At 59.1% G+C, this 112,344-nt stretch carries 105 protein-coding genes, 2 tRNA genes, 1 other RNA gene, 2 pseudogenes and 1 riboswitch (1 of these 111 only partly in view); of the genes and pseudogenes, 64 read left to right on the forward strand and 46 right to left on the reverse strand.

Features of this window, described 5'->3' with window-relative positions; translation table 11 throughout:
* Positions 1-228: 228 nt before the first annotated feature.
* The 3 genes from KGB21_RS16650 to KGB21_RS16660 are packed head-to-tail and all read left to right on the forward strand — an operon-like array spanning position 229 to position 3,794.
* Positions 229-888, forward strand: coding sequence for a paraquat-inducible protein A (locus KGB21_RS16650; RefSeq protein ID WP_034149633.1), 660 nt, complete (start codon positions 229-231; stop codon positions 886-888).
* Complete coding sequence (locus KGB21_RS16655) at positions 875-1,498, forward strand: paraquat-inducible protein A (RefSeq protein WP_034149632.1); 624 nt, start codon at positions 875-877, stop codon at positions 1,496-1,498. The genes KGB21_RS16650 and KGB21_RS16655 overlap by 14 nt, the downstream gene beginning before the upstream one ends.
* The gene (locus KGB21_RS16660; RefSeq protein ID WP_223505859.1) at positions 1,491-3,794 is read left to right on the forward strand and encodes an intermembrane transport protein PqiB; all 2,304 of its coding nucleotides are present in this window, start codon (positions 1,491-1,493) and stop codon (positions 3,792-3,794) included. Before KGB21_RS16655 ends, KGB21_RS16660 begins: the two co-directional genes overlap by 8 nt.
* Positions 3,795-4,005: 211 nt before the next feature.
* Here the strand turns inward: KGB21_RS16660 and mksF are convergent, their stop codons facing one another.
* From mksF to mksB, 3 genes are read right to left on the reverse strand one after another with little or no spacing between them, the layout of a single operon-like run.
* Complete coding sequence (gene mksF, locus KGB21_RS16665) at positions 4,006-6,846, reverse strand: Mks condensin complex protein MksF (RefSeq protein WP_034149630.1); 2,841 nt, start codon at positions 6,844-6,846, stop codon at positions 4,006-4,008.
* Positions 6,843-7,544: an Mks condensin complex protein MksE gene (gene mksE, locus KGB21_RS16670; protein WP_034149629.1), complete on the reverse strand. Its 702-nt coding sequence runs from the start codon at positions 7,542-7,544 to the stop codon at positions 6,843-6,845. The genes mksF and mksE overlap by 4 nt, the downstream gene beginning before the upstream one ends.
* The gene (gene mksB, locus KGB21_RS16675; RefSeq protein ID WP_223505861.1) at positions 7,534-8,811 is read right to left on the reverse strand and encodes an Mks condensin complex protein MksB; all 1,278 of its coding nucleotides are present in this window, start codon (positions 8,809-8,811) and stop codon (positions 7,534-7,536) included. The genes mksE and mksB overlap by 11 nt, the downstream gene beginning before the upstream one ends.
* 207 nt (positions 8,812-9,018) lie before the next feature.
* Here mksB and KGB21_RS16680 point away from each other — a divergent pair, with 207 nt between their 5' ends.
* Both KGB21_RS16680 and rimI read left to right on the forward strand, forming a co-directional pair.
* A complete protein-coding gene (locus KGB21_RS16680) occupies positions 9,019-9,765 on the forward strand; it encodes an energy transducer TonB (protein ID WP_223505947.1) in 747 nt (248 codons plus the stop codon).
* Complete coding sequence (gene rimI / locus KGB21_RS16685; protein WP_223505863.1) at positions 9,758-10,210, forward strand: ribosomal protein S18-alanine N-acetyltransferase; 453 nt, start codon at positions 9,758-9,760, stop codon at positions 10,208-10,210. The genes KGB21_RS16680 and rimI overlap by 8 nt, the downstream gene beginning before the upstream one ends.
* Before the next feature lie 112 nt (positions 10,211-10,322).
* Here rimI and KGB21_RS16690 read toward each other — a convergent pair whose 3' ends face one another.
* Entirely contained in the window at positions 10,323-10,727 is a 405-nt protein-coding gene (locus tag KGB21_RS16690) for a serine kinase/phosphatase (RefSeq protein ID WP_223505865.1), read from the reverse strand.
* Positions 10,728-10,896: 169 nt separating this feature from the next.
* Here KGB21_RS16690 and can point away from each other — a divergent pair, with 169 nt between their 5' ends.
* Positions 10,897-11,541 (forward strand): carbonate dehydratase, encoded by a 645-nt coding sequence (gene can, locus KGB21_RS16695; protein WP_034149624.1) that lies wholly within the window; start codon positions 10,897-10,899, stop codon positions 11,539-11,541.
* Between the two features lie 81 nt (positions 11,542-11,622).
* On the opposite strand, the gene KGB21_RS16700 is transcribed toward can, so the two are convergent.
* Complete coding sequence (locus tag KGB21_RS16700; RefSeq protein WP_223505867.1) at positions 11,623-12,801, reverse strand: hypothetical protein; 1,179 nt, start codon at positions 12,799-12,801, stop codon at positions 11,623-11,625.
* A 139-nt stretch (positions 12,802-12,940) separates the two neighbouring features.
* Here KGB21_RS16700 and KGB21_RS16705 point away from each other — a divergent pair, with 139 nt between their 5' ends.
* Together KGB21_RS16705 and KGB21_RS16710 are read left to right on the forward strand one after the other, a co-directional pair.
* On the forward strand, positions 12,941-13,231 hold the full coding sequence (locus tag KGB21_RS16705) for a nucleotidyltransferase family protein (RefSeq protein ID WP_080758023.1): 291 nt from the start codon (positions 12,941-12,943) through the stop codon (positions 13,229-13,231).
* The gene (locus KGB21_RS16710) at positions 13,228-13,572 is read left to right on the forward strand and encodes a DUF86 domain-containing protein (RefSeq protein ID WP_223505869.1); all 345 of its coding nucleotides are present in this window, start codon (positions 13,228-13,230) and stop codon (positions 13,570-13,572) included. The genes KGB21_RS16705 and KGB21_RS16710 overlap by 4 nt, the downstream gene beginning before the upstream one ends.
* 37 nt (positions 13,573-13,609) lie before the next feature.
* Here KGB21_RS16710 and KGB21_RS16715 read toward each other — a convergent pair whose 3' ends face one another.
* On the reverse strand, positions 13,610-15,028 hold the full coding sequence (locus tag KGB21_RS16715; protein WP_034149621.1) for a short-chain fatty acid transporter: 1,419 nt from the start codon (positions 15,026-15,028) through the stop codon (positions 13,610-13,612).
* A 200-nt stretch (positions 15,029-15,228) separates the two neighbouring features.
* Here KGB21_RS16715 and KGB21_RS16720 point away from each other — a divergent pair, with 200 nt between their 5' ends.
* The 6 genes and pseudogenes from KGB21_RS16720 (at position 15,229) to ddlA (ending at position 20,626) form a co-directional block, all read left to right on the forward strand.
* Entirely contained in the window at positions 15,229-16,548 is a 1,320-nt protein-coding gene (locus KGB21_RS16720; protein ID WP_223505871.1) for an MFS transporter, read from the forward strand.
* Positions 16,549-16,859: 311 nt separating this feature from the next.
* Positions 16,860-17,546 (forward strand): annotated as a pseudogene (locus tag KGB21_RS29625) (PAS domain-containing protein); the annotation flags it as partial.
* Positions 17,547-17,648: 102 nt separating this feature from the next.
* A pseudogene (locus KGB21_RS29630) lies at positions 17,649-18,086 on the forward strand (methyl-accepting chemotaxis protein); the annotation flags it as partial.
* Positions 18,087-18,226: 140 nt separating this feature from the next.
* Complete coding sequence (locus tag KGB21_RS16735) at positions 18,227-18,826, forward strand: flavin reductase family protein (RefSeq protein WP_223505872.1); 600 nt, start codon at positions 18,227-18,229, stop codon at positions 18,824-18,826.
* A 53-nt stretch (positions 18,827-18,879) separates the two neighbouring features.
* Positions 18,880-19,521: a LysE family transporter gene (locus KGB21_RS16740; RefSeq protein WP_223505875.1), complete on the forward strand. Its 642-nt coding sequence runs from the start codon at positions 18,880-18,882 to the stop codon at positions 19,519-19,521.
* A 10-nt stretch (positions 19,522-19,531) separates the two neighbouring features.
* Positions 19,532-20,626 (forward strand): D-alanine--D-alanine ligase, encoded by a 1,095-nt coding sequence (gene ddlA / locus KGB21_RS16745; protein ID WP_223505877.1) that lies wholly within the window; start codon positions 19,532-19,534, stop codon positions 20,624-20,626.
* A gap of 168 nt (positions 20,627-20,794) precedes the next feature.
* On the opposite strand, the gene ggt is transcribed toward ddlA, so the two are convergent.
* A complete protein-coding gene (gene ggt / locus KGB21_RS16750) occupies positions 20,795-22,639 on the reverse strand; it encodes a gamma-glutamyltransferase (RefSeq protein WP_223505879.1) in 1,845 nt (614 codons plus the stop codon).
* Positions 22,640-22,804: 165 nt separating this feature from the next.
* Between ggt and KGB21_RS16755 the strand changes: the two genes are divergently transcribed.
* The gene (locus tag KGB21_RS16755; protein WP_223505881.1) at positions 22,805-23,914 is read left to right on the forward strand and encodes a DUF2817 domain-containing protein; all 1,110 of its coding nucleotides are present in this window, start codon (positions 22,805-22,807) and stop codon (positions 23,912-23,914) included.
* A gap of 108 nt (positions 23,915-24,022) precedes the next feature.
* Here the strand turns inward: KGB21_RS16755 and KGB21_RS16760 are convergent.
* Both KGB21_RS16760 and KGB21_RS16765 read right to left on the reverse strand, forming a co-directional pair.
* Positions 24,023-24,099 (reverse strand) — tRNA-Met (locus KGB21_RS16760).
* Between the two features lie 116 nt (positions 24,100-24,215).
* A complete protein-coding gene (locus KGB21_RS16765) occupies positions 24,216-26,708 on the reverse strand; it encodes a methyl-accepting chemotaxis protein (RefSeq protein ID WP_411741400.1) in 2,493 nt (830 codons plus the stop codon).
* Here KGB21_RS16765 and KGB21_RS16770 point away from each other — a divergent pair.
* Complete coding sequence (locus tag KGB21_RS16770; protein ID WP_034149594.1) at positions 26,607-27,824, forward strand: MFS transporter; 1,218 nt, start codon at positions 26,607-26,609, stop codon at positions 27,822-27,824. The genes KGB21_RS16765 and KGB21_RS16770 overlap by 102 nt on opposite strands.
* Before the next feature lie 153 nt (positions 27,825-27,977).
* Here KGB21_RS16770 and ychF read toward each other — a convergent pair whose 3' ends face one another.
* From ychF to KGB21_RS16810, 8 genes are all read right to left on the reverse strand, one after another.
* A complete protein-coding gene (ychF, locus tag KGB21_RS16775) occupies positions 27,978-29,078 on the reverse strand; it encodes a redox-regulated ATPase YchF (RefSeq protein ID WP_015096822.1) in 1,101 nt (366 codons plus the stop codon).
* A 22-nt stretch (positions 29,079-29,100) separates the two neighbouring features.
* Positions 29,101-29,685, reverse strand: coding sequence for an aminoacyl-tRNA hydrolase (gene pth / locus KGB21_RS16780; protein WP_008037207.1), 585 nt, complete (start codon positions 29,683-29,685; stop codon positions 29,101-29,103).
* Between the two features lie 170 nt (positions 29,686-29,855).
* Positions 29,856-30,455 carry a 50S ribosomal protein L25/general stress protein Ctc gene (locus KGB21_RS16785; protein ID WP_034149593.1) on the reverse strand — a complete coding sequence of 200 codons (600 nt, stop codon included), beginning with the start codon at positions 30,453-30,455 and terminating at the stop codon, positions 29,856-29,858.
* A 142-nt stretch (positions 30,456-30,597) separates the two neighbouring features.
* The gene (locus KGB21_RS16790) at positions 30,598-31,539 is read right to left on the reverse strand and encodes a ribose-phosphate pyrophosphokinase (RefSeq protein WP_003171603.1); all 942 of its coding nucleotides are present in this window, start codon (positions 31,537-31,539) and stop codon (positions 30,598-30,600) included.
* 45 nt (positions 31,540-31,584) lie between these two features.
* Positions 31,585-31,659 (reverse strand) — tRNA-Gln (locus tag KGB21_RS16795).
* A gap of 36 nt (positions 31,660-31,695) precedes the next feature.
* Positions 31,696-32,547 (reverse strand): 4-(cytidine 5'-diphospho)-2-C-methyl-D-erythritol kinase, encoded by an 852-nt coding sequence (ispE, locus tag KGB21_RS16800; protein WP_034149592.1) that lies wholly within the window; start codon positions 32,545-32,547, stop codon positions 31,696-31,698.
* Position 32,548: 1 nt separating this feature from the next.
* Complete coding sequence (gene lolB, locus KGB21_RS16805; protein ID WP_223505883.1) at positions 32,549-33,166, reverse strand: lipoprotein insertase outer membrane protein LolB; 618 nt, start codon at positions 33,164-33,166, stop codon at positions 32,549-32,551.
* Positions 33,167-33,170: 4 nt separating this feature from the next.
* Positions 33,171-34,895, reverse strand: a complete 1,725-nt coding sequence (locus KGB21_RS16810; RefSeq protein WP_223505885.1) for a tetratricopeptide repeat protein — start codon at positions 34,893-34,895, stop codon at positions 33,171-33,173.
* Between the two features lie 345 nt (positions 34,896-35,240).
* Here KGB21_RS16810 and hemA point away from each other — a divergent pair, with 345 nt between their 5' ends.
* From hemA to KGB21_RS16840, 6 genes are all read left to right on the forward strand, one after another.
* Positions 35,241-36,530 carry a glutamyl-tRNA reductase gene (hemA, locus tag KGB21_RS16815; protein ID WP_034149588.1) on the forward strand — a complete coding sequence of 430 codons (1,290 nt, stop codon included), beginning with the start codon at positions 35,241-35,243 and terminating at the stop codon, positions 36,528-36,530.
* Entirely contained in the window at positions 36,527-37,609 is a 1,083-nt protein-coding gene (gene prfA, locus KGB21_RS16820; RefSeq protein ID WP_034149587.1) for a peptide chain release factor 1, read from the forward strand. The genes hemA and prfA overlap by 4 nt, the downstream gene beginning before the upstream one ends.
* Positions 37,610-38,440 (forward strand): peptide chain release factor N(5)-glutamine methyltransferase, encoded by an 831-nt coding sequence (prmC, locus tag KGB21_RS16825; RefSeq protein ID WP_223505887.1) that lies wholly within the window; start codon positions 37,610-37,612, stop codon positions 38,438-38,440.
* A complete protein-coding gene (locus KGB21_RS16830) occupies positions 38,434-39,189 on the forward strand; it encodes a molybdopterin-synthase adenylyltransferase MoeB (protein WP_223505889.1) in 756 nt (251 codons plus the stop codon). The genes prmC and KGB21_RS16830 overlap by 7 nt, the downstream gene beginning before the upstream one ends.
* The gene (murI, locus tag KGB21_RS16835; protein ID WP_223505891.1) at positions 39,182-39,973 is read left to right on the forward strand and encodes a glutamate racemase; all 792 of its coding nucleotides are present in this window, start codon (positions 39,182-39,184) and stop codon (positions 39,971-39,973) included. The genes KGB21_RS16830 and murI overlap by 8 nt, the downstream gene beginning before the upstream one ends.
* A 118-nt stretch (positions 39,974-40,091) precedes the next feature.
* Positions 40,092-40,610, forward strand: coding sequence for an acyloxyacyl hydrolase (locus KGB21_RS16840; protein ID WP_223505893.1), 519 nt, complete (start codon positions 40,092-40,094; stop codon positions 40,608-40,610).
* A gap of 137 nt (positions 40,611-40,747) precedes the next feature.
* Here KGB21_RS16840 and KGB21_RS16845 read toward each other — a convergent pair whose 3' ends face one another.
* The 7 genes from KGB21_RS16845 to KGB21_RS16875 form a co-directional block, all read right to left on the reverse strand.
* Positions 40,748-41,053, reverse strand: a complete 306-nt coding sequence (locus KGB21_RS16845) for a YkgJ family cysteine cluster protein (RefSeq protein WP_034149582.1) — start codon at positions 41,051-41,053, stop codon at positions 40,748-40,750.
* Positions 41,054-41,165: 112 nt separating this feature from the next.
* Positions 41,166-41,951 carry an SDR family NAD(P)-dependent oxidoreductase gene (locus KGB21_RS16850; protein WP_223505895.1) on the reverse strand — a complete coding sequence of 262 codons (786 nt, stop codon included), beginning with the start codon at positions 41,949-41,951 and terminating at the stop codon, positions 41,166-41,168.
* A 102-nt stretch (positions 41,952-42,053) separates the two neighbouring features.
* Positions 42,054-43,499: a deoxyribodipyrimidine photo-lyase gene (phrB, locus tag KGB21_RS16855; RefSeq protein ID WP_034149580.1), complete on the reverse strand. Its 1,446-nt coding sequence runs from the start codon at positions 43,497-43,499 to the stop codon at positions 42,054-42,056.
* A 13-nt stretch (positions 43,500-43,512) separates the two neighbouring features.
* Positions 43,513-44,454, reverse strand: coding sequence for a MerR family transcriptional regulator (locus KGB21_RS16860; RefSeq protein WP_034149579.1), 942 nt, complete (start codon positions 44,452-44,454; stop codon positions 43,513-43,515).
* Entirely contained in the window at positions 44,454-45,413 is a 960-nt protein-coding gene (locus tag KGB21_RS16865; RefSeq protein WP_034149578.1) for a YbgA family protein, read from the reverse strand. Before KGB21_RS16865 ends, KGB21_RS16860 begins: the two co-directional genes overlap by 1 nt.
* A 189-nt stretch (positions 45,414-45,602) precedes the next feature.
* Positions 45,603-45,818, reverse strand: coding sequence for a TIGR02450 family Trp-rich protein (locus KGB21_RS16870; protein WP_034149577.1), 216 nt, complete (start codon positions 45,816-45,818; stop codon positions 45,603-45,605).
* Complete coding sequence (locus tag KGB21_RS16875; protein WP_034149576.1) at positions 45,815-46,801, reverse strand: NAD(P)/FAD-dependent oxidoreductase; 987 nt, start codon at positions 46,799-46,801, stop codon at positions 45,815-45,817. Before KGB21_RS16875 ends, KGB21_RS16870 begins: the two co-directional genes overlap by 4 nt.
* Before the next feature lie 198 nt (positions 46,802-46,999).
* On the opposite strand from KGB21_RS16875, the gene KGB21_RS16880 reads away from it, so the two are divergent.
* Both KGB21_RS16880 and hemH read left to right on the forward strand, forming a co-directional pair.
* Positions 47,000-47,902 carry a TIGR01777 family oxidoreductase gene (locus KGB21_RS16880; protein ID WP_034149575.1) on the forward strand — a complete coding sequence of 301 codons (903 nt, stop codon included), beginning with the start codon at positions 47,000-47,002 and terminating at the stop codon, positions 47,900-47,902.
* 13 nt (positions 47,903-47,915) lie between these two features.
* Positions 47,916-48,941, forward strand: a complete 1,026-nt coding sequence (gene hemH, locus KGB21_RS16885) for a ferrochelatase (protein WP_223505897.1) — start codon at positions 47,916-47,918, stop codon at positions 48,939-48,941.
* A gap of 135 nt (positions 48,942-49,076) precedes the next feature.
* On the opposite strand, the gene KGB21_RS16890 is transcribed toward hemH, so the two are convergent.
* Positions 49,077-50,351, reverse strand: coding sequence for a uracil-xanthine permease family protein (locus KGB21_RS16890; protein ID WP_034149573.1), 1,275 nt, complete (start codon positions 50,349-50,351; stop codon positions 49,077-49,079).
* Positions 50,352-50,353: 2 nt separating this feature from the next.
* A complete protein-coding gene (gene upp, locus KGB21_RS16895) occupies positions 50,354-50,992 on the reverse strand; it encodes a uracil phosphoribosyltransferase (RefSeq protein WP_008060213.1) in 639 nt (212 codons plus the stop codon).
* A gap of 163 nt (positions 50,993-51,155) precedes the next feature.
* Between upp and KGB21_RS16900 the strand changes: the two genes are divergently transcribed.
* The 3 genes from KGB21_RS16900 (at position 51,156) to KGB21_RS16910 (ending at position 52,701) form a co-directional block, all read left to right on the forward strand.
* Entirely contained in the window at positions 51,156-51,713 is a 558-nt protein-coding gene (locus KGB21_RS16900) for a hypoxanthine-guanine phosphoribosyltransferase (protein WP_046818972.1), read from the forward strand.
* Positions 51,714-51,864: 151 nt separating this feature from the next.
* A complete protein-coding gene (locus KGB21_RS16905; protein WP_034149571.1) occupies positions 51,865-52,350 on the forward strand; it encodes a hypothetical protein in 486 nt (161 codons plus the stop codon).
* Positions 52,351-52,413: 63 nt separating this feature from the next.
* Positions 52,414-52,701 carry a PA4642 family protein gene (locus KGB21_RS16910; RefSeq protein WP_034149570.1) on the forward strand — a complete coding sequence of 96 codons (288 nt, stop codon included), beginning with the start codon at positions 52,414-52,416 and terminating at the stop codon, positions 52,699-52,701.
* Between the two features lie 175 nt (positions 52,702-52,876).
* On the opposite strand, the gene mqo is transcribed toward KGB21_RS16910, so the two are convergent.
* Together mqo and KGB21_RS16920 are read right to left on the reverse strand one after the other, a co-directional pair.
* Entirely contained in the window at positions 52,877-54,385 is a 1,509-nt protein-coding gene (gene mqo / locus KGB21_RS16915; protein WP_034149569.1) for a malate dehydrogenase (quinone), read from the reverse strand.
* A gap of 739 nt (positions 54,386-55,124) precedes the next feature.
* Positions 55,125-55,358, reverse strand: a complete 234-nt coding sequence (locus KGB21_RS16920) for a hypothetical protein (RefSeq protein WP_223505899.1) — start codon at positions 55,356-55,358, stop codon at positions 55,125-55,127.
* 200 nt (positions 55,359-55,558) lie between these two features.
* Here KGB21_RS16920 and KGB21_RS16925 point away from each other — a divergent pair, with 200 nt between their 5' ends.
* Entirely contained in the window at positions 55,559-56,143 is a 585-nt protein-coding gene (locus KGB21_RS16925) for a YajG family lipoprotein (RefSeq protein WP_034149567.1), read from the forward strand.
* A 188-nt stretch (positions 56,144-56,331) separates the two neighbouring features.
* Here the strand turns inward: KGB21_RS16925 and KGB21_RS16930 are convergent, their stop codons facing one another.
* Complete coding sequence (locus KGB21_RS16930; protein ID WP_034149566.1) at positions 56,332-56,538, reverse strand: hypothetical protein; 207 nt, start codon at positions 56,536-56,538, stop codon at positions 56,332-56,334.
* A 194-nt stretch (positions 56,539-56,732) separates the two neighbouring features.
* Here KGB21_RS16930 and KGB21_RS16935 point away from each other — a divergent pair, with 194 nt between their 5' ends.
* The gene (locus KGB21_RS16935; protein ID WP_034149565.1) at positions 56,733-57,017 is read left to right on the forward strand and encodes a hypothetical protein; all 285 of its coding nucleotides are present in this window, start codon (positions 56,733-56,735) and stop codon (positions 57,015-57,017) included.
* A gap of 174 nt (positions 57,018-57,191) precedes the next feature.
* Here the strand turns inward: KGB21_RS16935 and KGB21_RS16940 are convergent, their stop codons facing one another.
* Positions 57,192-58,355, reverse strand: coding sequence for a 1-acyl-sn-glycerol-3-phosphate acyltransferase (locus KGB21_RS16940; protein ID WP_223505901.1), 1,164 nt, complete (start codon positions 58,353-58,355; stop codon positions 57,192-57,194).
* A 143-nt stretch (positions 58,356-58,498) separates the two neighbouring features.
* Between KGB21_RS16940 and KGB21_RS16945 the strand changes: the two genes are divergently transcribed.
* The 4 genes from KGB21_RS16945 (at position 58,499) to KGB21_RS16960 (ending at position 60,605) form a co-directional block, all read left to right on the forward strand.
* Positions 58,499-58,681, forward strand: a complete 183-nt coding sequence (locus KGB21_RS16945; RefSeq protein ID WP_034149563.1) for a CPXCG motif-containing cysteine-rich protein — start codon at positions 58,499-58,501, stop codon at positions 58,679-58,681.
* Positions 58,682-58,690: 9 nt separating this feature from the next.
* Entirely contained in the window at positions 58,691-58,951 is a 261-nt protein-coding gene (locus tag KGB21_RS16950) for a putative signal transducing protein (protein ID WP_034149562.1), read from the forward strand.
* A 35-nt stretch (positions 58,952-58,986) separates the two neighbouring features.
* Positions 58,987-59,610 carry an SOS response-associated peptidase gene (locus KGB21_RS16955; protein ID WP_223505903.1) on the forward strand — a complete coding sequence of 208 codons (624 nt, stop codon included), beginning with the start codon at positions 58,987-58,989 and terminating at the stop codon, positions 59,608-59,610.
* 176 nt (positions 59,611-59,786) lie between these two features.
* On the forward strand, positions 59,787-60,605 hold the full coding sequence (locus KGB21_RS16960; protein ID WP_034149560.1) for a M48 family metallopeptidase: 819 nt from the start codon (positions 59,787-59,789) through the stop codon (positions 60,603-60,605).
* 190 nt (positions 60,606-60,795) lie between these two features.
* Here the strand turns inward: KGB21_RS16960 and KGB21_RS16965 are convergent, their stop codons facing one another.
* The 3 genes from KGB21_RS16965 to KGB21_RS16975 all read right to left on the reverse strand — a co-directional run bounded on the left by KGB21_RS16965 (position 60,796) and on the right by KGB21_RS16975 (position 63,631).
* Entirely contained in the window at positions 60,796-61,380 is a 585-nt protein-coding gene (locus tag KGB21_RS16965; protein WP_034149559.1) for a TMEM165/GDT1 family protein, read from the reverse strand.
* Positions 61,381-61,456: 76 nt separating this feature from the next.
* A riboswitch (yybP-ykoY riboswitch) is annotated at positions 61,457-61,593 on the reverse strand.
* 40 nt (positions 61,594-61,633) lie between these two features.
* Positions 61,634-62,632, reverse strand: coding sequence for a class I SAM-dependent methyltransferase (locus KGB21_RS16970; protein ID WP_223505904.1), 999 nt, complete (start codon positions 62,630-62,632; stop codon positions 61,634-61,636).
* 33 nt (positions 62,633-62,665) lie between these two features.
* Positions 62,666-63,631 (reverse strand): 2-hydroxyacid dehydrogenase, encoded by a 966-nt coding sequence (locus KGB21_RS16975; RefSeq protein ID WP_223505906.1) that lies wholly within the window; start codon positions 63,629-63,631, stop codon positions 62,666-62,668.
* Between the two features lie 91 nt (positions 63,632-63,722).
* Here KGB21_RS16975 and KGB21_RS16980 point away from each other — a divergent pair, with 91 nt between their 5' ends.
* On the forward strand, positions 63,723-64,352 hold the full coding sequence (locus KGB21_RS16980) for a LysE family translocator (protein ID WP_034149556.1): 630 nt from the start codon (positions 63,723-63,725) through the stop codon (positions 64,350-64,352).
* A 50-nt stretch (positions 64,353-64,402) separates the two neighbouring features.
* On the opposite strand, the gene KGB21_RS16985 is transcribed toward KGB21_RS16980, so the two are convergent.
* Positions 64,403-65,041: a CatB-related O-acetyltransferase gene (locus KGB21_RS16985; protein WP_034149555.1), complete on the reverse strand. Its 639-nt coding sequence runs from the start codon at positions 65,039-65,041 to the stop codon at positions 64,403-64,405.
* A gap of 47 nt (positions 65,042-65,088) precedes the next feature.
* Positions 65,089-65,982, reverse strand: a complete 894-nt coding sequence (locus tag KGB21_RS16990) for a glycosyltransferase family 2 protein (protein WP_034149554.1) — start codon at positions 65,980-65,982, stop codon at positions 65,089-65,091.
* A gap of 307 nt (positions 65,983-66,289) precedes the next feature.
* On the opposite strand from KGB21_RS16990, the gene KGB21_RS16995 reads away from it, so the two are divergent.
* The 6 genes from KGB21_RS16995 to KGB21_RS17020 all read left to right on the forward strand — a co-directional run bounded on the left by KGB21_RS16995 (position 66,290) and on the right by KGB21_RS17020 (position 76,224).
* Positions 66,290-67,972 (forward strand): fatty acid--CoA ligase, encoded by a 1,683-nt coding sequence (locus tag KGB21_RS16995; protein WP_034149553.1) that lies wholly within the window; start codon positions 66,290-66,292, stop codon positions 67,970-67,972.
* Between the two features lie 337 nt (positions 67,973-68,309).
* Complete coding sequence (locus KGB21_RS17000; protein WP_034149552.1) at positions 68,310-70,247, forward strand: DUF1302 domain-containing protein; 1,938 nt, start codon at positions 68,310-68,312, stop codon at positions 70,245-70,247.
* Positions 70,248-70,275: 28 nt separating this feature from the next.
* On the forward strand, positions 70,276-71,640 hold the full coding sequence (locus tag KGB21_RS17005; RefSeq protein ID WP_034149551.1) for a DUF1329 domain-containing protein: 1,365 nt from the start codon (positions 70,276-70,278) through the stop codon (positions 71,638-71,640).
* Between the two features lie 307 nt (positions 71,641-71,947).
* The gene (locus KGB21_RS17010) at positions 71,948-74,686 is read left to right on the forward strand and encodes a LuxR C-terminal-related transcriptional regulator (RefSeq protein WP_223505908.1); all 2,739 of its coding nucleotides are present in this window, start codon (positions 71,948-71,950) and stop codon (positions 74,684-74,686) included.
* Between the two features lie 88 nt (positions 74,687-74,774).
* The gene (locus KGB21_RS17015) at positions 74,775-75,416 is read left to right on the forward strand and encodes an MBL fold metallo-hydrolase (protein ID WP_223505910.1); all 642 of its coding nucleotides are present in this window, start codon (positions 74,775-74,777) and stop codon (positions 75,414-75,416) included.
* 103 nt (positions 75,417-75,519) lie between these two features.
* The gene (locus KGB21_RS17020; RefSeq protein ID WP_034149548.1) at positions 75,520-76,224 is read left to right on the forward strand and encodes an OmpA family protein; all 705 of its coding nucleotides are present in this window, start codon (positions 75,520-75,522) and stop codon (positions 76,222-76,224) included.
* A gap of 195 nt (positions 76,225-76,419) precedes the next feature.
* Here KGB21_RS17020 and KGB21_RS17025 read toward each other — a convergent pair whose 3' ends face one another.
* A complete protein-coding gene (locus KGB21_RS17025; protein ID WP_008060245.1) occupies positions 76,420-76,854 on the reverse strand; it encodes a YhcB family protein in 435 nt (144 codons plus the stop codon).
* Positions 76,855-76,998: 144 nt separating this feature from the next.
* Here KGB21_RS17025 and KGB21_RS17030 point away from each other — a divergent pair, with 144 nt between their 5' ends.
* The 3 genes from KGB21_RS17030 to zapE all read left to right on the forward strand — a co-directional run bounded on the left by KGB21_RS17030 (position 76,999) and on the right by zapE (position 80,193).
* Complete coding sequence (locus KGB21_RS17030) at positions 76,999-77,628, forward strand: alpha/beta hydrolase (RefSeq protein ID WP_223505951.1); 630 nt, start codon at positions 76,999-77,001, stop codon at positions 77,626-77,628.
* A 24-nt stretch (positions 77,629-77,652) separates the two neighbouring features.
* Positions 77,653-79,008 (forward strand): tryptophan--tRNA ligase, encoded by a 1,356-nt coding sequence (locus KGB21_RS17035; protein WP_223505912.1) that lies wholly within the window; start codon positions 77,653-77,655, stop codon positions 79,006-79,008.
* Between the two features lie 90 nt (positions 79,009-79,098).
* Complete coding sequence (gene zapE / locus KGB21_RS17040; RefSeq protein WP_223505913.1) at positions 79,099-80,193, forward strand: cell division protein ZapE; 1,095 nt, start codon at positions 79,099-79,101, stop codon at positions 80,191-80,193.
* A 154-nt stretch (positions 80,194-80,347) separates the two neighbouring features.
* Here zapE and KGB21_RS17045 read toward each other — a convergent pair whose 3' ends face one another.
* The 5 genes from KGB21_RS17045 to KGB21_RS17065 form a co-directional block, all read right to left on the reverse strand.
* The gene (locus KGB21_RS17045) at positions 80,348-81,331 is read right to left on the reverse strand and encodes an asparaginase (protein ID WP_223505915.1); all 984 of its coding nucleotides are present in this window, start codon (positions 81,329-81,331) and stop codon (positions 80,348-80,350) included.
* A 78-nt stretch (positions 81,332-81,409) separates the two neighbouring features.
* Positions 81,410-82,615, reverse strand: a complete 1,206-nt coding sequence (locus KGB21_RS17050) for a hypothetical protein (protein WP_223505917.1) — start codon at positions 82,613-82,615, stop codon at positions 81,410-81,412.
* A 17-nt stretch (positions 82,616-82,632) separates the two neighbouring features.
* Positions 82,633-83,520, reverse strand: a complete 888-nt coding sequence (locus KGB21_RS17055; RefSeq protein ID WP_034149542.1) for a nitrilase family protein — start codon at positions 83,518-83,520, stop codon at positions 82,633-82,635.
* A gap of 209 nt (positions 83,521-83,729) precedes the next feature.
* Positions 83,730-85,676 carry a flavin monoamine oxidase family protein gene (locus tag KGB21_RS17060; RefSeq protein WP_223505919.1) on the reverse strand — a complete coding sequence of 649 codons (1,947 nt, stop codon included), beginning with the start codon at positions 85,674-85,676 and terminating at the stop codon, positions 83,730-83,732.
* Positions 85,677-85,926: 250 nt separating this feature from the next.
* Positions 85,927-86,847, reverse strand: coding sequence for a GlxA family transcriptional regulator (locus tag KGB21_RS17065; protein ID WP_223505953.1), 921 nt, complete (start codon positions 86,845-86,847; stop codon positions 85,927-85,929).
* 220 nt (positions 86,848-87,067) lie between these two features.
* Here KGB21_RS17065 and KGB21_RS17070 point away from each other — a divergent pair, with 220 nt between their 5' ends.
* Positions 87,068-88,204 (forward strand): acyl-CoA dehydrogenase family protein, encoded by a 1,137-nt coding sequence (locus tag KGB21_RS17070; RefSeq protein ID WP_223505921.1) that lies wholly within the window; start codon positions 87,068-87,070, stop codon positions 88,202-88,204.
* Between the two features lie 90 nt (positions 88,205-88,294).
* Here KGB21_RS17070 and KGB21_RS17075 read toward each other — a convergent pair whose 3' ends face one another.
* Positions 88,295-89,335, reverse strand: coding sequence for an NADP(H)-dependent aldo-keto reductase (locus KGB21_RS17075; protein ID WP_034149538.1), 1,041 nt, complete (start codon positions 89,333-89,335; stop codon positions 88,295-88,297).
* 245 nt (positions 89,336-89,580) lie between these two features.
* Here KGB21_RS17075 and rplM point away from each other — a divergent pair, with 245 nt between their 5' ends.
* The 7 genes from rplM (at position 89,581) to KGB21_RS17110 (ending at position 94,473) form a co-directional block, all read left to right on the forward strand.
* Positions 89,581-90,009, forward strand: a complete 429-nt coding sequence (gene rplM, locus KGB21_RS17080; protein ID WP_007917032.1) for a 50S ribosomal protein L13 — start codon at positions 89,581-89,583, stop codon at positions 90,007-90,009.
* Positions 90,010-90,023: 14 nt separating this feature from the next.
* Positions 90,024-90,416, forward strand: coding sequence for a 30S ribosomal protein S9 (gene rpsI / locus KGB21_RS17085; RefSeq protein ID WP_003228056.1), 393 nt, complete (start codon positions 90,024-90,026; stop codon positions 90,414-90,416).
* A 269-nt stretch (positions 90,417-90,685) separates the two neighbouring features.
* Positions 90,686-91,279 carry a ubiquinol-cytochrome c reductase iron-sulfur subunit gene (gene petA / locus KGB21_RS17090; protein ID WP_034149537.1) on the forward strand — a complete coding sequence of 198 codons (594 nt, stop codon included), beginning with the start codon at positions 90,686-90,688 and terminating at the stop codon, positions 91,277-91,279.
* Positions 91,279-92,490: a cytochrome b gene (locus KGB21_RS17095; RefSeq protein WP_034149536.1), complete on the forward strand. Its 1,212-nt coding sequence runs from the start codon at positions 91,279-91,281 to the stop codon at positions 92,488-92,490. Before petA ends, KGB21_RS17095 begins: the two co-directional genes overlap by 1 nt.
* Positions 92,490-93,272 carry a cytochrome c1 gene (locus KGB21_RS17100; protein ID WP_034149535.1) on the forward strand — a complete coding sequence of 261 codons (783 nt, stop codon included), beginning with the start codon at positions 92,490-92,492 and terminating at the stop codon, positions 93,270-93,272. Before KGB21_RS17095 ends, KGB21_RS17100 begins: the two co-directional genes overlap by 1 nt.
* A 150-nt stretch (positions 93,273-93,422) precedes the next feature.
* Positions 93,423-94,040: a glutathione S-transferase N-terminal domain-containing protein gene (locus tag KGB21_RS17105; protein ID WP_007905304.1), complete on the forward strand. Its 618-nt coding sequence runs from the start codon at positions 93,423-93,425 to the stop codon at positions 94,038-94,040.
* Positions 94,041-94,056: 16 nt separating this feature from the next.
* Positions 94,057-94,473, forward strand: a complete 417-nt coding sequence (locus tag KGB21_RS17110; RefSeq protein ID WP_034149534.1) for a ClpXP protease specificity-enhancing factor — start codon at positions 94,057-94,059, stop codon at positions 94,471-94,473.
* A 153-nt stretch (positions 94,474-94,626) separates the two neighbouring features.
* Here the strand turns inward: KGB21_RS17110 and KGB21_RS17115 are convergent, their stop codons facing one another.
* From KGB21_RS17115 to KGB21_RS17130, 4 genes are all read right to left on the reverse strand, one after another.
* The gene (locus KGB21_RS17115) at positions 94,627-95,205 is read right to left on the reverse strand and encodes a BON domain-containing protein (protein ID WP_034149533.1); all 579 of its coding nucleotides are present in this window, start codon (positions 95,203-95,205) and stop codon (positions 94,627-94,629) included.
* Positions 95,202-95,795 carry a phosphoheptose isomerase gene (locus tag KGB21_RS17120; protein WP_007972584.1) on the reverse strand — a complete coding sequence of 198 codons (594 nt, stop codon included), beginning with the start codon at positions 95,793-95,795 and terminating at the stop codon, positions 95,202-95,204. The genes KGB21_RS17115 and KGB21_RS17120 overlap by 4 nt, the downstream gene beginning before the upstream one ends.
* Before the next feature lie 101 nt (positions 95,796-95,896).
* Positions 95,897-96,259 (reverse strand): YraN family protein, encoded by a 363-nt coding sequence (locus KGB21_RS17125; RefSeq protein WP_019582357.1) that lies wholly within the window; start codon positions 96,257-96,259, stop codon positions 95,897-95,899.
* Entirely contained in the window at positions 96,259-98,070 is a 1,812-nt protein-coding gene (locus tag KGB21_RS17130; RefSeq protein WP_034149532.1) for a penicillin-binding protein activator, read from the reverse strand. The genes KGB21_RS17125 and KGB21_RS17130 overlap by 1 nt, the downstream gene beginning before the upstream one ends.
* A 207-nt stretch (positions 98,071-98,277) precedes the next feature.
* Between KGB21_RS17130 and rsmI the strand changes: the two genes are divergently transcribed.
* The 13 genes from rsmI to murC form a co-directional block, all read left to right on the forward strand.
* Complete coding sequence (rsmI, locus tag KGB21_RS17135) at positions 98,278-99,150, forward strand: 16S rRNA (cytidine(1402)-2'-O)-methyltransferase (protein WP_034149531.1); 873 nt, start codon at positions 98,278-98,280, stop codon at positions 99,148-99,150.
* A 75-nt stretch (positions 99,151-99,225) separates the two neighbouring features.
* Positions 99,226-99,579: RNase P RNA component class A (gene rnpB / locus KGB21_RS17140), an RNA gene on the forward strand.
* 391 nt (positions 99,580-99,970) lie between these two features.
* The gene (mraZ, locus tag KGB21_RS17145) at positions 99,971-100,426 is read left to right on the forward strand and encodes a division/cell wall cluster transcriptional repressor MraZ (protein WP_034149530.1); all 456 of its coding nucleotides are present in this window, start codon (positions 99,971-99,973) and stop codon (positions 100,424-100,426) included.
* A complete protein-coding gene (gene rsmH, locus KGB21_RS17150; protein ID WP_034149529.1) occupies positions 100,423-101,370 on the forward strand; it encodes a 16S rRNA (cytosine(1402)-N(4))-methyltransferase RsmH in 948 nt (315 codons plus the stop codon). The genes mraZ and rsmH overlap by 4 nt, the downstream gene beginning before the upstream one ends.
* Complete coding sequence (gene ftsL, locus KGB21_RS17155) at positions 101,367-101,660, forward strand: cell division protein FtsL (RefSeq protein ID WP_003205353.1); 294 nt, start codon at positions 101,367-101,369, stop codon at positions 101,658-101,660. The genes rsmH and ftsL overlap by 4 nt, the downstream gene beginning before the upstream one ends.
* Positions 101,660-103,399 carry a peptidoglycan D,D-transpeptidase FtsI family protein gene (locus KGB21_RS17160; RefSeq protein ID WP_172668689.1) on the forward strand — a complete coding sequence of 580 codons (1,740 nt, stop codon included), beginning with the start codon at positions 101,660-101,662 and terminating at the stop codon, positions 103,397-103,399. Before ftsL ends, KGB21_RS17160 begins: the two co-directional genes overlap by 1 nt.
* Positions 103,399-104,862, forward strand: a complete 1,464-nt coding sequence (locus KGB21_RS17165; RefSeq protein ID WP_223505923.1) for a UDP-N-acetylmuramoyl-L-alanyl-D-glutamate--2,6-diaminopimelate ligase — start codon at positions 103,399-103,401, stop codon at positions 104,860-104,862. Before KGB21_RS17160 ends, KGB21_RS17165 begins: the two co-directional genes overlap by 1 nt.
* Complete coding sequence (locus tag KGB21_RS17170; protein WP_223505925.1) at positions 104,855-106,222, forward strand: UDP-N-acetylmuramoyl-tripeptide--D-alanyl-D-alanine ligase; 1,368 nt, start codon at positions 104,855-104,857, stop codon at positions 106,220-106,222. Before KGB21_RS17165 ends, KGB21_RS17170 begins: the two co-directional genes overlap by 8 nt.
* Positions 106,222-107,304, forward strand: a complete 1,083-nt coding sequence (mraY, locus tag KGB21_RS17175; RefSeq protein WP_016773275.1) for a phospho-N-acetylmuramoyl-pentapeptide-transferase — start codon at positions 106,222-106,224, stop codon at positions 107,302-107,304. Before KGB21_RS17170 ends, mraY begins: the two co-directional genes overlap by 1 nt.
* 6 nt (positions 107,305-107,310) lie before the next feature.
* Positions 107,311-108,657 carry a UDP-N-acetylmuramoyl-L-alanine--D-glutamate ligase gene (gene murD, locus KGB21_RS17180; protein ID WP_034149525.1) on the forward strand — a complete coding sequence of 449 codons (1,347 nt, stop codon included), beginning with the start codon at positions 107,311-107,313 and terminating at the stop codon, positions 108,655-108,657.
* Positions 108,654-109,871: a putative lipid II flippase FtsW gene (gene ftsW, locus KGB21_RS17185; RefSeq protein ID WP_411741401.1), complete on the forward strand. Its 1,218-nt coding sequence runs from the start codon at positions 108,654-108,656 to the stop codon at positions 109,869-109,871. Before murD ends, ftsW begins: the two co-directional genes overlap by 4 nt.
* Entirely contained in the window at positions 109,861-110,931 is a 1,071-nt protein-coding gene (gene murG, locus KGB21_RS17190) for an undecaprenyldiphospho-muramoylpentapeptide beta-N-acetylglucosaminyltransferase (protein WP_034149523.1), read from the forward strand. The genes ftsW and murG overlap by 11 nt, the downstream gene beginning before the upstream one ends.
* Positions 110,924-112,344, forward strand: the 5' portion of a protein-coding gene (gene murC, locus KGB21_RS17195) for a UDP-N-acetylmuramate--L-alanine ligase (protein WP_034149522.1). 40 nt of this gene lie beyond the right edge of the window; the window shows 1,421 of its 1,461 coding nt (coding positions 1-1,421); its start codon is at positions 110,924-110,926; the stop codon falls past the right edge of the window. Before murG ends, murC begins: the two co-directional genes overlap by 8 nt.

The raw sequence follows: 112,344 nt of genomic DNA on the forward strand, positions 1-112,344 counted from the left end.
TCCCATCCCGAACTCAGCAGTGAAACGATGCATCGCCGATGGTAGTGTGGGGTTTCCCCATGTGAGAGTAGGTCATCGTCAAGATTAAATTCCGAAACCCCAATTGCGAAAGCAGTTGGGGTTTTGTTTTGTCCGCAGGAAAACATTGCCTTTCCTTGCACAAATTGCACAGTTATTTTTGACTCAGGCCACTAGAATAAGCCCTACTTTTTTGGAGTCAGAGTCCTTATGCCAGATCCGGTTGACGCCTCCAGGCTGTCAGAATTACCGCTGGACGATTTGGTGGCATGTCATGAGTGCGACTTGCTGATGCGCAAGCCCGAGCTCGCCCATGGCGAAAAAGCCCTGTGTCCGCGCTGCGGTTACGAGCTCTACGCCCATCGACACAATGTCGTGCAGCGCAGCCTTGCCTTGGTTATCGCTGCATTGTTGTTGTACGTTCCTGCGAACTTTTTACCGATCATGCAGCTCAATCTACTCGGGCAATCTTCGCAAGACACCGTCTGGAGCGGCGTTGTGGGCCTGTTCAATACAGGCATGCAGAGCGTTTCGGTGATTGTGTTCCTGTGCAGCATGGGGATCCCGTTACTCAAACTGCTTTGCCAACTGGCTGTCTTGCTGAGTATTCGTCTTGATATCGGGCGCAGTTACGGTTTGCTGCTCTACCGCATTTATCACCATCTAAGAGATTGGGGAATGCTCGAGGTTTACCTCATGGGCGTGCTGGTAGCGATCGTCAAGCTGGCAGATATGGCAGCCATGACCATAGGTTTCGGGCTGGCATGTTTCATCGGTTTGTTATTGGTCCAGGTCTGGTTGGAGGTCGTGATGTCGCCTCACCAGATCTGGCAGGCTCTATCAGGAGAGGATGCCCATGCGGGCGATTGATGCAGGCATTCTGGTTTGTGCGGAGTGCCATGAATTGAACAAGCAGGAAGCTGATACCGATGAACAGGTCTGCACTCGATGCGGTGCCTTGGTTCATGCCCGGCGCCCGAACAGTCTGGTGCGCACCTGGGCATTGCTGATCACTGCCGCCATTCTTTATATACCAGCCAATGTGCTGCCGATCATGACCGTGAGCTCCCTGGGCAAGGGGGACCCCAGCACCATCATGTCGGGTGTCATCCAACTGGTTCAGCACGGCATGATTCCAATTGCCGCCGTGGTCTTTATCGCCAGTATTCTTGTGCCCACATTCAAACTCGTGGGCATCGCACTGCTGTTGTATTCCGTGCAGCGACGCCAGCCACTTTCGGCTCGGCAGCGCATATGGATGTATCGTTTTATCGAGTTCATTGGCCGCTGGTCGATGCTCGATATTTTTGTGATCGCCATCCTGGTGGCACTCGTGAATTTTGGACGGCTCGCCAGTATCGAAGCTGATCTTGGCGCCATCGCCTTTGCCAGCGTGGTGATTCTGACAATGCTTGCCGCAGTAACTTTCGATCCCCGACTGATTTGGGATAACACGGAGTCGGACGACGACCATGACTGATTTGCCTACAGCGAAAACCCGACCGGCCTCGAACTGGTCTGCCATTTGGGTGTTACCCCTGATTGCCTTGATCATCGGCGGCTGGCTCGGCTGGCGTGCCTATAACGAGACGGGCATCGAAGTTCAGGTCCGTTTCGAAAGTGGCGAAGGTATTCAAGCCAACAAGACCGAAGTTGTTTACAAAGGCATGCCGGTCGGCAAGGTGAAGGCGCTCAAGCTCGATGATGAAGGCACTTCCAAAGGTGTGATTGCCACTGTCGAGATGAACAAGGACGTTGAGCAATACCTGCGCACCAGTACGCGCTTCTGGCTGGTCAAACCGAGCGTGACGCTGGCTGGTATCACTGGGCTGGAGACGCTGGTTTCGGGTAACTACGTTGCGATCAGCCCGGGCGAAGGCGAGCCCACCCGCAAGTTCAAGGCGCTGGCCGAAGAACCACCGCTGTCCGATGCCCAGCCTGGACTGCACCTGACGATCAAGGCCGATCGCCTAGGCTCGCTCAATCGTGGTAGCCCGGTGTTCTACAAGCAAATCAAGGTCGGTCAGATCAAAAGCTACGTGCTCTCCGAAGACCAAAGCACCGTCGAACTTAAAGTATTCATCGAGCCGACCTACGCCAAACTGGTGCGCAAACACACGCGTTTCTGGAACGCCAGCGGCATCAGCATCGACGCCAACCTGTCGGGCGTGAAAGTGCGCAGCGAGTCCCTGGCCAGCATCGTTGCCGGCGGTATTGCGTTCGCTACGCCGGAGAACCGCAAGGACAGCCCGCCGACAGATCCGAGCCTGCCTTTCCGTCTCTATGAAGACTTCGATGCGGCTGCGGCCGGGATCAAGGTCAAGGTCAAGCTCAGTGACTTCGAAGGCCTGCAAGCCGGTCGCACACCGGTCATGTACAAGGGCATTCAGGTCGGCACGCTCAAGGCGCTCAAGATTGATGCCGACCTGACTGCCGCCAGTGCTGAATTGACGCTAGACCCTTTGGCCGAGGATTACCTGGTCGACGGCACTCAATTCTGGGTGGTGAAACCCTCTATTTCCCTCGCGGGGATCACCGGACTTGAAGCGTTGGTAAAGGGTAACTACATCGCCGTCCGCCCTGGGGATAAAGGTGCTGCGCCGCAACGTGAGTTCGTCGCTCGGCCCAAGGCGCCGCCGCTGGACTTGCGCTCGCCGGGTCTGCATCTGGTGTTGTTCACCGACAATCTCGGCTCGCTAGAGGTCGGCAGTCCGATTCTCTACAAACAGGTCAAGGTGGGCTCGGTTCAGAGCTATCAATTTTCACGCAAGCGAAACCAATTGGTGATCGGTGTCCACATCGAGAAGGAATATGAAAATCTGGTCAACGGTTCGACGCGGTTCTGGAACGCCAGCGGTATCACGCTGACGGGTGGGCTGACCGGTGGAATTCAAGTTAAAAGCGAATCGCTGCAAAGCCTGATGGCCGGCGGCATTGCCTTTGAAACACCAGTAGCCAAGGCGCCGTTGCAGAAGCGCATTCCACGTTTCCGCCTGTTCGCCAGCCATGAAGACGCCACGCAAAAAGGCGAGGTGATCACGATCAAGGTCGACCGCGCCGATGGTTTGCGCGCCGGTACGCCGATTCGTTTCAAGGGTCTGGATGTCGGCAAGATTGAGGGCGTCGACCTCAGTGGTGATTTGCAATCAGTGTTGTTGACGGCGCGCGTCACCGAAGTGCCTGAGCGTATTGCGCGGGTTGGCAGTGAGTTTTGGGTGGTCAAGCCTGAACTGGGTCTGATCAAGACCTCCAATCTGGAAACCCTGGTGACCGGGCAATACATCGAAGTGCAGCCCGCAGCGAAGAACCTGGGGCCGCAGAAAAACTTCGTGGCCTTGGCCAATCCACCAGAGTCGGCCAAACAAGAAGCCGGGCTGAGCCTGGTATTGAGCGCTGCTCGCCGTGGGTCTCTTAAACCGGGTGTGCCGGTGACCTATCGTGAAATCACCGTGGGCAAGGTGACGGGATATGAACTGGGCCAGACCGCGGACCGGGTGCTGATTCACATCCTGATCGAGCCGAAGTACGCGCCATTGGTGCGCAGTGGCACGCGTTTCTGGAACACCAGTGGTTTTGACTTTGATGTCGGCCTGTTCAGAGGAGCGACGGTGCGGACCGAATCGCTGGAAACCATGATTCAGGGTGGCGTTGCGTTTGCCACGCCGGACGGTGAGCGTATGGGCACTGTGGCGCGACCGGCGCAGACGTTCCCGCTGTTCGACAAGTTTGAAGAGGAATGGCTGACTTGGGCGCCGAAAATTTCACTCGGTAAGTAGTTTTCTGGCGTCTGTGATGGCGCCTTCGCGGGCAAGCCCGCTCCCACAGGAAGTTGCGGTGTACACAGAATCTGTGACCAACCGGTAACCCTGTGGGAGCGGGCTTGCCCGCGAAGAGGCCCAGAAGTTCACAGCAAAGCTAAATGACACACCTATGAAAAAGGCCGCGATCCATTGGATCGCGGCCTTTTTATTGCCTTCGCTTCAAGCGTCAGACCGCATCCAGCTCCGGCTCGTCTGCTTGTTCGATGACCGTTGCCTTCACCTGATCGTGACGACGGATGTACTTCCAGTCCGCCTCGTCGATGTAGATGCCGGCCGGGCCGCTGCCGCCTTCCAGGTCGATGGCGACACTGGCGCAGACTTGCGGCTTCACACTTGCGAGGATCGGCACGAAGCCCAGTTGCAGGCTGGTTTCCAGCAAGGCAGCCTGGTTCTTCTCGTCGATGTCCGCGGCCTCGTCGAGGTAGTACGGCAAGCGCACGCGCCCGGCCAGGTCGCGGTCCATCAAGTGCAGCAACAAGTACATGTTGGTCAGTGCCTTGATGGTCATGGTGGTGCCGTTGGAGGCGGCGCCGTCGATGTCGGTATGGATCACCGGTTGACCGTTGACCTTGGTGATCTCGAATGCCAGTTCAAACAAGTCCTTGAGACCGAGTTGGTTGTGGTTGGCAGCCACCAGCCGAGCCAGGTATTCCTTGGCTTCCTCGTTCTTGTTGTCCTGTTCCGCACTCTGGCTGAGGTCGAACACCGACAGGGTTTCGCCTTCTTCGTACTGACCGGCGCTGTGGATGATCTGATCGATATGCTTGAGCGCTTCCTTGTTCGGCGCGAGCACGATACGGAAGCTTTGCAGGTTGGAAACCTGACGCTTGTTGATCTCGCGGTTGAACAGGGCCAACTGGTGTTCGAGGCTGTCGTAGTCGCTGCGGATGTTGCGCAGGGTCCGGGCGATGTCGGTCACGGCGGCACGACGAGCCTTGCCCAGGGTCAGCGCTTCGTCGGTGCGGTGTGCGTAAGCGTTGATCAGCAGTGACAGGCGACGCTCCATGTCGTCTTCGCTGTCGAACTTGGCCACGCCTTTGAGGCGGACTTGTGCGTACAGCGCTTCGATCTGGCCGTCGGCGCGCAGCAGCCCTTGCCAGCTGTCCTGATAGTCGTTGAGCAGCGGCAACAGGTTGTCCATGGAATCGTCGATCGGGTCCATGAACGGCGTGCCGAATGGCAGGTCTGCCGGCAACAACTGGCGACGGCGCAGGGCGTCGTCGAGGGTGCGTTGCTTGGCTTCCATGTCGCCGATCTGGCGGCCGACCAGTTGCAGCTTGGCCGACAGCTGCTGGACGCGTTCGGTAAAGGCGTCGCTGGAACGCTTCAATTCGTCCTGCGCGGCTTCCATCTGCGCCAGCTGTTCCAGCTTGTCGCCTTCCTCGGCGCTCAGGGTTTGTGCGCGACGGAAATCCTCCAGGGCTTTCTGCGCATCCAGCACTTGCTGGTACAGCGCTTCGGTCTGGGTCTTGCTCGCGGCGCGGTCGGCGGCCACGGCTTGCTGGGTTTTCAGTTGCTTGAGTTCTTTTTCCAGGCGCTCTTTCTGGTCGCGCAACGCGGCGCGGTCAGCCAGTGCTTGCAGAGCCGGTGGCTCGATGTGCGAGATGTCGATGGACAGCCCTGGCACTTCGAAACGCTCGCCCTTGAAGCCGTCGAGGATTAGCTCCACGGATTTCACCCAATCGCCGTTCTCGTCCAGGGTGATGCCGTGCTCGCCCAGCGGCAGGCTAAACAGTGCGCTGTTGAACAGGCGCATCAATCGCTCGACGTCCTGTTGCGAGAACTCCTCGCGCAGGCGGGCATAGCTGTTGTTATCGGCGTGATCGAGTTGCTGCTTGACCGACTTCAGGCGTTTTTCCAGATCGCGCAGGCGTTCTTCCAGGTCTTCGGCGCTGAACTGACGGGACTGTGCCAGCGCACCGGCCAGTTCATCGTGAGCGTCCTTGGCCGCGAGCAATTGTTGCTCCAGCACCTTGACGTCATCGACCAGGGCGAAGCGATGCTTGAGCACCGACAACTCGCCGAGCCAGCGCTGGATGCCGGAGATTTCCCGCTCCAGGCGCATCAGTTCCTGAGTGCCGCCGCGTTGATCGTTTTGCAGGGCGTCCTGCTCGTTGCGGTAGTGCTCGGCCTGAATGGTCAGCTCTTCCTTGCGCGCACTGGCGTAATCCGACCAGGTACCGAGCAGCGAGTCGAGCAATGGCGAGATCCGGTGCAGTTTGCCGCGCAGGATGTCGCGTTGTTTCACCCCGTTGGCCAAGGCTTCGACCAATGGACCGGCGGCGACGAGGGAGTTGTAGTCCTGCTCCATGCGTCGTACATCGCGGAAGGCTTCTTCACACGCGGCGATGTAATCGACACTGCCGGATCGCAGGCTGTGTTCGAACGCATCGAGGAACAGTTGCTTGAGCTTGGCCGCGGTGATTTCGCGCATGTGCAGCAGGTTGATGAACAGCGCGCGGAAAGTCTTCAGGCTCTGTTCACTGGTGGAACGCAGCGGAATCAGCGTCAGGTCCAGCGGAATGGACGTATGGCCACCGACCAGCAGACGACGCAGTTCATCAGGCTTGAGTTCGTAGGCTTTCAGGCCTTCGCGCTCAAGGTTGGTGAACAGCTCTTTCTGACGCAGGCAGGTGTCGTTTTTCTGGTAGTGAGCCAGGTCCAGTTTGCCGGCATAGGCAAAGAACTGGTGACCAAAACCACCGCCCGGGCCGCGCCCGACCACACCGATCACGTGCGGGCCGTGGGGCAGCGAGACTTCGACCAGAATGTAGCTGGTGTCTGAGGCGAAATAGAAACGACGGGATTGTTCCAGGCTGTACTTGCCGAAACTCATGTCCGACATGCGCGCCAGGATCGGGAACTGCAAGGCGTTGATCGAAGCGGACTTGCCGAGGTTGTTCGCGCCGTAGACCGACAGCGGCTCTTCCAGCGGGAACAAACCGAGGCTGTAGCCGGCGGTGTTCAAAAGGGCAAAGCGGCGGATGCCGTAGCGTTCCTTGCTCATGCGTCGAGCTCCTGTTCTTCGGCGATGGCGCGGGCCAAGGCGTCTTCTTCGCTTTCGCCTTCGAACTCACTGAGGTCCAGCGGATCGTCGGTCTGCAGCAGTTTTTCGTCGCTGTCTTCGTCGATCAGCACCGGCACCGGCAATGGCAGGACGCTGTGCAGGCTGGCGGCCAGATCACGGTCTTGCTGCACCGACAGGCACACATCAAGGAAGCGGTGCATCGGCGGCAGGAAACGGTAGACGCCGTTTTCCTCGCTGGCGAAACCGAGCTGGGTCATGCGGCGCATGATCTTTTCTTCGAGCTCGTCCTGGGTCTGTACTTCGGCCTGGATGAACAGGTCGCGGTACTTCTCCAGCAGCGATGGCAATTCATCGCGACCGAGGCTGCCGCCGTCGAGCACGGCGATCGGGTCGCGGCCCTGATCGGCCAGGTGCTCGACCAGGATAAAGGTGAACAGCGCCAGACGCTGGGCAGTCTTGTTCACCGCCGCAGCAGCGAGGTCCGGTACGAAATAGTAGAAACCACGGGTGTCGCAGACCAGTTCAAAGCCCAGGGCCTTGAACAGCGTGCGGTACTGGTCCTGGAAGTTAGACAACTGCGCGTACAACTCCGGATCGCGGCGGCTGACGTGGTAACCCTTGAACAGCTCGCGAAAGATCGGTGCCAGATGGGACAGTTCGGATAGATCAAGATGCATTTGGGGTGCTCGCAGAATTCTCGGTGGCGTCATCACCGGCCGAGAGCAGGGCGAAGGAGCGCAGGCTGACCTGATGCTCGTGTGTGTAGTAGTCGCGACGTTCCAGGCGCTCGCGCGTGAAGCGTTTTTCCCGGGACAGGCGCGAGAACCAGTACAGCAATTCGTCGGTGGCGCCGTCCGGTTCCTGCTCCAGCAGCCAGGTCATCAGGTCCGGCATCGGCAGGGCGTCTTCGCAGCGCTCGAGCATCTCGCGAACCGTGCGAGGTGCGCGCGGGGCATCGCCGCCCTTGGTCTTGTGCGCCTTGGGGAATCGTGCCGGTTTCGGCTCGAAACGGGCGAGGGCGTAAACGTAGGCTTCAACCTGACTGGCGCTGCCGAGGAAGGTGCTTTGCGGGCGGGTGAACATCGGCATCGCCGCTTGCGGCACGGCGTCGATGCCCTTGCGCCGGATCATCGACAAGGCCAGCGCTGCGCCACGGGTCACGGCGTTGTGGCGGCGCGCTTCTTCACGCAGCGGCAGCAGCAGTTCGCGGGCGTGACGCAGGGTCAGCTGGGCGCTGGTCTGCATTTCGAGAATGCGCGCGTGGGTGCGCAGCAGCATGTCGTCGTCGACCAGGTGGCCGAGGCGTTGCTGTTCGCTGAGCATCTTCAGCAACACGGTTTCGACTTTGCGCACGCCTTGTTCGAAGGCGCCGTCGGCGTTGACCAGATCGATCATCGGTTCGACGTATTCGTCCCAGGTCGCCAACACTTCAGCGTAACGCTGACGCAACGGGATCTGTCGGTCGCTGGTCTTGGCGCGTTCGGCCACGGCCACCAGCGCCTGTTCGTCGTTGTCGAGCTTCTTCAATACGTCGCGAACGCGCATGTCGAGCAGGCGCAATTGACGAGCCAAATCGTTGCCGTCGCGGATGTCGAAGGCATCCTGGATGTAGCCGGCCAGTCGCTCGAGGTGGCGCAGATAGGCTTCGATTTCCAGGCACAGGCCCAGTCGGTGTTCACGGCGCAGGTAGGCGAGGAAGTCGTGGATCTGCGCGTTGAGCTCGAAACGGTTCGGGCTTTTGGCCACGGGAACCAGAATATCGAGGCGAATCCACACATCCAGCAGGCTGGTGATGTCCTGCGGCGTACTGTCGAGTTGCTGGGCGGCCAACTGTGAACGCAATTCGTTGAGGCTCAATGTGCCTTGGTCGAAGTGCTCGCACAGTGGCTCCAGAAGTGCCCAGTGTTCAGCGAGGGCGCGCAAGACGCGCTTGGGTTCGATCATCGGAATGGCCGGCTGGTTGGCGATTAAAAGCCGCGATTGTACTGCATCAGGGGCGATGCGATTCACTCTCGGGACGGAGTGTCGCTTTTCTTATCGATCAACAGCAGGCGATCTTGAGCGAAGGGCGGTAGAATCACCGCACTTTAGTTATCCACAAGTGGCCGACCTTTGCTTATCGAGTCCCGTCGCCGCGCCTATTTGACCGCCATGCAGGTGGTCAACTGGCTGCCGCGCACCGAATTGCCCTTTGCTGCGCCGTCGCGGCCCGAGTTGCTGGAGCCGCTCGAGCCGTTGATCGTTGCGCCGGTAGCGCCTGCACCTGAGGCGCAAGCGCCTGTAGAACCGGTGATCAAACCGGCCGAGCGGGTTAAAATCGAGGTGCCGCGGCCATCAATGGCGAGCACGCGCACCGGGGCCAAACCGGTGGAAGAGGTCGAAGAGGCACCGGCCGTCTCCAAGGTCGCGCCAGTTCCGCCACCGCGTTTTGCCCTGCAACTGTTGCGCGCCGGGCGATGCTTGCTGCTGGTGGAGTTACCCACAGGCGAAGCGTTCCAGACCCGCGACCCCGCGTACTTGCTTCTCAAAGACATGCTGCGCGCCGCCGGTCTGCCGGACAGCCCGCAGATCGTCGGCGAGCCGGTGCGCTGGCCGCTGCTGGTGCGGGGCACCATGGATCAAGGTCCGGAAGCGGCGCGCGACTTCGTGCAAGGTTTTCTCTCGGCCAGGCTGGAAGACGCACCGTGCGTCTGCTTGTGGCTGATCGGCCTGCCGGCGGTGCGTTTTGCCGGTGAGGCGGACGCCGAATCCTTCAACCGTGAACTCCAGGTCGAAGGCCTGGGCTCGGTCTGGGCCTTGCCGGGCCTGGAATTATTAATGGAAGAGCCACAGCGTAAGGCTGATGTCTGGCAAGCCATGCGTCGGCTGATGGCGCGCTGGAAAGAATCGAATGAGTGACGCTGTATCGTTCCGCCCGATGACCGAGGCGGACCTGGAAGCTGTACTGAAAATCGAATACGCCGCCTACAGCCACCCGTGGACCCGCGGGATTTTTCTCGACGGCCTGGGCAAGTATCAGATCTGGCTGATGTTCGAAGGGCACCAGCAGGTCGGTCATGGTGTAGTGCAGATCATTCTGGATGAGGCGCATCTGCTGAACATCACCGTTAAACCGGAGAATCAGGGCCGTGGCCTGGGTTTGAAGCTGCTGGAGCATTTGATGTCGATCGCCTACAAGGCTGAGGCGCGGGAGTGTTTTCTGGAAGTGCGCGACAGTAATACTCCGGCGTTCAAGTTGTACGAGCGGTACGGTTTCAACGAGATTGGCCGGCGTCGGGATTACTACCCGGCGGTGGGTGGGCGCGAAGATGCGGTGGTCATGGCCTGCACATTGGTGGATTAAGCAGCGTGTCATTTCCCTGTAGGAGCTGCCGAAGGCTGCGATCTTTTGATTTTGTTTTTTAAGGGCAAGATCAAAAGATCGCAGCCTTCGGCAGCTCCTACATGGGCAACTCTCAGCGCTTGCGGTCCAGCGGATCTTGCTGCGCCATCTCCGCTTCATCCAGCCCGTTACCACCGCCAATGTCATCTTCATCGACAACGCTCAAGTCCCAATCGGCCTGATCACCTTTGCCGGCTTCATGGGCATCACGGGCGCCATCTTCGCGAATCAGGGTTTCCGGGCTCAGGTCATCGTCGGTGGGTTCATGGTCGGTAGTTGAGGCGCCAGTCATCCCGGCTTCACGCACGCGCTGCCGCGGCATCAGTTGTTCGCGTTCATTCTCAGGCAGTTCGTCGCCGATCTTGGCGCTGGGTTCTTCCTCGTCGAAATCCAGCTCATGCATCGAGCCCATGCGGTCTTCGTTGTCATCGATGGGCTCCGGTTGCACCGCATCGTAAGGACGTCGTGAATCAGTCATGGCATTTCCTCATACTGTGGGCCTTACTAGGGTGGACCCACTGGGCATCAGAGAATTCCACTGGCATGGAGCGGCGAGTGAACGCATCAGACGGGTATCTGCATTAAGCGCGTGACCTCGACGGACGGTCGACTGTCAAAGCAGCGCATCATTACCGAGGCTTCATTGCATGAACGAATTACAAGATCTGATTGATAACAACGAGCGCTGGGCTGACGCGATCACCAAAGAAGATCCTGACTTCTTCGCCAAACTGGCTCGTCAGCAGACGCCAGAGTACCTGTGGATCGGCTGTTCCGACGCTCGTGTACCGGCGAACGAGATTGTTGGCATGTTGCCCGGCGACCTGTTCGTACACCGCAACGTGGCTAACGTGGTGCTGCACACCGACCTTAACTGCCTGTCGGTGATTCAGTACGCGGTGGACGTGCTCAAGGTCAAACACATCCTCGTCACCGGCCACTATGGTTGCGGCGGCGTGCGCGCCTCGATGCAGGATCGCCAGTTCGGCCTGATCGACGGTTGGCTGCGTTCGATTCGTGATCTGTACTACGAGAAACGCGAAGAGATCGCCAAACTGGCCACCGAAGAGGAACAGGTGGACCGCCTCTGCGAATTGAACGTGATTCAGCAAGTGGCCAACGTCGCCCATACCAGCATTGTGCAAAACGCCTGGCATCGTGGGCAGAGCCTGTCGATCCACGGTTGCATCTACGGCATCAAGGACGGTCGCTGGAAAAGCCTGAACACCACCATCAGCGGTTTCGAGCAATTGCCGCCGCAGTACCGCCTGCGTCCGGTCGAGAAGTTGTAAGCCTTCTCATTCAGAGGCTTTGCCGACGCCAGTGTTGCAACAACATCTGGCCGTCGGCGCCTTCCGTCAGCTGACGGCGATTTACAGCCATGGAGCGGGAAGCGTAGTCGCTGGCGCGGGTGCCTTGAGTTGTTTGAGCTGGGCCTGGATCGTTGCTGATGCGCATTTACCTGCGGCTTGTCCAGGTGTCAGGTTGCGGACCGAGGTGTAGAACAGCGCACAGGTTTTGTCTTTCTGGGCTACTTGCCAGGTTTGCGTGCAACTTCTCAGCTCGATGTCAGCATTGCTGTCAGTTTCGCGGCCCATTGCGGCTTGCCAGCACGCGGCACTCAGGTCCTGTGCCATCACTTTCAGCCCTGCAGCATCAGCCTTGGCCTTGGCTTCGGTGCTCGTGCCAGTGTAATTGGCAGGGTCGGCGGCGTACCAAATGTAGCTCGGGTGGTTGGCACCCAACACGGGCACTTTCAGTCCGTCGCTCGGGCTGATACTCACCAATCCCAATACGTTCACCGTCGGCCCGTACTGCTGCTTGATCCAGTCACGCACCGGTGTACCGAAGGCGACCATCGGCAATGTGTCGCCGTTGGCCTTTTGGCTGATGCTCTTGACCATGCTGGTCTGGTAGTCGGTGAAGTAGCCATAGACAGACAGTAGATCCTTGCCGGCGTTGGCGGGTGCGGCAATCGGAGCGATATCGATGATGGTCTGGTAATTCGGCGTCTGCTCGGTGGGTACGCCATTGACTGTCAGCAACGAAGCCCAGCGATCGGTCGTGGCAGACTTCAGGTAATCCTGGGCCTGGGTCAATGAATTATCGGGTGGGAAGTGCAGCAGCTCTACGCTTCTGCGGTTTTCCAGTGGCATGCCCAGGGGCAGGAAAAAATGCCAGCTATAGGCCCACTTGCCGTCGGCATTCAGTTTGCTGGCACCGTTGTAGGCCAGATCACCGGCCTCGAGCAGCGCTTCCAGCGGTTTCTCATAGCCATTGGGCACGCCGCTGAGTACGGCGAAGAGCTGATTGTTATCGGTTTTGACCATAACCTTCGCTGCGCCATAACCATCGCGCTGCAGGCTTTGGGTCAGGTAATGCTCCACGGTCTGCTCCAGCGTCCAGTTGCGAAAGCAGATCACGCTGCAGTTGTTGGGATAAGCAAACAGGCGGGTGACGCGTTCGGTGTTGCCCAGCTTCACGTAGATATCGGCGTGGGCGGCGGCACTCAGGGTGAGGGCCGCGAGGGTGAGTCCTGCGAGTTTCAGCATGCTCAGATCCTTTTCAGCGTGGGGCCTTGGACAGGGGAGGCCGTACATGGTGTGTAACAACCGTAGTCTGAGTATTGCAGTGTTTGCCACTCCCGAGCACTGCTAGACTGGCCAATATAGCTTTCATCAAAGGTGAACCATGAAGCCCTCTGCCGCGCTTGATTTGCAACGAGCAGCCGTTCGAGAGGTTGTAAGCCGTTTTCGGACATCCAACCCTCGAGTTTTCGGTTCGGTATTACTTGGGACGGATCATGAAGGGAGTGATCTTGACCTGCTGGTCGATGCCCTGCCTGGAGCGACGCTGTTCGATCTTGGCGGGCTGCAGGTCGAGCTTGAGGAATTGTTGGGCGTAGGGGTTGATCTGCTGACGCCCGGAGACCTTCCATTGAAGTTTCGTCAACAAGTACTCGAACAGGCACGGCCCGTATGAATGATCACCGGCTCGACGATTACCTTGAGCATATGCGCCAGGCTGCTGGCGATGCGCTGGTCTTTGTCGAAGGGCTGAGTAAAGAAGATTTCCTTGATGACAAGCGGACGCAGCAAGCGGTCATCATGAGCCTCATCATTATTGGTGAGGCAGCGACCAAACTCATGGATCGCTACGCAGAGTTCACCACTTCAAATCCCCAAGTGCCATGGCGCAGCATGCGAGGTATGCGCAACCGCATTGCCCATGGCTATTTCGATATTAACCTTGAGGTGGTGTGGGAGACGGTTCAAGCGGCATTGCCTGAACTGCTGAAAGTGCTGCCCACCGATCAATCCTGATTGCACCCGCCTTGCGGCAGGTGCATTCATTTTAGTGTTACGGCATCACCGGCGGTATATACGCCAGCGTCGTCCCCAGCGCCCACAGCAAGAACAGCACAATCGGCGTGTGCACCAGCAATTGCACGAACGAGAATCCGATCAAGTCCCGCGCCTTCAATCCCAGCACGCCCAGTAGCGGCAGCATGTAGAACGGGTTGATCAGGTTCGGCAGGGCTTCCGCGGCGTTGTAGATTTGCACGGCCCAGCCCAAGTGGTAATTCAGGTCATTGGCCACTTGCATCACGTACGGCGCTTCGATGATCCACTTGCCTCCGCCGGACGGGATGAAGAAACCGAGGATCGCCGAGTACACGCCCATCAGCAGCGCATAGGTGTCGTGGGACGCGATGCTGACGAAAAACGTCGAGATGTGATGGGCCAGGGTTTGCGCATCGGCGCCCTTGACCGTGGTCATCAACGCGGCGATCGAGCCGTACAGCGGGAACTGGATCAATACGCCGGTGGTGGTCGGCACCGCGCGGGCCACGGCGTCGAGGAAGCTGCGCGGACGCCAGTGCAGGAGGGCGCCGAGCATGATGAACAGGAAGTTGTAGGTGTTAAGCCCGGAAATCGCGCTGATCGCCGGTTTGGTCGAGAACTCATGGAACAGCCATCCGGCGGCCAGCAGCACCAGCAAAATGGTCAGCAGCGGGCTGTGTTCCAGCCATTCGCCGGGACGGGTGCGTGGCTGCAAGGGCGGCAGGTTGAAGGCTGGGTCAACGCCACAGGCTTTGGCGTCACGTGCCGAATTCGGGCCGGGGGCGGTGGCGTAGGCAATGATGATCGAGATCACGACCAGCGCCAGCAGCATCACGCCGGACTGCCAGAGAAAGATTGTCTGGGTGAAAGGAATCACCCCGGTGATCGACAGAATCGACGGTGGCAGGCTGGCCGGGTTGGCCTGCAACTGGGCCGCCGACGAGGACAAGCCCAAGGCCCACACCGCGCCGAGACCCAGATACGCGGCGGCACCGGCGGCGCGATAGTCCATCTTCAAATCGGTGCGGCGGGCGAGGGCGCGCACCAGCAAACCGCCGAATACCAGCGACAAACCCCAGTTCAGCAGCGACGCGACCATGGAAATCAGCGCCACCCAGGCCACAGCGGAGCGGCCGTTCTTCGGCAGCTTGGCCAAGCGGTCAATCAGCTTCACCGCTGGCGGCGAGCTGGCGACTACGTAACCACCGATCACCACGAAAGCCATCTGCATGGTGAACGGAATCAGGCTCCAGAAACCATCACCAAACGCCATCGCGGCATCGGTGGGTTTGGCGCCCATGGCCATGGTGGCCAAAGCGACAATAATCACGGCCAGCGCGGCAAACACCCAGGAGTCGGGGAACCAGCGTTCGGCAAAACTTGAGCAGCGCAGGGCAAAGCGGGCGGAGCGGCTATCTTCGATATCAGCGGCCACGGGAGTACCTCGGATTTTTATGTTTATTGTGGTCTTCGGGGCGTTGGCGGCCCGTCTGGACAGGCGCTTACAGTAAATCAAGAAGAGGTTTTTTGCGGGCCTGTTTTGCGGCTATGGGACTTTGGTCTAACGGGTTGTCCGCCGGCGCGTTTGCGTAGACCATGGGCGCCTTGGTTTTTGCCTGTGCCAGAGTTCTTTTCATGACTGCCAACACTGATTCGCGCCCGACGCCGTTCAACCGCTCGGACTACAAGACCCTCGGGCTAGCGGCCCTCGGCGGGGCGCTGGAAATCTACGACTTCATCATTTTCGTATTTTTTGCCCTGACCTTGAGCCAGCTGTTCTTCCCGCCGGAAATGCCCGAGTGGCTGCGATTACTGCAAAGCTTTGGCATCTTCGTCACTGGGTATCTGGCGCGACCGCTGGGCGGGATCCTGATGGCGCATTTCGCCGACCGGTTGGGTCGCAAGAAAGTTTTCAGCCTGAGCATCCTGATGATGGCGCTGCCGTGCCTGCTGATCGGGATCATGCCGACCTACGCGCAAATCGGCTATTTCGCACCGCTGCTGCTGTTGCTCCTGCGCGTGCTTCAAGGGGCGGCGGTAGGCGGTGAAGTGCCGAGCGCCTGGGTTTTCGTTGCCGAGCATGCGCCGGCCGGCCATCGCGGTTATGCCCTGGGTTTCTTGCAGGCGGGCCTGACCTTTGGTTATTTGCTCGGTGCCTTGACGGCAACGTTCCTGGCGCAAGCATTCACTCCGGCGGAAATCCTCGATTACGCCTGGCGTTACCCGTTCCTGCTGGGTGGCGTGTTCGGTGTGATCGGCGTCTGGTTGCGCCGCTGGCTCAGCGAAACCCCGGTGTTCATGGCCATGCAGGCCCGGCGCGATGCCGCCGTCGAGTTGCCGCTGCGCACGGTCTTGCGTGAACATCGCCTGGCCATATTGCCAGCGATGATTCTGACCTGTGTGCTGACATCGGCGGTGGTGGTGTTCGTGGTCATCACTCCGACCATGATGCAGAAAACCTTCGGCATGACCGCCAGCCACACCTTCGGGCTGAGCGCGCTGGGCATCGTTTTCCTGAACATTGGCTGCGTGCTCGCCGGGTTGCTGGTCGACCGTATCGGAGCCTGGCGCACGGTGATGCTGTACAGCCTGCTGCTGCCGCTGGGCATCGGCGTGCTCTACACCTGCCTGATCAACGGCGGCGACTGGATTGGGCTGGCCTACGCGGTTGCCGGCCTCTGTTGCGGGGTGGTGGGCGCAGTGCCGTCGGTGATGGTCAGCCTGTTCCCGGCACGGATTCGTGTCTCGGGTATTTCGTTCACCTACAACATTGCCTACGCCGCGTGGGCGAGTATCACACCGCTGCTGTTGATTGGTCTGATGCCCTGGAGCCCATGGATCTGCGTGATTTTCGCTGCGGTGATGGGCGCGGTGGGTGTGAGCAGCGCAGCGTACTTCGGTGCCCGGATGCCGAGAATCGACGGCTGTTCGGCCGCATGCACCGCAAAAGCATGAGGAATACGCGTTCCCCCCTGTAGGAGCTGCCGCAGGCTGCGATCTTTTGACGTTGATTTATAAAAGCAAGATCAAAAGATCGCAGCCTGCGGCAGCTCCTACAGGTGTTGCGTGCCGAAAGTATTTTTGTAGGACAAAGCTGAATCACTCTTCAGAAAAAATCCGCAAGGCCGATGGTTAGGCTGCATATCGCTTTCTCTCCCTGTCCATCGGTGCGTCCCATGTTCAATAAACGCTTGAAGCAGGAGCTGTCGGCTCTTCGCGAAGAACTCTCCAGCCTTCTGCAAGTGAAGGAAAGCCTGGAAAGCGAGATGCTCGTGCTGACCCTCGATAAAGATGGGCAGGTGCAATCGGCCAACCAGAACTTCCTTGGCGAGATGCTCTACAAGAGCAGTGACCTGATTGGCCGACACATCGACGATATCGTTCCGGAGCATGTGAAATCCGACGAATTCCAGCGGCGCTTCAGTAACGCGCTGACCCGTGGTGAGCACTTTGCTGGCGCTGTTCGTCTGCTGCGCGGCAATGGCCAGGAGGCGTGGTTGCGTTCAATCGTGCAACCGGTGCGGTGCGCAAACGGCCGGATCAAGCATTTCTCGATTTTCTCCAGTGACCTGACCCGCACCATCGAGGCCTCCCGCGAGCATGAAAATCTCATCGGTGCGCTGGTACGTTCGACGGCGGTGATCGAATTCGACCTCAATGGCAACGTGCTGACCGCCAACGAGCGCTTCCTCAGTGGCATGGGTTACAGCCTGGCGCAGATCAAAGGCAAACATCACCGTACCTTTTGCCTGCCGGAAGAGCAGAACAGTGCTGAGTACCAGAACTTCTGGCGTCGCCTGAACTCGGGAGAATACGTGGCTGGACGTTTCAAACGCATCGACAGCCATGGTCGTACGGTGTGGTTGGAGGCGTCCTACAATCCGGTGACCGATGCCAACGACAATCTCTACAAAGTGGTGAAGTTCGCCACGGTGATTACCGATCAGGTCAATCAGGAGCAAGCCGTCGCTGAAGCGGCCAACATTGCCTACAGCACCTCTCAGCAAACCGACCAGAGCGCCCAGCGCGGCAACGCCGTGGTGACGCAGGCGGTGGACGTGATGCGTGACCTGGCCAAACACATGCAAACCGCCGGCGACGGTATCGAAGCGCTCAATGAGCAGTCGCTGGTGATCGGCACCATCGTCAAGACCATCAGCGGCATTGCTGAACAAACCAACCTGCTGGCGCTCAACGCGGCCATCGAAGCGGCTCGCGCCGGTGAGCAGGGGCGGGGTTTTGCCGTGGTGGCGGACGAAGTCCGGCAACTGGCTTCGCGCACCAGCCAGGCCACCGATGAAATTGTCCTCGTTGTACGTCAGAACCAGGACATGGCCCGCAACGCCGTGGCCCTGATGACTGACGGCAAGCTCCAGGCAGAGCAGGGCCTGGCGTTGGCGGCGGAAGCCGGCACCGTAATCGTCGAGATCCAGGACGGCGCGCAGAAAGTGGTGAATGCGGTGGGGCAGTTTGCCAATCAGTTAGCGACTTGATGTCCTGACCGTCAAAAGATCGTAGCCTTCCGCAGCTCCTACAGGGGTCTACATTCCTTTGTAGGAGCTGCCGCAGGCTGCGATCTTTTCAGATCTGGATATCGCTACAATCGGCTCTTTTCCCCAAGGAGCAGACTTCCATGAGCGCCTCCCATCGCCGTCCGGTCCCTTTGCCCAAGGCTTATCGTCTGCTCAATCACGGGCCGACCGTGTTGGTCAGCGCGGCCCATGACGGCCAGCGCAATATCATGGCCGCCGCCTGGGCCATGCCACTGGATTTCGAACCGCCAAAAATCGCCGTCGTACTCGACAAGTCCACCTGGACTCGACAGTTGCTCGAAGCCTCAGGCACCTTCGTGCTGAACGTTCCTTGCGCGGCCCAGGCCGATATCGTGCAAACCGTGGGCTCGACGTCAGGCCTGGAACTGAACCGTGCCCAAGGGCTGGATAAATTCCAGATCTACGGCTTGCCGACCTTCGGTGCCGAGTTGATCGAAGCACCGATGCTCGACGGCTGTGTCGCCTGGCTGGAGTGCCGACTATTGCCAGAGCCTGATAACCATCAGCAATACGACCTGTTCCTGGCCGAAGTGATTGCCGCGCAAGCGGACGAGCGCGTGTTCAGTGACGGGCGCTGGCATTTCGAAGGACAGGACCCGTTGCGCACTTTGCACCATGTCGCGGGCGGGCACTTTTTGACCATCGGTGAGCCGGTGGACGGCAAGACGTTGCAGCCTTAAGGTAGCGCTTGCCGATGCCCCGCATTTTCTTCAGCCAAGAAGGCGCCTGAACCATGGAAACAGGATTTCTGAGCTACGCCGCACCGCTGTTGTCGCTGGCATTGTTGTGGACGGTCGCGGTGGTGACGCCCGGGCCGAATTTTTTCAATATCGCGCAATTGGCCGCCAGTCACTCCAAGCGTCACGGCGTTGTGGCCGCACTCGGTGTGGCGACGGGCACCGTGCTTTGGGGGCTGGCGGGTGGCCTGGGCATCAAGTCGTTGTTCAGCGCCGCACCGACGCTTTATCTGAGTTTCAAGATTGCCGGCGGCGGCTACTTGATTTACCTGGGCTTGAAGCAGTTCAGACGCACGCCAGCGACGGTGATGAACGAGGGGGGTGCGATTGATGGTGCCCGGCGCACCTTGCTGTCGGTGTATGGCCAGGGTTTCCTGGGCAACATGACCAACCCCAAATCCGCATTGTTCGTCGCGACAATCTTTGCCACCGCCATGCCGGCGACTGTGCCTCCCATGTTGCTGGCGCTGGCAGTGCTGACCATGGCGACGTTGTCTTTCAGCTGGTATTGCAGCGTCGCGCTACTGTTTTCGAGTCGTCGTGTGGCGGGTGCGTACGTCCGTTCCCGTAAATGGCTGGATCGCTTCGCAGGGAGTTGCTACCTGCTGTTCGGCGCGCATCTGGTGGCCAATCGTTAAGGTGATTTGAATGAGCAAACTGCGTGTAGGCATCATCTTTGGTGGCCGATCGGCGGAGCATGAAGTGTCGCTGCAATCGGCGAAAAACATTGTCGATGCACTGGATCGTTCGCGCTTCGAGCCGGTGTTGATCGGTATCGACAAGCAAGGTCACTGGCACCTCAACGACCCGTCGAATTTCCTGCTGAACCAGGAGAACCCGGCGCTGATCGCTCTCAATCAATCCAACCGTGAACTGGCTGTCGTGCCGGGCAAGGCCAGTCAGCAATTGGTCGAAACTTCCAGTCAGGAATTGCTGGGGCACGTCGATGTGATCTTTCCGATTGTCCACGGCACTCTGGGTGAGGATGGCTGTTTGCAAGGTCTGCTGCGCATGGCCGATCTGCCGTTTGTCGGCTCCGATGTGCTCGGCTCGGCAGTGTGCATGGACAAAGACATCAGCAAGCGTCTGTTGCGTGACGCCGGGCTGGCGGTCACTCCGTTCGTGACCCTGACCCGCGCCACGGCGGCGCGTCACGGATTCGCAAAGGTTAGCGACAAACTGGGTTTGCCGCTGTTCGTCAAACCGGCGAACCAGGGCTCTTCCGTGGGCGTGAGCAAGGTCACCGACGAAGCCGAATATGTGGCAGCGGTCGAACTGGCATTGGGCTTCGATGAGAAAGTGCTGGTCGAATCTGCGGTCAGCGGCCGCGAGATCGAATGCGCGGTGCTCGGTAATGAAGACGCCATCGCCAGCGGTTGCGGTGAAATCGTGGTGAAAAGCGGGTTCTATTCCTACGACAGCAAGTACATCGACGACAATGCGGCTGAAGTGGTGGTCCCGGCCAACATCAGTGTCGAGGCCAGCGAGCGCATTCGATTCATGGCTGTCGAGGCGTTCCAGGTCCTAGGGTGTTCCGGGCTGGCGCGAGTCGACGTGTTCCTGACCGACAGCGGCGAAGTGCTGATCAACGAAATCAATTCGCTGCCCGGTTTTACCCGCATCAGCATGTACCCGAAACTGTGGCAGGCTGCCGGAATGACCTACAGTGAATTGGTCACGCGGCTGATTGAGCTGGCCCTGGAAAAACATCGGGCCCGGCAGGCACTGAAGATCAGTCGTTGAGCGGGACGGGACATCGCGTCATGCCCGCTCCGGCAGAATGATTTTGTAGGTTGATTTGTCACCTTGTAGGAGCTGCCGCAGGCTGCGATCTTTTGACTTTGATTTGTAAAAGCAAGATCAAAAGATCGCAGCCTGCGGCAGCTCCTACAGGTTCACCGTGTTTGCGACTCAATCCCCCAGCGCTTCCCCTTCACGCCGAGGATCGGCCCCGCCGGCCAGTGACGCTTTCCCCTGCGCATCCTTGATCCGAACAATCGCCTGTGTGCCGCTGGTCATATCGATTTCGTTCACGCTGTGCCCTTTGTCCTTCAGCGTCTGAATCAGCGCCGGGCTGAACTGGCCGCGTTCCAGCTCGGTCGGGCCGTTGCGGCTGCCGAAGTTGGGCAGGTTGATGGCCGCTTGCGGATCCAGGTTCCAGTCGAGCAGGCCGATGGTGGATTTGGCGACGTACTCGATGATCTGCGAGCCGCCGGGTGAGCCGAGGGTGGCGAGGAATTCACCGCTTTGACGGTCGAAGATCAGCGTTGGGGCCATGGACGAACGCGGGCGTTTGCCCGGCTCTACACGGTTGGCGACCTTTTGGCCGTTCTCTTCGGGGATGAACGAGAAATCGGTCAATTCGTTGTTGAGCAGGAATCCCTGAACCATCACGTGGGAGCCGAACCCGGATTCGATGGTGGTGGTCATGGATACCGCGCCGCCTTCGTCATCGACCGCCACCACTTGTGAGGTGGAAATGCGCAGTGGCGAACGATCCGGTGCGTAGGCGACTTGAATGCCCGGTGGCGTGCCGGGTTTGGCGGTGCCCATGCTGCGCTCACCGATCAGCGAGGCGCGGCTGGCCAGGTAAGCCGGATCCACCAGGCCTTTGACCGGCACCGGCACGAAGTCCGTATCGGCCACGTATTGCGCGCGGTCGGCATAGGCCAGGCGCTCGGCTTCCGATATCAGGTGCACGGCCTCGGGCCGCGGTTCGATGCCCGCGGGGGCGGTGGTTTTGACCGGTGTCATCGGCGCCAGGGCGAAGCGGTTATCGCGTGTCTCCAGGGCTTGCAGCGTCCCGAGGATCTGCGCCATGGCAATCCCGCCCGACGACGGCGGTGGCATGCCGCAGACCTGCCAGCGCTTGTAGTCGGTACACAGCGGTGCGCGCTCCTTGGCTTTGTAGTCCTTGAGGTCATTCAGCGACAGACTGCCGGGGTTGGCGTGACCCTGAACCTTGGCCACGATTTCCTGGGCGATGGGGCCTTTGTACAAAGCATCCGGCCCTTCTTTGGCAATGCGCTGGAACACGGCAGCCAGTGCCGGGTTTTTCAACAAGGTGCCGGCGGCTTTCGGGCTGCCATCGGCATTCAGAAAGTAAGCCACCATGTCCGGGGATTTTCGTATCGACGAATCAGAGGCGATCAACAGGTGCAGGCGTGGCGAGATGGCGAAGCCTTGCTCGGCCAGTTTGATGGCCGGTTCGAACAGCTGGGCCCAAGGCAGGCGACCGTGTTTTTGGTGCGCCAGTTCAAGGGCTCGCAGCACGCCTGGCGTGCCCACCGAGCGTCCGCCAATCTGCGCTCGGGTGAACGGCATCGGTGTGCCATCGGCTTGCAGGAAAAGTTTCTCGGTGGCGCCGACCGGTGCAGTTTCGCGGCCGTCGTAAGTGCGCACCTTTTTACCGTCCCAAAACACGATCAACGCACCACCGCCGATGCCCGAGGATTGCGGCTCGACCAGTGTCAGCACAGCTTGCATCGCAATCGCGGCATCGATGGCCGAACCACCACGACGCAGCATCTCCCGTCCGGCTTCGGCCGCCAGTGGGTTAGCGGCGGCGGCCATGTGTTTCGAGGCGTGACGGGTTTGTAGGTCGGTGCGATAACCCGAAGCGTTTTCCGGCGCGACGGGCAGCGTCGATACCGAAGGTGAAGAGGGCGGGGCGTTGCAGGCCGCCAGGGTCAATGTGGCGGCGATCAGCGACAACGCTGACAGGCGATAGCGGCTCAAATAGAAGGCTGAGAACACGCGGGGCACTCCGTCCGTTGGAAAAGGGTTCGTGGACTTTATCGGCCACCACCGAGTGACGCAAACCGGGTCCCGGCTCCAAGAGGCTTTTGTCCTTCTTCAGCGCAGGAATTTTCTGTAGGGTCGTTGCTATCGGCAAAGCCAGAAATTCAACAAGAGGCAATCATGCAGACCGAGTTCCCGACCCAGCCCAGCTACCGATCCCAGCGTGAACAGTTCCTCGCGGCAGCGAGCGCGGCAGGGGCGACGCTGACCGAGTATCCACACTCGCTCCGCGGTCCTTTTGACGAGCCGCTGAGCACGGACGTCGCGGTACTCGGCGATCCTGCTGCCAAACGCCTGTTAATTGCGCTCAGCGGCACCCATGGTGTGGAAGGCTTCTATGGCTCGGGGTGCCAGATCAAATGGTTGCAGGAGCTGGGCAAGCGTTCGTTACCAGCAGATGTCGCAGTGGTGATGATCCATTCGATCAACCCCTGGGGCATGGCGTGGTTGCGTCGGGTCAACGAAGACAACATCGACCTGAACCGCAATCACCTGAACTTCGACAGGCCGCTGCCGGACAACCAGGCTTATAACGACCTTCATGAAATCTATGCCTGCGCTCAATTGAAAGGTCCCGAGCGTGAGCGCGCCGATGCCTTGCTTGATGCGCAAATCCGCGCCCATGGCTGGCCGGCGGTGATGTCGATTGTCGAAGGTGGCCAGCATGCGCATCCCGATGGATTGTTCTACGGCGGGCGGGCGCCGAGTTGGTCGAACCGTACGTTGCACCAGATTATTCAAAAGCACGTCGCCCATGCTGAAGTCGCCATGTGCTTTGACTTGCACACCGGTGCAGGGGATTACGGTCACCCGATGTTGCTGACGATTACCGAAGCAGCCTATCCGGCGCTGAGCGACGCCCAGGCGATTTATGGCCCGTGGCTCTTCGCTTTGCAAACCGGTGCAGACACCCTGAGCGAAACCGGCGTGGCGGCCACTGCCACGGGTTATACCTCGCAGGCTTTGATCAACGCATTGCCGCAGGTGCGGTTGATGCCATTCGTTATCGAATGCGGGACGTATCCGGGGCCGGACGTGCATCGTCATCTGCGCGATGACCACTGGCTACACCTGCACGGTAATCCGAACGATGCTGTGGGGCGTGAAATCAAACTGAATCTGCTCGAGCAGTTTTATCCTGCGGACAGCGACTGGCAGGCCATGGTCTGGCTGCGCACCTGGCAGATATGGGAGCGGGCGTTGTCGGCGCTGGCAGCGACGCGATCCTGAAGCGGTATTTGCTATGGCCCGGTGAGCCAAGACCGGGCTGTACTTCGGAGCCGCTTTTCTCGGGGCATAAAAAAACGGCCTACCTTTCGGTAAGCCGTTTTTAGTACTTGGTGGCTACACAGGGACTTGAACCCCGGACCCCAGCATTATGAATGCTATGCTCTAACCAACTGAGCTATGTAGCCAAGTGGCGCGCATTATTCACCGGTAATGCAGATGCGTCAAGCGTAAATCTAAAATATTTCTCTACACTTTCAACCGCTTATCCTCCGAACCCGAAAAAACGGGTCGGAGGAGGGCGTCAATTGAGCTGAAAGCGGCCGGTATTGGCACTCAAGGCCTTGCTTCCCTGGCTCAAGGTGTCTGCCGCCAGGTTCACTGCCCGCGCGCCTTCGAGCAAGCGGACAGCCGCCTGATCGACTTGCTGGATGTTGCCGCTGACTTCGTCGGCGGTGCTCGCTTGCTCGTCCACCGCCGTGGCGATCTGCGCCAGGGTGTCGGTGACGCCTTGTACCGCACTGGCAATCTCCCCTAATCGTTCGCCCAGGCCAGTGACGGCATGTGCGTCTGATTGTGCCTGGCCGCAAGCCGCTTCCATCAGGCTGACAGCTTCGTTCACGGTGCTGCGCAGGCTATCCACCGTGCCGGCGATTTGTGCGGTCGAGGACTGGGTGCGTTGCGACAGGCTGCGCACTTCATCGGCCACCACGGCAAATCCGCGACCCTGCTCCCCAGCGCGAGCGGCCTCGATGGCGGCATTGAGTGCCAACAGGTTGGTCTGCTCGGCGACTCCGCGAATGGTATCGACCACCAGTTGAATCTGTTGCCCTTGTTCACTGACCCGCCCGAGCGCCGCTGCCGTGTCATTCAAGCGCTGATTGAGCTGCTGAATGCTCGCCGTCGTGCGCTGACTGTCGCGGCTGCTGTCGGCGGCGATGCGCTGGGTGTGCTGAGCGCTGCCTGAAGCCTGTTCGCAGCTCTTGGCCACCCCTTGGGAGGTCGCGGCCAATTGCGTCGCTGCAGCAGCGATCTGGCTGATCTGCAGTTGCTGGGCTTCGACTTCGCCCAAGGCACCGCTGGAATGATGATTGAGGGTTTGCACCGCATCGCTCAGTTGTAGGGTCTCGTGATCGACCCCCAGCAAACTGGTGCGCAACTGCACCACGGCGACGTTGAGAGCAGTGCTGATGGCCGCCAGTTCGTCCCGGCCCTGAACCGGCACTTGCAGGCTCAGATTGCCGTCGCGCAACGCTTCGGCCAGCAGAGTGATGCCGCTGGCGCTGCGGCGGATGGAGGCCTGCAAACAGATGAACAGGTACAGCGCGGCCAGCAACAGGCCGCTAAAAATGGCCGCCACGACGATGAACTGGCGAATCGCCGAATCGTGGTAGTAATCCAGACGTAGATCCAGTGACACCAATGATTGCTGGCGCAGCGAGGCGAGGTCAGCGAGCAGGGCGTCCAGGCTGCGCTCGAAGTCCTCTGGCTTGAGATTGATGCTGCCGCCGAATACACCGTCATCCAGGACTTTCAGGCCGGCATCGAGGTGCGTGAGGCTGTCGTGGTATTGCCCGGCCCAGGTTTGCAAGGCGCTGGGCAATCGCGCTTCGAGCAGGCCTGCGGTTTTGACCAGCTGTTCACGGGCATCGCCGATACGGCTGCGTAAGTCGCGCAATTGCAGGCGACTTTGCAGGGTGAATTGCCCGGACACCACCGACGCCTGCCCGACGCTGGCCAGACGACCGACCCGCTCTATCAGGTCTGGTGCGTGCTGCGTGGAAATCTGCGTCAGCAAGTAGGTTTCCAGCCACGGTGCCAACGTCAGGCGATTGTCCATGGCGATCTGCTCGCGCAAGGCTTGCAGGGCGCTCAAGGCATTGGTGAAGCGATCGTAACCGTCCGGCCACCAACCGACGCTGCTCAGGCTTTTCGAGTCCAGGCCATTGAGAGCGCTTTGCAGCGTTTGATAACGAGCCAGGGTTTCGCCCCCGGCGCCTTCGGTTTTCAGCGCGTTGCCGAGGTCCGAGGTGGCTTGGGCGATCGCAGGCTGAACCGCATCAAACGCGGACATGGCGGTGAGTGTGGCTGGCGTCGGCTGGCGATTGGTTTCGGTTGCGCGCCAACGCGCTGCACGGTCACGCTGGGCAGCGAGCAGGTTGTCGAGCGCATCGAGGGCGAGCAGTTGACGTACCCCGGCACGCTCGCCGGAAATAAGGTTGAGTTTGTCGCGGTAGTCCTGACCGATCATCCACAGGCTGCCGGCCAGTGGCAGGATAAACAGCAGAAACAACAACTGGAACTTGCGTGCGAAACCAAAACGCCCCAGCAGCGCGATCCCCGGTGATAAAAAAGCCTGCATGCCCCATGACTCCTTTGGACACCACGCACCATTGGCGTGCATCAAGGCCATTGCGACCCCGACCTGTGCCCTTCTAAAAGGCCTCGAAAGTTCACCTTTGCCCGCTCTGTAGGCCGGCTCTGTGGTGAAACTTCCCATTCTCGGTCCCCTTTGTAAGGGGGCCGCGTTGAAGCGGATAAGCAAGGCAAGATTCAGACCATGGCTTTGCGCTATCACCGAGAAAGCGATGAATTTCGAAGTCGTTAGCAGGCTAAGGGGATGGCGCTGTTGCACCGAAAAATGGCACATTGACGCACCTGCCCGCGTGCACCTACCTGTTGTCTGGAAATTCTCATGGCTATCACCAACGCCCAGCCCGCCACCACGGCGGCGCCCGCAGCTTCGCAAAGCAGTCCACTGGTCATGCGCATTATCGGCGCGGTGGCGCTGGCGCATCTGATCAACGACCTGATTCAGTCGGTGCTGCCGTCGATCTACCCGATGCTCAAGGCCAACTACGGCCTGACCTTCACCCAGGTCGGCCTTATCACCTTGACCTTTCAGTTGACGGCTTCGCTGTTGCAGCCATGGGTTGGTTATCACACTGACCGTCATCCCAAGCCATGGCTACTACCGGCCGGAACGGTCTGCACCTTGATCGGGATTTTGATGATGTCGGTGGTCGGCACTTTTCCTCTGATCCTGCTGGCGGCGGGCTTGATCGGAATTGGCTCCTCGACCTTTCACCCGGAAGCTTCTCGTGTGGCGCGACTGGCTTCGGGTGGACGCTTCGGGCTGGCGCAATCGACCTTTCAGGTCGGTGGCAATGCGGGGTCGGCGTTCGGTCCGTTGCTGGCTGCAGCGATCATCATTCCTTTCGGTCAGGGTCATGTTGCGTGGTTCGGCTTGTTCGCGGTGTTTGCGCTGTTTGTGCTCTACCGGATCAGCCGCTGGTACGCCAATCACCTGAACCTGTTCAAGCTCAAGCAAGGTCAGGCGGCGACTCATGGGTTGTCGAAGGGGCGAGTGACCAGCGCACTGGTGGTGCTCGGTTTGCTGGTGTTTTCCAAGTATTTCTACATGTCCAGCCTCACCAGTTACTTCACCTTTTACCTGATCGAGAAATTCGACCTGTCGGTGGCCAGTTCGCAGCTGCACCTGTTCCTGTTTCTCGGTGCGGTAGCGGCGGGGACCTTCTTCGGTGGGCCGATTGGCGACAAGATCGGCCGTAAGGCGGTGATCTGGTTCTCGATCTTGGGCGTTGCGCCGTTCACATTGCTGATGCCCCATGTCGACCTGTTCTGGACGACTGTTCTCAGCATTGTCATCGGCTTCATCCTGGCCTCGGCATTCTCGGCCATCGTGGTCTACGCGCAGGAGTTGGTGCCGGGCAATGTGGGGATGATCGCCGGGGTGTTCTTCGGCTTGATGTTCGGGTTCGGCGGGATTGGCGCGGCGTTGCTGGGGCACCTGGCGGATATTCACGGGATTGAGTACGTGTATTTCCTGTGTTCGTTCCTGCCGTTGTTGGGTGTGTTGGCGATCTTCCTGCCACGGACCAAAAAGGCCTGACCCACCTTGTAGGAGCCGGCTTGCTGGCGATAAAGGCGCTGCGGTCTGTCTGATACACCGCGTTATCGTTTTTCGCCAGCAAGCCGGGTCCTACAGGAATTTCGCGCACAAAAAAGCCGCGTATCAAACGCGGCTTTTTGTTGGGCGTGTCGCTTACACGTTGAAGCGGAAGTGCATCACGTCGCCGTCTTTGACGATGTAGTCCTTGCCTTCCAGGCGCCATTTACCGGCTTCCTTGGTACCGGCTTCGCCCTTGTACTGGATGAAGTCGTTGTAGGCGATCACTTCGGCGCGGATGAAGCCTTTTTCGAAGTCGGTGTGGATAACGCCAGCGGCTTGTGGCGCGGTGGCGCCGACGCGGACGGTCCAGGCGCGGACTTCTTCGACACCGGCGGTGAAGTAGGTCTGCAGGTGCAGCATTTCGTAGCCAGCGCGGATCACGCGGTTCAGGCCTGGCTCTTCGAGGCCCAGGGCTTCGAGAAACATGTCTTTCTCTTCGCCGTCATCAAGCTCGGCAATTTCCGCTTCGATCTTGTTGCAGACCGGAACAACCATGGCGCCTTCTTCTTCGGCGATGGCCTTGACCACGTCCAGGTGCGGGTTGTTTTCGAAACCGTCTTCAGCAACGTTGGCGATGTACATGACCGGTTTGGTGGTCAGCAGGTGGAAGCCCTTGATCACCGCTTTTTCGTCGGTGCTCATGGTTTTCATCAGGCTGCGCGCAGGCTTGCCGAGGGTGAAGTGAGCGATCAATTGCTCCAGCAGGCCTTTCTGAACCACGGCGTCCTTGTCACCACCCTTGGCGTTACGCGCGACTTTCTGCAGTTGCTTCTCGCAGCTGTCGAGGTCGGCGAAGATCAGTTCCAGGTCGATGATTTCGATGTCGCGTTTCGGGTCGACGCTGTTGGAGACGTGAATCACGTTCTCGTCTTCGAAGCAGCGGACCACGTGGGCGATGGCATCGGTTTCACGGATGTTGGCCAGGAACTTGTTGCCCAGGCCTTCACCTTTCGACGCGCCGGCAACCAGGCCCGCGATGTCGACGAATTCCATGGTGGTCGGCAGGATGCGCTTCGGATTGACGATGGCGGCCAGGGCTTCCAGGCGCGGATCCGGCATCGGCACGATACCGCTGTTGGGTTCGATGGTGCAGAAGGGGAAGTTCTCGGCCGCGATCCCGGATTTGGTCAGGGCGTTGAACAGGGTGGACTTGCCGACGTTAGGCAGGCCGACGATGCCGCAATTGAATCCCATGGTGTTTCCCCTCGGATAAGAGTCAGGCCTTCTGGCTGTGCAGGTTTTTCATCGCGCGGTTCCATTCACCGGCGAGGATATCCGGCAGCACGCCGAGGGCAAAGTCGATGCTGGCATCGAGTTTTTCCTGTTCGGCGCGTGGCGCACGACCCAGGACGAAATTTGAAACCATACTGGCGACGCCCGGGTGGCCGATGCCAAGCCGCAGACGGTAGAAAGTATTCTGATTGCCCAGTTGCGCAATGATGTCGCGCAACCCGTTGTGACCGCCATGGCCGCCGCCCTGTTTGAGCTTGGCAACGCCCGGAGGCAGATCGAGTTCGTCGTGCGCCACGAGGATTTCTTCAGGCTTGATGCGGAAGAAACCAGCGAGAGCCGCTACAGCCTGGCCGCTGCGGTTCATGTACGTGGTGGGAATCAGCAGACGAACATCCTGACCCTGGTGCGAATAGCGCCCGGTCAGGCCGAAATATTTGCGATCGGCCACAAGATTGACGCCTTGTGCGTTCGCGATGCGCTCAACAAAAAGGGCCCCTGCGTTATGCCGGGTCTGTTCGTATTCAGCACCTGGATTTCCCAGGCCAACGATCAGTTTGATGGCAGTCACGATAGGGGCCCTTCCTTGGAGTGTTGGATAACATCGCCGCAATCAGGGAGAGCGGCGAAAGTGGACGAAAAATGCTCATTTACCATGATGTAAACTCCGCGTTCTCGCCCGCTTTCTCGCTACGTTCCAGTCCGCGATGTTACTTGATCACTCCGGCTTCACAGAGTGAATTACTCTGCAGCGCCTTCGGTAGCTTCTGGAGCAACACGTGGAGCGTGAACGTTGGCAACAGCCTTGTCATCACCGTGTGCCAGAGCAACGAACTCAACGCCTTTAGGGGCTTTGAGGTCAGACAGGTGAATGATCGAGCCGATTTCGGCGTTAGCCAGGTCGACTTCGATGAATTCAGGCAGGTCTTTTGGCAGGCAGGTCACTTCGATCTCGGCAACAACGTGCGAAACTTCGCCGCCTTTCTTGATCGGAGCTTCTTCGCCAACGAAGTGTACAGGCACGATAGCGGTCAGTTTCTGGCCAGCTACAACGCGTACGAAGTCAGCGTGCATCACGTGGCCTTTGGCCGGGTGACGCTGCAGAGCCTTGATGATTACGTTTTGCTTGGTGCCGCCAACGTTCAGCTCGATGATGTGGCTGTAAGCCGCTTCGTTTTCGAGCAGTTTGGCAACTTCTTTGGCCAGCATGCTGATGGATTCAGGGGCTTTTTCGCCACCGTAAACTACAGCTGGAACCAGGCTTGCGAGACGACGCAGGCGGCGGCTCGCACCTTTCCCCAGGTCGGAACGCACTTCAGCATTCAGAGTAAAATCGTTCATGTTGTATCTCCAAAATAACCACACTCGCCCCAGCGTTTGCGACCAGCGCTAAAGGCGATATGGGCAAAAAAGCCCCGCCCCGACAGGAATGCCGGGGCGGGGCGCTTTTCGTCAACGAGACATTTCGAGAAGGGCAGGGCCCTTAGCGGAACATCGCGCTGATCGATTCTTCATTGCTGATGCGGCGGACCGCCTCGGCAACTACCGGTGCGATATCCAGTTGACGGATACGCGCACAGGCTTGTGCTGCAGCGGACAGCGGGATGGTGTTAGTCACCACCAACTCGTCCAGCACGGAATTTTCAATGTTTTCGATCGCCCGACCCGACAGCACAGGGTGCGTGCAGTAGGCGAAAACCTTGGCAGCGCCATGCTCTTTCAAGGCCTTGGCCGCGTGGCACAGGGTGCCGGCGGTATCGACCATGTCATCGACCAGAATACAGGTACGCCCTTCGACATCACCGATGATATGCATCACTTCAGAGTGATTGGCTTTCTCACGGCGTTTGTCGATGATCCCGAGGTCCACGCCCAGCGACTTGGCAACAGCACGTGCACGCACGACGCCACCAATGTCCGGGGACACGATCATCAGGTTTTCGAAGCGCTGATCTTCAATGTCATCCACCAGAACCGGGGAGCCGTAGATGTTATCTACCGGAATATCGAAGAAACCCTGGATTTGGTCAGCATGCAGATCAACCGTGAGAACACGGTCGATGCCGACTACGGTAAGCATGTCAGCAACGACTTTCGCGCTGATAGCCACACGTGCGGAACGCGGACGGCGATCCTGACGGGCATAACCAAAGTAAGGAATAACAGCAGTGATACGAGTAGCCGAGGAGCGGCGGAAGGCATCAGCCATCACTACCAGTTCCATCAGGTTATCGTTGGTCGGAGCGCAAGTCGGCTGAATAATGAAGACATCTTTACCGCGGACGTTTTCATTGATCTCGGCTGTAATTTCGCCGTCGGAAAATTTACCGACAGAAATGTCACCGAGAGGGATATGCAGCTGACGTACGACACGCCGAGCCAGATCGGGGTTAGCGTTCCCCGTAAAGACCATCATCTTGGACACGCGCAGTACCTAGAGGCTGAGGGTAACCTGGATGAGTAAAGAAAATGGCAGGGGCGGCTGGATTCGAACCAACGCATGGCAGGATCAAAACCTGCTGCCTTACCGCTTGGCGACGCCCCTGTATCTGTTGCAACGATTACCCAGTAATCGATTCCTTTAGAGCAGACTCTGGAGCTTGCGATGCAACATCGAGATGTTGCTTCCTTTTGCTACAAAACCTGTAAGGGTCTCTGTAAGAAGGGCCGAGACTTTATCAGCTTCAGCTTTGCTTGGGAAGCCCCCAAACACACAACTTCCAGTTCCGGTGAGTTTTGCTTCGGTAAATTTACCTAACAAATTCAATGCGTTACGTACCTCTGGATAACGCCTTGCTACTACCGGCAAGCAGTCGTTTCGACTGTTTCCCTTGGGAACGGGGCGCACTTTAATGGGCGGCGTGTTACGTGTCAACAACGGATCTGAAAAAATTTCTGCCGTACTTACAGAGACTTGCGGTACGAGCACCAGATACCACGGTTCTTCCGGGTATTCAGGGGTCAGTTTCTCCCCCACACCCTCGGCGAAAGCCGCATGGCCACGTACGAAAACCGGGACATCGGCGCCAAGCGTCAGCCCTAGTGCGGCCAGTCGATCCTCGTCCCAACCCAATTGCCAAAGGTGGTTCAGGCCCAGCAGGGTCGTCGCGGCGTTCGAACTGCCGCCACCGATTCCACCGCCCATGGGCAGAATCTTGTCGATCCAGATATCAATCCCGAGCGAGCAGCCCGATTGCTCCTGGAGTTTTTTTGCGGCTTTGACGATCAGGTTACTGTCGTGCGGGACGCCGTCGAATTCGGTATGCAGATGAATGACGCCATCGTCGCGCACGGCGAAAGTGATCTCATCCCCGTAGTCGAGAAATTGAAACAGCGTTTGCAACTCGTGGTAACCGTCTTCACGACGACCCAGAATGTGCAGCATCAAATTAAGCTTGGCTGGGGAGGGCAGGGTCAGGCGACTGGCTGGCATTTTATTGCCCCAATTTGCGTGGTTGCCAGGCCTTGATCACCAGCGTGACATCAAGGTCGGTGCCGTGCAGTTTGATCCGCTCGGGCAGCCAGTAGCCGTTTTGCTCGGTGTAGCCGGTGTATTCGACTTGCCAACCGTCCTGTTCGAGATTGGCCAGGCGGCTGTCGGCGTCGAGTGTCAGACGGCTTTTACTGTCCGGAGCCGGCAGCCCGCGGACCCACCAGGCCAGATTGGCGACAGGCAGTTTCCAGCCCAGTTGCTCTTCAAGCAGAGCATCGGGGGATTGAGCCTCATAGCGCCCTTGGTTGGCGACCTCCAGAGAAACCTTGCCCGGACGTCCGGTCAGGCGCGCCGCGCCGCGACCCAACGGGCCGGACAGGCGGATGTCGTAATAATCCTGGCGCTGCAGCCAGAACAGCGTGCCACTGCCGGAATCCTTTGGCGCACGAATGCCGATCTTGCCGTCGATCTGCCAGCCGTCGAGGCTGGTCAGCTGTTGTTTGTGCTCGCGCCATTGGGCGGGGTTGCCGTGCCCTTCGACCGATTCGCGGGCACCGAAGCCTGCGCAACCAGCAAGCAGGGCGATGAAACTGAAAACGATGATGTGGCGCAAAAACATAATCTTAAAGAGTCTCTGATCCGGTCAGGCGCTTGATGGTGCTGCGCAGGGTTGGGCTGTCAGGTTGTTCCTTGAGGAACTTGCCCCAGATTTGTTTGGCTTCGCGTTGCTTGCCGTTGGCCCAAAGGACTTCGCCCAGGTGTGCGGCGACTTCCTGATCGGGGAAACGCTCCAGCGCCAGGCGCAGGTAACGTTCGGCCTCATCGAGATTGCCCAGGCGGTAATTCACCCAGCCGAGGCTGTCGAGGACAGCAGGGTCTTCCGGATTGATCTTGTGTGCCTGTTCGATCAGGGCCTTGGCTTCAGCGTAACGCGTGGTGCGGTCGGAGAGGGTGTAGCCGAGGGCGTTCAACGCCATGGCATTGTCCGGGTCGCGTTTGATGATCAGGCGCAGGTCTTTCTCCATTTGCGCCAGGTCATTGCGTTTTTCCGCCTGCATGGCCCGGGTGTAGAGCAGATTCAGGTCGTCCGGGTATTTTTGCAGGGCTTGGTCCAGGACTTGCCATCCCTTGTCGCCCTGTTTATTGGCGGACAGGGTTTCGGCTTCGATCAGGTACAGCTGAATCGCGTAATCCGGTTGCTGGTCACGTTCCGCCGCCAACTTGCGCTGGGCTTCGGCGGTCTTGCCGTTACTCATCAAGATGTCGGCCTGACGCAGCTGCGCCGGCAGGTAATCGTTGCCAGGGCCGACTTGGCCGTATTCGATGAGCGCACCTTGTGGGTCATTGCGTTCTTCAGCAATGCGGCCAAGGTTCAGGTGTGCTGAATCGACGTGGCTGTCCCGGGCAATCAGGTCTTCCAGATAGCCTTTGGCTTCATCCCAAGCCTTGGCTTCCAGGCATACCAGTGCCAGGGAGTAGCGCAGTTCGTCGTCGTCCGGGTATTGCTGGACCAGGCTGGAGAATTCGGCTTTGGCGTCGTCCATGCGATCCTGTTCGACCAGCATGCGCGCGTAAGTCAGGCGCAGACGCTTGTCGTCCGGGTACTTCTTGATGCTTTTTTGCAGAAGGGGCAAGGCTTCGTCGCCGCGATCGAGACTTTGCAGCAAGCGTGCGCGCAGCAGGATCGGAGCAATTTCGCCGTCGTCTGGCGGATTATCTTCCAGCAAGGTCAGCGCGCCTTTTGCGTCGCCATCCTGTTGCATCAACAAAGCCTTGCCGAAAATCAGCTGACTATTGTTCGGGTGGCGTTGCAGCAGGCGGTCGAAACTTTTCATCAGACCATCACGCGTGTCCTGGTCGGTATCGGCCGCGGACAGGGCGAGAAAGTCGAAATGGGTGTCGCCCTTGCCCAGCAGGACTTTCTCCATATAAACCATGGAGTCGTCATAGCGCCCGGCGCGTGCCAGTTGCACGGCGGCTGCCCGCTGCGCTTCGAGGTCGTCCGGGGCGTTTTTCGCCCAGATCAGCGCGGTATCGAGGGCAGCCTGATCGGCGCCCAGGTACTCGGCAATGCGGAATGCGCGCTCGGAGATGCCCGGATCCTGGGTATTGATGGCCTGGGTGACATAGTTGTCCAGGGCAATGTCGAAACGATTGCGCTGACCAGCCAGCTCGGCGCTCAGCAGGCTGAAGACCGTATCTTCGCTGAACGAGCTGTAAACCTTGGGCTTTTCAGGTGCCGAAGTGCTGGCTTCGGCCGGCGACGGGTCATCCGTCGACACGGGCGCCAAGGCTTGGCAGCCGCTGAGCAAGGCAAAGGCGAGGAGCAACGCGGAGGATCTATTCATATAGGAAAAGGACGACTAACCTGCGGTCGGATCATCATGACACAAGCTTTGTGGCAAACATAACCGCCGAACTGATTTCAGCGGAGCACGCTCTCTTGCAGGAGCCGGCTTGCTGGCGATGGACTTGCAGGCGTCGCGTCTTTTCCAGAATAAATGCGTCATCGTTTACGACCATTGCCAGCAAGCCGGCTCCTACAAAGGGCGGTGTGTGGATCAAAAGTTGTGTAAACGAGAACCGCTCGCAAGCTCGGACGTCATCTACCAGGGTGATAGAGATCGAGTAGTTGTTCTGAATCTGACGAAGTAGGACAATTGTCGGCTTCACGTCACCATCAGCGACTTTGAATGGCCTTCCTTGCACTCGGTATTAACCACAAGACTGCTTCAGTAGACGTCCGCGAGCGCGTGGCCTTTACCCCTGAGCAGCTGGTGGAGGCCTTGCAGCAGCTCTGCCGACTCACCGACAGCCGCGAAGCTGCGATCCTCTCCACCTGCAATCGCAGTGAGCTCTATATAGAACAGGATCACCTGTCGGCGGATATCGTGTTGCGCTGGCTGGCCGAATATCATCATTTGAGCCTCGAAGAACTGCGCGCGAGCAGTTATGTGCACGAAGATGATGCGGCAGTTCGTCACATGATGCGGGTGGCCTCCGGGCTCGATTCGCTGGTGTTGGGTGAGCCGCAGATCCTCGGCCAGATGAAATCCGCCTACGCCGTGGCGCGTGAGGCCGGCACCATCGGCCCGCTGCTCGGGCGCTTGTTCCAGGCGACGTTCAATGCCGCCAAGCAAGTGCGCACTGATACTGCCATCGGGGAAAACCCGGTGTCCGTGGCGTTTGCCGCGGTCAGCCTGGCGAAACAGATTTTCAGCGATTTGCAACGCAGCCAGGCCCTGTTGATCGGCGCCGGCGAGACCATCACCCTGGTCGCCCGCCATCTGCATGACCTTGGTGTGAAGCGCATCGTCGTGGCCAATCGCACGCTGGAACGGGCGAGCACCCTGGCCGAACAGTTCGGCGCCCACGCGGTGCTGCTATCGGACATTCCGGCGGAACTGGTGCGCAGTGACATCGTCATCAGCTCCACCGCCAGCCAGTTGCCGATTCTCGGCAAAGGTGCGGTAGAAAGCGCTTTGAAGTTGCGCAAGCACAAGCCGATTTTTATGGTGGATATCGCTGTTCCACGGGATATCGAGCCCGAAGTCGGCGAGTTGGACGACGTTTACCTGTACAGCGTCGACGATCTCCACGAAGTGGTCGCCGAAAACCTGAAGAGCCGTCAGGGTGCCGCGCAAGCGGCCGAAGAGATGGTCTCGGTCGGTGCTGAAGATTTCATGGTGCGTCTGCGCGAATTGGCGGCGGTGGATGTGCTCAAGGCCTATCGTCAACAAAGTGAACGCCTGCGCGACGAAGAATTGCAAAAGGCCCAACGCCTGCTGGCCAACGGTGCCAGTGCCGAAGACGTGCTGGTGCAACTGGCGCGTGGACTGACCAACAAACTGTTGCACGCACCGAGCGTGCAGTTGAAAAAGCTCTCTGCCGAAGGTCGCCTCGATGCGCTGGCGATGGCTCAGGAACTCTTTGCCCTCGGTGAGGGCTCATCGGAAAGCTTTTCGGATAAGAAACCGCAATGAAAGCGTCACTGCTCAATAAGCTGGACATCCTCCAGGACCGTTTCGAGGAATTGACCGCCTTGCTTGGCGATGGCGAGGTCATTTCCGATCAGAACAAATTCCGTGCTTATTCCAAGGAATACGCGGAAGTCGAGCCGATTGTCGAAACCTATAAACAGCTGCTGAAAGTGCAGGGCGATCTTGAAGGTGCCCAGGCACTGCTCAAGGACAGCGACCCGGACATGCGTGAAATGGCCGTGGAAGAAGTCCGCGAAGCCAAGGAACGCCTGGTCGAACTGGAAGCCAATCTGCAACGCATGCTGCTGCCCAAGGACCCGAACGACGGGCGCAACGTGTTCCTCGAAATCCGTGCCGGCACCGGTGGTGACGAAGCGGCGATTTTTTCCGGTGACCTGTTCCGCATGTATTCGCGTTATGCCGAGCGCCGTGGCTGGCGGGTGGAGATCCTCTCGGAAAACGAGGGCGAACACGGCGGCTATAAAGAAGTCATCGCGCGGGTTGAAGGCGACAACGTCTACGGCAAGCTGAAATTCGAATCCGGTGCTCACCGCGTTCAGCGAGTGCCGGCCACCGAATCCCAAGGTCGCATCCATACCTCGGCCTGCACTGTGGCGGTGTTGCCCGAGCCGGACGAGCAGGAAGCGATCGAGATCAACCCGGCGGATTTGCGGGTCGATACCTATCGCTCCTCCGGCGCCGGCGGTCAGCACGTCAACAAAACCGACTCGGCGATCCGCATTACGCACTTGCCGTCCGGCATCGTGGTTGAGTGCCAGGAAGAACGTTCGCAGCACAAAAATCGTGCGCGGGCGATGTCCTGGCTGTCGGCCAAGCTCAACGACCAGCAAACCAGCGCCGCTGCGAACGCCATCGCCAGCGAGCGTAAGTTGCTGGTGGGTTCGGGTGATCGCTCCGAACGCATTCGCACGTACAACTTTGCCCAGGGCCGGGTCACCGATCACCGGGTCAACCTGACGCTGTATTCCCTCGACGAAATCCTCGCCGGTGGCGTCGATGCGGTGATCGAGCCGTTGTTGGCCGAGTACCAGGCCGATCAACTGGCGGCGATAGGTGAGTAAATGACGATCATTGCCAGTTTGTTGCGCGCCGCCGATTTGCCTGATTCGCCCACGGCGCGTCTGGACGCCGAGTTGTTGCTGGCGGCGGCGTTGGGCAAGTCCCGCAGTTTTCTGCACACCTGGCCGGAACGCATCGTTCCGAGCGAAGCGGCGCTGACTTTCGCCGAGTATTTGCAGCGCCGTCGCGGCGGTGAGCCGGTGGCCTACATTCTGGGTCAGCAAGGTTTCTGGAAGCTTGATCTGGAAGTCGCACCGCACACTTTGATCCCGCGTCCGGACACCGAGCTTTTGGTGGAGGCGGCGCTTGAGTTGTTGCCCGCCACGCCGGCCAACGTTCTCGACCTTGGCACCGGCAGCGGCGCGATCGCCCTGGCCCTGGCCAGCGAGCGTCCGGCGTGGAAAGTCACCGCCGTGGATCGCGTGCTGGAAGCCGTGGCTTTGGCCGAACGCAACCGCCAACGCTTACACCTGAACAACGCCACGGTGCTGAGCAGTCATTGGTTCAGTGCCCTGCAGGGCCAGCGTTTTCAACTGATCATCAGCAATCCGCCGTACATTGCAGCAGCCGATCCGCATCTGGTGGAAGGCGATGTGCGCTTCGAGCCCGCCAGTGCGTTGGTGGCCGGTGTCGACGGACTCGACGATCTACGCTTGATCGTCGCCCAGGCGCCGGATCATCTTGAGGCCGGTGGCTGGCTGATGCTCGAACACGGTTACGATCAGGCCGAGGCAGTGCGCGATCTGCTGCTTACCAGTGGTTTTGAAGAAGTCCACAGTCGCACCGATCTGGGCGGTCATCAACGCATCAGTCTGGGACGCCTGCCATGCTGAATGATCAGGAATTGCTGCGCTACAGCCGGCAGATTCTGTTGCAGCACATCGATATCGACGGTCAGTTGCGGTTGAAGGAAAGCCGCGTGCTGATCGTCGGCCTCGGCGGTCTCGGTGCGCCGGTGGCGCTTTACCTGGCGGCAGCGGGTGTGGGTGAAATGCATCTGGCGGACTTCGACACCGTCGACCTGACCAACCTGCAACGCCAGATCATTCACGACACCGACAGCGTCGGCATGAGCAAGGTGGATTCGGCGATCAAGCGCCTGACGGCCATCAACCCCGAAATTCAACTGATCGCCCATCGCACTGCGCTGGATGAAGACTCCTTGGCCGCTGCGGTGGCCGGGGTGGATCTGGTGCTCGACTGCTCCGACAACTTTTCCACCCGCGAAGCGGTCAACGCCGCTTGCGTGGCTGCCGTTAAACCGCTGGTAAGTGGCGCGGCGATTCGTCTGGAAGGGCAGTTGTCGGTGTTCGACCCGCGTCGCCCGGAGAGTCCGTGCTACCACTGTTTATACGGGCACGGCAGCGAGGCCGAACTGACTTGCAGCGAAGCGGGTGTAGTGGGGCCGCTGGTGGGATTGGTCGGCAGCCTGCAAGCGCTCGAAGCACTGAAGTTGCTGGCGGGTTTCGGCGAGCCGCTGGTGGGCCGCCTGTTGTTGATTGATGCCTTGGGCACGCGCTTCCGTGAACTTCGAGTCAAGCGCGATCCGGGTTGCAGCGTTTGTGGGCCCAAGCATGCGTGAAGCGCCGATTGGCGTGTTCGACTCCGGTGTCGGTGGGCTGTCGGTGCTGGCCGAGATCCAGCGTTTGCTGCCCAACGAATCCCTGTTGTACGTCGCTGATTGCGGGAACATCCCCTACGGCGAGAAAACCCCGGAATTTATCCGCCAGCGTTGCAGTGTGATGGCCGACTTTTTTCAACGGCAGGGCGCCAAGGCGCTGGTGTTGGCTTGCAACACCGCAACCGTGGCCGGTGTAGCGGACTTGCGACGCGACTATCCCGAATGGCCCATCGTCGGCATGGAGCCGGCCGTCAAGCCCGCAGCCGCCGCGACCCGTAGCGGGGTGGTCGGCGTGCTGGCCACGACCGGCACGTTGCAGAGTGCCAAGTTCGCCGCATTGCTCGACCGCTTCGCTACCGACGTGCGGGTGATCACTCAACCTTGCCCCGGGTTGGTGGAGCATATTGAAAACGGCGATCTGCACAGCCCTGCGTTACGTCAGTTGCTGGCCGGTTACGTCGCACCGCTGCTCGGCGAGGGTGCGGACACCATTATTCTCGGCTGCACCCATTACCCTTTCCTCAGGCCGCTGCTCAAGCAGATGATCCCTGATGACATCAGCCTGATCGACACCGGCGCGGCGGTCGCACGCCAACTTCAGCGTCTTTTGGCCGAGCGCAACTTGTTCGCGGAAGGGCCGGCGCGAGCGGCGCAATTCTGGACCAGTGCCGATCCGGATCACTTCAGAAATATATTGCCGATATTGTGGAATACCGCTGGCGATGTGCGAAGCTTTGAAGGATAGAAAGTCTTGGGGCAAGCGAGTAATTGGAGTGAACTTCTGATAAGTCGTCGACTTCTATAGCGGTGTGTGTCGAGCAATAAAAAAACCAAACGAAATCGTTCGGAAAGGGAAGTTTCTAATGAAGCGACTATTCTGTTTGGCCGCGATTGCGGCTGCGTTGATGGGGCATAGTTACACCGCACAAGCGGCAGGCGTGGAGTTCGCGGTCGGCCAGACCGGTGAGTCGACCATGACTTACCGATTGGGTATGCAATTCGATTGGGACCAGAGTTGGTGGCAGAGCGACGTCGGTCGCCTGACCGGTTACTGGAGCGGCGCCTACACCTATTGGGATGGCGACGAGAAATCCAGCAACCACAGCCTGTCGTTCTCGCCAGTGCTTGTTTACGAGTTTGCCGGTGAGAGCGTTAAACCCTATGTGGAACTCGGGGTCGGCGTGGCAGTGTTCGCCACTACCGAAGTGGAAAACAACGACCTGGGCAGCGCGTTTCAGTTCGAGGACCGCCTAGGTGTCGGCCTGCGCTTTGCTGGCGGGCATGAAGTCGGCATTCGCGCCACCCACTATTCTAACGCCGGGATCGCCAGTCCCAACCAAGGCGTAGAAAGTTACGCGTTGCATTACACGATGCCGTTGTAAGGATTACTGCTTCAACGATTTGCCATATACCTGTAGGAGCGAGCTTGCTCGCGATAGCGATTCCGGATTCAACATTGAGTTGACTGACAGGTCGCCATCGCGAGCAAGCTTGCTCCTAGAGGGTATGTATTTCTGTTTCAGCGATACGCCGTCGAAATCCCTTGGCGTTCTTCGATGCATTCCGGCGCACCCATCTCGAATTCCCGACAGATCAATGGGCGTTTTTCGTAGATGGTGCACATCATCGTGTTGCGATCCAGCGCGGCGCACCAGCCGTCATCCAGGCGCAACATGACTTCCCCGCCCCAATCGTCGGTATCGATAAACCGTTCGGGCACGCCTGTGTCGGTGATCAACATGACTTCAAGCTGACAGCAGCAGGCTGCACAGGTCGAGCACGTGACCGCCGGTGTGGCGATTTGCGTATGGGGGATGGTTTTCATGGCGCGCAGTGTAAGGCAGTCGGTTGTTGCTGTGTGAAAGGTCTGACGGACGCTTGATTGCTACTCAGTGGGTTAGCAAGGGCATCGACCCGATTGTCGTGCCTATATGGTTTTATGGTTGATCCGTGATTGGCGGATTTTTGCGCACCTCGGGCGTGCCGGTTGCCTGCTTAGCCTGATCGGGCGTTTGCGAAAGTGGCCACAGGGTCGCGGTGGACAGCGCCGGAAACGCGATTTCCAGCGGTCGATCCTTGAGTCTTGCGTAGATCAGCCTTGCAGCCTCATCCGCCGCCCAGTTAAGGGTCATGGGCGCATCATTTTCCGTCGTCAGTGGTTTATCGACAAAACCGGGGCTGACCACCGTGACTTCGATGCCTTCCGGTGCCAGATCAATACGCCGGGACTCGAACAGATAACGCATCCCGGCCTTCGCGGCGCCCGGGGATTCTGCACGAGGGAGCGGCAGATAAGTGACCGAGCTGGCCATGCCGACCAGATGCGGTGCAACGCCATGTCGCAGCAACGGCAGGGAGGCTTCTATGCAGTAGCTGCTGGCAAGCAAGTTGGTACGCACCACGTGCTCGACAATAGAAGAGGCATCGAATTGCTTGGCATCCACATAGTCGCTGGTGCCGGCATTGATGATGACCGTGTCCAGCGAACCCCAGCACTCGGCAATCTGCTCACCTATTTCACGCACGGTCTGGCTGTTGGTCAAGTCGCCTGCCACGACCAGCACTTGTCCAGGAAAGCGTTGGGCCAATGTTTTCAGCGGCGCCACCGATCGTGAGCTCACGGCAACATGAGCGCCGGTCTTCAGTATTTCTTCGGCCAGCGCAGCGCCAATGCCGTTATTTGCACCGGTCAGCCAATAACGTCGTGGCGGTGTTAGGCTCATTCCATTCTCCTTTTTAGCCAGGCAATCGTCCGGCCCAACTCCTGTAGATGTTGATAAATTGCCCCGATATTGAAGTGATCCGGGCTGAACTCAAGCCGTAGGCTATTCAAAGTCACCTCCGGCATTTTGCCGTGACGGCAGATTCTTGAAGGCAGCCAGTGCGCGTTCGCGAGACGCACTTAGATTAACGATGGGTGAAGGATAATCGGTAACGCCGAACAACCCGCCCATGTTCGCCGGGTTATGCACTTCTTTTTTATTCAACTCGTTGAGTTCTGGCAACCAGTGTTTGATGAACACGCCTTCGGCGTCGAATTTTTCCGACTGACTCAACGGATTGAAAATCCTGAAGTACGGTGCCGAGTCGGTGCCGGTGGATGAACTCCATTGCCAGCCACCGTTGTTCGCCGCGAGGTCGCCATCGATCAGGTGCCGCATGAAAAAGCGTTCGCCTTCACGCCAGTCGATCAACAGGTTCTTGGTCAGGAACATCGCCACCACCATGCGCAAACGGTTGTGCATCCAGCCGGTTTCCAGCAATTGGCGCATGGCCGCATCGATGATCGGCAGGCCGGTGCGTGCCTGCTGCCAGGCTGCGAGTTCTTCAGGAGCGTCGCGCCAGGCGAGGGCTTCTGTCTCCGGGCGGAAAGCACGGTGCCGGGAAACCCGTGGGTAACCCACCAAAATGTGTTTATAAAACTCGCGCCATAACAATTCATTGATCCAGGTCACGGTTCCGACATTTCCGCTGTCGAATTCGCCCTGATTGCCTTGCAGAGCGGCATGCAGGCATTGTCGGGGGGAAATCACCCCGGCGGCGAGGTAAGGCGAAAGTTGGCTGGTTCCGGGTTTCGCCGGGAAGTCTCGTTCGCTTTGGTAATAGTCGATTTGCGCGTCGGTAAAGATGTCGAGGCGGCGCCGGGCTTCGACCTCGCCGGCCGGCCACAGCGCGCGCAGGCTTTCGGTCGGTGTATCGAAACCCTGAATGTGTAGCGGGATGGCGTCGCTGGTGATGTTCAAGGGTGCTTGAACCGTTGGCGTGCTGACCAGGCGCGGCAACGACCGGTGCAGGCGTTCGTAGCAGACCTTGCGGAACTGGCTGAAAACCTGGAAATAAGTGCCGGTTTTGGTCAGCACACTGCCAGGCTTGAAAAACAGTTGATCAAGGTAGCTCTGAACCTCAATGCCCTGGGCGTGCAGAACCTCGGTTACTGCCGCGTCACGGCGGGCTTCATGGACGCCATATTCTTCGTTGAAATGCACAGCGCCAATCTTCAAATGCCGGCACAGATCGAGCAGCACCTTCGGCGCATCATCCCAGCGCGGGGCCGTGCGAATCAGCAGGGGAATGTTCAGTTCAGCCAGCGCCTGGCTCAACTCTTTCAAGTTGCGTAACCAGAAATCCACTTTGCACGGCGCATCGTCGTGTTCCAGCCATTGCTCCGGGCTCACCAGATACACCGCGACGCTCGGCCCGCGCGCTGTAGCGTGCGAGAGGGCGGTGTTGTCATTCAGGCGCAAGTCGCTGCGCAGCCAGATCAGTTGCATGGTGGTTTCCACGTTAAATTAACTCTCGCTGAATCAGGACCTGGTGGGCCGACAAGGGATCTTCAGCGAGATACAAATCAGCAATTACGAATGTTTTGACGGACAACTCGGTGTGGTGGATGCGCACCGTTGGGCCGGCGATCATTTTTGGGCAACTGACGCCATTCAAAAGTTTCGTCAGCTGCGTAAGGTTGATGGCTTTGCTGGAATACAGCAGTACGCCGCGGGCTTGCAGATGATCGACCGCCATCGCCAGTTCGCCAGCGGGCAGTGGCCAGTCGAACACCTGCACTGGGCAATCGGCGCTGCTGATCAGCCACGCGGTCAGCCACAGATTGGGTTCCAGTGGCAGGTCCGATTGATTGATCAGCAATAGTGGCGCGGTGTGTAACTGACGATTGTTATGGTAGATGCGCGCGCCAAATTTGCTGCGTAGCCAGGAGTAAAAAAACACTCGCTCCATCTGCGCGCCGAACTGGCCCTGCCAGCGTTGCTCCAGATCCGTCAGCATCGGCATCAGCAATTGTTCGCACAAGGTCCGCGGCGGATACAGCGCCATGGCCTGGTTGACGGTGTCATCCAGGGTGCGTTCATTCAGTTGGGTGACCGCTTGCAGCAACGTCCGGCGCAGCAATTGCCAGTCGTTTTCCCCGGATTGGTCAAAGGCTTGCGGGGTGTCGAGCAGTTGCTTGACCTGGCTGACAGCGACGCCACGGTTGAGCCAGGTAAGGATGGTCATGATGCGTTGCACATGTTCGACCGAGAACAGTCGATGCCCCTTGGGCGTGCGTTGCGGCACGATCAAGCCATAACGCCGCTCCCAGGCGCGCAAGGTGACGGCGTTGACGCCCGTCTGCCGCGCCACTTCACGGATCGGCAACCAGCCTTCGTCGAGCGCTTTCTTGAAGTCGCTGCCGAGGTCTTCACTGGCGCTGGCGTCGAGTGTGGCTTTCATCAGATGGCGTTACGCAGGCTGAGATTTTCCGGATGCGGTTGCAGGTAAACCTGTTGCGCAATGTACGGGTCCGGGTGCTGGCGAAAGTGATGCTTGAGCAGCGTCAGCGGCACCACTAGCGGCACGATGCCGTGGCGGTACTGGCCGATCACGTGCTGCATTTCCTGCTTGTCTTCGGCGCTGATCGCCTGTTTCAGGTAGCCGCTGATGTGTTGCAAGACGTTGGTATGGGTGCGGCGGGTGGCGCACTTTTTCAGGGCGGCCATCAATTCGCTGAAGTAGCGTGGGCCGAGTTCTTTCGGGTCGCTGCTGCCCATGTTGCCCAATAAATTACCCAGGGTTTTGTATTGCAGCGGGTTGTGGGCCATCAGCAAGTATTTGTAGCGCGAGTGAAAGTCAGTGAGGCCGCGGCGACTCAGGCCTTCTTGCAACAATTGCTGCCAGGCACTGTAGGCCAATACGCGGGTGAGGAAGTTCTCCCGCAGCACCGGGTCGTTGAGTCGGCCGTCTTCTTCCACTGGCAAATCAGGCTGCAAGGCGCAGAACGCCTGGGCATAAATGCCTCGGCCACCACCGTCCACCGGTGCGCCGTTGGCGTGATAGACCTTGACTCGTTCCAACCCGCAGGACGGGGATTTCTGCATGAAGATGTAACCGCAGATATCGCCCAGTTCCGCCGCCATTGTCCGAGCGTAATCGGCCAGTGGACGGGTGACATTTAGCTCGCGGTCCACCGTCCCGACAGCTTCGGGTTGATGCGGATCACCCACCAGTCGAATCGGCTCGCGCGGAATGCCCAAGCCGATGGCGACCTCCGGACAGACCGGAACGAAATCGAAGTAGTCGGTGAGAATCTGGCTGCACAGTCGCGATGCCTTGTGCCCGCCGTTGTAACGAACCTCGGCGCCCATCAGGCAGGCGCTGATGGCGATTTTCGGTTTGGCGGGTGGTAGAGACATTGAGGAACCTCGGAATCTAAACCTGTACAGATTGATAAGTCTGTACAACATAGGTTCATCATAGATTCAAAGGTGTACGTGTCAAATTATTTGTATAGGTTTCGGCGTACCTTTAGGAGCTGCCGCAGGCTGCGATCTTTTGAGGTTACTTTAAAAACGAGATCAAAAGATCTCAGCCTGCGGCAGCTCCTACACCCAGCCGAACTTCCAGTGCTCGTGATTGGAGAGGTCTTGCCATGCCAATCGCTCACTGCGTTTGGTCAGCACCGCCTGCAATTCGATGTCCACGACTGTTCCTTCCTCATCGCGGAACAACTCGGTCACCAAAAAGTGTTTTTCGCGGTTTTGCGGGTGGGCTGCTGTCCATTTCGACAGCAGCAATTTGCTCGGGTTGATGCGGTTCACTGCAGGTGCTCATGCAGGCGGCGGGCGGCTTCCTGACCGCTCAGCCAAGCCCCTTCGACACGCCCGGACAGGCACCAGTCGCCGCAGGCATACAGTCCCAGATCGGCATCGGCCAGGGTGCCCCATTCGTGGCTGGTGGCGGGGCGGGCGTAGAGCCAGCGGTGGGCGAGACTGAAGGATGGGGCTGGCATGGCGCTGTGCAGCAGTTCGGCGAATGCGCCGTGCAGTTGCTCGATCACCGCTTCTTTCGGCAGGTCGATGTGTTGACGGCTCCAGGCGCTGGTGGCGTGCAGCACCCAAGTGTCGAGGGTGTTGTCGCGCCCGGGTTTGCTGCGGTTGCGAGCCAGCCAGTCGAGGGGGCTGTCTTGCACGAAGCAACCTTCCATGGGGGTATCCAGCGGCGTTTCGAACGCCAGTGCGACGGCCCAGGTCGGGTCCATTTTCACCCCGGCGGCGGCACCGGCGAGTTTCGGCGCAGAGGCCAGCAAGGCAGTCGCTTGTGGGGCGGGCGTCGCGATCACGACATGACTGAACGGCCCGTGGGTGAAGCCTTCGGCGTCCTGTAAATGCCAATGTTCTTCGCCGCGATAGACCTCGGTGATCCGGCAGGCGAAATGTACTTCGAGGTCGCCGATCAACGCGCGGGTGATCGCGCTCATGCGGGGCGTGCCGACCCAGCGCGTCTGTTCGTCCGGCGACAGATTGAGCTGGCCGCCATGGAAGGTGTAAAGCTGCGGCGTCCATTCGGCGACCCAGCCATTGGCTTGCCAGCGCTGCACTTCGGTCACAAAGCGTCGATCGCGAGCGGTGAAATATTGCGCACCCATGTCCAGGGCACCCGCATCGCTGCGCTTGCTCGACATGCGTCCGCCACTGCCGCGGCTTTTATCGAAAAGTTGCACGACATGCCCTGCATCTGTCAGGGCTTGCGCGGCTGAGAGCCCGGCTATGCCGGTGCCGATGATTGCGATAGGTACAGTCATAAGGGCCTCGTTTACCTTTCTGTACAGACTACGCCGGGGTTGAAACCTGTACAATATTGTTTTTTGGTATAACTTTTAGCGTTCTTGTTCTGGCAGCTTGGCCTATTGTTAAACACAGAGCCTGCCCGATACCAAAAGATCCCTTGCTTATAAAAATAGACTAGTGATCAGGGTAAAACGCCACGCGAGGAAGAAGTCATGCACATATTGCTGACCGGCGGTACTGGTTTGATAGGACGTCAGCTCTGTCGACACTGGTTGGGCCAGGGGCATCGCCTGACGGTCCTGAGTCGGACGCCAGAAAAAGTCGCGAAAATCTGTGACCCACAGGTGCGAGGAATCGCCCGGCTGGAAGATGTAGGGCAGGAGGCGGTTGATGCAGTCGTCAATCTGGCCGGTGCACCGATCGCCGATCGACCCTGGACTTCCAAGCGCAAAGCACTGCTCTGGAGCAGCCGGATCACGCTGACTGAAAACCTCCTGGCGTGGCTGGAAAGCCGCGAGCAAAAACCTCAGGTGCTGATTTCAGGTTCCGCCGTTGGCTGGTACGGCGACGGTGGCGAACGGGAATTGACCGAGCAATCGCCGCCCGTCATCGATGATTTTGCCAGCCAGTTGTGCATCGCCTGGGAAGAAACCGCGCAGCGTGCCGAGGCCTCGGGCATTCGTGTCATTCTGATTCGCACCGGCTTGGTGTTGTCAGCCGAGGGCGGCTTTTTGTCGCGGCTGCTGTTGCCGTTCAAGTGGGGGCTGGGCGGGCCGATTGGCAATGGTCGGCAGTGGATGCCGTGGATCCATATCAACGACCAAATCGCCCTGATTGATTTTCTTCTGCATCGCAATGACGCCAGCGGTCCATATAATGCGTGCGCACCGAAGCCGGTACGCAACAGCGAGTTTGCCAAAACCCTGGGCAGCGTACTGCACCGCCCGGCGTTCATGCCGATGCCGGCCCTGGCCTTGAAAGTGGCTCTGGGTGAGTTGTCACTGTTGTTGCTGGGGGGCCAGAAGGCTGTTCCGGCGCGGCTGCTGGAAGCGGGTTTCACTTTCCAGTTCACTGATTTGCGCGCGGCCCTGGACGACCTGTCCAGCCGCCTCTGAAATAGGACGTTGCATGACAGATCACGCGTTGCTTCTGGTCAACCTGGGCTCACCTGCTTCCACCTCGGTGGCGGATGTGCGCAGCTACCTCAATCAGTTTCTGATGGACCCGTATGTGATTGACCTGCCGTGGCCGGTGCGGCGTCTGTTGGTGTCGCTGATCCTGATCAAGCGCCCCGAGCAGTCGGCCCATGCCTATGCCTCGATCTGGTGGGAGGAGGGCTCGCCCCTGGTGGTGCTCAGTCGTCGCTTGCAACAAGCCATGACTTCCCAGTGGCATCACGGCCCGGTTGAACTGGCGATGCGCTACGGCGAACCGTCGATTGAATCGGCGCTGTTGCGTCTGGTGACGCAGGGCGTGAAGAAGGTCACGTTGGCGCCGCTTTATCCACAGTTCGCGGACAGCACTACAACCACGGTGATCGAAGAAGCCAAACGCGTACTGCGGGAGAAGAAACTCAACTTGAAGTTGTCGATCCTCCAGCCGTTCTACGATCAACCGGAATACCTCGACGCTTTGGTGGCCACCAGCAAACCGCATCTGGCACAGGATTTCGATCATCTGCTGTTGAGCTTTCACGGGTTGCCTGAGCGGCACCTGACCAAGCTCGATCCGACCGGCCAGCATTGCTTCAAGAATGAGGATTGCTGCAAGAATGCTTCGCCTGCCTCCCTGGCGACCTGTTATCGCGCCCAATGCCTGCGTAGCGCGGCTGAATTTGCCAAGCGCATGGGCCTGCCGGACGGCAAGTGGTCGGTGTCTTTCCAGTCGCGTCTGGGTCGCGCCAAATGGATTGAACCCTACACCGAGGCGCGCCTCGACGAATTGGCTAAAAGTGGTGTGAAAAAGCTGCTGGTGATGTGCCCGGCATTCGTGGCCGATTGCATCGAGACACTGGAAGAGATTGGTGATCGCGGGAAGGAACAGTTCCGCGAAGCGGGAGGAGAGGAGTTGGTGCTGGTGCCGTGTCTCAACGATGACCCGCATTGGGCGCGGGCGTTGAACACGTTGTGTGAGCGAGCGCCGTTGGCCCTGTAGGGATACAACCCGTGGCGAGGGAGCTTGCTCCCGCTTGAGTGCGCAGCACTCACAAAATCTTCATTGACTGCGAGAATTTTGGGGCCGCTTCGCGACCCAGCGGGAGCAAGCTCCCTCGCCACAGGGGATCACCTTTTACAGCAGCGGCTCATCCGCCTTCTTGTGCTTCCAGCTGTCGTTGCCCGGCAGGATCAGGTTCAGCGCAATTGCCACCACCGCGCACAGCGCGATGCCTTTGAGGCCGAAGTCGTCCGGACCGGTGCCGGTGCCGACCAGTACGCCGCCAATCCCGAACACCAGGGTCACCGAGACGATCACCAGATTGCGTGCTTCGCCCAGATCGATCTTGTGGCGGATCAGCGTGTTCATCCCCACCGCCGCAATCGAACCGAACAACAGGCACAGAATCCCGCCCATCACCGGCACCGGAATGCTTTGCAGCAGCGCACCGAACTTGCCGATAAACGCCAGGCTGATGGCGAAGATCGCCGCCCAGGTCATGATTTTCGGGTTGTAGTTCTTGGTCAGCATCACCGCGCCAGTCACTTCGGCATAAGTGGTGTTGGGTGGACCGCCGAACAGGCCGGCTGCGGTGGTGGCAATGCCATCGCCGAGCAGCGTGCGGTGCAGGCCGGGTTTTTTCAGATAATCGCGACCGGTCACGCTCCCCACGGCAATCACACCGCCGATGTGCTCGATGGCCGGGGCCAAGGCTACTGGAACGATGAACAGAATCGCCTGCCAGTTGAATTCTGGCGCGGTGAAGTTCGGGATGGCGAACCACGGTGCAGCGGCGATCTTCGCCGTGTCGACCACGCCGAAATAGAACGCCATTCCAAACCCTACCAGCACGCCGGAAATGATCGGCACCAGGCGGAAAATGCCTTTGCCGAACACCGCGACGATCAGGGTGGTCAGCAGCGCTGGCATCGAGATCAGCATGGCGGTCTGGTAATGAATCAGCTCGCTACCGTCGCCAGCCTTGCCCATTGCCATGTTGGCGGCAATCGGCGCCATGGCCAGGCCGATGGAAATGATCACCGGACCGATCACCACCGGTGGCAGCAGGCGGTCGATGAAACCGGTGCCTTTAATCTTCACGGCCAGGCCGAGGAAGGTGTAGACGAAACCGGCCGCCATCACGCCGCCCATGGTCGCGGCCAGGCCGAACTGGCCCTTGGCGAGAATGATCGGGGTGATGAACGCAAAGCTCGATGCCAGGAACACTGGCACCTGACGCCCGGTGACGATCTGGAACAGGATCGTCCCCAAGCCAGCGGTAAACAGCGCCACGTTCGGGTCAAGGCCGGTAATCAGCGGCATCAACACCAGGGCGCCGAAGGCCACGAACAGCATCTGCGCGCCGGACAGCACCGTGCGCCAGAGCGGATCGTTGAACTCTTGCTGCATGCTCACGCGTCCTTCTGCTTGGTGCCGAAGATCTTGTCGCCAGCATCGCCCAGGCCCGGGATGATGTAACCGTGTTCGTTGAGTTTTTGATCAATGGAAGCGGTGTAGATGATCACGTCCGGGTGCGCTTTCTCGACCACGGCGATGCCTTCCGGCGCGGCGACCAGCACCATGGCGCGGATGTCCTTGCAGCCAGCCTTTTTCAGCAGGTCGATGGTAGCGACCATCGAACCACCGGTGGCAAGCATCGGGTCGATGATCATGGCCAGCCGTTCGTCGATTTCCGGGACCAGTTTTTCCAGGTAGGTGTGGGCTTCGAGGGTTTCCTCGTTGCGCGCCACGCCCACGGCGCTGACTTTGGCGCCCGGGATCAGGCTCAGTACACCTTCGAGCATGCCGATACCGGCGCGCAGGATCGGTACTACAGTGATTTTCTTGCCGGCGATTTTCTCGACCGACACAGTGCCGCACCAACCTTCGATATCGTAGGTTTCCAGCGGCAGGTCTTTGGTGGCTTCATAGGTCAGCAGGGCACCGACTTCCTGAGCGAGCTCACGGAAATTCTTGGTGCTGATGTCTGCGCGGCGCATCAGGCCAAGTTTATGACGGATCAGCGGATGGCGGATCTCGAGGATGGGCATGGGAAAGGCTCCGGCGGCGGGCAAAAAAACCGGCCTAGATTAATCTATCCGAGGGTGTTGTCCTATAGACATACAGTACGTTAGTCCACAAACGCTTGATCTGGCCGTGCGGGATGCGTACCTTTGCCGGCTTTTCCTGTCCGCCACCCCCTTGGAGAGCGCCATGTCCGCTGATCTCGAGCATATCCGTCAAATCATGCGAGAGGCTGACTGCCTGTACACCGAAGCTGAAGTCGAGGCGGCCATCGCCCGCGTCGGTGCACACATCAACGATCAACTGGCGGACAGCAACCCGGTGGTGTTCTGTGTGATGAACGGCGGGCTGATTTTCGCCGGCAAGCTGCTCACCCATCTGCAGTTCCCGCTGGAAGCGTCCTACCTGCATGCCACCCGCTATCGCAATGAAACCAGTGGCGGCGAGCTGTTCTGGAAAGCCAAGCCGGAAGTGTCGTTCATCGACCGTGACGTGCTGATCATCGACGACATCCTCGACGAAGGTCACACCTTGGGCGCGATCATCGACTTCTGCAAACACGCCGGCGCGCGCAAGGTGCACACCGCCGTGCTGATCGACAAGGACCACGACCGCAAGGCTCGCCCGGATCTGAAAGCCGATTTCGTCGGTCTGCCGTGCATCGACCGTTACATCTTCGGTTATGGCATGGACTACAAAGGCTACTGGCGTAACGCCAACGGGATTTTTGCCGTTAAAGGCATGTAAGACCCCTGTAATGCCTTTTGTAGGAGCCGGGTTGCTGGCGAAAAGACGACGCGGTTTATTTGATAAACCGCGACGACTATTCGCCAGCAGCCGGCTCCTACAAGTACCTGATGGCTGCTACAGTGCTCGGCCCCGCCCTCCGGAGCCCGTCATGAGCCTTTTGATCCGCAGCTGCGCCGCCCTGTTGTTGACCCTCAGCCTGCCACTGGCCGCTGCACCGGCGCCGATGCATGGGCAATTCCTGCCGCCGGATGACCTGACCCTGCGTGACGCCGAGCCCGAGCAGCAACAACTCTTGCAGGTCACCGAGTATTCGGTGGTGGTTGGCGCTCAACGTCAATCCAATCAACAGCCGATTCCGGTCACGTCACCTTTGATGATCCGCCTCAAGGGCAAATCCCTGAACAAGGGCGCGACGATCACTCAGGTGCTGGTCAACTTCGATGGCGAAAGCAAAAGCCTGAAAAAACCGGTCTACGACGACAAGAGCAAGACCTTGACGATGTTTTACCCGCTGGCTCAATACCGGGTGGTGATCGACTTGCTACGCAATGACACGGTGTATTGCCAGTTCCTCAGCTACGCCAACGGCCATGTCTGGGCTGATCTGCACACTGGCAGCGTTCGTCCGCGTTGAGTGCGACGCCCGCGCGGGGGTAAACTGCCCGCCCCGTGAAATGTCTGCGAGCTGGAGTCGGCAATGCGTAAAGATAAGAAACAAGTGATTGGTGACGAGATCGGTGATGAGCAGATCAAGTTGTTCCTCGATTTCGAACCGGTCGACGCCACTTCGCCTTCGTTGCACAAACTGATCAAGGCCTACCGTGGCCTGCGTATCGATGACTTCGAGCGTTTCCTGACGTTCTTTGTCGAGGCTGGTTTCGATGTGAACGGCAAGGATGAGCACGGCAATGACTTCGTTGCCCTGATCAAGGATCAGCGCAATGCGCCGGAATACATCGAGTTGATCGAGAAGGCTCGCGGCTGATCACGTTTTCCCTGTGGCGAGGGAGCTTGCTCCCGCTTGAGTGCGCAGCGCTCACAAGATGTTGGGGCCGCCGCGCAGCCCAGCGGGAGCAAGCTCCCTCGCCACAGAAGATTTTCAGCGATAATAAAAACGCCCCGCCCTCAATGAGGACGGGGCGTTTTTTTATGCGGCTAAATCAAGCGTAGCTTTCGGTTTCGCTGCTGGCTTCAACCAGTTCCAGCGCGACGTTGTTCTGCGCGTTGATCTTGCGATACAGCGTAGCGTCGGTTTCCAGGACTTTTTCACGGGCCGGGAAGATTTCCGCCAGTTTGGTAGCCCATTCGCCTTTAGCTTTGCCCGGGAAACATTTTTCGATCAGTTCCAGCATGATCGAAACGGTCACCGAGGCACCAGGCGAAGCGCCGAGCAGGGCGGCAAGGGAACCGTCCTTGGCCGCGACCAGCTCGGTACCGAACTGCAGAACGCCGCCTTTTTTCGGGTCTTTCTTGATGATCTGCACCCGTTGGCCGGCCACTTCCAGGCGCCAGTCTTCGGCTTTCGCTTCAGGGTAGAAACGACGCAGGGACTCCAGTCGCTGCTCCATCGATTGCATCACTTCGCTGACCAGGTACTTGGTCAGGTCCATGTTGTTTTTCGCCACCGCCAGCATCGGGCCGATGTTGCCGGCGCGAACCGACAGCGGCAGGTCCATGAAGGAGCCGTGCTTGAGGAACTTGGTGGTGAAACCGGCGTAAGGTCCGAACAGCAGGGACTTCTTGCCATCGACCACGCGGGTGTCCAGGTGTGGCACGGACATCGGCGGCGAACCCACGGCAGCCTGGCTGTAGACCTTGGCCTGGTGGTGCTTGACCACTTCCGGGTTGTCGCAACGCAGCCACTGGCCGCTGATCGGGAAGCCGCCGAAGCCTTTGCTCTCTTCGATGCCCGAAGCTTGCAGCAGCGGCAATGCCGCGCCGCCAGCGCCGAGGAAGACGAACTTGGCGTCGACTTCACGGGTATTGCCGCTGTTGACGTCCTTGATGCTGACAGTCCAGCCACCGTTGTTACGCTTCAGACCGGTCACGCGCTTGCAGTACTTGACCTGGGCATCGGGTGCGCTGGTCAGGTGCTTGAGCAACTGGTTGGTCAGTGCGCCAAAGTTGACGTCGGTGCCGTTGATCACGCGGGTCGCGGCGAGAGTTTCGCCAGGATCGCGGCCAGGCATCATCAGCGGCATCCACTCGGCCATAGTGGCCTTGTCTTCGGTGTATTCCATGTCCGCGAAGGCGTGGTGCTTGCTCAGCACCTTGAAGCGTTCCTTGAGGAAGGACACGCCGCTGTCGCCTTGCACGAAACTCAGGTGTGGCACCGGGCTGATAAACGTTTTGCACGAGCCGAACGTGCCTTTTTTGGTCAGGTACGACCAAAACTGCTTCGACACCTCGAACTGGGTGTTGATGTGCACGGCTTTCTTGATGTCGACGGCGCCATCGGCAGCCTGCGGCGTGTAGTTCAGCTCGCACAGGCCGGCATGGCCGGTACCGGCGTTGTTCCACGGGTTGGAACTCTCCGCGGCACCGGAATCCATCAGCTCGACGACTTCCAGCTTGATCGCGGGGTCGAGCTCTTTGAGCAGCACTGCAAGGGTGGCACTCATGATGCCGGCCCCAACCAGTACTACGTCGACTGCTTCGTTATGCGCCATTTAACGCGTCTCCAAAATCTGCAGCACCAAATTGACGGCATGGCTGCCAGGAGTGACGGGGCGTGTCAGTGTTGCCCCAAATACCCATGGCAGGATCGCCATGTCCGAATCTTCGCAATTTTTTGCAACTTCGACGGACGCTACCGGCCGGGTCTATTCAGAGTCATATGAACTCATTTCAACGGGCGGCTGGCAATTCGACTTATGGTCGATACATCCGTTTGTGCAACCAAATCCGTAGCGGACAGGCTTCAGGCTCCGGTGTTCGAGGAGTACTCGGTCCTGTGTCGTTGGGCTGTACTAGACGCTAATGGTGCATGTTCAGACGCAAAACTATTCATTTGCTCGCCACACTCTTGTGAAGTTGTGAAAACCCGTTTTTTTCACGCTCTTTTGAAGACGTGAACCTCAAAAAAGGGCTGTCCCAGCCTGGCACCGTGCCCGGATGGTTTGCCGCCAGGAAAACAAGGCAGGCAAAACGGGCAAACAGCTCAGTGACCGAGCGTAATGACAGCTCTGCAGATTCGCGAAAAGTGGAGGTTTTGCCAAAGGAACAGCAAGCGCGCCAGCTTCACTCGATCTGTGTGGGCGGCTCTCTGTGGGCGGTGCGGGGTGTCAATACCAGGGCATTGACGATGCTGCGAGGCCCGATCAGGAGACGTCCTTATAATCGGGGGGAGATTGTAGCGAAGAAACGCAGGGAATTGGTCGTGTTTAATGACTTTTATTAGGCGTTCGGTCAGGTGGTCAGCAGTTGTTGCACGCGCGTGCGAGGTTGACGCTGGCTGATGCGGGCGCTGGCAGGCAGCGGTTGATGCAGCCAGTTCAGGCGGATTTCTTCGATTTCTACCCAGCCATCGCCCATCGGCTGCAGGCTGCACTGTTTGAATACCTGGCAATGGCCGTTGTGGTCGAGCAGGGCGAAGCAGCGATGCAGTGGGCGTGGTGTGAACAAGGAAATGAGAAAACGCATGGGTAAGTACCGTGTGGGGTGACTGCTGTGAAGAGTGCCAGTGAGCCGTGACGCGCAAGTGTATGAGGGGTGACAGGTGTGTGACAGGAACCGCGGTCTGAAAGCCTTGTCAGATTTTTCTGAAATTGTTGCGCTGGTTCGCAGCAGTGGCGCACCGCTATACTGCCGGCCTGTTTGTGCCTGATTCTGGAGAGAAGAGCATGTTGCAACGCCTGTTGTTCGGTTTGATCACTGTGACCACCTTGACGCTGGTCGGCTGCGCCCACAGCCCGCAACAACTGAACCCGGAACCCAAGTTGACGGCTCAACTGGCGCCGGTCGGTCGCGGCCAGCCTGTGGTGGTGCGTGTGGTGGACGGGCGTCCGTCGCCAACCCTGGGCACCCGCGGCGGTCTGTACCCGGAAACCAGCGCAATTACCGTGCAGGGCGCGCAAATCCTGCCGAAGTTGCAGGCTCAGGCTGAAGCGGCCGTGCGTTTGCTGGGCTTCACCCCGACGTCCAATGCGGCGAACGCACCGCAAATCACCGTGACCCTGACCGAACTGAAGTATCAGTCACCTAAAGAAGGCATGTATGTGACCGAGGCAACCATCGGCGCGACGTTCCGCTCCGATGTACAGAACGCCAATCGTCGCTACAGCGGTCGTTACGGTGCATCCCTGGACCAGCGTTTCGGCATGGCGCCGAACCAGGAAACCAACACCAAACTGGTCAGCGACGTGTTGAGCGATGCCTTGACCCGTCTGTTCAAGGACCCGACCGTGGGTCAGGTGCTCGCCGAGTAAGCTTTTGCCAGATGTTAAAAAGCCCGGCACCAGCGATGGTCCCGGGCTTTTTAATGCCTGCACCGTAACTGTAGGAGCTGCCGCAGGCTGCGATCTTTTGATCTTGCGTTCTGACTGATCCAAGCACGCCGAAGATCAAGATCAAAAGATCGCAGCCTGCGGCAGCTCCTACAGGGGGAGTGGGGATTTCAGGCGGCTTGGGAGTAGAAATCCAGCACACTCACCCCGGTCAGCAAATCCGCTTCCGGCAAATCTGCGTGTTGATGACCACCCAGTGCGCAATACACCAGCCAATGCCGATCCTGAACGTTGAAGGCGAGGCTGCCGACGAGGGTTTGTTGTTCATCGTTGTGGGCAATGAGGTAGAGGCGATCCTGGTTTTCGGCGTGCAACATGACGAGGTCCGTGTCGGTTTCGAGGGGCGCCAGAGTGACGTATTCAGATGACGGAGCCGTGACGCAGGACAACCACTGGTCAAATCCCTCGTTATTTGTCGCAAAGGAGAGGGCAGGCGTAGAGGCTTTCGGTAGAATCCGCGCCGCAGTCGCCGGTTCGGTGGCTGCCACACCGGTTTTGTTCGAGGTTTGTGATGTCGCTGCATTTGATGACGCTGTTAACCGCCCATCCCGCCAAATTGATCAACCTGCTGGCCCTGCTCTTTGCATGCCCCGGCGGATGGCTGCTGCACGCCACCCGTCGCCGTGAGCAGCGCGCGATGGCCAGCCTGGAGGCGCAGAGCCAGAGCCGTCGCATCGACGAGCCCACGTTGATGCTCGATGGCGCGACCTTGCGCATGAACCGGTTTTTCTACGGTTTCGGTTTTGCTTGCCTGGGATTGGCTTTGCTCGTGTCGTGGATCAGCACGCGGGTCTGAAGCTGACAAAATCCTGTGGCGAGGGAGCTTGCTCCCGTTCGGTTGCGCAGCAGCCGCAATGGCAGGTTTTGGGGCCGCTTCGCAGCCCAGCGGGAGCAAGCTCCCTCGCCACGGGTTGTGTGGTGATCGGAAAAACCAAAACGGCGCCTGAAGGCGCCGTTTTCGTATCAGCCGTTAAAGCGGCAATCCCGCCTTCACCCGATACTGATTACGCACCGGCGTCGCATATTGCAGCACCAGGAACGGACGGTGTTCCTCGGGGCAAGCATCCAGGCGTTGCTGCCATTGCTCTTTGGCCTTGGCCAATTCATCGGCGGCAAACACCTGCGCGGCGTTCGGCACCTGCAATTGCGGATCAGCGTCTTTCCATTGCGCGTAAGCCAGGTAATGCACCGGGAACAAGCGGTAGCCGCCGAGGATCTGCTTGTCCATCTCGACCGCCAATTGCTTGGTGTCATCGAACAGCTCGGTTATCGGCGCGGAAAAGTGCACATGCACCCGGCCTTTATAGCCGGTGATGCCTTTGGCGATGCTCACGTCATCCTCTCCCGGCACCTTGGTGTAGCTGCCGGTAGTGGCGCGGATGTAGAGCTCGCGGGCCTTGGCCTGATCGCACGGGTCGTATTCGTAGCTGATCGACACCGGGGTCAGGTTCAGCGAGCGGATGACTTCGCCAAACGGCTCGTCCTTGCGACTCATGTGGAACATCTTGAGGATCGCCGACTCGGTGCGGTCGTCGCCGTCCTTGGCCCGACCTTCGGCCTGGGCGATCCAGATCGAAGCGCAATCGTTGCGGATCGAATGGTTGATGTACGCCGACAGCAGCTGATACGCCGCCATCTTCTCACGGCGGCCAGTGATCGAGCGGTGCACGATGAAGCTCTTGTTCAGGCGCATCAAATCGCTGACGAAGGGCTTTTGCAGCAAGTTGTCACCAATGGCAATGCGCGGGGTCGGCAGGCCAGCGTGATACACGGCGTAGTTGACGAAGGCCGGGTCCATCACGATGTCGCGGTGGTTGGCGATGAACAGATAGGCGCTGCCGGACTTGAATTGCTCGACGCCGGTGTACGTCACGCCGTCGGTGGCGCGCTCGATGGTGTGGTCGACGTAAACCTCGACTTTGTCCTGTAGCGTGGCGACCGAATGGACGCCGGCGAACTCACGACGCAGTCGATGGGCTATAAGAGGTTTGAGCGCCCAGCCTAAAGCGCCAGCGAAACGCGGGAAGCGGAAGTGGGTGAGGATATCTAGAAACGCCTTGTCGCTGAGCAGTCGTGCCAGCACCGCTGGGACTTCGCTGTCGTCGTAAGGTCGGATGGCATCGAATTCGCCCATCATGCTCTCTTGTTAGAAACGGCTAGGGTAAGTAAAGGTTTTGATCGAAAACCGGCGGGGTACGGTCTGAAAAAAGTAGCCAGACAAAAATAGCCCTGCAAATAGACCGGCGATTATACGCACAAGTCACCTGGGAGACCGCGATGCTGGAAACTGCGCAGTATGAATGTCCGTATTGTGGTGAGGAAGTCGAAACGACTGTCGACTTGTCTGGCGGCGATCAGACCTATATCGAGGACTGTCAGGTCTGTTGTCGGCCGATTACGTTCGTGCTGCAGGTTCACGAAGAGGACTGGTTCCTGGAAGTCTTCAGCGAAAACGAATGAGGGGCGTATATGCAGCGAATCTACGAGCCGGAAAACCTGATGGAGGGCGAGTTGCTGCAAGGCATGCTCGCCAGCGAAGGCATCGAAGCGCATCTGGTCGGCCGTGATCTGGTGGGCGGCACCGGCGAACTGCCGATCTACGGGTTATTGGGCCTGGCGGTGGATAACGATAAGGCGCAATACGCCCGTGAGCTGATCAGTGCGTACAATGCGGCACTGCCCGTGTCCGGCGATGAACCGGAAAGCTTTCCCGGCACGCTGGTCTGTTAGGCTGGCGTTCGTTTGATCAAGAGTCGTGCTACCCCATGTGTGGACGTTATGCCCTGTTTCGCTGGAACCCCGCCTTCGCGGCCCTGCCCGGTTTTCCCGCCGATCAGCAGGCGCAGTGGAACATTTCCCCCAATGATTCGGTGTTGATGCTGCGAGCCGGTGCGGAAGGTCAGCGCGAACTGGCGCGGGCGCGCTGGGGTTTGACACCGCCGTGGCTGACCGATTTGTCTCGCACCCCGGCCCATGCTCGGGCTGAAACCGTTGCCGAACAACCGATGTTTCGCCAGGCCCTGCGCGAACGCCGTTGCCTGCTGCCGGCCAATGGTTTCTATGAATGGCGTGGCACCACGCGAAAACGACCGTACTGGCTGACACCGGGGGAAGGCTCGTCGCTGTTTTTCGGGGCCATCTGGGAAGCGTATCCGGTGCAAGAGCAGGTGTGGCTGAGTACGGCCGTGATTACGCAACCAGCCGCCAGTCAGCGTCGACCGTTGATTCTCGATGCGGCGGCGCAGGAAATCTGGCTAAACCCCGACACGCCGCTGCATGCCTTGCAAGCCTTGCTCGCCAGTGAACCCGCTGCGTTGCGTGAGCGGGTGCTGGCGAACATGGTGAACGATCCGAAGCTCAACGGGCCGGAGTGTCTGACCCCCGGTTGAAAAGATCGCAGCCTGCGGCAGCTCCCACAATGGATCGGCGTACATCCAGCTGCGATCTTTTAATTTTTCCTGCATTGGTGAGAGCTTTGCCTGAAATAGGCGTCTTATCTCTTGTGTATCTGGCGTCGATACATTTCCACGCCTAGGATAGGCGGCAGTTTTCATGGAGTTTTTCGATGAGCAAGATTTTGGTTGTGGGTGCACTGGGCGCAGCGCTGCTGCTCGCCGGCTGTCAGTCGGTCAACACCACCAGCGGTGGCGCGGTAGGTGTTGAACGCAAGCAATACATGTTCAGCATGCTGTCCACTGATGAGGTCAATCAGATGTACGCCCAGTCTTATCAAAAGACCGTGGGCGAGGCGAGCGGCAAGGGCGTGCTGGACAAGACCAGCAGCGATGCCAAGCGCATTCAAGTGATTTCCGACCGGCTGATTGCACAGGCTCCGGTTTTCCGTCCGGATTCGGCTCAGTGGAAATGGGAAGTCAATCTGATCAAGAGCGATGAGCTCAACGCCAACTGCGGTCCTGGCGGCAAGATCATTTTCTATACCGGCCTGATGGACAGCCTGAAACTGACTGATGACGAAATCGCCGCCATCCTCGGCCACGAAATCGCCCACGCCTTGCGCGAGCATGGTCGCGAAGCGATGTCCAAGGCCTATGGCATCGAAATGGCCAAGCAGGGCGCCGGTGCCTTGTTCGGCCTCGGCTCGGACACCCTGGCGCTGGCCGATACCGTGGCCAACTACGGCATGACCTTGCCGAACAGCCGGGCCAATGAAAACGAGGCAGACCTGATCGGCCTCGAACTGGCCGCGCGTGCCGGCTACAACCCGAACGCCGCGATCACCTTGTGGAACAAGATGGCCAAGGCATCGGAAGGTTCGCCGCCGGAGTTCATGAGTACCCACCCGGCTTCGTCGAGTCGTATTGCTTCGTTGCAGGCGGCGATTCCGAAAGTGATGCCGCTTTACGAGCAGGCCAAGAAGTCCTGATTGGAATCAGTAAAAGCTGAACACTTTCAGCTTTTTGTGGCGAGGGAGCTTGCTCCCGCTGGGTTGCACAGCAACCCCAAAACAGCCTCCGCATTTCCTGAGTTAGGACGCGGATGCAATGTTACGGCTGCTGCGCAGCCGAGCGGGAGCAAGCTCCCTCGCCACAGTTCCTGAATACTTATTTAACCAATCAAACCCAGCCGCTTGCCTGCATCGCCTTGTACACCGCGACAATGGCCAGGATGAAGAACGCCGACGCTGCCAGTCGACGGATCAACGTCAATGGCAGTTTGTCCGCGGCAAAGTTACCCGCCAGAACCACCGGCACGTTGGCAATCAACATGCCCAGGGTGGTGCCGATGATCACCAGCCACAGTTCCGGATATTGCGCCGCCAGCATCACAGTCGCGATCTGGGTCTTGTCACCGATTTCCGCGAGGAAAAACGCAATCAGCGTGGTCAGGAACGGTCCGAACTTGCGTGCCGTGCTGGCTTCGTCATCGTCCATCTTGTCCGGCACCAGAGTCCAAAGCGCAGTTGCTGCGAAGCTCGCGGCAAGAATCCAGTGCAGCATCGTGTCCGAGAAGAAACTACCGACCCAGGCGCCTACCGCACCGGCTGCCGCGTGGTTGGCCAGGGTCGCGGCGACGATGCCGGCGATGATCGGCCAGGGTTTGCGAAAGCGGGCAGCGAGAATGAGCGCGAGCAGTTGCGTCTTGTCGCCGATTTCGGCCAAGGCAACGATTGCGGTAGGTACGAGTAGTGAATCCAGCATCAGGGGTTTTCCTAAGGGGCGGGTCGACACGGCTATGACACGTACAGCCTTCCCGCCCCGGGTAAGGTGTTCGTGTCATAGGTCTTGTCAAACCCTGCGATCCGTCTGATGCGGACGCTGGGGTCGCATACGCCATGGTCTGAGGACCAAGTATGTTGACGTATGCCGGACGAGCATGGCGCTCGTGGGAGACTACTCCCCTAGGACGGAGCGGATTCTGCCTAGGCAAAATCCATTCGGCAAGTACAAATTTCTATCCGCGTTTAGCCCGGTAGATTCTGAACCCCTGCCCTTCAGCCTTGATCGCACAGACGCCCAGATGCTCTTCGATCAGCGGTTGATACTTCAGGAAGCTGTTCGCTACCAGACGAAGTTCGCCACCGTTTTTCAGATGTTTGGCCGCTTTTCGCAGCAAGTTTTCGGTAGCGAAGTAGTCGGTATGGACGCCGACGTGGAACGGTGGATTACTCAGAATCGCGCTCAAACCCATCGGTGCGGCATCGATCCCGTCACCGGTAATTACCTCGGCTTCCAGACCGTTGGCAGCCAACGTCAGCCGGCTGCTGGCGGCAGCAAACGCATCCACGTCCAGCAACGTGACCTGGTTGTGCGGATAACGGCGTTTCACCGCCGCACCCAAAACACCCGCGCCACAACCGAAATCCAGCAAGTGACCGCTTGGCAACTTGTCCAGATGTTCCAGCAACAGCGCACTGCCGCGATCCAGTCGACCGTGGCTGAAGACGCCCGGCAGGCTGATGACTTTGAGCGGGCCTTCAGCCAGTGGCAGTTCATACTCCTGGGCCAGACTTTCCAGCGGCTTGGCGGCTGGTGCATTGGCCACGGTGACCAGCCATAGCTGGCAATGCCGCGCGCTGTCGAGTTTGCGTGGCTTGCCGAATGGGTTGAGTTGCTTGGCCGCGCCTTCGATGCCGCTTTTTTTCTCGCCAACCAGATACACCTCGCGACCTTCCAGGCGCGAGGCCACGGCGTTGAGGATGTAATCGGTCAGGTCCTTGGACTTGGGCAGAAACACCACCGCGCCGTCGAACTCGCGCTCCGGGACGTTCACGCCGAATTGGCTGCGCTCGGCGAAACGTGCGTCGAGCGCTGCTTGATCGCCGGCATGCCAGCACCAGCCATGGGCGGCGGGGAGGCGGCCGAGCAAGTCGTCGGCGGGCAAACCGGCCAGCAACACCGAACCCTGGAATAACTCAGCCTGACGAAGCAGTACTTCACTGCGCGGATCCATAACTGCTCCTGTGAAAAAAAGTGCCGCAGTTTATCAACTGACGACCCGCAGCGCCTTACCGCTGAAGTAACCCTGGGCATTTTCGGTGACCTGGCCAACGATTCGCTGCCGCGCTTCGCGACTGCCCCAGGCGTTGTGCGGGGTGACGATCAACCGTGGGATGTCGTTGGCCAGCAGTGGATTGCCGTTGGTTGGCGGTTCGACGCTCAGGACGTCAGTGGCGGCGCCGCCCAGATGACCGTTGCGCAAGGCATCGGCCAGCGCTTGCTCATCGATCAGGCCACCGCGCGCAGTATTGACTACGAATGCTCCGGGTTTCATCGAAGCCAGTTCACGCGCACCGATGAAATGCCGGGTGTGTTCGTTGAGCGGACAGTGCAGGGTCAGTGCGTCGATTTGCGGCAGCAATTCATTCAGCGGCAAGCGATCCGGCCGGGCAGGGCGCCCCGGAATCTGCCCCAGCAGCACCCGCATGCCGAAAGCTTCGGCCAGTCGTGCGACGGCGCCACCCAATTCGCCGTGACCGAGCAACCCCAGCGTTTTGCCTTCGAGCTCAACAATCGGGTAATCCAGCAGGCAGAACTGCTTGGCCAGTTGCCAGCGACCTTCACCGACGGCTTTTTGATAATCGGCCAGGCGCGTGGCCAGGTTAAGCAGCAACATGATCGTATGCTGCGCCACCGACGGCGTGCCGTAGCCCTGGCAATTGCAGACCGTGATGCCGTGGGCACGGGCGGCAGCGAGGTCGACGTTGTTGGTGCCGGTAGCGGTGATGAGTATCAGCTTCAGCTCGGGGCTGGCGGCCATGGCGGCGGCATCGATGAGGATTTTGTTGCTGATGGCGACGGTGGCACCCTTGAGGTGTTCGATCACCTGGTCCGGCAGGGTCTGGGCGTACAGCTGCAGTTCGCTGAAACAATCGCGCAACGGGGTGAGGTCGAGGTCGCCCAGGTCCAGGGAGGGGTGGTCGAGGAAAACGGCGCGGCGAGAGTTCGTCATCAACTGTACCTTTTGTGCAATGAACTGAAGGCGTAATCTGCCGAGCCTACCAGATGAAATAAAAAGTTACGCTTGGCCTGAAGGAGCCCTCATGTACTGGACAGAATTCTTGACCGTTGCCCTGATTCATCTTTTGGCCGTAGCCAGCCCCGGCCCGGACTTTGCCGTGGTGGTGCGCGAGAGCGTGACCCACGGTCGTCGCGCCGGCACCTGGACGGCGCTCGGTGTCGGCACGGCGATTTTCCTGCATGTCGGCTATTCGTTGCTGGGCATTGGTTTGATCGTGTCGCAATCGATTGTGCTGTTCAACGCCCTGAAATGGGCGGCTGCCGCGTATCTGCTGTACATCGGTTTCAAGGCATTGCGTGCGCAACCCGCCAAACCGGTGACCGATGACCTGCACAAAGAAGCGGGTGAACGCACGGCGCGTGGTGCCTTTACCTCAGGCTTCGTGACTAACGGGCTGAACCCGAAAGCCACCCTGTTTTTCCTGTCGCTGTTCACCGTAGTGATCAACCCGCACACGCCGTTGGCGGTGCAGGCGGGCTACGGGGTCTACCTGGCAGTAGCGACGGCTGTCTGGTTTTGCCTGGTGGCGATGCTGTTCAGCCAACAGCGCGTGCGCGCCGGTTTTGCCCGCATGGGCCACTGGTTCGATCGCACGATGGGCGCGGTGCTGATCGCTATCGGTGTGAAACTCGCGTTGACCGAGATGCATTGAGTCCTGCTTGAGATGGCCGCGACATGCCCCGTCGCGGCCAGAACTCGGGATTATCCGACCGCTACAGTCGACGACTGGCGTTGGCGGGCGTATTCCAGAAAACCCTGCATGTCGCTGCTGCTCAAAATGCGCGACGCAGCCTTGACCTCTTCCATGGGCCAGTCCCACCACGCGGACGCCAGCAACTCACGGCGCACGTCTTCCTCGAACCGCCAGCGGATGTGACGGCAGGGGTTGCCGCCAACGATCGCGTAGGGCTCGACATCGCGGGTCACGACCGCGCCTGCCGCCACCACCGCCCCATGGCCAATGGTCACGCCAGACAGAATCATGACGTCGGCGCAGATCCAGCAATCACTGCCGATCACGACATCGCCCTTGGTCGGATTGCTGCCGGGAATGTCTCGGGCTTCATCAATCATCAATGGGAAAGGATAGGTGCTGACCCAATCGGTGCGATGGCCACCGCCCAACAGAATCTTTACGCCTTCGGCAATCGAGGTGTAGGAGCCGACTTTCAGAATCGTGTCATCGCCAAACTCTACGACTTCCGGGATACCGTAAGTGCCTACGCCGATTTCATACCGGGGGTAACGCAAACGGATTTTCTCCGGAGCCCTGTGCAGTTTCTCCAGACGTTTCAGGTGTTTTCTGGTTTTTCGTTCTTTGAGTTTTTCGAGAAATTTCATTGGCAAGGCCTGGGAAACAGGAAAGTTAATACCGGGTAGCTGGCGTCCTAGCGATGAAACAACAATCGCTTCAGGCGTTTGAAACTGGTTCGGTTCATGTGACGCCAGGGGATGGAACGCAGTAGTTTCCAGGCCTCTTTCTTGTCTTCGACCACCGCATATTTGAGCGCCTTGTTCAACAATTGGGTGCGGGCGCTCTGATAGGCAGGATGGCTGAGGTACGGCTCGATGGCCTCAAGGTCCGCCTGCAGCAATACCTTGTACTTTCTCGACAGATTGTTGGGGTGTCGGCGATAACGGGTCACGCACACCGGCAGTTCATGGACTTCATAACCCAGGCGGGCAATCCGCAAAGTCATCTGGAAATCCTGGACCCGCAGGTGCGGCGCATAGAAACCGGCACTGCGCATTGCACTCATGCGATAGAGCGCCACAGGAGCACCAATCACCACGGCCTGGCTGAGAATCTGATCGAAGTTGTACGTACGAATTTGATCGCGCTGTTGCTGCTTGATGGTTTTACCATCGCTATCCATGTAAATGATCAGCGCCCCGACGCAACCGACGTTCGGGCGTGGGTTCAGATAATCGACTCGAATGCGCAGGGATTGCGGGAGCATGATGTCGTCCAGATCGGGCGTCGAGACGTAGTCACCCTTGGCGTACCGCAAGCCGTGATTAAGCGCTGCACTCACGCCCTGATTCGGTTGCGTGTACAGCTGGAAGTCATAGGTTTTCTGAAGTTGCTTGAGCAAGGCAACACTGTTGTCGGTAGACCCGTCGTCCACAACGATCACTTCAAAGTTCGGATATTCCTGGCCAAAAATGCTTTGAATGGCCTCTTCCAGATACTTTTCCGCGTTGTAACAAGGCGCCACGATGGAAACCAGAGGCACTTGCGTCTTGGGGTTATCTGTAGGGGACGTCACTTGAGTGTTCATTGTTGTTCGCAGTACCGATCGCAATTGACGAGACATGCCTTGAACAGTATCCGACGCTGAGGGGAAGCGGCAGACTGGTCAGGGGCAGCCTGCCGTCAGGCTCATTATTTCGGAAAGGATACACAGGCTCGCACGAAAGAGGTTGCAGCATCCATCACAACATTGTGTATGAAAGGTAAGTGATGGTGGCGCAAAGCTAGTATTTGCGCGGCTCTACAAATCATTCCTTTGGCTGATTTGGCGGGCGATCAAGGGCACTACAGTGCTTGCTTTCAGCCACGACCGTGCAGTCAGAAAAGGGATTCTTATGTTGCAGACTCGCGTTATCCCCCCAGCCGAAGGCGCTTACCAGTATCCGCTGCTGATCAAACGGCTGCTGATGTCCGGCGCGCGTTATGAGAAAACCCGCGAGATCGTTTACCGCGACCAGTTGCGCTACAGCTATCCGACCCTGATCGAACGGGTCGCGCGGTTGGCCAATGTGCTGACCGCGGCCGGGGTCAAGCCCGGGGATACTGTGGCGGTGATGGATTGGGACAGCCATCGCTATCTGGAATGCATGTTCGCCATTCCGATGATCGGTGCGGTGATCCACACCATCAACGTGCGGCTGTCGCCAGAACAGATTCTCTACACCATGAATCACGCCGTGGACCGCTTCGTGCTGGTCAACAGCGAATTCGTGGGGCTCTACAACGCGATTGCCGGGCACCTGACCACGGTTGAAAAAACCCTCCTACTGACCGACCTGCCGGAAAAATCCGCTGATCTGCCGAACCTCATCGGTGAATACGAGCAACTACTGGCGGCCGCGAGCCCGCAGTACGATTTTCAGGATTTCGACGAAAACTCGGTCGCAACGACCTTCTACACCACAGGCACCACCGGTAACCCAAAGGGCGTGTACTTCACCCATCGGCAACTGGTGCTGCACACCATGGGTGTGTCGACCATCATGGGTTCGATCGACAGCGTGCGCCTGCTGGGTACCAGCGACGTGTACATGCCGATCACACCGATGTTCCACGTGCACGCCTGGGGCCTGCCTTATGTGGCGACCATGCTCGGGCTCAAGCAGGTCTATCCCGGTCGCTACGACCCGGAATACCTGGTGGAGCTGTGGCGCAAGGAAAAGGTTACGTTCTCCCACTGCGTGCCGACCATCCTGCAAATGGTCCTCAACGCCAAGGCCGCACAAAGCACCGACTTCGGTGGCTGGAAAATCGTTATCGGCGGAAGCGCGCTCAATCGTGCGCTGTATGAGGCGGCCAAGGCCAAAGGCATTCAACTGACCGCCGCCTACGGCATGTCGGAAACCGGGCCGCTGGTTTCGTGCGCGCACCTCAACGATGAACTCATGGCCGGCACCGAAGACGAACGCACTACGTACCGGATCAAGGCGGGCGTGCCGGGGCCATTGGTCGAGGCGGCGATCGTCGACACTGACGGCAACTTCCTGCCCGCCGATGGTGAGACCCAGGGTGAACTGGTGCTGCGAGCGCCGTGGCTCACCGAAGGTTATTTCAACGAGCCGCAGAAGGGCGCCGAGCTCTGGGCCGGAGGCTGGCTGCACACCGGCGACGTGGCGACCCTGGACAGCATGGGCGTGATCGACATCCGCGACCGGATCAAGGACGTGATCAAGACCGGTGGCGAATGGATCTCCTCCCTCGACCTCGAAGACCTGATCAGTCGTCACGTGGCGGTACGCGAAGTAGCAGTGGTCGGGATCGCCGATCCGCAGTGGGGCGAACGGCCATTTGCCTTGCTAGTGCTTCGCGAAGGCCATGAGATTGGGGCCAAAGAACTCAAGGAACACCTCAAGCCATTCGTGGAGCTGGGGCACCTGAGCAAGTGGGCCATCCCGAGTCAGATCGCCCTTGTTACTGAAATTCCCAAGACCAGCGTCGGCAAGCTCGACAAGAAGCGGATTCGCGTCGACATCACCGAATGGCAGGCTAACAACAGCACCTTCCTTTCGACGCTTTAACTGCCTTCTGGCGTGCCCAAAAAGGCACGCCAGCCCCACCAAGCAAGCGCTTGGCTTGTCAAATCTGAATTTTCAGCCATCCTTGTCGCGCCGACGGTTGTCGGCCTGGCGAAAGGACTGTTCCAGAGTGGCTGGCAGCTGCAAATCACACTTTAGAGGGATCAAGCACTACTACCTGCTGGCTATAGTCCGCTCAAGGATTTTTAAGAACGGAGCAAACGCACAAACCGGGGCGATGCAATTTTGGAATGATTTTGGGAAGCCTTGGCTCCCTGTCATCCACAACGTTTTTAGAAGTGCTCACTGCCATAAAAATAATGCACATGGAGAAGCGTCGATGACTTCAGTAAACCAGTTCTGGCGCCGGGCGAAACTGCCTTTGGCCGTCAGTCTTGCCTCTACGCTCGCCGGGCCAGCATTCGGCGTCAGTTTCAACGTTGGTGAAATCGAAGGTCAGTTCGACTCATCCCTGTCGATCGGTGCCAGTTGGTCTACTGAAAGTGCCAACAAGAACCTCATCGGCGTCAACAACGGCGGCCGCGGCCTGTCCCAGACCTCCGATGACGGTCACCTGAACTTCAAGAGCGGCGATACCTTCTCGAAGATCTTCAAGGGCATCCATGACCTCGAGTTGAAGTACGGCGACACCGGCATTTTCGTCCGAGGCAAATACTGGTACGACTTTGAACTGAAGGACGAAAGCCGTCCGTTCAAGGACATCAGCGACGACAATCGCAAGGAAGGCGCCAAATCCTCCGGTGGTCAGATCCTCGACGCCTTCGTCTACCACAACTACGCCATTGCCGATCAGCCGGGCTCCGTGCGTCTGGGCAAGCAGGTAGTGAGCTGGGGTGAAAGTACCTTCATCGGCGGCGGCATCAACTCGATCAACCCGATCGACGTGTCCGCGTTCCGTCGTCCTGGCGCCGAGATCAAGGAAGGCCTGATCCCGGTCAACATGTTCTACGTGTCCCAGAGCCTGACCGAGAACCTTTCGACCGAAGCGTTCTACCAGATTGAATGGGACCAGACCGTCGCCGACAACTGCGGCACCTTCTTCTCGCAACCGGACGTCATCGCCGATGGCTGCGACAACAACCTCGCGGTACTGCGCACCCGTAACGGGCTCAACGGTGCACTCGGGGCGGCGGGTCTGCCGGCCGGACTGCGCAACGCGACCCTCAACACCCTCGCCGCCCGCGGCGTGACCTGGGGTAACCCGGATGAAGGCGTGATCGTTCGTCGCGGCCCGGACCGCGATGCCCGTGACAGCGGTCAGTTTGGTGTGTCGTTCAAGTACATGTTCGATCCGCTGGACACCGAGTTCGGTGCCTACTTCATGAACTACCACAGCCGTGCGCCGATTTTCAGCGGTCACGGCGCACCGGCGAGCGCCTACAGTGGCGCTGGCCTGGTGGGCGGATTGGTCGGTGCCGGCGTTCCGGTCGGTGTCGCGGCGGGCCTTGCTCCAACCTTGCTGCCATTGGTAGTGGCGGGTAACTCCAGCTACTACGTCGAATACCCTGAAGACATTCGCCTGTATGGCCTGAGCTTCTCCACCACGTTGCCTACAGGTACTGCGTGGAGCGGTGAACTCAGCTACCGGCCGAATGCTCCGGTTCAGCTCAACACCACCGATATCCTTTACTCTGGCCTGACGCCACTGAACCCAAGCGTTTCCGTGCTCCAGGGTGCGCCTGGGCAAGACCAGCAAGGCTATCGCCGCAAGGAAGTCACCCAGCTCCAGACCACTTTGACTCACTTCTTCGACCAAGTGATGGGCGCCGAGCGTCTGACCCTGGTGGGCGAGGTTGGCTGGACCCACGTCGGCGGCCTGGAAAACAGTTCTAAGGCGCGTTATGGCCGTGACCCGAGCTACGGCCCTGGCCCATTGCCGAACAACCAGTGTGTGGCGTTGAACACCTCCACCCTGGCGGGCGGCGCGCAAAACAACGTAAGCCGTTACTGCGAAAACGACGGTTTCACCACCGCAAACTCCTGGGGCTACCGCGGTCGCGCCATCTGGGAATACAACGACGTATTCGCCGGTGTGAACCTCAAGCCGAACGTGGCTTGGTCCCATGACGTGGAAGGTTACTCGCCTGGTCCTGGCGGCAACTTCGAGGAAGGTCGCAAAGCGGTCAGCCTGGGTGTCGACGCCGAGTACCAGAACACTTACACCGCAAGCCTGGCGTACACCAACTTCTTCGACGGCAAGTACACCACCGTGGATGACCGCGACTTCGTTGCGCTCAGCTTCGGCGTGAACTTCTAAGCACTGTATTTTCAGGACGATCACACACATGAAAATAACAAAGAGTCTGTTCCACGCCGGTGTCCTGGGGTTGTCGCTGCTGGCGACCAGCGTCATGGCAGCGGTTCCTGCGGCCGAAGCGGACAAACTGGGCAAGAGCCTGACACCGATGGGCGCCGAAATGGCGGGTAACGCCGACGGTTCGATCCCGGCCTGGAAGCCATTGCCGAAGAACGCCGGTACCGTTGACAGCAAGGGTTTCCTGTCCAATCCATACGCCAGCGAAAAACCGCTGTTCACCATCACGGCGCAGAACGTCGATCAGTACAAGAACAAACTCGCCCCGGGCCAGTACGCGATGTTCAAGCGTTACCCGGAAACCTTCAAGATGCCGGTTTACCCGTCCCATCGCGGCGCTACCGTGCCGGATGACGTGTTTGCCGCTATCAAAAAGAACGCCACCAACACCAACCTGGTGTCCGGCGGTAACGGCCTGGAAAACTTCGAAACCGCCGTGCCGTTCCCGATTCCGAAAAGCGGCGTTGAAGTTATCTGGAACCACATCACCCGCTATCGCGGTGGCAGCGTGACCCGCCTGGTAACCCAGGCCACGCCGCAGCCGAACGGCTCGTTCAGCCTGGTTTACTTCCAGGACCAGTTCGTGTTCCGCGACAAGATGAAGGATTACGATCCGGCGAACCCGGGCAACATCCTGTTCTACTTCAAGCAGAAAGTGACCGCGCCGGCGCGTCTGGCCGGTGGTGTGCTGTTGGTGCACGAAACCCTCGACCAGGTGAAAGAGCCGCGTTCGGCGTGGGTCTACAACGCCGGTCAGCGTCGTGTGCGTCGTGCACCACAAGTGTCCTATGACGGGCCGGGTACCGCCGCCGATGGCCTGCGTACCTCCGACAACCTGGACATGTACAACGGTGCACCGGATCGCTACGACTGGAAACTCGAAGGCAAGAAGGAGATGTACATCGCCTCCGACGCCTACAAGCTCGACGATCCGAACCTCAAGTACACCGACATCATCAAGGCCGGTCACATCAACCAGGACCTGGCTCGTTACGAGCTGCGTCGCGTCTGGCATGTGGTTGCAACCCTGAAGGAAGGTCAGCGCCATATCTACGCCAAGCGTGATTTCTACATCGATGAAGACACCTGGCAAGCAGCGGTAATCGACCATTACGACGGTCGCAACCAGCTGTGGCGCGTTGCCGAGGCGCATGCCGAGAACTACTACGACAAGCAAGTGCCGTGGTACGCCCTCGAAGCCTTGTACGACTTGCAGTCAGGTCGTTACCTGGCGCTGGGGATGAAGAACGAAGAGAAGTCGGCGTATGACTTCGGCTTCACTGCCACCACCAGCGACTTCACCCCGGCAGCATTGCGTCAGGAGGGCGTTCGCTAACGCTTACTGAGCTGAGGCCGCATCCTCTAAAACGCCCCGACTGGTTCGGGGCGTTTTTTTTGCGTTTTACACGCTGTAGGAGCCGGTTTGCTGGCGATGGTCGTTAACGATAACGCGTGTGGTCTGGTTAAACGCGGCGCATCCATCGCCAGCAAGCCGGCTCCTACAGGTATTGCGGAGGCTGCGATCTTTTTGTTCGTAGACTTTTTGTAGCCATTTGTAGCAATAACCTTCATTCCCTCGCCGTTTACCGCTAGTCTGCGGACATCTGCAACGCCGCCACCCGCAATTCAAACAAGAGCCGGCCATGACTGATCTGTCCCCGTTACCAGGTCCTGCAAGCGTTGCTGTCGCGGCGCTGGACGAGCGCTTTTTCCGACCGCCATTGCCCGACGGCCATGTGCTGCGGCCGCGTTTGTGCGAGCGCTTGAGTGCGGGGCTCGGTGGCAGGCTGTTGTTGGTCAGTGCACCGGCGGGCTTCGGCAAGAGTTCGTTGGCAGTGGAATTTTGCCAGTCACTACCGGCGCATTGGCAAAGTCTTTGGCTGGGGTTGAGTCCACGAGACAGTGACCCCGGCCGATTCCTCGAGCGGTTACTTGAAGGCCTTCAGGACTTTTTTCCGCAACTGGGCAGGCAGTCCCTCGGCTTGCTGAAAATGCGCCAGCGGCATCAGCCATTTGCCTTCGAAGAATGGCTCGATGGTTTGCTCGACGAGTTGGCCGTACACCTGTCGACGGCGACACCACTGTTACTCGTACTCGATGATTATCATCTGGCCCAAGGGCCGGTTCTCGATCGCTGTCTGCAATTTTTCCTCAATCACCTTCCCGATGGCTTGCTGGTGATGGTCACCAGTCGACAGCGTCCGGACTGGCATCTGGCGCGGCTACGGCTGTCGCGACAATTGCTGGAGCTTCACGAGCAGGACTTGCGCCTGACCCACGATGAAGCGTTGAGCCTGCTCGACCGGCACAGCAGTTCGTTGCGCGGTGAAGCACTGGAAAGCCTGATCCAGCGTAGCGAAGGTTGGGTCGCCGGGCTGCGCTTCTGGTTACTGGCGGCGTCGGAGGCGGGCAACCACGGCGAGTTACCGCAGGCACTTCACGGCGGGGAAGGTTTGATTCGTGATTACCTGCTTGAAGAGGTGATCGATTGTCTGCCCGCCGAGGTGCAATCGTTTCTCTACGACACCGCACCCCAGGAGCGTTTTTGCAGCGAATTGTGCGACGCCGTTCGCGACGCCCATGACAGCGCCGAGATTCTGCGTTTCCTGTTGGCTCACCAAGTGTTCCTGGTGCCGCTGGACGAACATGGCCACTGGTATCGCTACCATCATTTGTTTTCCGATCTTTTGCGCACTCGACCGACCGCTCAGACAATGGTGCCGGCTGCCAGCCTGCACCTGCGCGCCTGTCGCTGGTTCAACGCCCAAGGGTTGCTCGATGAAGCGGTAGAGCAGGCGTTGCGTGCCGGGCATCTGGACGTCGCGGCGAACCTGGTGCAAAACCTTTCCGAAGAACAACTGCTGGCCGAACAAAACGTCGGCATGTTGCTGCGTTGGAAAATGGACTTGCCCGACAGCTTGCTGATCAGCACACCACGGTTGATCGTGCTCTACAGCTGGGCGTTGGGACTGGCCTGCCAACTGGATGCCGCCGAGGAGCTGGCCAGCCATTTGAGTCGCTTCCTGCCGGCCCCGTCGGCCACTGCGCAGAAGTCGATGCTGGCGCAGTGGCTGGCCTTGAGCGGGATCATCGCTCGCGGGCGTGGCAACCGCGAACTCACGTTGCGCTATTGCACCGAAGCGCTGGATAGCCTTCCGTGCAAGCGTTACGGCCAGCGATTGATGTGCCTCTCGACCCTGTCCAACCTGGCCATTGCCGATGGCGACTTGTGGCGTGCGCGCGGGTTGAACCGTGATTCCCTGGAGTTGGCGCAACGGGTCGGCAACCCGTTGTTCGAAGCGCTGGCCCATTATGACCGCGCGCGCGTGTTGCAAGCCCGTGGGGAAATCCTTCGTTCGCTGGATGAAGTCCGACAGGGACTGCAACGCTTGCACGGGTTATCCCCGCAAAGGCTCTATGCGGTGCGCGCCCGCCTCACCTTGTACGAAGGGTGTTTGCTGGCGCTGCGGTTGCAACCTCAAGCGGCGAGAGTGCGTTTGCAGGCTGGATTGAGCGAAGCGCGTGCCTGTCGCGACATCAGCGTGCTAATCGGCCATTGCGTGATCGCACGGCTGGAAGGCAGCAGCGGCGAATTCGCCAAGGCCTTCGCCGAGCTCGCCGAAGCCGAACGGCTGATGCACATCTGGGACGTGCCGCCGATCTACTATCTGGCCATGATCACCCTGGTCAAATGCGAGCTCTGGTTGGCCCAGGGGCGTACGGACCTGGCCGAAGCCTGGCTGACACGATTGGGTCAGACGTATAACGGCGAACACCCGGCAGCGCCTCCGGAATTCCACCCGCAATTGCCGCTGCATATCGAATTGCAACAAGCGTTGCTGGAGGTTATTCAGGCGCAACCGATGCTGGCCGAAGGGCGTCTGAATGCGCTGCTCGAACAGGGTCAGAAAAGTGGCCGGCAATTGCTCAGTGCGATGGCGCTCACGCAAAAAGTCTTGCTGTTACTGGGCAGCGGTCGTGAACCCGAGGCGCGCAAGGCGCTGGCTCAGGCACTGGATGCCGCCGCCGGCGGCGTATTGCAACCGTTTGACGGCTTGTTGACCGAGCATCCGGACTGGTTGCGTGGGCAACTTCAAATCTGTGCAGCGAGCACCGTATCCCAAGATCTCGCAGAAAAACTTCCGACCGTGGCGGCGCGCCAGGCGATGGAACCGGCTGCGGCGACCGAACAACTCAGCACCCGGGAATTGGCCGTCCTGCGCCTGATCGCCCAAGGTTGCTCGAATCAGGAAATCAGCGATCAGCTGTTTATTTCGCTGCACACGGTTAAAACCCATGCCAGCCACATCAACAGCAAGCTTGGGGTCGAGCGGCGTACGCAGGCGGTGGCGCGGGCCAAAGAGTTGGGGGTGTTGGGCTAGGGGTGAAATTTAAGTTACAGATTGCGATAAATAGTCGGGTGCCGATTTGTGCGAACATTGCCCATCCCTGTTTATCGAGCACCCACCGATGTCTCAGCAACCCACCCTTATCCGCGAAACCTTCCCCGTCGGCCCGTTGCAGTGCAACTGCACGATCATCGGCGATCCTGTAACGAAAAAGGCCATCGTTGTCGATCCGGGTGGTAATCACGAACTGATCCTCGCACGGCTCGATGCCCTCGGCCTGAAAGTGGTCAGCATCATCCATACCCATGCGCACCTCGATCATTTCCTCGCCTCCGGCCAGCTGAAAGAGAAAACCGGCGCGACCCTGCACTTGCACAAGGAAGATCAATTCCTCTGGGACAATCTGGAAATGCAGTGCCAGATGTTCGGTGTGCCCTATACGCCGGTGCCCTCGCCGGACCGCTGGCTGGCGGACGATGAAGAGTTGGCGTGCGGTTGCGGCGTGGCATTGCACACGCCGGGTCACACACCGGGCTCCATGAGCTTCTGGTTTTCCGACGCCAAGCTGCTGATTGCCGGTGACACGCTGTTCAAACGTGGGGTAGGGCGTACGGATTTGTGGGGTGGGGATCAGGCCACCATCGTGCGCTCGATCAAGCAGCGCTTATACACGCTCGACGAGGAGGCGACCGTGGTGACCGGCCACGGTCCAGACACCCGTCTTGGCGATGAAATGCGTGAGAATCCGTTTGTTCGCGCCTGATTTGTAACGGGCGGAATTTTTGACCTGCAAAGCGATCCAACGCCCGCAAAGGGCCAATGCTTAAGTCCCTTGCACCATAGAATGCAAAAAGTAGGAGCTCTTCATGTTCACCACGCGTCGTTTGATTATTGTCGCTACCGCTGTGGCCTTGCTGTCTGGCTGCGCCTCGCCTAACCCTTACGACAACCAGGGTCAAGCTGATGGCGGCTCCCAAGGTATGAGCAAAACTGCCAAATACGGTGGCCTCGGCGCTCTCGCCGGTGCTTTGGCCGGTGCGGCCATCAACCACGATAACCGTGGCAAGGGGGCGTTGATTGGTGCTGCTGTCGTCGGTGCTTCCGCCGCCGGTTACGGCTACTACGCCGACCAGCAAGAAAAGAAACTGCGCGCCAGCATGGCCAACACTGGTGTTGAAGTTCAACGCCAAGGCGATCAGATCAAGCTGATCATGCCGGGTAACATCACGTTCGCTACCGACTCGGCGAATATCGCTCCAAGCTTTTACCAGCCGCTGAACAACCTGGCCGGTTCGTTGAAAGAGTTCAACCAGAACCAGATCGAAATCGTCGGCTACACCGACAGCACCGGCGCCCGCCAGCACAACATGGACCTGTCGCAGCGTCGCGCCCAGAGCGTGGCGACCTACCTGACCTCGCAAGGTGTGAGCGGCACCAACCTGAGCGCCCGTGGCGCCGGGCCGGATAACCCGGTTGCCAGCAACGGTGACGTCAATGGCCGCGCGCAGAACCGCCGCGTCGAGGTCAACCTCAAGGCGATTCCTGGTCAGCAGTACGGTGCTCAGCAGTAAGGTTCGGTTAAGCAGTACCCATAAGCTTCAGCCGTAAAAAAACCGCCCGATCTTCACAGATCGGGCGGTTTTTTTGTGTCGGGACATGCTCGCGTTTCCTATAGGAGCTGCCGCAGGCTGCGATCTTTTGTTCTTGAGCTTCTAAAAATCAAAAGATCGCAGCCTCGTTGCACTCGACAGCTCCTACAGGGGCTTTTACTTCTTCAAGCCATAATGCTCATCGAGCATGCCCGGAGCGTTCGGGGCTTTTGGCGCGTAGTCGCGCGGCGGTTCCTGATTGCGCGGCGGCGTCAGGCGTTCCCGTGGAGCCTGCGTCGCGTCGGCGTGCAGGGAGGCCAGCAGGCGTTGGCGGGTCTGCTCGTCCAGAGCCAGGCGGTTGGCACCCTCGGCGAGATGATCCTGCACTTCCTGATAGCTCGCAGTCAGTTTCTTGACCAGTGTTGCTGTGCTGTTGAAGTGGGTCACCACTTCGTTCTGATAACTGTCGAAACGTTCCTGAATATCGTCCAGCTGACGTTGCGTGCTGCTAGGCGCGGCATTCGGCGCAAGGCGAGCGATCAGGAATCCAATGGCGACACCCACAACCAGGGCAAGAGTCGGCAACAACCAAACTAAGAGCGAGTGTTCCACGAGTCCTTCCTCTATAAACGGCTTTGCTTTACGTTAACGGCTCGAACCTGCGCTGTATACCGCGATTCACTCGCAATAGACAGCTACAGACAATTTGCTAGACGAGTCGACCCGATTCGAGGTCACGGAGTTCCTTCCTTGCTTATGCGCGAAACCCCTGTAGTGATTGATGGCCCGGTCGGCCAACTGGAAGCACTTTACCTGGACAGTGAACAATCGCGCGGCCTCGCGCTGATCTGCCATCCGAACCCGGTGCAAGGTGGCACCATGCTCAACAAAGTGGTCTCGACCCTGCAGCGCACCGCGCGCGACGCCGGTTTGATCACCCTGCGCTTCAACTATCGTGGCGTCGGCGCCAGCGAAGGCTCGCACGACATGGGCACCGGTGAAGTCGATGACGCCCAGGCTGTCGCCGAGTGGATTCGCGCCAAACACCCGCAATTGCCGCTGACGCTGTTCGGTTTTTCCTTCGGCGGATTTGTTGCAGCAAGTCTCGGCGGACGTCTGGAAGCGCAGGGCGAGCAGCTCAAGCATTTGTTTATGGTCGCGCCGGCGGTCATGCGCCTGGGGGATCAGGACCAACTGCCGCAGCAGGGCGAACTGACCTTGATCCAGCCGGAAACCGACGAAGTGATCGATCCGCAGCTGGTTTACGAATGGTCTGACAAGCTCGAACGTCCCCATGAGCTGCTGAAAGTGGCAGAATGCGGGCACTTTTTTCATGGCAAGCTGACCGATCTCAAGGATCTGATCCTGCCGCGTCTCTCGAATTGATTGCAGTCTGACAAGCGATTACCCATGACGACTCGTACCCGTATCCTCACCGGCATCACCACCACCGGCACGCCGCACCTGGGCAACTACGCTGGCGCCATCCGCCCGGCGATCGTCGCCAGCCGTGACAGCAATGCCGATTCGTTCTACTTCCTGGCCGACTACCACGCCCTGATCAAATGCGATGACCCGCTGCGCATCCAGCGCTCGCGCCTGGAAATCGCCGCGACCTGGCTGGCCGGTGGCCTGGATGTGGACCGCGTGACGTTCTATCGCCAGTCCGACATCCCGGAAATCCCTGAGCTGACCTGGCTGCTGACCTGCGTTGCCGCCAAAGGCCTGCTCAACCGCGCCCACGCTTACAAGGCTTCGGTGGACAAGAACGTCGAAACCGGCGAAGACCCGGATGCGGGTATCACCATGGGCTTGTACAGCTACCCGGTGCTGATGGCCGCGGACATCCTGATGTTCAACGCGCACAAGGTGCCGGTCGGTCGCGACCAGATCCAGCACGTGGAAATGGCCCGGGACATTGGCCAGCGCTTCAACCACCTGTTCGGTCAGGGCAAAGAATTCTTCGCCATGCCTGAAGCGCTGATCGAAGAAAGCGTGGCCACGCTGCCGGGCCTCGATGGCCGGAAAATGTCGAAGAGCTACGACAACACCATTCCGTTGTTCAGCAGCGCCAAAGAGATGAAGGACGCGATTTCGCGGATCGTCACCGACTCCCGTGCACCGGGCGAAGCGAAAGATCCGGACAACTCGCACCTGTTCACTCTGTTCCAGGCGTTCGCCACCCCGACTCAGGCTGACGAGTTCCGCAGTGAATTGTTGGGCGGTCTGGGTTGGGGCGAGGCGAAGAACCGTCTGTTCCAACTGCTGGATAACGAATTGGGCGAGTCCCGCGATCGATATTACAAGCTGATCGAGCGTCCGGCAGACCTGGAAGACATCCTGCAACACGGTGCGAAAAAGGCCCGTGCGGTCGCGACGCCGTTCCTCAACGAATTGCGCGAGGCGGTGGGCCTGCGTTCTTTCGTGGCCCAGGCCCAAGTCGCTGCCACGACTAAGAAGAAAGCCGTGAAAGCCGCGCGTTTCGTCAGCTTCCGCGAAGACGACGGCAGTTTCCGCTTCCGTCTGCTGGCGGCTGATGGCGAGCAACTGTTGTTGTCGCGCAACTTTGCCGACGGCAAAACCGCAGGCCAGGTGACCAAACAACTGCAATCGGGCCAGCCACTGGACGTACGCAGTGAAGGCCTGAGCTTCAGCGTCTGGCTCGAAGGCGAGTGCGTCGGCGACAGCCCGGCGTTCGCTGACAGCACCGCCCGTGATGCTGCAATCGAAGCCTTGCGGATTGCTCTGACACCGGTTCAGGAATAATCAACGGCTCGGCCCGACCAAGGGCTGATTGCCATTCCCACGGGCCATCGCTACAGTGACGGCCCGTTTTTGTTGCCTTGCTAACGAATTATGACGCCCCTAGAACGATATCAAGCTGATCTGAAACGCCCGGAATTCTTCCATGACGCTGCGCAGGAAACGGCTGTGCGTCATTTGCAGCGCCTGTACGACGACCTGGTCGCGGCCGAGCAGAACAAACCGGGCCTGCTGGGCAAACTGTTTGGCAAGAAGGATCAGACCCCGGTCAAGGGCCTGTACTTCTGGGGCGGCGTAGGTCGCGGCAAGACTTACCTGGTCGACACCTTCTTCGAAGCGCTGCCGTTCAAGGAAAAGACTCGCACTCACTTCCACCGCTTCATGAAGCGTGTGCACGAAGAGATGAAGACCCTGGGCGGCGAGAAGAACCCGCTGACCATCATCGCCAAGCGCTTCTCCACCGAATCCCGGGTGATCTGCTTCGATGAATTCTTCGTATCCGACATCACCGACGCGATGATCCTCGGCACGCTGATGGAAGAGCTGTTCAAGAACGGCGTGACTCTGGTCGCGACCTCGAACATCGTGCCGGACGGTCTGTACAAGGACGGCCTGCAACGTGCGCGCTTCCTGCCGGCCATTGCGCTGATCAAGCAGAACACCGAGATCGTCAACGTCGACAGCGGCGTCGATTATCGCCTGCGTCACCTCGAACAAGCGGAACTGTTCCACTTTCCGCTCGATGAAGCGTCCCACGAAAGCCTGCGCAAGAGCTTCCGCGCACTGACGCCGGAATGCACCGCTGCGGTCGAAAACGACGTGCTGATGATCGAAAACCGCGAAATCCGCGCCGTGCGCACCTGCGATGACGTGGCCTGGTTCGACTTCCGCGAACTGTGCGACGGCCCGCGCAGCCAGAACGATTACATCGAACTCGGCAAGATCTTCCATGCCGTATTGCTCAGCGGCGTCGAGCAGATGAGCGTCACCACCGACGACATCGCCCGTCGCTTCATCAACATGGTCGACGAGTTCTACGACCGTAACGTGAAGCTGATCATTTCTGCCGAAGTCGAGCTCAAGGACCTCTACACCGGTGGCCGCTTGAACTTCGAGTTCCAGCGTACTCTGAGCCGTCTGCTGGAAATGCAGTCCCACGAATTCCTGTCCCGGGCGCATAAGCCGTAGGATAATTCGGAAAATGAAAAGGCCTGCGATTGCAGGCCTTTTTTATGCCTTGTCCCCCTTGCTGCTAACTCGACCGCAACTGTAGGAGCCGGCTTGCTGGCGATTTCAGCGACGCGGTGTGTCAGTCACACCGCCATCGCTGGCAAGCCTGGTCCTACAGAGAATGGCTGAGATAGCGTGCCACCTCATGCTGCCGCTGACAGCCAAGCAGTAACCAAAGCAGCACTCTTGCTTTGCGCGGGCACAGAAATCCCGCCATTTGTGCACCCTTGCGAGTCAAGTCCATCTCACTGCCCACAAAACCATAGGTGGATTGCGCGGTAGAACCGGAGCCGGTGCGAGACGCAATGATCACGGGGATTTTTTCGGCGATGTGCTCGATCACTTCGGCCCATTTCTGCGAGACGTGCCCGGCACCGAAGCCGGCGATTACCAGTCCGTCGTAACCCAATTCGGGGATGTTTTCCAATATCAGCGTATCGGCGGACAGCGACGCCTCCAGCAGCGCGACTTTCTGAATGGCGTATTGCGGCAAGGGTAAACAGATGCGCTCGGCGGGCTGCCGAAAATAGCGCGCGACGTCTTCCACGAGCAGGCCGGCGGGGCCGAAAACGGGCGAAGAGAACGCCTGCAACGCCAGCGAATCGGTTTTGCGAACGTGGCTAGCCTGATGAATTTGCCCGTTCATCACGACCTGAACACCGCGTTGTCGACTGCAATCAGCCAGGGCGACACGGCAAGCATCCAGCAGATTCGCTGGTCCATCGGCGCCTGCCTGTTTGGCTGAACGCATGGCGCCGGTTAGAACCAAGGGTTCGTCGCAGTCCCACAGATAATCGAAAAACGCCGCTGTTTCTTCGAGGGTGTCGGTGCCTTGGGTGATGACAACGCCACGAGCGCCTTGCTCAACCTGGTATTTCGCCCAGGACAGGACGCTGAGCAGTATCTCGAAACTCAATGAAGCGCTAGGCAGCAGGCCGAGTGTTTCGACGGTGACCCGGGCCAGCGCCGACAATTCTGGTACGGCGGCCAGCAGAGTTTCGCCGCTGACGGTGGGAATTACGCCTTCACCGGCATTCCTGGCTTGCATGCTCACCGTACCGCCGAGCGCCGCGATGGCCAGTTTGGGCAGGTCCATTTGATACCTCGCATGTTTGTGATGAAAAAGGGCTGTATCCGCTGATGAGGCTGCGATACAGCCGAAGGGCAGGGTGCGTCAGTTGGCGATCAGCCATCCGATCAGTGGAATGATCAACAACGTGCTGATGGCCATCGACAGGACATTACCGATGTAGGCGTGCATGTCGGCCGGCAGTCGCTTGGCAATCGCACACGCCAGGGGCGGGGCGATCAACGCTCCCAGCAGTGCGCTTGAAGCGATGACCTGCCAGCTGCCGCCATGGGTCAACAGCGCCGCCGGTACTACTGACACCAGTGGAATGTAGGTGGGATACCAGCCGCGCAACATCCACTGTCGACGCCAGATCATGATGCCGATGGCCGAGGTCAGCGCCTGGGCGCAGATCAGTTGGGGCAGCAGGCCCGAGCCGTAAACCGGGCTCATGGGGTTCAAGGTGTAAGCCAGTAATGCACCCAATATCAATCCGAGGCTGGCCAGCTCATTGCCGAAGAACGGCGCCTCGGAAAAGTCGGCGAGGATCCGGCGCAGGGTCCAGATCACGCCGTAGTCTGGCGTCCGGGTGATCGTGGGGGCCGGGTCGGAAGGCTTCTCGGCGAGGCCCGAATGTGCGGACTTCACCAGGCTCGGCAGGTAACGACAGAGCAGAAAGGCAAACACGCTGGCGACCGCCATGCCCGTGACATTGCCGATCACCACGGGCAAGCCCAGCGGGTTGCACACGTAGTTGACGATCAGCAAACACATCGGCGTGACGAGAACGGCACCCATGATTGCGCCGTTGATCGTGACCTTCCAGCCACCGCCAAACATCAGCACCATCGCCGCTGGCAGTGAAACAAACGCGACAAAGGTCGGTTGCCAACTGTTGGCCGTCATCGTCCAGCCCCACAGCAGATTGCTAAGCAGCAGGCCCAGCAGTGAGCTGGTGATTAGCCATGGCCACAAACCGGTCCCGTAGCAAATGGCAAAACCTTGCCAGGATTTCCCCGTGCGGTTCGCCCAGTAGGCCAGATAGGCGCCCGCCAACAACCCGATAGAGGCGAACTCGTGTTTGTAGAAAGCAACTTCGCTGATGTCGCCCAGTACCCAGCGTAACCAGGCGCTCGGCTCGGGAAATGCTGAGACCATGTCGCTGTAGCCTGGCCAGTGGGCCGACCAGAAAGAACGGTTGCTGAAAGACAGCCAGGCAATCAGCAGAACCGTGCCAATCATCAGCAGGATGATCGCCGTATCAACGGGCGAACGGTGCGCGAGCCGGTTTTTCTCGGAGGTGATGTCCATGTTGTATGTCTCCTGTTTCAACGTGGGAGACATGGGTGTTGGGTGTAACCGAGCATTTGATCGTAGAGATCGGCCCGGCGATCGCGATGCAGATCGTTCAGGTTGTTCCAGATCGGGGCGCTGCGGGAGCTGGTCAGGTCGATATCGGCAAACAGGATTTCCTGCTGATCTGCCGAGGCCACTTCGCCAATCGGCCAGCCGTTGGTCCCGGCGATCAGCGAGCAACCCAGATACCGAGCGCCGCGCTCCTCACCAATTCTGCTCGCCGCCGCGATAAACACGTTGTTGACGTGGGCGGCGGTCATCGTCAGATACGACGCCATGCACTTGCCGGCATCGTCGAACAGCGGCGGCGGTGTCCAGACCCAGTTGTTCAGGCTGCAAATGATGTCGGCGCCCTGCTGGCTGAGGATCCGTGGCACTTCCGGAAACCAGATGTCCCAGCAGATCAACAAACCGATACGGCCGATGGGCGTGTCAAAAACCGGAAAACCGACGTTGCCCGGGGTGAACCAGAGCTTTTCCAGGTTCCACAAATGGGCTTTGCGGTACTTGCCGATAAACCCGTCCGGCCCGACCAGAACGCCGGTGTTGAAGAGCTGCATGCCATCGCGCTCAGTCAGACCGGCCACGAGGTAGACACTGTGCTCGCGGGCGAAATCCATCCAGGCCTTTACGCTCGGCCCGCCGGGGACGGCCTCCGAATGGTCAAAGGCATTCTGCCGATTGCTGAAGAAATACCCGGTGCTGGAGAGCTCGGGGAGCACGATGAGATTAGCGCCGCCGTTTACGGCTTCCAGCGCCAATTCCAGGCTGCGACGCAGGTTGCCTTCACGTTTTTCAACGCCGACTTGTGGATCGAATTGCACGACTGCTACACGAACAGGGCTTGTTGGCTCACTCATTCCCGATAACCTCTTTTTTATTGTTATTCACGCTGTTGAACTGCGTGTTTATAAGAGTTGAATCGGGTGTTGCGCGTAAGTCAGCAGCTTCCGGTAAGGCTGTAGTCCTTATCCGAAGATGCATCGGCGGGCGCTTTGAAGGGGTCGCCTAGAAGAGGCGCGCAGGTAGAGCCAATGCACGTCGTGCATGGCTCTGGACAGGTGATGGGTCAGGCTTTGAGCTGGTAGTGCGGGTAGTCACTCATGGAAAACCCGCCGTTGAACGTCGCAGCGGTTTTGTTGCAAATGTGAATGACCGCATCGACGGCGCCGCGAAAGCACGGCTCGGTCCATCCGGCGTCGACTGAAAATGATTCGCCGGAAAAATACAGGCCTGAAACATGCGCGAAGTCCCGGTTGTACTTCATCAGGCTGACTGCGTCGAAGTAGGTGCCGGGGCGATACAGCTTTGCGCAGCCCAGCGCATTTTTATCGGTGATCCAGCGCTGGACCACAGCTTGATCAATGCCGATGTAAGGCGAGATTTTCTCCCGGATATTGGCGGCGTTCATGAGGATGCGATCCAGCTCTTTGGCGCATTTGCTCACGAGTTCCTTGTCACTGAATGAGGCGAGTTTGGTGGCGTCGTCCTCCCAGGTGTAACTCAGGAGGATGCAGTCATAGCTGTAGTTTTCGTTGTAGCGGTAGGTGTAGACGTCGTGAATGAAACTGTCGGTGACGATGGCTTGCGGGATGTTGGTGTTCTTAGACAGAAATGATTTTTTCAGCGGTGCATAGACTTTGCAGCTGGTCTCCCAGTGAGCGGTTTTATAGGCATTGATGGTCTCGAACGGCAGCATTTCCTGGGTGAAGTTTTCCAGCGTGATTCGTGTTTCGATCAGCCAGGAGGGAAGCGTCACTATGACCGAATCAAAGTCATCGAAGTGTTCCTGGGTTTGCTCGGGTTGGCTGTGTTTCCAGTTGAAGTAGACGCGTGTTTTCTGGTTGCTCAGTTTCTTTAGTTTGGTGACGGATGAGTCGGTGAGCAATCCGTTGCTTCGTTCGCGGCTATGGTCGTAGACGGACTTTCCGGTTTCGTCGAGATTCATGAACAGCAAACATTCATCCAGCGCGGCGAGTCCGATGTAGCGGGGCTTGTCGAAACTCCGCCCTGTCGAATCAAAAACCGCTTCGCTGTGCAGGTGCGGTGAGGTCAGGGGATCACCGTTGGTGTCGACCCGGCCGTGTATCAGTTGCAACTGGCTGCTGAAGCCAAAAATGGCCGTGCGCAATGGATAGAGGCAGCAGACGTCGTAAAAGGCTCCCCAACTGCCGTCACCAATGCCGATCGCATAGAAAATCGCTGACTCTTCTGCGGACATACCCATGCCGCCAAAGTCGCCGGGTGAATGCTTATCCCAGGCCTCCAGGGCCGGCATGCTGACCAGGTCGCGGAACGAAACGCTCTCGTATTTTTTGACGATGGCGGCCCACATGGCTTCCCATTCCTGACTGGCGTAAAGCTCGGCCACGTGCCGGGTCATGCGATCGGCAAAAGCCTTCCATTTGGCGTAGACCTTTTGCAATTCTTTGCCGGGAGGCGGGGTAGATCCATCGGCGTTCTTCCAGATCAACATCTGCGGCGTCGCTCCGCCGCCCATGCTGCCCTCCCGAAGATAAATGCCGGTCGAGTGGACCCACTGGCTTCCGGGGTTGGCAAAGTCTGAGAACGCCAGGTCGAATGTCTTGGCGTAGTAAGCCATCAGCGACCGGCCTTCGGTCGGTGGCTCGTCCGCACGGTTGAAGAATGGCATGCGCATGGCGCCCATCTCGAACGGAGTATGGCTTTGCGTGGAGTGTGGGCTGCCAGGAACGGTCAGGTGCCTGCCGCCAATGCGCGTCGATTGTTCGATGAGGGTGATATGGGTGAAACCGCAGCGATACAGTTCCCTGGCGGCGGTCAGGCCGGTTACACCGGCGCCAATGATGCAGATCCTATGGCTTGGGTCCGTTGCCCTGGCGATGCCGTTTTCCTGCTCGACCAGTGCTCGATAGTCGAAGCACAGGTCCGGTGGGTTGGGGAAACGAGCCGCCCATTTGTTGGTGATTGAACGCTTCGTTCGCGCGCCGCCCTGGGTTGCGTATGCGGGGTAGTTATAGCTTGATCCGATGGTCACTGTTGATCTTCCCTGTCAGCACTGATGGTGTTTGCAGGGAGAAATGTTGGAGATTTTGTGGGTTGGCGTACATGAGCCAAATCGGCTTCTTCAGGCCTCCGCATTCGGTTTTTTGCGTAGGAAAGTGAGCAATACCGAGGCCCCTGTAGGAGCGAGCCTGCTCGCGATAGCGGTGTGTCAGTCGACACTAATATTTCTGATAAATCGCTATCGCGAGCAGGCTCGCTCCTACAGGAGGCGGGCTATGGGTTTATGCCGCTTGCTGGAACTGCTGCCGATACTGGTTCGGCGACAGTTCCGTGTGCTGGCGGAACAGCCGCGCAAAGAAGCTGGCATCGTCGTAGCCGACTTCATAGCTGATGGTCTTGATGCTCTTGCGGCTGCCGGACAGCAGGCCCTTGGCGGTTTCGATGCGCAGGCGTTGCAGGTAATGCAACGGCTTGTCGCCGGTGGCGGTCTGGAAGCGGCGCATGAAGTTGCGGATGCTCATGCCGTGCTCGCGGGCGACGTCTTCGAAGCGGAATTTGTCGGCGAAGTGTTCTTCTAGCCAATGCTGGATCTGCAGAATGATCACGTCCTGGTGCAGCTTCTGCCCGCCGAAGCCGATTCGTCCCGGCGAATAGCTGCGCTGCACTTCGTAAAGAATGTCCCGCGCGACGGCCTGGGACACATTGGCACCGCAGAAACGTTCGATCAGGTAGACGTACAGATCGCATGCCGAGGTGGTGCCGCCGGCGCAATACAGGTTGTCGGCGTCGGTCAGGTGTTTGTCCTGGTTGAGCTGAACCCGTGGGAAGCGTTCGGCGAAGGCGTTGAAGAAGCGCCAGTACGTAGTTGCTTCCTTGCCGTCGAGCAACCCTGCCTCGGCCAGCCAGAACACGCCAGTGGCCTCGCCGCACAACACCGCGCCGCGCGCATGTTGCTGGCGCAGCCAGGGCAGGACTTGCGGATAACGTTGGCACAGGGTTTCGAAGTCGTCCCAGAACGCGGGGATGACGATGATGTCCGCGTTCTCCAGCCCGCCGTCGACGGGGATGACGACATCGCTGAAGGTGTTCACGGGGTTGCCATCGGGACTGACAAGCCGTGTTTCGAACGCGGGAGTCAGGCCGTGACCCAGTTGTTTGCCGTAGCGCAGGCTGGCGAGATGGAAGAAATCCTTGGCTTGCATGAGGGTGGAAGCGAATACCCGGTCGAAGGCCAGGATGCAGACGCGCCGCAGGGGCGTGGAGGCTTGGTTAGACATAATTCAACTTTATTCTTATAGGGGAAAGTGGTCACCAGACGGCTGGATCGTCTTATTTTTTGTCGGATGTGTCCAGTGTCCTGTATCGGACGCGGGGCTTAGTCTCTGAAGGTCCACTTCTTCTAAAAATAACGACAGGTGCCGCATGATTCCCAGAACCTTGTTCAGTTCCGAGCACGAACTTTTTCGCGACAGCGTGCGAACGTTCCTCGAAAAAGAGGCGGTGCCGTTTCATGCGCAATGGGAAAAACAGGGCTACATCGACCGTCAGTTGTGGAACAAGGCAGGGGAGGCGGGGATGTTGTGTTCGCACTTGCCGGAAGAGTACGGCGGGTTGGGGGCGGATTTTCTCTACAGTGCGGTGGTGATCGAAGAAGTGGGGCGCCTGGGGCTGACCGGCATCGGTTTCTCCCTGCATTCGGACATCGTGGCGCCGTACATCCTGCATTACGGCAGTGAAGCGCTGAAGCACAAATATCTGCCGAAACTGGTCTCCGGGGAGATGGTCACTGCTATCGCCATGACCGAGCCGGGCGCCGGTTCCGACCTGCAAGGGGTGAAGACCACGGCGGTGCTGGATGGCGACGAGTACGTGATCAACGGCTCGAAAACCTTTATCACCAACGGATTCCTCGCCGATCTGGTGATTGTCGTTGCCAAGACCGACCCGAAGGCGGGTGCGAAGGGCACCAGTCTGTTTCTGGTGGAAGCCGACACGCCGGGCTTCGACAAGGGCAAGCGTTTGGAGAAAGTCGGCATGAAAGCCCAGGACACGTCGGAGTTGTTCTTTCAGGACGTGCGGGTGCCCAAGGAAAACCTGCTGGGACAGGCAGGCATGGGCTTCGCCTATCTGATGCAGGAATTGCCCCAGGAGCGCCTCACCGTGGCCATTGGCGGGCTGGCTTCAGCCGAAGCTGCGCTGCAATGGACGCTGGATTACACCCGCGAGCGCAAAGCGTTCGGCAAAGCGATCGCGGACTTTCAGAACACTCGATTCAAACTGGCGGAGATGGCAACGGAAATTCAGATCGGCCGGGTGTTTGTCGACCGCTGTCTGGAACTGCACTTGCAAGGCAAGCTCGACGTACCGACGGCGGCGATGGCCAAATACTGGGGCACCGACCTGCAATGCAAGGTGCTCGACGAGTGCGTGCAGTTGCATGGCGGCTACGGTTTCATGTGGGAATACCCGATTGCCCGGGCGTGGGCGGATGCGCGAGTGCAGCGGATTTATGCCGGAACCAATGAAATCATGAAGGAGATTATTGCGCGGTCTCTGTAGGAGCCGGCTTGCTGGCGATTGGGGCGGCGCGGTCCGAATGGGTACCGCGTCGGCTTTGATCGCCAGCAAGCCGTCTCCTACAGGTACGGGTTACGGCGCAGGATTCGGATGATCCTTGTGGATCGCCTCAATCCCTTCCAGCACTTCCTCAGACAGCTTCAAGTCGAAACTGGCGATGTTGCTATCCAGCTGCTCAAGTGTGGTCGCACCAATGATGTTGCTGGTCACGAACGGTTGCTGGGTCACAAACGCCAGTGCCATCTGTGCCGGGTCCAGGCCGTGTTCACGGGCCAATGCCACATAGCGGCTGCATGCTGCTTCCGACTGCGGGTTGAAATAGCGGCTGAAGCGGCTGTAGAGGCTCAGGCGACCCTTCGGTGGACGGGCACCACCTTCGTACTTGCCCGACAGGAAACCGAACGCCAGCGGCGAATAGGCGAGCAGGCCGCATTGTTCGCGGATGGCGATTTCCGCCAGGCCGACTTCGAAACTGCGGTTGAGCAGGTTGTACGGGTTCTGGATCGACACCGCGCGCGGCCAGCCACGGGCTTCGGCCAGGGCGAGGAAACGCATGGTGCCCCACGGGGTTTCGTTGGACAGGCCGATGTGGCGGATTTTGCCGGCCTTGACCTGTTCGTCGAGCGCTTCGAGAGTGTCTTCCAGCGGTGTCAGGTTGGATTCGATCTTGTGCTTGTAACCCAGCTGGCCGAAGAAATTGGTGCTGCGCTCCGGCCAGTGCAACTGGTACAGGTCGATGTAATCGGTCTGCAAACGCTTGAGGCTCGCGTCCACAGCTTCGGTGATGTGCTGTCGATTGTGCCGAAGATTCTTGTCGCGGATGTAGTCGATGGTGTTGCCGGGACCAGCGATCTTGCTGGCCAGGATCCAGTCGGCACGATCACCGCGGCTCTTGAAGTAATTGCCGATGTAGCGTTCGGTGGTGGCGTAGGTTTCGGCCTTGGGCGGCACCGGATACATTTCGGCGGTGTCGATGAAATTGATCCCGGCTTCCTTGGCCCGTTCGATCTGGGCGAAGGCTTCAGCCTCAGTGTTTTGCTCACCCCAGGTCATGGTTCCGAGGCAGATGGCACTCACGTTGAGGTTGGTCCGGCCTAGCTGGCGATAGTCCATCGGGTGCTCCTTGGGCAAAACAATCATAAAAGCAGGTTGAAATATTTTTCGCAATCTGCATAATTGCGCACCTCTTTCTGCAGTGGAAGTGATGCGCCGCCGCCGAAGAATCTTGCCGTTGAACGGACGCGCCGACCCGAGCCCCCGAAAGCGTCTGTATCCGGCTGCCTTTGACTTGTCAAAGTACGCACTATTCAGTAAGATCCGCCGTCTAATTTACAGGGCGGCCCCTGAGGCTATAAAGAATGAAAACTTTTACTGCTAAACCAGAAACAGTAAAGCGCGACTGGTTTGTCGTCGACGCTGCTGGTCAGACCCTGGGTCGTCTGGCCACCGAAATCGCGAGCCGTCTGCGTGGCAAGCACAAGCCTGAGTACACTCCTCACGTTGACACCGGCGACTACATCGTCGTAATCAACGCCGAGCAGATCCGTGTTACCGGTGCTAAAACCACTGACAAAATGTACTACTCCCACTCCGGTTTCCCGGGCGGCATCAAGTCGATCAACTTTGAAAAGCTGATCGCCAAGGCCCCTGAGCGCGTGATCGAGACCGCGGTTAAAGGCATGCTGCCTAAAAACCCACTGGGTCGCGACATGTACCGTAAGCTGAAAGTCTATGCGGGCGCTGCACACCCACATACTGCTCAGCAGCCCCAAGAACTGAAGTTTTAACGGAATAGTACATTATGTCGGCGACTCAAAATTACGGCACTGGCCGTCGCAAGACCGCAACCGCACGCGTTTTCCTGCGTCCGGGTACTGGTAACATCTCCATCAACAACCGTTCGCTGGATAATTTCTTCGGCCGTGAAACTGCCCGCATGGTAGTTCGTCAGCCGCTGGAATTGACTGAGACTGTCGAGAAGTTCGACATCTACGTCACCGTGATCGGCGGTGGTGTAAGTGGTCAAGCTGGCGCAATCCGCCACGGCATCACTCGCGCTCTGATGGACTACGACGAGACTCTGCGCAGCGCTCTGCGTAAAGCCGGCTTCGTAACCCGCGATGCACGTGAAGTTGAACGTAAGAAAGTTGGTCTGCGTAAAGCGCGTAAGCGTCCGCAGTACTCGAAGCGTTAATTCGTTTCCACGTTCAAAAAAAGAACGCCCAGTTTCCTCACGGAGCTGGGCGTTTTTTTATGCGTGCGATTTATCAAAGAATTGCGCTGTGACAACTTGCCACACGCGCAGAGCCCCTATACTGCAAGGCTTGGGAGTGGCGCCTCGGGGTAATTACCTTGTCAGAATTGGGGCTTTTCATTACCATTCGGCAAAATTTTTATAAGTACATAGATTTACTTAGTAGATGCCTGATTTAACAGGCCACAAAGCTGATGGGAGAGGACTGAATGAGCAATGACGGCGTGAATGCAGGCCGGCGTCGCTTCTTGGTAGCAGCCACATCCGTGGTGGGTGCTGCAGGAGCGGTGGGGGCTGCGGTCCCGTTCGTGGGGTCATGGTTTCCCAGTGCCAAGGCGAAAGCCGCAGGTGCACCGGTGAAAGTGAATGTCAGCAAAATCGAGCCAGGCCAGCAGATGATTGCTGAGTGGCGCGGCCAGCCGGTATTCATCGTCCGCCGTACGCAGGAAATCCTGGGGAATCTGAAGAAGATCGAGGGCCAGTTGTCTGACCCGACCTCCAAGAACTCGACTCAACCAACCTATGTCGATCCGGAAACCCGTTCGATCAAACCTGAGGTTCTGCTGCTGATTGGTATCTGCACGCACCTCGGTTGCTCGCCGACATTCCGTCCTGAAGTCGCCCCCGCTGACCTGGGCAAGGACTGGGTAGGTGGCTATTTCTGCCCTTGCCACGGCTCCCACTACGACCTGGCTGGTCGCGTCTACAAGTCGCAACCTGCGCCTTTGAACCTGCCAGTTCCCCCGCATTCCTATGAGACCGATGACATCATTGTCGTTGGCGTCGATACGGAGAAAGCGTGATGAGCAAGTTCATGGATTGGGTTGATGCGCGCTTTCCCGCCACCAAAATGTGGGAAGACCATCTCAGCAAGTATTACGCCCCGAAGAACTTCAACTTCTTCTATTTCTTTGGATCCCTCGCGCTGCTCGTTTTGGTCAACCAGATCGTCACCGGTGTCTGGCTGACCATGAGCTACACCCCGTCGGCGGAAGAAGCGTTTGCTTCTGTCGAATACATCATGCGCGACGTCGAGTACGGCTCGATCCTGCGTCTGTTGCACTCCACCGGCGCTTCGGCGTTCTTCATCGTGGTCTATCTGCACATGTTCCGTGGCCTGCTCTACGGTTCGTACCAGAAGCCGCGTGAGCTGGTGTGGGTATTCGGCATGCTGATCTACCTGGCGTTGATGGCCGAAGCCTTCATGGGCTATCTGCTGCCATGGGGCCAGATGTCCTACTGGGGTGCCCAGGTGATCATCTCGCTGTTCGGTGCGATCCCGGTCATCGGTAACGACCTGACCCAGTGGATCCGTGGTGACTACCTGATTTCAGGTATCACCCTGAACCGCTTCTTCGCCCTGCACGTCGTTGCCTTGCCGATCGTGATTCTCGGTCTGGTGGTACTGCACATCCTGGCGCTGCACGAAGTCGGTTCGAACAACCCTGACGGCGTGGACATCAAGAAACACAAAGACGAAAACGGTATTCCGCTGGACGGCATCGCCTTCCACCCGTACTACACCGTGAAAGATATCGTCGGCGTGGTGGTGTTCCTGTTCATCTTCTGCTCGATCGTGTTCTTCTTCCCGGAGATGGGTGGTTACTTCCTCGAGAAGCCGAACTTTGAAGTGGCGAACGCCTTCAAGACCCCCGAGCACATCGCTCCGGTCTGGTACTTCACCCCGTTCTACGCGATTTTGCGCGCGGTTCCGGACAAGCTCCTGGGTGTTATTGCCATGGGTGCGGCCATTGCTGTGCTATTCGTCCTGCCGTGGCTGGACCGTAGCCCGGTCAAGTCGATGCGCTACAAAGGCTGGCTGAGCAAGATCTGGCTCTGGGTGTTCTGCATCTCGTTCGTGATCCTGGGTGTGTTGGGTGTTCTCGCTCCGACTCCAGGCCGTACGCTGCTGTCGCAGGTATGTACCTTCCTGTACTTCGCCTACTTCATTCTGATGCCGTTCTACACCAGGCTCGAGAAGACCAAACCGGTTCCGGAAAGGGTGACTGGCTGATGAAAAAACTATTTGCTGTATTGATGCTTGCTGCGCTGCCGGTGTTCGCTTTCGCTGCTGAACACGGTGGGCCGGAGCTGGAAAAAGTCGACATCGACGTTTCCGATAAAGCTGCCATGCAGGACGGCGCGCGTACCTTCGCCAACTATTGCATGGGCTGCCACAGCGCCAAGTTCCAGCGTTACGAGCGTGTTGCCGATGACCTGGGTATTCCTCACGAACTGATGCTGGAGAAGCTGGTGTTCACCGGCGCCAAGATCGGCGACCACATGAACATCGGCATGCAGCCGGCTGACGCCAAGACCTGGTTCGGTGCTGCACCGCCTGACCTGACCCTGGTGGCTCGCGTCCGCGGTACTGACTGGCTCTACGGTTACCTGAAGTCGTTCTACGAAGATCCGTCGCGCCCATGGGGTGTGAACAACAAGGTCTTCCCGAACGTGGGTATGCCTAACGTCCTGGTGGGCCTGCAAGGTCGTCAGGTTGTCGGATGCAAACAGGTTCAGATCGTCGAAGACGGCAAGAAGCAATATGATCCGTTGACCGGTACTGCGCTGACTCATGAAGCGTGCGATCAACTGACCATCGTGCCGAAAAGCGGAACCCTCACCGAAGAGCAGTTCGATGAGAAGGTCAAGAATCTGGTAACCTTCCTGGCTTACTCGGCTAACCCGGTTAAGCTGCAACATCAGCGCATCGGTACGTACGTATTGTTGTACCTGGCGTTCTTCTTCGTATTCGCTTATTTGCTCAAGCGCGAATACTGGAAAGATGTGCACTGATAAAGCTTCAAGCAATTGCTGTTAATCGCGCGCGCCCAAGGGCGCCTCTGAAGGTGTAACGAGCCTGGTGATCCAGGCGTTACGGGAGGCGTCCTCTGGGCGCGCTCGTTTTTCCGCTCCCGATAATTTCTACAAGCGAGGAGGATCGCCATGGGCGTGACCAATCGGTTGGCCTGTTACTCCGACCCCGCCGACCACTATTCCCACCGAGTGCGAATTGTACTGGCAGAGAAGGGTGTCAGCGCCGAGATCATCTACGTGGAAGCTGGCCGTCAGCCGCCTAAACTGATCGAAGTGAACCCTTATGGCAGCTTGCCCACCCTGGTCGATCGTGACCTGGCGTTGTGGGAGTCAACGGTGGTGATGGAGTATCTGGATGAGCGTTACCCGCACCCGCCGCTATTGCCGGTTTATCCGGTGGCGCGTGCCAACAGCCGTCTGCTGATTCATCGTATTCAGCGTGACTGGTGTGGTCTGGTGGATCTGATCCTGGATTCACGGACCAAGGAAGCGGCGCGTGTGGTGGCGCGTAAAGAGCTGCGTGAAAGCCTGACGGGCGTGTCGCCACTGTTTGCCGACAAGCCATTTTTCCTCAGTGAGGAACAAAGCCTGGTGGATTGCTGCCTATTGCCAATACTCTGGCGATTGCCGATTCTGGGTATAGAACTGCCGCGGCCAGCCAAGCCGCTGCTTGATTACATGGAGCGCTCGTTTGCGCGTGAGGCTTTCCAGGCGAGTCTGTCTGGTGTCGAACGCGATATGCGCTAAGGCTTAAGGAGCCGCTATGAACTCCAGTCGACCTTATCTGGTCCGCGCGCTCTACGAGTGGATTGTGGACAACGACTGCACACCCCACATGCTGGTCAATTCCGAGTATCCCTCGGTGCAGGTGCCGCAGGGTTTTGCCAGTGATGGACAGATTGTCCTGAACGTATCGCCGCAAGCCGTGCGCCATTTGCACATGGATAATGAAGCGGTCAGTTTTGAAGGGCGCTTCGGTGGCGTGCCACACACGCTGTACGTGCCTATCGCATCGATCCTGGGCATCTACGCTCGGGAGAACGGTCAGGGCATGGTGTTCGATCTGGAAGCGCCTATGGGCGAAGAAGAGGATGACATCGAGCCGGATGACGATCTGCCACCGCCGGATAGCGAGCCGCCGCGGCCCAGCGGTCGGCCAAGTTTGAAGGTGGTGAAGTAATAAAAAAGGCGATCCGAAAGGATCGCCTTTTTTATTACTTCACCACCTTCAAACGTAGGAGCTGCCGAAGGCTGCGATCTTTTGATTTTTTAAGATCAAAAGATCGCAGCCTCGTTTCACTCGACAGCTCCTATAGGTGGATGCAGGCAGGTGTCAGTCGATGTACTCAAACAGCTTCACGATCTTCTGTACGCCGGAAACGCCCTGCACCAGATTGGTCGCCTGCTGGGCTTCCTGTTTGGTCAGCAAGCCCAGCAGGTAGACGATGCCGTTCTCGGTCACAACCTTGATGCGCGAGCCCGGAATGTTCGGGTCGGTGAGCATCTGGGTCTTGATCTTGGAGGTCAGCCAGGTGTCGTTCTGGCGGGCAAGGAAGCCGGAGGGTGGCAGAACTTGCAGTTCATTGTGGACCGTCTTTACCCGCTGGACAGATGCAGCGGCTTGTTCTGCCTTGGCCTTGAGGTCGGCACGCGGAGTTTGCCCGGCGAGCAGTACGACGCCGTTGAAGCTGGTGACGACAATGTGCGAATCGTTGTCCAGGGCCGGGTCGGCCTTGGCGATGTTCACTCCGACCTTGGTGTCGATCAGGGAGTCGTCGATCTTGCTGCCGAAGGTGCGCGTGCCGCGGTCATCTTCAATTGGCGCTTCACGGCTGGCATTAACCACCGAGGTGCAGCCGCTGATGCCGAGGCACAGGGTCAGGGCCAGTAGGCCGAGGCGATTAGGGGTCATTCTTCACTCCCGAACAGTTGGCTGTCGATCAAATCGCAAAGGCAATGGATCGCCAGCAGGTGGACTTCCTGAATACGTGCGGTGACGTTGGCCGGTACGCGAATCTCGACGTCCTCGGGCAAAAGCAGCGACGCCATGCCGCCGCCATCGCGACCGGTCAATGCTACGACAATCATTTCGCGATCATGTGCGGCCTGGATCGCTTGAATAATGTTTGCCGAGTTGCCGCTGGTGGAAATCGCCAGCAATACATCACCCGGCTGACCAAGGGCGCGGATCTGCTTGGAGAAGATTTCGTTGTAGCTGTAATCGTTGGCGATCGAGGTGATTGTCGAGCTGTCTGTGGTCAGCGCAATGGCTGGCAGGCTCGGGCGCTCGCGTTCGAAGCGGTTGAGCAGCTCCGACGAAAAGTGCTGGGCGTCGCCGGCAGAGCCGCCGTTGCCGCAGGAAAGCATTTTGCCTTCGTTGAGCAGGGCGTTGACCATCACTTGGCTGGCTTGCTCGATGTGCGGTGCAAGTACTTCCATCGCCTGTTGCTTGGTGTCGATACTGGCCTGAAAAAGCTGGCGAATTCGCGATTGCATGTCCATCTGTGTGACCTTAATGAGCGCGGCTGTCCGGCACGTGAATGTGCAGCCCGCAAAACAAAGAGCAAAAGTGTTGGGTGGTGTCCGTTTCGGGGCGCAAGCAATCAGCTGTCGAAGGCATTCTGCAACCAGTTCAACTGATCGAGGTTGCTGTCGATGGCAACCACGTCGAAACGGCAGGGGGAATTGGCCCAGCGTGACTCGCGCTGAAGAAAATACTGCGCGGCAAAAATCAGTTTCTGCCGTTTGCGCTCATCGATGCTATCGAGCGCGCCACCCCATTGAGTGTTTTTTCTGTAGCGAACTTCAACGAATACTACTGTATCGCCATCAAGCATGACCAGATCAAGCTCACCGCGTTTACACAACCAGTTCTGCGCCAACAGGCGCAGACCTTGTTGTTGAAGATGCTCGAGCGCATGGCGCTCGGCATCTTTACCGCTTTGCTGGCGTGACCTGTCAGGCATCAGCGTGGGGTGTTCGGCAGGCGCTGAACCTGACCGTTGACGAATTCCGCCCACGGTAACTGGCGCACGATACGCTGGTTCGGCGTCATGCCCAGGCTGCCCGATTGACCTTCAATGCGGCTGTCCGGCAGCGCCTTGAGTTGACCCAGGCGTGGCGCCAGGCTGTAGGCGTCGACGCCCATGGCGTAGAGGCGACCCAGGCTACCGGCCGCTTGTGGCCATTGTGCGGCAACTTGTTTGCGCAGCGGATCATTGGCATCCAGCAACCATGGGGTTTCGCAGAAGCGAATACCGTTCATGTCGTTGTACTGGTTTACATCACCGCTGGCACTGAACACGTGGGAAGTGGCGTAAACCGGAACGTCACCAGCGTACTGGAAGTTCAGGGTCGGTTTGATCTGCTGGGCCTGTTGCGGTGTCGCGGCGAGGAAGATGAACTCGATGTCCTGGCGACGCGAAGGCTGGGCGGCGACCGTCGAACCGACGGTGCTTTGCAGGCTCTTGGCGCGACCTTCGCTCTGGCGCAGCTGGAACATATCGGCAATTTGCTGGGCCAGTTGAACCGGTTGATCGACACGCTCGGTGGCAACGATGCTGCCGCCGTTGGCTTGCCAGTCCTGGCTGAATGCTCTCAGCACGCGGTCGCCCCATTCGCCCTTCGGCACCATGATGGCGGCGCGATGCAGGCCGTCGGCACGGGCGCGGCGGGACACTTCGCGAGCCTCGTCTTCAGCGGCAAGACCGAACTGGAACAGTTGGGCTGGACCTTGTTCACCTTCGCTGTAGTTCAGGGCCAGGGTGGTGATCGGCAGTTGCGGACGAGTGCTCAGCTGTTTGACCAGCGGCTTTTCCAGAGGGCCGACGACCAGTTGCACGCCATCGGCCTGGGCCTTGCGATAAAACTCGTCGAGGTTGCTCAGGCGCGAGCTGTCATAAAACTCGATGGCTGGCGGCTTCTGCCCGGCTTGTTGTGCCTGGTAGTGGGCGGCCATGAAGCCTTCGCGCAACGCTTTGCCGACCGAGGCCAGAGGGCCGTCCTGTGGCAGCAGCAAGGCGATTTTGCCCAGCGGTTGGCTGGCCAGTTCCTTGAGATTGGTCAGTGGCAGCGGTAGCTGGATGGCAGCGGGGTGCTTGGGGTTCTGGGCGCGCCAGTTGTCGATCGCGGCCTGCTGCTGTTCCACCGTACCGGCAGATTTTACCGCCAGTGCCAGTGCCATCCAGCCGCCGAGGTCATCGGTGGTGGTCGGCTGCAATTGGTCCGTCGGCAGGGAGGCAATCAGGGTCCAGATTGCTTCGTGGTTTTTGCTGGCAGCTTCACCGCTCATCATTGGCGCAATAAAGATGCGTTCTTTTGCGGCGGCCAGGGTCTGACCATCGGCTTCAAGAGCGCGGGCGCGTACGGTGCCGGTGCGAACCTGCTGCTCTTCGGACAATTCGCCGAGGCGTTGCATGCTCGGATGGCTCAACGCAGTCAGGGCCGCTTTGGGCTGATTGCGTGCCATGGCCAGTTCAGCCGCCAGGGTGTTGGCGAAAACCTGTTGGCCAGGTTTGAGCTGTTCAACCGGAACTTGCTGCAGGATTTGAGCTGATTGGCCAGCGTTACCCTGGCGATAAGCCAGGTCGGCGGCACTTAAGCGCAACAGGGCGGCCTCTTCCGGCGATTTGCTCTGGGAGGCTTTCTCGAGCAGTTGCTCGATACTGGCATCCGGGGTCCGTGGTACTTCGCCAAGGCTGGAGGAGGGCGAGCTGGCGCAAGCCGCCAGCAAGGCAGCAAGGCAGAGGGCAGTGAACAGCCGCAGGCAAGCGATCATGTAGTGTTCCTGATACTCGATCAAATTAGCGTGGAATTGTACCCAAGCACTGGCCGGGGCGCGATGTTACTGGCGTGAATCGATCAATTTAGCTCATGCAAATGTTGCGGTATGGCATAAAAGCCAGAAAAACCGAGTGTTGCTTGCGCGTTTCGTTGCGCCGCTACGCGCTACAATGGCGGCTTTCTTGATCATGAGGTGTGCGCTTTGACTGCTCCAGGTGCTTTGAATTCCGCTGCTGGCTCGCTTTATGTGGTGGCGACGCCCATCGGCAACCTGGACGACATCAGTGCGCGTGCACTGAAGATCTTGCGTGAGGTCGCCTTGATCGCGGCCGAAGACACCCGTCACTCTCAACGCTTGATGCAGCACTTCGGTATTCAGACGCCGCTGGCCGCCTGCCATGAACACAACGAACGGGATGAAGGCAGCCGCTTTATTACGCGCCTGCTGGCTGGTGACAATGTGGCGCTGATCTCCGACGCGGGTACGCCGCTGATTTCCGATCCGGGTTATCACTTGGTGCGTCAGGCCCGTGCTGCCGGGATTAATGTGGTGCCGGTTCCAGGTGCTTGTGCGTTGATCGCGGCATTGTCGGCGGCGGGGCTGCCGTCGGATCGTTTCATTTTCGAAGGCTTCCTGCCAGCCAAGGCCGTGGGGCGACGAGCGCGTCTTGAGTTGGTAAAGGAAGAGCCGCGCACGCTGATTTTCTACGAGGCACCGCACCGCATCCTGGAATGTCTGCAGGACATGGAGTTGGTGTTCGGACCTGAGCGTCAGGCATTGCTGGCGCGCGAAATAACCAAGACCTTCGAAACGCTCAAAGGCTTGCCGCTGGCCGAGTTGCGCGAATTTGTCGAGTCGGACAGCAATCAACAGCGCGGCGAATGTGTGGTGCTGGTGGCAGGCTGGTCCGCTCCCGAGAGCGAAGACGCTGTCAGCAGTGAGGCAATGCGTATCCTCAATCTGTTGCTTGAGGAAATGCCGCTCAAGCGTGCCGCGGCATTGGCGGCGCAAATTACCGGTGAGCGCAAGAATGTGCTCTACCAGGTCGCACTGGATAAACAGAAGGGCGAGTAAAACCCGACGCGCAGGCATGGCAAAAGGCGTTTAGCGCTTGTTCTTCGGGCGCTCTGCCGTTAACCTTCGCGGCGGAGAGTCGATCGGACAGTCGCTGCCCTCTATGAAAATTAGGGGGGGGAGGAAAGTCCGGGCTCCATAGGGCGAAGTGCCAGGTAATGCCTGGGAGGCGTGAGCCTACGGAAAGTGCCACAGAAAATAACCGCCTAAGCGCTTCGGCGCCGGTAAGGGTGAAAAGGTGCGGTAAGAGCGCACCGCACGTCTGGCAACAGTTCGTGGCTAGGTAAACCCCACTTGGAGCAAGACCAAATAGGGTCCCAAGGCGTGGCCCGCGCTGGGACCGGGTAGGTTGCTAAAGATGTCCAGTGATGGCCATCGTAGACGAATGACTGTTCAAGACAGAACCCGGCTTACAGATCGACTCTCCACCTTTTTCTTACTCTCTGCTTAAATCATTAAGCAGGGCGTGGTGATGGCCATTTGGCCGGCACCGGCAGCACTCTCGCAAGACTGTTTTTCCCTCCTTTCAGAATCGTCGGCAGAAGCACTTTCGTAATACCGAAAAAATCTTACTCTTAATAAATTACTTTAACTTTCGAACGCAGCCTTCTGTGCTGATTCAAGTTATTGGTCGGATTCGTCTGCCAGATTCCCGTTACCCCTCCTTATATGCTCCTAAATCTCAGTTCTGTAAGGGATTTCCTTTAATCCGCGCCTTGACGGTGTGGTGGGCGCATTCCTATAGTGTGCGCAAGTGGCGGAAAGTGGCATGAAGTGGGTTTTTTGAACGCAAAACGCTAATATTTGGAGAAACGCTGACGTGTTTCGCGGAGCCAACGCAATCAGTCTCGATGCAAAGGGCCGTCTCGCTATGCCGAGCCGGTACCGTGACGAGCTGGTTTCGCGCAGTTCCGGGCAGTTAATCGTCACCATTGATGCCGTTGATCCATGTTTGTGTGTTTACCCGCTCGATGAGTGGGAAATTATCGAAACCAAACTGCGCGCACTGCCTTCGCTTCGCGAAGAGAACCGTCGCCTGCAACGTTTACTGATTGGTAATGCCGTCGACCTCGAGCTCGATGGCAGTGGTCGTTTTCTGGTTCCGCCGCGTCTTCGTGAATATGCCAAGTTGGATAAGCGCGCGATGTTGGTAGGCCAACTGAACAAGTTCCAATTGTGGGACGAGGATGCCTGGGATGCGGTTGCTGCCGCTGACCTGGCTGCTATTCAAGAACCGGGCGCGATGCCTGACGAACTGCGTGATTTGATCCTGTGACTATAGATAGCGGCTTTAACCACATCACCGTACTGCTTGACGAAGCCGTCGAGGCTCTCGCCGTACGTCCTGATGGCTGCTATCTGGATGGCACGTTCGGACGCGGCGGGCACAGCCGGTTGATCCTCAGTCAGCTCGGTCCCGATGGTCGGTTGCTCGGATTCGACAAGGATCCACAAGCGATTGCCACCGGGCAGACGCTAGCGGCCGAAGACGGCCGCTTTGTCGTTGTACAGCGCAGCTTTGCCGAGCTCGGTTCGGAAGTCGCCGAACGCGGTCTGCACGGCAAGGTCAGCGGTATTTTGCTCGATCTGGGCGTCTCTTCGCCGCAGCTCGATGACCCTGAGCGCGGCTTCAGTTTCCTCAACGATGGTCCGCTCGACATGCGTATGGACCCGTCCCGCGGGATCAGCGCTGCCGAGTTCGTCAACACCGCGCCCGTGGAAGAAATTGCCCGGGTGTTCAAGGAATATGGCGAAGAGCGTTTTTCCGGTCGCATGGCCCGTGCCGTCGCTGAGCGCCGTGACATCAAGCCGTTCGAGCGTACCGCCGATCTGGCTGAAGTCCTGAAAGTCGCCAACCCGGCATGGGAAAAGGGCAAGAACCCGGCAACCCGTGCATTCCAGGGGCTGCGCATTCACGTCAATAACGAACTGGGCGATCTGGAAGCGGGCCTCGAAGCCGCACTGGATTGCCTGGAAATTGGTGGTCGTCTGGTGGTGATCAGTTTCCACTCGCTGGAAGACCGCATCGTCAAACTGTTCATGCGCAAGCTGGTGAAAGGCGAAGCCGATAACCTGCCGCGCAACCTGCCGGTTCGGCACGTAGCGTTCGAACCGAAAGTCAAAGTCCATGGCAAAGCGCAGACGGCCTCCGACGCCGAACTCAAAGCCAACCCACGTTCCCGTAGTGCTGTCATGCGTGTGGCGGAGAAACTGCGGTGAGCAAGCTTTTCGCCAAGCCACTTCCTGGCGGAAGCTTTTTCATGCTGCTGCTGTTCATTGGCGTGCTCGTGTCCGCCATTGGCGTGTCCTACAGTGCGCACTGGAATCGTCAACTGCTGAACTCGCTGTACAACGAGTTGAGCGTGCGCGACAAGGCGCAGGCGGAGTGGGGTCGGTTGATTCTTGAACAGAGCACCTGGACTGCCCACAGCCGTATCGAAGTGCTGGCCACCGAACAACTGAAAATGCGCATTCCCGGTGCCGCCGAAGTGCAGATGGTGGCGCCATGATGAAACTCGAAGGCGCACTCTTCCCGTGGCGCTTCCGTCTGGTGCTGGGTTTGCTCGGTGTCATGGTGATTGCGATTTGCTGGCGCATCATCGACCTGCAAGTGGTTGACCGTGACTTCCTCAAAGGTCAGGGCGATGCGCGCAGCGTTCGTCATATTCCGATTCCGGCTCACCGTGGTCTGATCACCGACCGTAACGGCGAGCCGTTGGCCGTCAGTACGCCGGTCACCACCCTGTGGGCCAACGCCAAGGAAATGCAACTGGCCAAGGAAAAGTGGCCGGCACTGGCGGCCGCGCTGGGTCAGGATCCCAAGGCCCTGACCGAGCGCCTTGAAGCTCAGGCCAATAAAGAATTCATTTACCTGGTGCGCGGGCTGACGCCTGAGCAGGGCCAGGCTGTGCTCGATCTGAAAGTGCCGGGCGTGTACGGCATTGAAGAGTTCCGCCGTTTCTATCCGGCCGGCGAAGTCACCGCCCACATGGTCGGCTTTACCGACATTGACGACCACGGTCGAGAAGGCGTCGAACTCGCCTATGACGAATGGCTGGCCGGGGTGCCGGGCAAACGACAGGTCATCAAGGACCGGCGCGGCCGGTTGATCAAGGATGTCCAGGTCACCAAAAACGCCAAGGCCGGAAAGCCCTTGGCGTTGTCCATTGACCTGCGCCTGCAATACCTGGCCAACCGCGAATTGCGCAACGCGATCATCGAGAACGGTGCCAAGGCCGGCAGCCTGGTGATCATGGACGTGAAGACCGGCGAGATCCTCGCCATGGTCAACCAGCCGACCTACAACCCGAACAACCGTCGCAACCTGCAACCGGCGATGATGCGTAACCGCGCAATGATCGACGTGTTCGAACCAGGTTCGACCATGAAGGCGATCTCCATGAGCGCCGCGATTGAAACCGGCCGCTGGAAACCGACCGACACTGTCGAGGTGTATCCGGGCTCCTTGCAGATCGGCAAGTACACCATCAAGGACGTGTCCAAGACTGAAGGTCCGGTGCTCGACTTGACCGGCATCCTGATCAATTCCAGTAACGTCGGCATGAGTAAGATCGCGTTCGATATCGGCGGCGAGACGATTTTCCGTCTGGCACAGAAAGTCGGCCTCGGCCAGGACACCGGCCTCGGTTTCCCTGGCGAGCGCGTCGGCAACCTGCCGAACTACCGCGAATGGCGCAAGGCCGAGACCGCGACGCTGTCCTACGGCTACGGTGTTTCCGTGACCGCGATCCAGCTGGTTCACGCCTTCTCGGCGCTGGCCAACAACGGACGCCTCGCGCCGCTGACACTGATCAAAACCGACAAGGCGCCGCAAACGACTCAAGTGCTGCCCGAAGCGGTCGCGAAGACCATGCAAACCATGCTGCAACAAGTGATCGAAGCACCGCGCGGTGTGTTCCGCGCGCAGGTGCCGGCGTATCACGTGGGCGGCAAGTCGGGTACTGCGCGTAAAACTTCGGTGGGTTCCAAAGGCTACGCCGAAAACTCCTACCGCTCGCTGTTCGCCGGTTTCGGCCCGATGAGCGATCCGCGTTACGCCATCGTTGTGGTGATCGATGAGCCGACCAAGGCCGGTTACTTCGGTGGTCTGGTTTCCGCGCCGGTGTTCAGCCGTGTGATGTCCGGCACCCTGCGCCTGATGAACGTGACCCCGGACAACTTGCCACCTACTCAACAAGCCAACGCCACCCCGGTCGTTCCGCTGAAAGCCAATGGAGGGCGCGGCTGATGTCTTTAAGTCTGAACAAGATTTTCCCCCACGCCGGCCACGATCTGTTGATCCGTGAATTGGCGCTGGACAGTCGCAACGTGCGTGCCGGGGACCTGTTCCTCGCAGTGCCGGGTGGCAAATTCGATGGCCGTGCGCACATTGCCGATGCCTTGCAACGTGGTGCGGCCGCCGTGGCTTATGAAGTGGAAGGCGCTACCGTGCTGCCGATCACCGAAGTGCCGTTGATTCCGGTCAAGGGGCTGGCGGCGCAACTGTCGGACATCGCCGGGCGCTTCTATGGCGAGCCGAGCCATCACCTGAATCTGGTTGGCGTGACAGGCACGAACGGCAAGACCAGTGTGACGCAACTGGTTGCCCAGGCACTGGATCTGCTCGGTCAGCATTGCGGCATCGTCGGCACGTTGGGTTCCGGATTCTACGGCGCGCTGCAAAGCGGCCTGCACACCACGCCGAACCCGATTGCCGTGCAAGCGACTCTTGGCGACCTGAAAAAGGCCGGTGCCAAAGCCGTTGCCATGGAAGTTTCGTCCCACGGTCTGGATCAGGGCCGCGTTACCGCGCTGGCGTTTGATGTGGCGGTGATGACCAACCTGTCCCGCGATCACCTGGACTACCACGGCACCATGCAGGCCTATGGCGAAGCCAAGGCCAAGCTGTTTGCCTGGAACGATTTGAAATGCCGGGTGGTAAATCTCGATGACGATTTCGGCCGGCAGCTGGCGGCCGAAAAACGTGAGTCGCGGCTGATCACCTACAGCCTGCTCGACAGCAGCGCCTATCTGTATTGCCGCGAAGCGCAGTTTGACGATGAAGGTGTTCGCGCCACGCTGGTCACGCCACAAGGCGAGCACCACCTGCGCAGCACGCTGCTTGGCCGTTTCAACCTGAGCAACGTATTGGCGGCGGTCGGTGCCTTGCTCGGTCTGGATTACGCGCTGGATGAAATTCTCAAGGTGTTGCCGAAACTTGAAGGCCCGGCCGGACGCATGCAGCGCCTCGGCGGTGGAACTCAGCCGCTGGTGGTGGTCGATTACGCCCACACCCCGGATGCCCTGGAAAAGGTCCTGACGGCTCTGCGTCCGCACGTCAAAGGGCGTTTGCTGTGCCTGTTCGGCTGCGGCGGTGACCGTGATCGCGGCAAGCGTCCACTGATGGCCGAAGTGGTCGAGCGTCTGGCCGATGGCGTGCTGGTCACCGACGATAATTCGCGTACCGAAGACCCTTCGGTGATTTTCGATGACATCCGCGCCGGTTTCACGGCTGTGGATAAAGTCACGTTCGTCGCTGGTCGTGGCCAGGCGATTGCCCAGTTGATCGCTGGCGCTTCGGCGGATGACGTGATCGTTCTGGCCGGTAAAGGTCACGAGGACTATCAGGAAATCAACGGCGAGCGCCATGCCTTCTCCGATCTGGTCGAGGCTGATCATGCCTTGACCGCGTGGGAGGTGGCCCATGCTTAAAGCCTTGAAACTGAGCGAACTGACCGGCGCACTGAATGCCCGCCTGATTGCTGCCGATGCCAGCTTCTACGGCGTCAGCATCGACAGCCGTGCGATCAAACCGGGCCAGCTATTCATTGCCCTGACCGGTCCACGCTTCGATGGTCACGACTATCTGAATGACGTTGCGGCGAAAGGCGCCGTGGCGGCATTGGTCGAGCGCGAAGTCGCCGACAGCACGCTGCCGCAATTGCTGGTCAGCGATACCCGCAAGGCCTTGGGCCAGTTGGGTGCCCTGAACCGCCAGGCCTTCACTCAACCGGTCGCCGCCATTACCGGTTCCAGCGGCAAGACCACGGTCAAGGAAATGCTCGCGAGCATCCTGCGCACGCGCGGTCCGGTGCTGGCGACCCGTGGCAACCTGAACAATGACCTCGGCGCGCCGCTGACCCTGCTCGAACTGGCGCCGGAGCACACCGCTGCAGTGATTGAGCTCGGCGCCTCGCGTCTTGGCGAAATTGCCTACACGGTTGGCATGACCAAACCTCACGTGGCCATTCTCAACAATGCCGGGACTGCCCACGTTGGCGAGTTCGGCGGGCCGGAAAAAATCGTCGAAGCCAAGGGAGAGATTATCGAAGGGCTGGATGCCGATGGCGTCGCCGTTCTCAATCTTGACGACAAGGCATTCGGTATCTGGAAGGCGCGCGCCGGTGAACGCAAAGTGCTGACATTCGCCCTGAGCAATACCAGCGCCGATTTCTATGCCAGTGACCTGACCACCGACGCTCGCGGTTGCCCGGCGTTCAACTTGCATACGCCTGAAGGTGTGGAGCGCGTTCAACTGAATCTGCTCGGCACCCATAACGTCGCCAACGCCATGGCTGCCGCGGCTGCCGCCCATGCCTTGGGTGTGTCGCTGTTCGGCATCGCTACCGGCCTCGGCGCGGTGCAGCCGGTCAAGGGCCGAACTGTCGCGCAACTGGCAACTAATGGCATGCGCGTCATTGATGACACTTACAACGCGAACCCCACCTCCATGTGCGCCGCCGTTGATATACTCGCCGGCTTTTCCGGCCGCACCGTTCTGGTGCTCGGGGATATTGGCGAGTTGGGCGACTGGGCGGAGCAGGGGCACCGCGACGTGGGCGAGTACGCCCGTGGCAAGGTTTCTGCGCTGTACGCCGTCGGACCCATGATGGTTCACGCCGTCAACGCATTCGGTCCACAGGCTTTTCATTTCAGCACGCAGGCTGAACTGATCAAGGCTCTGGGCGCCGAGCAAGACACAAACACCACCATTTTGATCAAGGGCTCGCGCAGCGCCGCGATGGAAAACATCGTCGCCGCTTTGTGCGGGACCAGCCTGGAGAAACATTAATGCTGCTGCTGCTAGCGGAGTATCTGCAACAGTTCTACAAAGGCTTCGCGGTCTTCCAGTACCTGACCCTGCGCGGGATTCTCGGTGTACTGACCGCGCTGGTTTTGTCGCTGTGCTATGGCCCGTGGATGATCCGCACCCTGCAGAACCGTCAGATCGGTCAATCCGTTCGCAACGACGGTCCGCAATCGCACCTCTCCAAGTCCGGCACCCCGACGATGGGTGGCGCGCTGATTCTTTCTTCCATCGGCGTCAGCACCTTGCTGTGGGCTGATCTGAGCAACCGTTACGTTTGGGTCGTGTTGCTGGTGACCTTGCTGTTCGGCGCCATCGGCTGGGTCGACGACTATCGCAAAGTGATCGAGAAGAACTCCCGTGGCTTGCCGAGTCGCTGGAAGTATTTCTGGCAGTCGGTGTTCGGCCTCGGCGCGGCGATCTTCCTTTATATGACCGCTGCCACCCCGGTGGAAACCACACTGATCCTGCCGATGCTCAAGGACTACAGCATTCCACTGGGTGCCGGTTTCATCGTCCTGACCTATTTCGTGATCGTCGGTTCGAGCAACGCGGTCAACCTGACCGACGGCCTCGACGGCCTGGCGATCATGCCGACCGTGATGGTCGGCGGTGGCCTCGGCATCTTCTGCTACCTGTCGGGTAACGTGAAGTTCGCCGAATACCTTCTGATTCCTTATGTGCCGGGCGCGGGCGAGTTGATCGTGTTCTGCGGCGCACTGATTGGTGCCGGCCTGGGCTTCCTGTGGTTCAACACCTATCCGGCACAAGTCTTCATGGGCGACGTCGGCGCGCTGGCGCTGGGCGCTGCCCTGGGCACCATTGCGGTGATCGTCCGTCAGGAAATCGTCCTGTTCATCATGGGCGGCGTGTTCGTGATGGAAACCCTGTCAGTCGTCATTCAGGTTGCCTCCTTTAAGCTGACCGGTCGCCGCGTATTCCGCATGGCGCCGATTCACCACCACTTTGAACTCAAGGGCTGGCCCGAGCCACGCGTGATCGTCCGTTTCTGGATCATCACCGTGATTCTCGTGTTGGTCGGCCTTGCCACCCTGAAGCTGAGGTAGAAACACGTGTCTCTGATCGCTTCTGACCACTTCCGCATCGTTGTCGGCCTCGGCAAGAGCGGCATGTCCCTGGTTCGCTTCCTGGCGAATCGGGGCGTGGCGTTTGCCGTGGCTGATACGCGGGAAAATCCACCGGAACTGGCCACGCTCAAGCGTGACTATCCGCACGTGGAAGTGCGTTGTGGCGAGCTGGATGTCGAATTCCTGTGCCGTGCCGACGAACTCTACGTGAGCCCCGGCCTGGCGCTGGCGACCCCGGCCTTGCAGGCTGCCGCCGCCCGTGGCGTGAAGTTGTCCGGCGACATCGAGCTGTTCGCGCGTAACGCGAAGGCGCCGATCGTGGCCATCAGCGGTTCCAACGCGAAAAGCACCGTGACCACCCTGGTCGGCGAAATGGCGATTGCAGCGGGCAAGCGTGTTGCTGTTGGCGGCAACCTCGGTACCCCGGCGCTGGACCTGCTGCGCGATGACGTCGAGTTGTACGTGATGGAGTTGTCGAGTTTCCAACTGGAAACCACCGACCAGCTCAACGCCGAAGTGGCGACCGTGCTCAACATCAGCGAAGACCACATGGACCGTTACAGCGGCCTGCCGGCGTATCACCTGGCCAAGCACCGGATCTTCCGTGGTGCGAAACAGTTTGTGGTCAACCGTCAGGATGCGCTCAGCCGTCCACTGATGGGCGAGGGCCAGCCATGCTGGACCTTCGGCCTGAGCAAACCGGATTTCAAGGCCTTTGGCCTGCGCGAAGAAAACGGCGAGAAATACCTGGCCTTCGAATTCCAGAACCTGATGCCGGTGCGCGAGCTGAAAATCCGTGGCGCTCACAACCAGTCCAACGCCTTGGCGGCGTTGGCACTCGGTCATGCGGTTGGCCTGCCGTTCGACGCCATGCTCGAAGCCCTGCGTAATTTCGCCGGCCTCGAACATCGCTGCCAGTGGGTGCGTGATCTGGATGGTGTTGGCTATTACAACGACTCCAAAGCCACCAACGTTGGCGCCGCACTGGCCGCCATCGAAGGCCTGGGTGCGGACATCGACGGCAAGATCGTGCTGATTGCCGGTGGCGACGGCAAGGGTGCCGAGTTCAAGGATTTGCGTGACCCGGTGGCGGCCAACTGCCGCGCCGTGATCCTGATGGGCCGCGACTCCGACAAGATCGGCGAGGCCATTGGCGAAGCCGTGCACTTGATCCGCGTCGGTTCGCTGGTCGAAGCCGTGGAACAATGCCGCGCCGCTGCCCAACCGGGTGACGTGGTGCTGCTGTCACCGGCCTGCGCCAGTTTCGACATGTTCAAGAATTACGAAGACCGTGGTCACCAGTTCGTCCGCGCCGTGGAGGATCTGGCATGAGCCTGATGAACATCATCAAGCCCTATCCGTCGCCGATCATCACCGGGCGCGGTATCGACCTCGACTTCCCGATGCTCGCGGGTTGCCTGACCTTGCTCGGCCTCGGGCTGATCATGATTGCCTCGGCATCGACCGAAGTGGCCGCCGTGCAGTCGGGCAGTCCACTGTATTACATGATTCGCCACCTGATCTACGTAGTGCTCGGTCTCGGCGCCTGCATCGTCACCATGATGATTCCGATCGCGACCTGGCAACGCCTGGGCTGGCTGATGCTGATTGGTGCATTCGGTTTGCTGGTGATGGTGATCATCCCGGGGATCGGCCGTGAAGTGAACGGGTCGATGCGCTGGATCGGCTTCAGTTTCTTCAACGTTCAACCGTCCGAGATCGCCAAGGTGTTCGTGGTGATCTACCTCGCCGGTTACCTGGTGCGTCGCCAGAAAGAAGTGCGTGAGAGCTGGATGGGCTTCTTCAAGCCGTTCATCGTGCTGTTGCCGATGGCGGGCCTGTTGCTGATGGAACCGGACTTCGGTGCCACCGTCGTGATGATGGGCGCTGCGGCGGCGATGCTGTTTCTTGGCGGGGTCGGGCTGTTCCGTTTTTCCTTGATGGTGGTGCTGGCGGTGGGCGCGGTGGTGTTGTTGATCCAGATGCAGCCTTATCGAATGGCGCGTCTGACCAACTTTGCCGACCCATGGGCAGACCAGTTCGGTGCTGGCTATCAGTTGTCTCAAGCCTTGATCGCCTTCGGTCGCGGCGAGTGGCTGGGCGTTGGCCTGGGCAACAGCGTGCAGAAACAGTTCTACCTGCCGGAAGCCCACACCGACTTCGTGTTCTCGGTCCTGGCCGAAGAGCTGGGTGCCGTGGGTTCGCTGTGCACAGTGGCGCTGTTCGTCTTCGTCTGTATCCGTGGCATGTACATCGGCTTGTGGGCGGAGAAAGCCAAGCAGTTCTTCGCCGCCTATGTCGCCTACGGTCTGTCGTTCCTGTGGATCGGTCAGTTCCTGATCAACATCGGTGTTAACGTCGGTCTGCTGCCGACCAAAGGTTTGACCCTGCCGTTCCTCAGTTATGGCGGTAGTTCGTTGGTGATCTGCTGTGCCTGTCTCGGTTTGTTGCTGCGCATTGAGTGGGAGAGTCGAACCCACCTGGGCAGCGAAGAGATGGAGTTCCATGAGAGCGACTTCGCCGAGGAGCCGACCCATGGGCGCTAACGTCTTGATCATGGCCGGCGGCACCGGGGGCCACGTGTTCCCGGCGCTGGCCTGTGCGCGCGAATTCCAGGCCCGCGGTTACACCGTGCACTGGCTCGGCACCCCGCGCGGCATTGAAAACGATCTGGTCCCGGCGGCCGGTATCGAGCTGCATCGGATCAACGCCAGCGGTCTGCGCGGCAAGGGCAAGTTGTCCCTGCTCAAGGCACCGTTCATGTTGCTCAAATCGGTCTGGCAGGCGCGGGCGATCATTCGTCAGTTGCGGCCAGTCTGCGTGGTTGGCTTTGGTGGTTATGTGACCGGTCCTGGCGGCGTCGCAGCCAAACTGGCCGGCGTGCCGGTGATTGTTCACGAACAGAACGCCGTGGCCGGCACCGCCAATCGGTTGCTGGTGCCGTTCGCCGCCCGGGTGTGTGAAGCCTTCCCCGACACCTTTACCCTGTCGGGCAGCCGTCGGACCACCGGTAACCCGGTGCGCACCGAGCTGTTCCTCGAAACATCGCGACCAGCCCTGGCCGGTCGCAAGGCGCGTTTGCTGATCCTCGGCGGAAGCCTGGGCGCAGAACCGTTGAACAAGTTACTGCCTGAAGCCCTGTCGCAAGTCGCCGTCGACCTGCGTCCGGAAGTGTTTCATCAGGCCGGAAAAAACCACGATGAAGTGACTGCAGAGCGCTATCGCGCGGCTGGCGTCGAGGCGCAAGTGCAGCCTTTCATCAAAGACATGGCCCAAGCCTATGGCTGGGCTGACCTGGTGGTCTGTCGCGCAGGTGCGCTGACCATCAGTGAACTGGCCGCCGCCGGTCTGCCCTCGATGCTGGTGCCGTTGCCCCACGCGATCGACGATCACCAGACCCGCAACGCCGATTATTTGGCCCGTGAAGGCGCTGCCTTCCTGATGCCGCAAAGAACGACTGGTGCAGCGGATCTTGCCGCGCGCCTGACAGAGGTCCTGATGCAACCACAACGACTCAACGATATGGCCACTGCGGCCCGCCGCCTGGCCAAACCGGATGCCACCCGCAACGTGGTCGATACCTGCCTGGAGGTGGCCCATGGTTGAGAATCAGAAAGCCATGCCTCATCCGGAAATGCGCCGCATCCGTCGCATCCACTTCGTCGGGATCGGCGGTGTGGGCATGTGCGGGATTGCCGAAGTGTTGTTGAACCTGGGCTATGAAGTGTCCGGTTCCGACCTGAAAGCTTCGCCGGTCACCGAGCGCCTGGAGTCTTTCGGTGCGCAGATTTTCATCGGCCATCGCGCCGAGAACGCTTCCGCCGCCGACGTGCTGGTGGTGTCGAGCGCCGTGAATACGTCCAACCCGGAAGTTGCGACCGCACTGGAACGCCGTATCCCGGTGGTGCCGCGCGCAGAGATGCTGGCGGAGCTGATGCGCTATCGCCACGGCATCGCCGTCGCCGGCACCCATGGCAAAACCACCACCACCAGCCTGATCGCTTCGGTGTTTGCCGCTGGCGGCCTGGACCCGACGTTCGTCATCGGTGGTCGTCTGAATGCCGCGGGCACCAATGCCCAGCTCGGCACCAGCCGTTACCTGATCGCTGAAGCCGACGAAAGCGATGCCAGCTTCCTGCACTTGCAGCCGCTGGTGGCCGTGGTCACCAACATCGACGCCGACCACATGGCGACCTACGACGGTGACTTCAACAAGCTGAAGAAAACCTTCGTCGAGTTCCTGCACAACCTGCCGTTCTACGGTTTGGCGGTGGTGTGCCTGGACGACCCGGTTGTGCGAGAAATCCTGCCGCAGGTCAAACGTCCGACCGTTACCTACGGCTTCGGCGACGACTGCGACGTGCGCGCCATCAATGTGCGCCAGCAAGGCATGCAGACGTTCTTCACCGTGCTGCGTCCCGATCGCGAGCCGCTGGATGTTTCGGTGAACATGCCGGGCAACCACAACGTATTGAACGCACTGGCGACCATTTGCATCGCTACTGATGAAGGCGTCAGCGATGAAGCCATCGTCCAGGGTCTGTCCGGGTTCCAGGGTGTCGGCCGACGCTTCCAGGTCTACGGCGAACTGCCGGTAGACGGCGGCAACGTGATGCTGGTCGACGACTACGGTCACCACCCGACCGAAGTCGCAGCCGTGATCAAGGCCGTACGCGGTGGCTGGCCGGAGCGTCGTCTGGTGATGGTTTACCAGCCGCACCGCTACAGCCGCACCCGCGACCTGTACGACGATTTCGTCAATGTACTGGCCGACGCCAACGTGCTGCTGCTGATGGAAGTCTACCCGGCCGGTGAAGAACCGATTCCGGGCGCCGACAGCCGCAAGCTGTGCAACAGCATCCGTCAGCGCGGTCAGCTTGACCCGATCTACATCGAACGTGGTGTCGACCTCGCGCCTATCGTCAAGCCGCTGTTGCGTGCTGGCGACATTCTGCTGTGCCAGGGCGCCGGTGATATCGGCGGTCTCGCACCAAAACTGTTGAAAAGTGAGTTGTTCGC

This window comes from Pseudomonas sp. GL-RE-29 (assembly GCF_019947275.1).
GTDB lineage: Bacteria > Pseudomonadota > Gammaproteobacteria > Pseudomonadales > Pseudomonadaceae > Aquipseudomonas > Aquipseudomonas fluorescens_A.

Bases quoted from the DNA above. Each gene is read 5' to 3' on its own strand.
- ychF (WP_015096822.1), bottom strand. From the start codon at position 29,078: ATGGGATTCAATTGCGGCATCGTCGGCCTGCCTAACGTCGGCAAGTCC.
- hemA (WP_034149588.1), top strand. From the start codon at position 35,241: ATGGCCTTCCTTGCACTCGGTATTAACCACAAGACTGCTTCAGTAGAC.
- KGB21_RS17055 (WP_034149542.1), bottom strand. From the start codon at position 83,520: ATGAGTGAGCCAACAAGCCCTGTTCGTGTAGCAGTCGTGCAATTCGAT.
- KGB21_RS16840 (WP_223505893.1), top strand. From the start codon at position 40,092: ATGAAGCGACTATTCTGTTTGGCCGCGATTGCGGCTGCGTTGATGGGG.
- murG (WP_034149523.1), top strand. From the start codon at position 109,861: ATGGGCGCTAACGTCTTGATCATGGCCGGCGGCACCGGGGGCCACGTG.
- KGB21_RS16720 (WP_223505871.1), top strand. From the start codon at position 15,229: ATGACTGCCAACACTGATTCGCGCCCGACGCCGTTCAACCGCTCGGAC.
- KGB21_RS16690 (WP_223505865.1), bottom strand. From the start codon at position 10,727: ATGACTGATTCACGACGTCCTTACGATGCGGTGCAACCGGAGCCCATC.
- murI (WP_223505891.1), top strand. From the start codon at position 39,182: ATGCGTGAAGCGCCGATTGGCGTGTTCGACTCCGGTGTCGGTGGGCTG.
- hemH (WP_223505897.1), top strand. From the start codon at position 47,916: ATGACAGATCACGCGTTGCTTCTGGTCAACCTGGGCTCACCTGCTTCC.
- KGB21_RS16960 (WP_034149560.1), top strand. From the start codon at position 59,787: ATGAGCAAGATTTTGGTTGTGGGTGCACTGGGCGCAGCGCTGCTGCTC.
- KGB21_RS16875 (WP_034149576.1), bottom strand. From the start codon at position 46,801: ATGACTGTACCTATCGCAATCATCGGCACCGGCATAGCCGGGCTCTCA.
- KGB21_RS16810 (WP_223505885.1), bottom strand. From the start codon at position 34,895: ATGAATAGATCCTCCGCGTTGCTCCTCGCCTTTGCCTTGCTCAGCGGC.
- KGB21_RS17105 (WP_007905304.1), top strand. From the start codon at position 93,423: ATGGGCGTGACCAATCGGTTGGCCTGTTACTCCGACCCCGCCGACCAC.
- KGB21_RS17110 (WP_034149534.1), top strand. From the start codon at position 94,057: ATGAACTCCAGTCGACCTTATCTGGTCCGCGCGCTCTACGAGTGGATT.
- KGB21_RS16975 (WP_223505906.1), bottom strand. From the start codon at position 63,631: ATGACGAACTCTCGCCGCGCCGTTTTCCTCGACCACCCCTCCCTGGAC.
- KGB21_RS16945 (WP_034149563.1), top strand. From the start codon at position 58,499: ATGCTGGAAACTGCGCAGTATGAATGTCCGTATTGTGGTGAGGAAGTC.
- mqo (WP_034149569.1), bottom strand. From the start codon at position 54,385: ATGGCGCATAACGAAGCAGTCGACGTAGTACTGGTTGGGGCCGGCATC.
- KGB21_RS16755 (WP_223505881.1), top strand. From the start codon at position 22,805: ATGCAGACCGAGTTCCCGACCCAGCCCAGCTACCGATCCCAGCGTGAA.
- KGB21_RS16940 (WP_223505901.1), bottom strand. From the start codon at position 58,355: ATGGGCGAATTCGATGCCATCCGACCTTACGACGACAGCGAAGTCCCA.
- KGB21_RS16935 (WP_034149565.1), top strand. From the start codon at position 56,733: ATGTCGCTGCATTTGATGACGCTGTTAACCGCCCATCCCGCCAAATTG.
- phrB (WP_034149580.1), bottom strand. From the start codon at position 43,499: ATGCAACTGATCTGGCTGCGCAGCGACTTGCGCCTGAATGACAACACC.
- KGB21_RS17075 (WP_034149538.1), bottom strand. From the start codon at position 89,335: ATGGACTATCGCCAGCTAGGCCGGACCAACCTCAACGTGAGTGCCATC.
- KGB21_RS17095 (WP_034149536.1), top strand. From the start codon at position 91,279: ATGAGCAAGTTCATGGATTGGGTTGATGCGCGCTTTCCCGCCACCAAA.
- KGB21_RS16700 (WP_223505867.1), bottom strand. From the start codon at position 12,801: ATGCTGAAACTCGCAGGACTCACCCTCGCGGCCCTCACCCTGAGTGCC.
- KGB21_RS16660 (WP_223505859.1), top strand. From the start codon at position 1,491: ATGACTGATTTGCCTACAGCGAAAACCCGACCGGCCTCGAACTGGTCT.
- KGB21_RS16970 (WP_223505904.1), bottom strand. From the start codon at position 62,632: ATGGATCCGCGCAGTGAAGTACTGCTTCGTCAGGCTGAGTTATTCCAG.
- KGB21_RS16850 (WP_223505895.1), bottom strand. From the start codon at position 41,951: ATGAGCCTAACACCGCCACGACGTTATTGGCTGACCGGTGCAAATAAC.
- mksF (WP_034149630.1), bottom strand. From the start codon at position 6,846: ATGAGCAAGGAACGCTACGGCATCCGCCGCTTTGCCCTTTTGAACACC.
- KGB21_RS16990 (WP_034149554.1), bottom strand. From the start codon at position 65,982: ATGAACACTCAAGTGACGTCCCCTACAGATAACCCCAAGACGCAAGTG.
- KGB21_RS16860 (WP_034149579.1), bottom strand. From the start codon at position 44,454: ATGAAAGCCACACTCGACGCCAGCGCCAGTGAAGACCTCGGCAGCGAC.
- KGB21_RS17010 (WP_223505908.1), top strand. From the start codon at position 71,948: ATGACTGATCTGTCCCCGTTACCAGGTCCTGCAAGCGTTGCTGTCGCG.
- KGB21_RS16950 (WP_034149562.1), top strand. From the start codon at position 58,691: ATGCAGCGAATCTACGAGCCGGAAAACCTGATGGAGGGCGAGTTGCTG.
- ftsW (WP_411741401.1), top strand. From the start codon at position 108,654: ATGAGCCTGATGAACATCATCAAGCCCTATCCGTCGCCGATCATCACC.
- KGB21_RS17050 (WP_223505917.1), bottom strand. From the start codon at position 82,615: ATGGACATCACCTCCGAGAAAAACCGGCTCGCGCACCGTTCGCCCGTT.
- KGB21_RS16920 (WP_223505899.1), bottom strand. From the start codon at position 55,358: ATGCGTTTTCTCATTTCCTTGTTCACACCACGCCCACTGCATCGCTGC.
- upp (WP_008060213.1), bottom strand. From the start codon at position 50,992: ATGCCCATCCTCGAGATCCGCCATCCGCTGATCCGTCATAAACTTGGC.
- KGB21_RS17030 (WP_223505951.1), top strand. From the start codon at position 76,999: ATGCGCGAAACCCCTGTAGTGATTGATGGCCCGGTCGGCCAACTGGAA.
- KGB21_RS17005 (WP_034149551.1), top strand. From the start codon at position 70,276: ATGAAAATAACAAAGAGTCTGTTCCACGCCGGTGTCCTGGGGTTGTCG.
- mksE (WP_034149629.1), bottom strand. From the start codon at position 7,544: ATGCATCTTGATCTATCCGAACTGTCCCATCTGGCACCGATCTTTCGC.
- can (WP_034149624.1), top strand. From the start codon at position 10,897: ATGAACGAATTACAAGATCTGATTGATAACAACGAGCGCTGGGCTGAC.
- prmC (WP_223505887.1), top strand. From the start codon at position 37,610: ATGACGATCATTGCCAGTTTGTTGCGCGCCGCCGATTTGCCTGATTCG.
- mraY (WP_016773275.1), top strand. From the start codon at position 106,222: ATGCTGCTGCTGCTAGCGGAGTATCTGCAACAGTTCTACAAAGGCTTC.
- KGB21_RS17000 (WP_034149552.1), top strand. From the start codon at position 68,310: ATGACTTCAGTAAACCAGTTCTGGCGCCGGGCGAAACTGCCTTTGGCC.
- KGB21_RS16965 (WP_034149559.1), bottom strand. From the start codon at position 61,380: ATGCTGGATTCACTACTCGTACCTACCGCAATCGTTGCCTTGGCCGAA.
- KGB21_RS17125 (WP_019582357.1), bottom strand. From the start codon at position 96,259: ATGCCTGACAGGTCACGCCAGCAAAGCGGTAAAGATGCCGAGCGCCAT.
- KGB21_RS16925 (WP_034149567.1), top strand. From the start codon at position 55,559: ATGTTGCAACGCCTGTTGTTCGGTTTGATCACTGTGACCACCTTGACG.
- KGB21_RS16765 (WP_411741400.1), bottom strand. From the start codon at position 26,708: ATGCGCCAGCGCCACCGCGCCGATAATGCGCATGACCAGTGGACTGCT.
- KGB21_RS16845 (WP_034149582.1), bottom strand. From the start codon at position 41,053: ATGAAAACCATCCCCCATACGCAAATCGCCACACCGGCGGTCACGTGC.
- KGB21_RS17130 (WP_034149532.1), bottom strand. From the start codon at position 98,070: ATGATCGCTTGCCTGCGGCTGTTCACTGCCCTCTGCCTTGCTGCCTTG.
- KGB21_RS17160 (WP_172668689.1), top strand. From the start codon at position 101,660: ATGAAACTCGAAGGCGCACTCTTCCCGTGGCGCTTCCGTCTGGTGCTG.
- prfA (WP_034149587.1), top strand. From the start codon at position 36,527: ATGAAAGCGTCACTGCTCAATAAGCTGGACATCCTCCAGGACCGTTTC.
- KGB21_RS16740 (WP_223505875.1), top strand. From the start codon at position 18,880: ATGGAAACAGGATTTCTGAGCTACGCCGCACCGCTGTTGTCGCTGGCA.
- rplM (WP_007917032.1), top strand. From the start codon at position 89,581: ATGAAAACTTTTACTGCTAAACCAGAAACAGTAAAGCGCGACTGGTTT.
- KGB21_RS16985 (WP_034149555.1), bottom strand. From the start codon at position 65,041: ATGAAATTTCTCGAAAAACTCAAAGAACGAAAAACCAGAAAACACCTG.
- KGB21_RS16905 (WP_034149571.1), top strand. From the start codon at position 51,865: ATGAGCCTTTTGATCCGCAGCTGCGCCGCCCTGTTGTTGACCCTCAGC.
- KGB21_RS16900 (WP_046818972.1), top strand. From the start codon at position 51,156: ATGTCCGCTGATCTCGAGCATATCCGTCAAATCATGCGAGAGGCTGAC.
- KGB21_RS17115 (WP_034149533.1), bottom strand. From the start codon at position 95,205: ATGACCCCTAATCGCCTCGGCCTACTGGCCCTGACCCTGTGCCTCGGC.
- KGB21_RS17065 (WP_223505953.1), bottom strand. From the start codon at position 86,847: ATGCAAGCCAAGGATTTCTTCCATCTCGCCAGCCTGCGCTACGGCAAA.
- KGB21_RS16930 (WP_034149566.1), bottom strand. From the start codon at position 56,538: ATGTTGCACGCCGAAAACCAGGATCGCCTCTACCTCATTGCCCACAAC.
- mksB (WP_223505861.1), bottom strand. From the start codon at position 8,811: ATGATCGAACCCAAGCGCGTCTTGCGCGCCCTCGCTGAACACTGGGCA.
- KGB21_RS17165 (WP_223505923.1), top strand. From the start codon at position 103,399: ATGTCTTTAAGTCTGAACAAGATTTTCCCCCACGCCGGCCACGATCTG.
- rpsI (WP_003228056.1), top strand. From the start codon at position 90,024: ATGTCGGCGACTCAAAATTACGGCACTGGCCGTCGCAAGACCGCAACC.
- KGB21_RS17100 (WP_034149535.1), top strand. From the start codon at position 92,490: ATGAAAAAACTATTTGCTGTATTGATGCTTGCTGCGCTGCCGGTGTTC.
- KGB21_RS17020 (WP_034149548.1), top strand. From the start codon at position 75,520: ATGTTCACCACGCGTCGTTTGATTATTGTCGCTACCGCTGTGGCCTTG.
- KGB21_RS16865 (WP_034149578.1), bottom strand. From the start codon at position 45,413: ATGTCTCTACCACCCGCCAAACCGAAAATCGCCATCAGCGCCTGCCTG.
- rimI (WP_223505863.1), top strand. From the start codon at position 9,758: ATGAGTGACGCTGTATCGTTCCGCCCGATGACCGAGGCGGACCTGGAA.
- KGB21_RS17045 (WP_223505915.1), bottom strand. From the start codon at position 81,331: ATGGACCTGCCCAAACTGGCCATCGCGGCGCTCGGCGGTACGGTGAGC.
- lolB (WP_223505883.1), bottom strand. From the start codon at position 33,166: ATGTTTTTGCGCCACATCATCGTTTTCAGTTTCATCGCCCTGCTTGCT.
- KGB21_RS17120 (WP_007972584.1), bottom strand. From the start codon at position 95,795: ATGGACATGCAATCGCGAATTCGCCAGCTTTTTCAGGCCAGTATCGAC.
- ddlA (WP_223505877.1), top strand. From the start codon at position 19,532: ATGAGCAAACTGCGTGTAGGCATCATCTTTGGTGGCCGATCGGCGGAG.
- KGB21_RS16770 (WP_034149594.1), top strand. From the start codon at position 26,607: ATGGCTATCACCAACGCCCAGCCCGCCACCACGGCGGCGCCCGCAGCT.
- KGB21_RS16705 (WP_080758023.1), top strand. From the start codon at position 12,941: ATGAAGCCCTCTGCCGCGCTTGATTTGCAACGAGCAGCCGTTCGAGAG.
- KGB21_RS16655 (WP_034149632.1), top strand. From the start codon at position 875: ATGCGGGCGATTGATGCAGGCATTCTGGTTTGTGCGGAGTGCCATGAA.
- KGB21_RS16910 (WP_034149570.1), top strand. From the start codon at position 52,414: ATGCGTAAAGATAAGAAACAAGTGATTGGTGACGAGATCGGTGATGAG.
- KGB21_RS17070 (WP_223505921.1), top strand. From the start codon at position 87,068: ATGATTCCCAGAACCTTGTTCAGTTCCGAGCACGAACTTTTTCGCGAC.
- KGB21_RS16995 (WP_034149553.1), top strand. From the start codon at position 66,290: ATGTTGCAGACTCGCGTTATCCCCCCAGCCGAAGGCGCTTACCAGTAT.
- KGB21_RS16650 (WP_034149633.1), top strand. From the start codon at position 229: ATGCCAGATCCGGTTGACGCCTCCAGGCTGTCAGAATTACCGCTGGAC.
- KGB21_RS17035 (WP_223505912.1), top strand. From the start codon at position 77,653: ATGACGACTCGTACCCGTATCCTCACCGGCATCACCACCACCGGCACG.
- KGB21_RS16955 (WP_223505903.1), top strand. From the start codon at position 58,987: ATGTGTGGACGTTATGCCCTGTTTCGCTGGAACCCCGCCTTCGCGGCC.
- KGB21_RS16880 (WP_034149575.1), top strand. From the start codon at position 47,000: ATGCACATATTGCTGACCGGCGGTACTGGTTTGATAGGACGTCAGCTC.
- ispE (WP_034149592.1), bottom strand. From the start codon at position 32,547: ATGCCAGCCAGTCGCCTGACCCTGCCCTCCCCAGCCAAGCTTAATTTG.
- KGB21_RS16830 (WP_223505889.1), top strand. From the start codon at position 38,434: ATGCTGAATGATCAGGAATTGCTGCGCTACAGCCGGCAGATTCTGTTG.
- petA (WP_034149537.1), top strand. From the start codon at position 90,686: ATGAGCAATGACGGCGTGAATGCAGGCCGGCGTCGCTTCTTGGTAGCA.
- KGB21_RS16680 (WP_223505947.1), top strand. From the start codon at position 9,019: ATGCAGGTGGTCAACTGGCTGCCGCGCACCGAATTGCCCTTTGCTGCG.
- KGB21_RS16785 (WP_034149593.1), bottom strand. From the start codon at position 30,455: ATGAACGATTTTACTCTGAATGCTGAAGTGCGTTCCGACCTGGGGAAA.
- KGB21_RS16735 (WP_223505872.1), top strand. From the start codon at position 18,227: ATGAGCGCCTCCCATCGCCGTCCGGTCCCTTTGCCCAAGGCTTATCGT.
- KGB21_RS17015 (WP_223505910.1), top strand. From the start codon at position 74,775: ATGTCTCAGCAACCCACCCTTATCCGCGAAACCTTCCCCGTCGGCCCG.
- KGB21_RS16980 (WP_034149556.1), top strand. From the start codon at position 63,723: ATGTACTGGACAGAATTCTTGACCGTTGCCCTGATTCATCTTTTGGCC.
- KGB21_RS17170 (WP_223505925.1), top strand. From the start codon at position 104,855: ATGCTTAAAGCCTTGAAACTGAGCGAACTGACCGGCGCACTGAATGCC.
- KGB21_RS16710 (WP_223505869.1), top strand. From the start codon at position 13,228: ATGAATGATCACCGGCTCGACGATTACCTTGAGCATATGCGCCAGGCT.
- KGB21_RS16890 (WP_034149573.1), bottom strand. From the start codon at position 50,351: ATGCAGCAAGAGTTCAACGATCCGCTCTGGCGCACGGTGCTGTCCGGC.
- zapE (WP_223505913.1), top strand. From the start codon at position 79,099: ATGACGCCCCTAGAACGATATCAAGCTGATCTGAAACGCCCGGAATTC.